Here is a 90,046-nt window from a genome sequence, read left to right as displayed (position 1 = left end):
CCAATGGGAAATAAATTAATTAGATTTTAAAGGTTAGAAAATGTTCAATCTTATAAAAAGATAGAAAACTCTCACCTGCATTTTAGAAAAACGTGCATCTTTTAAAGTGCTATGAATATTTCAGGTTTTTTATAAAGATTTTTATAAAACTCATTTTTTTCTTTTTATAGGGAATAAATCTACTAATAAGACTTAGAAAGGAGTTCTATGGATGAAAAATATTCTATTTTTTTTACTCTTCACTTTTTCGCTTATCATAAGTGGCTGCTCCAATGATTCAACAGATAGTCAAGCAAGTCAAGCTGAATCACCTGCAAAGGAAGAAAATGCGGATGGACAAGCTAGTGCAGAAGGAAATCAAACGACTGAGGAACCCAATCCTTCCTCAACCAATGAACAATTGACAGAAATCCGGTCTATGCTAAAAATGGAAGAATCTAAATTGCCAACCAAATTCCCCATAACAGATACTGAATATATAGGTGCCAAAATTAATAAAAATGAAACAGATGAATATTCTATTTCCTTTTATCAAACACAAGAACCAGTCACGATCAATGATGAATCGTTAGCTACTAATGAGAACATGATTGCAACGTTTAAGGCAGAAACATTCGATGATTCTAGCAAACAAAAGGAACTTTTCCCAGAGGTTTCCTTAGACTCTATACCAGATGATATGAAAGTAGACTTAGGCTATCAAATTACGGGAATGAAAGAAAGAGCAGCTGGAAGTTCGTATTTGGTTTGGAAAGAAGGACGTTGGGTCCTGCAAATTAAATCGATCTCTTCTGATGAATTAGATACCGCTGATATCGCCAGAAAAATGGTGGATTATTTGGAAGAGAATGCGCTCCCTGTTCCTAATGAGAACGGAAGAATCGAAGTAAACTATCCAGAGAATGCAGAGGAAGTAGAAATTACTGTGAGATGGGAAGAAGGAAATATTGTTTATACTCTTGAAACAGCAGAAGTACCGATAAATGCATTAATGATGACTGTCTCAACAGAATGATTTGTAACTGGGGCTAGCGCAAACTTGAATAATTCGACTATAACTAACTTGATTTCAGCAGGATTTTCGTTTTATCGGATTACTTCAATCTTCTTTTCAGTTAAATTTTTCGGTTTATCAGCCAAATTTTCGATTTTTCAGCCAAACTCGCATGCTTTTCAGCCTATCATCCCCTATCTATATAACAAAAAAGAGTTATTGGAAAAGTAAATCTCCTTCTCCAATAACTCCTTTTTTGAAACCACTTAAAAATAAAGTTTATGCACGTACTTTCATCACTGAACAGTCGTCGCAATGAATCATGTTTTTTATTAATTCTTTATTCTTTTCTTCAAATAATTCATTATGGGACGATACCATGGCACTGTTGCTTGCTTCAGGCTGGATATATAATTTAGCTTTATTGACTGCATTCGCTGCATCTTGAAAAGCTCCTGCAATTAAATGAACTTTACCTTCATGCTTAAGAATATCCCCAGCCGCAAATATACCTGGCACAGATGTCTCACTATTAACATTACCTGCTATGTAAAAATCTTCAAGCATGTCAATTTTTAATTTACTATTTTTTAATAAGGAAGAATCCATTTCATATCCATGATTAATAACTACTTCATCCACTTTTACAGTGGTTACATCTTCTGACTTTGTATTCGTTAATTCAACTGAATCAATACGATTATGGTTTTCGTTAGCAATCAGTTTAGTAATAGAAGTATGGAATAAACATTCAACATTGCTTTCTAACAATTCTCTTGCTTTTGCCTCGTGACCAGCAAGTGTATCTTTTCTACATGTTAAATACACTTTTTTTGCAATTGGCTCTAGTTCAAGTGCCCAGTCCACTGCTGAGTTTCCGCCACCAGAAAGAACGACCACTTTATCTCTAAAGTGCATTAAAGATTTCACCGTATAGTTTAGATTGGAGACTTCAAACCTTTCGGCACCTTCTATTTTTAATTTTTGTGGAGTGACTATTCCGCTTCCTACTGCTACAATAACCGTCTTGGAGTAATGAATTTGTCCTGAATCCGTTTCTAATAAGAAAATTCCTTCCTTATCTTTTGAAATGGAGTGAATCTTCGTATTCGTTACTACCTCAGGCTTAAAGGTCAGTCCTTGCTGTACTAGCTGCTCTCTTAACCTCTCACCTGGCATTGGAGTGATGCCACCAACATCCCAGATCATTTTTTCAGGATATAAGTGCAGCTTTCCGCCTAACTGTGGCAAGAATTCCATAATTTTTGTTTTCATTTCTCTTAATCCACTATAAAAAGCAGAATACAGTCCTGCTGGTCCGCCGCCAATTATTGTCACATCGAATAGTTCTCTATGATCCATTAACCTGCTCACTCCTATTTTGAAAGTTTTATACTATATATATGTTTAAATCGTTCTGTCTATTAGTTATATTGATTATCATTCTCATTTAAATACTACCTTTTTTTTTGAATTTTTTCAATCCTATATATAAAACTTTTATTGAATAGTTTGTGAAATGGAATAACTTCCTATATAAAAGCTATTTTTTACCAAAAACATAAGAACGTACATTCCTTTCTATCCTGTTAAAGGACAGAATCAAGAGTTATTTAGTGAATTAGGCAGTATTTTTAAGCATTCAGCCTATTTAATTTAATCAGAAAAAACTTTATGAACGATATAAAATGTATATGCTTTATTTTAACGTTTGCGCTATATAATATTTATTTTATATAATAAGGGTAACTCTACAGGAGAAGGATATGGATAAGTCCCATTACCATACTGGGAGTAACACGGAGCAAGTAATACTATATACAACAATTTATAACCCAAAGTTCCACTATAAGTATTGCCATAATACTCGCTTAATTCCTACTATTCCTCTATAAATAATCAAATTTTCAATTTCTAATTATTTATCCATATTCGGAAAATCTCCAAGATAAACCTTTTAAGGAGAAGTGATTAATGCATAAAATCGAAGTTAAGAATCTCACAAAAATATTTGGAGGTAACCCGAAAGAAGGGCTAAAAAGACTCCAAGCAGGCGAAGAAAAGACGAAAATCCTAAAAGAAACTGGGATGACAATTGGAGTGGATAATGCTTCTTTTTATGTAAAACAAGGGGAGTTTTTTGTCATCATGGGTTTATCCGGAAGCGGTAAATCTACACTCATTCGTCTAATTAATCGACTCATTGAGCCAACTTCTGGTGAAGTATTGATAGATGGGGAAAATATTACGACTATGAATAAAAAAGAACTAATAGCTATTCGCCGCAAAAAGCTTAGCATGGTTTTTCAGAATTTTGCATTATTTCCTAATCGAACTGTACAGGAAAATGTGGAATACGGATTAGAAATTCAAGGCCATCCTAAGGATGATCGTGCAAAAAAAGCTATTAAAGCCATCCATGATGTTGGTCTAAAAGGCTATGAAGCAAGTTACCCTAATCAGCTGAGTGGCGGTATGCAGCAACGTGTAGGTCTTGCGAGAGCCTTAGCAAATGATAGCGATATCCTTCTAATGGACGAAGCATTTAGTGCGTTGGATCCACTTATTCGTAAGGAAATGCAAGATGAACTCCTTCGATTGCAGAATAAGCTAGGTAAAACGATTATTTTTATCACCCATGACCTAGATGAGGCACTCAAGCTCGGTGATCGAATTGCAATCATGAAAAATGGATCCATTGTACAATTAGGAACAGCAGAAGAAATCTTAGAAAATCCGGCGAATGACTATGTATCTAACTTTGTAGAAGATGTCGATCGTTCCAAAGTGTTAGTTGCTGGTCAAATCATGAAGCAGCCAGATCTTATTACCACTTGGAAGGACGGTCCAAGGGTAGCAGTCCGAAAAATGGAAGAAGCTGGCCTATCAAGTATTTTTGTAGTAGATAAAGACAAACAACTAAAAGGTATCCTTACCATTGATGCCGCTATTAATGCGTATAAAGAAAATAAATGGGTAGAGGATGTTTTAGAACACGACTTCCATTCCACCACATTTGACACACCATTAAATGATTTAATTGGAATCGCAGCAGAATCAAGATTCCCCATTGCTGTCACAGAAAATAATAGATTGCTAGGAATTATTGTACGAGTCTCTATATTGTCTGGACTGATTCTCGGAAAAGAACAAAAGGAGGCTATACTATGAACTACTTCTTCTTTCCACTAGAAGATTGGACAAATCAATTTGTAGACAATTGGCTACTGCCAGTTTTAGGTGACTTTTTTAACTCCTTTAGCGGAGTGTTAAGCATATTTATAAATGCGGTCACCAATTTATTCACTTTCATTCCTGCTGAAGTAATAACAATCATTTTAGCTCTTTTAGCTTGGCGCTTTGCCGGAAAGGGAATGGCTATTTTCACTATTATTGGTGCGCTTTATTTAGGATCCGTTGATCTTTGGACAGGTGCTATGCAAACACTATCTATTGTTATTGTTGCAACTTTTTTCTCTATCGTTGTTGGTATTCCATTAGGAATTTTGACTGCAAAAAATCGAACATTGGATCATATAGTTCGACCAATTCTCGATTTTATGCAGACATTACCAAGCTTTGTTTATTTAATCCCTGCCATTCTACTCTTTGGTTTAGGAGAAGTTCCGGCAGTTATCTCTACATTCGTTTTTGCTACTCCACCAGCAGTACGCATGACGAGCTTAGCAATTAAACAAGTTCCAGCCGATATTGTAGAAGCTGCTAAAGCTTTCGGTTCTACATCTTGGCAGTTACTTGTCAAAGTTCAGCTACCTAATGCCATTCCAACTATAATGGCAGGTATAAATCAGACCATTATGCTAGCACTATCAATGGCCGTTATCGCTTCGATGATTGGTTCACCTGGATTAGGTAGTATTGTATTATCTGGTATCTCCAGTGTAAATGTTGGATTAGGTCTTACTGGAGGATTAGGGATTGTTGTCCTTGCCATCATACTTGATCGAATCACACAAGGTTTAGGTAAGAAAGCTTAAAAGACATATGCAAACCAATTAAAAAATTGAAAAGACGAAAGGAAGTAATGATTTATGAAAAAATTGAAACTTAGCTTTTTGCTTTTATTACTATTTACTCTTTTAATTGGCTGTTCTTCTCAGTCACAAAATTCTGGTGAAGATGATGCTAACAATAGCGAAACAATTACATTTGGGGTGACCCCTTGGACAAGTACCATTCCTCCTACAAAAGTTGCTAAACTTTTATTAGAAGATATGGGCTATACTGTAGATGAGAAAAATGCAGATGCAGGTGGGGTCTATACTGGACTTTCACGTGGTGATTTAGATGTATTTATGGATGCTTGGTTACCTGATATGCATGCAAATTATATGGAAAAATACAAAGATAACCTAGAAGATTTAGCAGTGAGTTATACTGAAGGAGAACTTGGATGGGTTATTCCAGCTAATGTTGAAGGAATTGACAGCATTGAGGATTTAAAAGGAAATGAAGATCTTTTCGGTGGAAAAGTTTATGGAATTGAGGAAGGTGCAGGGATGACTGTAACTTCTAGAGAGATGATCGAAGAATATGGATTAGATTTAGAATATGTTGCTTCTAGTGAAGGTGGAATGCTAGCACAAGCATCTAAGTTTATTAAAAGTGGCGATCCAGTTCTATTCCTAGGATGGCGTCCACATCCAATGTTTGTTGATTATGACTTAAAAGTATTGGAAGATTCAAAAGGTTTCTTTAAGACATCAGAAGTTCACGTAGTCGTAAATAATGGTCTAAAAGAAAAATCTCCAGAGGTTTATAAATTCCTAAGCAACTGGAGCATGCCTGTTGAAGATATCGAAGCAATGATTGTTAAAATCGAGGATGGTGCTGATGAAGAAGAAGTTGCACAGGAATGGATTGATAATAATCAAGATAAAGTCGATGCTATGTTAGGGAAATAAATGATTATTAAAAAGAGGCTGGGACATAAACATTTCAGCTAACAATAAATACGAAGGATTATGCGGTAAGTTTGCATAATTGTTCGTATTTATATTTTGGGAAAAGGTTTAAAAATGAAGTGAAATGGAGCGGAGGACGGTCGACTCCTGCGGGAAATAGAGGAAAGGCTGAGACCCCGCAGCGCAGCGAGGAGGCTCAGCTTCCTCCCCGCGGAAAGCGACCGTCTGTAGCGCAATGGAACGACTTAATTTTTACTCTTGACTATATTTAAAACATAGATAACCATCTTGAAAAAGTAGCTTTATTTAAGAGCTAAATTAGAGATTGTTCGTCTTTAAAGATTAGTTATTTAGATTTGTCCCAGCCCCTTTTTATATCCTCTAAGAGAGAAGACATGAAAAATTCTTAACAAAGTTATCTTCAAATCTATCGGTTTTTCCTACTATATACTCTAAAACCGAGACTATCCCACGGAGTTCCCACTTTTTAACTACGAACATCTTTCTTACAAATCGATCCTTGTATGACCAAACAAGAATAGCAGAATAATAAACACTAAAAAATTTTTCTCCCGCTCTTCTATCATGTTTTTTAAAAAATTTTTTTGGGTAATGTATTGGTACCTCTATCCCTTACTTAATCAAGTAGTGAACATAATTTGAAATATTCTGACAAAGGTGTATAATAAAGATATTCTATTCTTTTTATTATCCGAGAAAAATATTGACAAATATCTTATGAATAAACATCTTATCACCTATAAGGGATAGAACAATACAAGTAGAAGGAGATGAAAATCGATTTACATTTCAAACACAAATATAATAATGACTAGAGAAAATCATTATTATAAGAGGAGGAGAAAGTAAATAAAATGAGTGATCAATTAAACCCTGACAGTAGGAACAAAAAATCAAATCAAAAAAACAATTTAAAAATCATTGCAATTATTTCCACATTTGGTGGTCTTCTTTTTGGCTTTGATACTGGCGTAATTAATGGAGCCTTACCCTATATGGCTCGTCCAGATCAACTTAACCTCAATGCAGTCACAGAGGGCCTCGTCACTAGTTCCCTTTTATTTGGAGCCGCATTTGGAGCCATGTTCAGCGGTAAACTCGCCGACAGCTATGGACGAAGGAAAGTTATTCTTTATCTTGCTGTTATCTTTCTTATTACAACACTCGGCTGTACTTTTGCACCGAACGTCCCCATAATGGTTACTTTTCGTTTCTTACTTGGTATCGCAGTTGGAGGAGCTTCGGTAGCTGTCCCTACATTCTTGGCAGAAATGTCTCCTGCCGAACGCCGTGGTCAAATGGTAACACAAAACGAACTAATGATTGTTACAGGGCAATTACTCGCCTACATAACAAATGCTATCATCGGAAATACACTTGGTGGCTCCGGACACGCTTGGAGATATATGCTCGTTATTGCAACAATTCCTGCCATTGTTCTATGGATAGGCATGCTCGCAGTACCTGAGAGTCCTAGATGGTATGCATCACAGGGCAGATTCAAAGACGCTTTTCGTGTACTATTGCATATTAGAAAAGAAAAGCGTGCCAAAACAGAATTACAGCAAATCAAGAAAGCAATTGAAACAGAAGAGAAAGTTGAACAAGTTGGCTTTAAAGATTTAGCAGAGCCTTGGATAAGAAGGATTGTTTTCCTAGGAATTGGGATTGCAATTGTTCAACAAATCACAGGTGTAAACTCGATTATGTACTATGGTACACAGATATTGCAAAGTACAGGATTCACTACTGAAGTAGCATTAATAGCAAATATCGCTAATGGAGTTATTTCTGTTTTAGCTACCTTTGTAGGTATATGGCTGCTTGGGCGTGTTGGAAGAAAGCCAATGCTAATTACAGGATTAATTGGTACAACAACTAGTTTACTATTAATCGGAATTTTCTCATTCACTTTAGGCGGAATGTCTATTCTTCCATATGCTGTACTAAGTATGACGGTTACCTTCCTTGCCTTCCAACAAGGAGCAATATCACCAGTTACATGGCTGATGCTAGCGGAGATTTTTCCTTTAAAGCTTCGCGGATTAGGAATGGGTGTTTCCGTATTTTGTCTATGGACAACAAACTTTCTCATTGGTTTGGTTTTCCCGATACTTCTCGATAAATTTGGCTTATCCACTTCATTCTTTATATTCGCAGTACTAGGTATATTTGCGATAACATTTGTTACCAAATTCTTGCCTGAGACAAAAGGAAAAACATTGGAGCAGCTAGAACAATATTTCCGAAACTTTGATAAAAAGTCTCGAGATGTCCGGAAAGCTAAAATAGGAGAAAATCAATTTCCTTCTTAAGGTTAGTCAGGCATTGAAAAACATGCCAGATAGGTGCAATATGATGAAGGAGTTTCCTCATAAAAAGGAGGGAACTCCTTTTTATTTTACATTTTGCATTTTTTTCAGATGATATTTTTTCATTTTTTAAAAACTATCATTAAAATTATTGCAATTTATAAAGAGGAATAGAAAAGTGCAATCTTTTTTTCGTTTTTTCACTTTTTCACGTTGAAGCGTTAAAAATAATCGTTGACGCTTATCAAATTTTTACATATAATAAACTCCAAATTCAAGGAGAATGGGGAGTTCAAATGTGAAAGAGTTTTTCAGTAAATTATTAAATGGTATGAGTATCGGAATCGTCGTTTCTTTAATCCCTAACGCACTACTTGGCGAAATATTAAAGCTCTTTATTCCATTCTTTCCTCCACTTCAACACGTATTAGATATTACTGCATTTATTATGAGCTTATTGCCTGTGTTGATTGGTGTAATGGTTGGAATATCATTTAAACTATCCTCTATTCAAACAGCTAGTATTGGAATTGCTGCAATGGTCGGTAGTGGAGTGGTTCAAAAAACAGCAGAAGGATTATTTACTTTAAATGGTATCGGAGTGGTTGTAAACACAGGTATTACAGCTGCACTTGCTGTATTATTTGTTCAATTTGTCGGCGACCGATTAAAAGCATATTCTATTCTTCTTTTACCAACTTTAAGTATTTTAATACCAGGAATGGCAGGATATTTATTATTGCCATTTATGAAATCTACTACTGGATTAATTGGCGTTGCAATCGCCACTATTACGAACTTACAGCCAGTCGTTATGGGCATTATCATTGCAGTAGCATTCTGTTTAATTATTCTTTCTCCTGTTTCCACAGTAGGTGTCGCAACTGTTATATCCCTATCTGGTATTGGATCAGGGGCAGCAAATCTCGGTATTGTGGCAGCAGGGATTGGATTAGCTATAGCAAGCTATAAGGCCAATTCTTTAGGAACTGCCTTAGCACATGTGCTTGGCTCTCCGAAAATTCAAATGGGGAATTTCTTTATGAAACCGAAGATTGTTATTCCGATGATTATTACTGCTGCTATATTAGGCGGATTAGCTGGCTTCCTCAATATCCAAGGAACACCCTATAGCGCCGGCTTTGGATTATCTGGTTTAGTTGGTCCCATGAACTTTATGCGCTTAGCAGATGGTGGATGGAGTAGTAAAAATATCGCTATTATGATTTCTACCTTTTTAATTATACCGTTCCTTTTAAATGTGTTCTTCCTTTATTTATTTTCGAAAAAATTGAAAATGATAAAGGCCGAGGATTATAAATTAAATTTCGATTGAGTTATGGAAGAAAAGTCTTTTTCCTCCTTATCTAGTGGGCTTTCCTCAAGACATATTTATAGCAAAAAGAGGATACCAATTTTCTAACATTGGTATCCTCCTTCCCTATTTTCCTACTGCGATAATTCCTTCTTCTTCATCAAGCACTAATTTCAATCCAATATACGGATCTAAATTTAAATACTCATCTAACCATAAACGCAGTGCTTCAATCATATTTTGTGTGATTAGCACTTGTTTTCGATCATGGACATAAGTTTCGGCAGAAAAACCATAATCATCATCATACATTAACTCTACTTCTACTTCCTCTGGCCTTACTTGTTTCTTACGCGCCACATAGACACATATCGCATTAATAATATCCTGTTCTGGGATGATTAATTTCTCCAATTATTTGCTTCCTCTCTTTTTTTATTTCGATAGAAAGTAAATAAACGCTTGATTAAGTTAAATACCACAACAATTGCAAGGATATTAATTAAAAGCCCTAATAAAGATCCAAATGCTCCCATATTGGCAAAAAGACTTCCAAACAGTAAACCAGCAAGCCCACCGACCATTAGTCCTCTCATTAGCCCCCCGCCTGAGAAAAAGCCTCCAGATTTATTTGCAGTAGTGGATTGATTAGATTTTGTCGTGTCATTTGTATTATTTTTCTTCTGGAAAAAAGAATTTGTATTTGTATTACTATTATTGTTATTAAAGCTTCTTTTTCCGGATTTATAAGACTTAGCTTCTACTGTTGTGACTGTATCCTGAAATTGGATACTCACCGGGGATAAAACCAGACCTAATGTGAGAATTGCTGATAATATTTTCTTCATTTTCTATTCCTCCTGATTATTGATTATCCATGCTGGATTATACTTGGGCTCCTATATTTCTTCTAACTCTCTTTAGTATTTGCTAGAAAAAATAAAAAGCCCTACCATTAATTTGGTAAAGGCTTGAAAAATCGATCTATTTATCCCTTTACCAAAGAACGGCAAAGGTCTCGCAAACAACATCTAGTTGCCAGTTAAGCCGGCGATTGGAATCGCGTATTGACGACATAACTGTAAGCTACTCCCCTTTGGAGTATGCAATTTTTAAGTATAAATACATTCTAATATAAATAACATTCCTAGTCAACTTATAGGATGAAAGCCTCTTCAATAGAATATAAATGAACAGGCTATTTTCTTTCCTGTTATATAATTTGTAATTATTACCATTCATATCCAATGTTTACAATTGGTGAATAAGATTAACTTTTTTTCATAACCTATATGCATATTCCAAATTTAGTAAGTAGGTATACAAATGAACGAAACAATAACCTTTCCAAAAGCAAAATACAGTACAGCCGGTATTACCTATATTATGTATCACAAACCCTGTGTTGTCGCTTGGTGGTCTGCTGTATTTCCCGGGTTTGGACATTATCTGCTTAATCAATATGCACGAGGAACATTACTGACAATTTTAGAAGTGATCATTAATACAGGTGCACATATTAACGAAGCAATGATTTTTTCCTTTTGCGGGGAAGTTGAGCTAGCTAAATCTGTAATCAATTTAGATTGGATGATTGGCTATATCGCCATTTATCTAGTAACAATAGGGGATAGCTATCGTTCGGCAAACCAATTTAATAAACTGGTTGATTTATCTACTCCCCATTTATCGAATGCAAAGATATTTCCATCAGAAATACAATACTTACAAATGAGAAATCCTTTGATTAGCGCTTTATACTCTCTCCTATTTCCTGGATTAGGGCAGCTATATAATCATAGATTATTTTTAGGATTTTACGCTATTTTTTGGTGGTGGACGTATATTTTACTTTCACATGCACATAGGGCACTAACATTAATGATGCTTGGCGAATTTGCTTCTTCCAATACCATGTTAGTCCCACATTGGTTGTTATTTATGCCCTCCGTTCTTGGCGGGTCCGTTTACCATGCATATATTACTTGCGTTCACCATAATATTCTTGTTCAAGAATCACAAGAAGAACGCTTAATTAATCGATATGCTGGTTCTAAATTTAGTTTACGAGGTACAAAAGGATGATCATAGTCGGTACATTTAAGCCATCTATTGAAATCGAGCATGCAATTTCCGAAATCGAACAATATGGAATTCCACCAGAAGAGATGATGGTTTTTTATATGAATGAATTCCCACCTATCAGTAATAGAAGAAAATTCCCAATAGATATCCATGTTTCTTCCTTTGAAATTGGAATGGCTTTTGCTACAGGATTTGCAGTCATTGGCGCAAGCATTGGCTTTAAATTAATTATAGGCCCTATTTTCAGTGGACTTCTTGCTGCTATTATTGGCTTTAGCTTCGGCTATAGTATCTATTATTTTTTTCACCGAAAGAAAGAAAGCCCCCTGCATAAAAGCTTGCCAGATATTATTATTATCATTCAAAGTCCAAAAGAAATTGCTCCTTCCATTAAACAAATACTGTGGAAACATGAAGCAAAGAGTGTTGGCATGAGAAAAAGATATGACTAGCCCGAATACTAACAAAAGCCAAAAATCTTATGGATAATAACGTTTTAGGCTTCTGTTAGTATTTGTTTTTCGATTATAAACCCTTTTAAACGAATTAACTAAATTTTTTTAGAAAATTTAGATATATTATACATACAATAAACAAATGAACATGTTAATATATTGGCAAGACATATTAATGTGAGGAAAGTTAACATTTATTTCTTTTATTTGCAAGGGGGAGGAATTTAGCGAGATGAGCTTAGAAGCATTAAATAAACGTATACAAACAGATCTATCCTACCTTAATTATGGCGGCCAAAATTGGGTTCGTCCAAAAACTCATTCAGAGGGCCATGTTTTCGATGTAGTCATCGTTGGTGGAGGCCAATCAGGATTAGGAATTGCATTCGGCCTTTTACGAGAACGTGTATCTAATATTCTCGTTATCGATGAAAACAAAGAAGGTCTTGAGGGACCATGGGAAACCTATGCCCGTATGGTCACCTTACGTACCCCTAAACACTTGACTTCCATTGATCTTGGCATCCCATCCCTTACCTTTCGTTCTTGGTGGGAAGCACAGTTTGGGGAAGCAGGCTGGGAAAAGATTGATAAAATTCCACGTGGTGATTGGATGAATTATCTAAGATGGTATCGGCAAACCCTTCAATTACCGGTTCAAAACGAAGTAAAGCTGACTTTAATTGAACCATTAGAAAAAGGATTACATCGCCTTCATATTCAAAAAAACGGCAAGACCCCCTCTTCCTTACTTGCCCGAAAGGTAATTTTAGCAACCGGCATCCAAGGAGGCGGAGAATGGCATGTTCCACCAATGATTTCTAATAATCTCCCTTCTTATTTATATGCTCATACCTCTTCACCAATTAATTTTAATTCCTTACAAGGGAAAAAGGTTGCTATTTTAGGTGGTGGTGCATCAGCTTTTGATAATGCTAATTTCGCTCTATCCCAAGGGGTATCTGAAGCACATGTATTTGTCCGTCGCAAAAAAATGCAACGCATTAATCCAATTAGGCAAATGGAGGTGTCTGGCATGATTGAACATTTCCCTGCTTTATCAGATGAAGACAAGTATGCTGGCATTGCCCACTTCTTTCAGCATAATCAACCACCTACGAATGATACTTTTAACCGAGCAACTTCTTGGTCAGGATTTCATCTTCATCTAGGCTCTCCATGGGTAAAAGTTTCAGAAAAAGGAGATAAAGCAGAAATAACCACTCCAAAAGGGACTTATCTATTTGACTTCTTATTTATTAGTACTGGTCTTCTAACAGATCCTAAACTCCGTCCAGAATTACGATTAGTTGAAAATCATATTACCCGATGGAAGGACAGATACGATGCCCCTGAAGAAATAGCATCACCCACACTCGATGCACATCCCTATTTAAGCCTTGGCTTTTCTTTTATTAGCCGAGATGAAAAAGGGGAAGCATTGCTCCATGGGATATACGCATTTAATTATGCGGCTTTAATCAGCTGTGGATTATCTGCTTCTGCTCTATCTGGCATGAGATATGGTATACCTCGCATCGTTTCAGCTGTAACGGATGAATTATTTATGGATGACAAAGAGGCTAATTTAAATGATTTTTTCGATTACGATGTAGAAGAGTTCACCGGCGATTGGCCAGTGAATCAAGAAGATACATCTGAAGTAGTTTAACAGGAATGGCTAAGACTGATATAACGTCTTAGCCTCTTTAATGCATGTTTTAACTAAAATAAGTTGGGTATACATAACAATACTGACTATTCATTTATACATATTATCGTGTGGGAGGTATTGTAATGGATAATAAGAAATTAGAGCAATTAAAGAAATACACCATTGATAATGAACAAAAAGCTGGATTAACGACCAATCAAGGATTAAAAATGGCAGAAGATGAATTCTCATTGAAAGCTGGCTTAAGAGGTCCTACTTTAATGGAGGACTTTCACTTTAGGGAGAAAATGACCCATTTTGACCATGAAAGAATTCCTGAACGGATTGTTCATGCACGTGGTGTTGGTGCCCATGGCGTTTTTCAATTATATGAGTCCCTAGAACCATATACGAAAGCCGATTTCCTGAATGATACAAGTAAAACCACACCTGTTTTCGTTCGCTTTTCCACTGTCCAAGGATCTAGAGGCTCAAGTGATACGGTGCGAGATGTGCGCGGGTTTGCTGTTAAGTTTTATACAGAGGAAGGTAATTATGATTTAGTCGGTAATAATATTCCTGTATTCTTCATCCAAGATGCCATTAAATTTCCTGATTTTGTCCATGCGGTAAAGCCAGAGCCTCATAATGAAATTCCTCAAGGAGCTAGTGCACATGATACCTTTTGGGATTTTGTTGGTCAAAATCACGAAACAGCTCATATGGTTATGTGGGTAATGAGTGATCGAGCTATTCCTAGAAGTCTCCGGATGATGGAGGGGTTTGGTGTGCATACCTTCCGCCTTGTTAATAAAGAAGGAAAAGCTCACTTTGTTAAGTTCCATTGGAAACCGAAGCTTGGCATTCATTCACAGGTTTGGGATGAAGCACAAAAGTCAGCAGGAAAAAATCCCGATTTCCATCGCCAAGATTTATATGAGGCCATTGAGAAAGGCGATTATCCTGAATGGGAACTAGGATTACAAATCATACCGGAAGAAGAAGAATTTTCATTTGATTTTGACATATTGGATCCAACCAAAGTATGGCCAGAAGAAATGATTCCTGTCAAAATCGTTGGAAAGATGACCTTAAATCAAAATGTTGATAATTTCTTTGCTGAAACAGAGCAAGTAGCATTTCATCCTGGACATGTTGTTCCTGGAATTGACTTTTCAAATGATCCCTTACTACAAGGTCGATTATTTTCCTATACTGATACACAATTATCAAGACTTGGAGGACCTAACTTCCACCAAATCCCTATTAATAAGCCTATCTGTCCTTTTCACAATAATCAAAGAGATGGTATGCATCAAATGGCTATTCATCATGGACAAACGAGCTACCATAATAATTCATTAAATAATAACCAGCCAGAACCTGTACCTGTTGAAGATGGGGGTTATCAACATTATCAGGAAAAGATAGATGGTAGAAAAATAAGAGGGCGTAGTGAAAGCTTCCTTGATTTTTATTCCCAAGCCAAATTATTTTATAATAGCCTAGCGCCATTCGAGCAGCAACATGTGAAGGATGCCTTTAGCTTTGAACTTGGAAAATGCAAATCAGAGACAGTTAAAAATAACGCTGTAGCGCTTCTAAATCGAATTGATCGTAGCATTGCTGAAGAAGTAGCTAAGAATATTGGAGCAGTATTACCTGATGAAAATTTAGAGGTCAATTCATCGAAAAAGTCTCCTGCTTTAAGCATGGCAAATACCATAAAAAAACCAGACACCCGTTGTGTAGCCATCCTGTTAAACGGGGACCCAGATAAAGCACAATTACGTCAATGGGTCCAAACATTGGCAGCAAATAACGTCAATTTTAGTATCGTTGATAAAACGATGCGCACAATTGATGGAGATTTAAAAGTGACGGATACGTATGATACAGCGGATGCCAGTCTTTTTGATGCTGCAATTCTTATTGGCACTAGCAATAAACTAGAGAATAAGGCGATAGAATTTATTGAAATGACTTTTAACCATTATAAGCCTTTAGGCATTTTCATTGGCGAGCCTAAAGCACTAGAAAAAAGCCGTATTACATGGAATGCACCAGGTATATTTGATTTAACGAAGGATTCCATTAATCGCTTTATTACAGGAGTAGCAGAAGCCCGCTTTTGGAATAGATCTGTCTAAATATAATTGGAACATGTATCAAAGACAAAGATAAACTCGAACAATCATGCGAAAGAAAAAATTTCGGATGATTGTTTGAGTTTTTTATTAGCGTTAAAAACACAATGAACGGATATATATTTACACCTTGGCTTTATTTAATAGCAAGATTACGTCTTTATAGATATCGATTTGGTTGTATCCCATCCCTTTTTTTTCGCTATCAGAAGTCAATATGTATGGAAAGGATACATATCCATAAACGACCGTGGGTGGTTTTCTCGATACTCCTTTGGTGTACAAAGTTTTATCTTCACAAAATTACGATTAAAGGACCGTATACTTTCATAACCACAAAGAAAAGCTATCTCAGATATATTATGTTCTGAATAGATTAATAGATAACATGCATAGTTTACTCTCGTCTCATTTAAAAAATCTACAAAAGACATATTAACATTATGATTAAAGTACTTCGATAGATAATTATAATTGTAACCTAACTTACCAGCGATACTTTTTAAAGTTATCGATTCTGTAAAATGTGCCTGAATAAACGTTAACAATTTATGAAGCAACTCTTGATCTTGTTTTTCGCCTTTAATTAAGCTGGTTTGCCCCATTAGCTCTGATAATAATAAATAAAGACAAGCTTTTTGTTCTAGTAGATTAGAGCTATCTTTGAAAAGCGTTCTAGAAACAAGTGAATCCGCTTCCAAAGATAGGTTGAAAATTGGATTTTCAAGTGAACCATTTTCTATCATTTTGTGAAATGTCGGGACATAGTCAGGGGAAAAAATACAAATTTTTGCATGTGACTGAGATTTTGTAATAAACGAGTGAATTTCATAAGGCAATATTAGTAAAAATTGTCCAGTACTCAAATGGTAACTTTTTTGACTAATAATAACTTCCATTTCCCCCTCCATGAGGAATAATAATTCGAAGCAGCGATGGAGATGGCTTGGAAAGTTTAAATTTACTGTATGATAGTTTGCTATTAAGTTAAAATGGTGTGCTTCATATATTATCATCCGCAAAACATCCTCATTAAAGAATAAATTTTGTCTAGGATTATATAAGTTTTTACTTGTTGTGTCAAACCTATAAGTGATAGAGATTGAGTCAAGTTTTTGTGGGAGTTTTTTTTAGCTCCCTTTTTATAAAGTAAAACTTCTAATTTTGTATCCGTTTTCTAAATGTTTTCTTTCATCAAAATTTCGTTTTTTTCTTTTTTTAAAAACCTTTTAATCCCTGTAAGGCAAAGTGAATGGGTTTTCCAATCGCTTGATTTAAGTATGGCATGTTCTGACGCACGGTTTCTGTTACTAATTTTGTGGGTATTTTTCTTTTCGGTCGATGCTCTTTCTTTGATTTTTCCGTGGTCTTTTCCCATTTTCCATATATCGTTTGGATGGATAGGTCATCCTTCAATCCAATCCACAAGCGCGCCATGCTCATGACCCCTTTTTTGCTCCATGCTCTTCCATTTTTTAATCGTTTGGCTAATTGATTCATCATCGCCTCTGCACTTCCCATTGGACGATACGCTGTCGTGTCCACACCTTTTTCCTGTAACCAACTACGGTAATCTTTTATGGTTTCCTGATGATGCGTTAAAAAGGCAAGGAAATGCTCTAGTTTTTCTTCTTCTTCTGGTGTATCCATTGTTCCTACTGCGCTATTCAACTCTAGAAGTAATGTTTCTACCTGGTAGTTTTTTAACGCTCTTTTCATGTAGCGGTATCGAGGATGGCTCTTCATTAGTTGCTTCATTGAACGAGCGACATGAAAACGATCCATGGTGAAAAAGGCGCGTTCCCGAAAATACTCTCGACATGCCGTTATCCAGCCTGCTCCATCGCCATTAATAATAAGCAAGGTTTGGGTAGGATCATACGCATAATGATTCTGTAAGAACGTTTCAAAGGCTTCCCAAAAGGGTTCTTTTCCTTCATAGAGAAAATGCCTTTTATTTCGGAGTCTGACTCGCTTTCCGTTTTCTTTCCATCCCTCGTGCACAGCGGCGAATTTCAACTCCCATCCACGCTTTTTCTTTTCTTGGCTCTTCACATATAATCCATCTACTTCGACGAACAATACCTTTTGAAAAGGGCGTTTTTCCTTAGCGGGAAGTACGTTTGTTTGAAGAAGATGTTGCCGTAATGCTTCATGGCTCATCGCCGAATAGCCTAAAAATTGTTCGAACGTTTCCACCGCCTTTCGATAGGAGGAGCCATTCGTCGCTAGTTCTAACCCCCATTCTTCTAGTAGTGGACTAAATCCCTTATTCCCCTGAAACTGTAAATAGTGATCTAATAGACAAATATATTTTTTGGTCACACGATCAAAATAATAATTACGCTTCAGCTCCACAGCTCCAAACGCTGTATCTACTCGTATTTCTCGTTTATCACGTAAAGCAAATCTTCTTTTGTCTCGTTGCTGAGCAATCTCTTGATCCCAATTTTCTAATGTTTGAACAAGGATTTCTTGAAAGGTCATTTGTAGTGTTCGAAATAAAGTTTTTTCCAATTCTTTTAATGATGGCATTTTTGTGTTACATTGATTCATGAGAGCCTCTCCTTTTCGTAGTGTTCTAGTCAAACTCTACTTTACAAAAGGAAGCTCTCTTTTTTAATGCTTAATTTTTTCCAGCTACCGCGCTCTCGCTTGGTGGCCTTTTTGTCTAGTTGGGGGACGAGTCCCCCAACTAGACAAAAAGGATATTTATTCTCCCACAAACATTTTACTCATACAGTGATAGATTTATCGATAATAAAGTAATCTAAATGGACAACAAAAGGAGATACGCTATGGAAAAACTTAGAATTGGAATGGTTGGCTATAAATTTATGGGAAAAGCACACAGTCATGCTTACCGAGATCTCCCTCTCTTTTTCCCAAATACCGTTCATCCTGTGATGAAGGTTATTTGCGGGCGTGATCAAAAAGGTGTAGCACTTGCAGCCAAACAATTCGGCTGGGAGGAGTATACGACAGACTGGAAGAGCCTCTTAGAAAGAGATGACATTGATTTAATTGATATTAACGCACCTAGTAATGTCCATAAAGAAATAACTATTGCCGCAGCAACTGCTGGCAAACATGTATTTTGCGAAAAACCGTTAGCGCTTACATTAAAAGACTCAAGAGAAATGCTTGATTTAGTTGAATCGGCTGGAATCAAACATATGGTTGGATTTAACTATCGCTTTGCACCGGCCGTTATGCTGGCTAAAAAGCTAATTGACGAGGGACGGTTGGGCGATATCTATCATTACCGTGCCTGGTATTTACAAGATTGGCTTGTGGACCCAAACTTTCCTTTAGCTTGGAGACTCCAAAAAGAAATTGCTGGTTCAGGTTCTCACGGAGACCTTGGGGCTCATCTTATCGATCTGTCGCACTATCTAATCGGCGATATAACAGAAGTTATTGGGATGAATGAAACATTTATTAAGGAACGACCCATTCCTTCACAGATGACGGGCTTATCAGCAAAAGGGAGTGATAGTGATAAAAAAGGGGAAGTGACCGTTGATGATGCTACCCTATTTATGGCTCGTTTTGCTAACGGTGCTTTAGGGAGCTTTGAGTCCACACGTTTTGCTGCAGGCCATCGCTGTACAAATTCCTTTGAAATCAATGGCAGTAAAGGAAGTGTCATCTTCGACTTTGAACGTATGAATGAGCTACAGGTTTATTTCACAGATGATAAGGAGGACGTACAAGGATTTCGGCGCGTATTAGCAACAGACCCTTCTCATGCTTTTGCAGAAAACTGGTGGCCTCCAGGACATACGATAGGCTATGAACATACATTTATTCACGAGATAGTGGAGCTTATGGAGTCTTTCCGTGAAGATCGACAGCCTGTTCCCAACTTCCGAGATGGCGTAAAGTGCCAAGAAGTTTTAGAAGCGGTTGACTTATCGATTGAAAACCAACAATGGGTCCGAATATCTGACGTTTAATCAAAATATCATGAAGGAGTTGCATGTACCATGAAAAAGAATGCATTGATTGTTTGGGGAGGCTGGGATGGTCATCAGCCTGAGCAGGTAGCAGAAATTTTTAAAGGAATTCTTGAAGAAGAGAACTTTCAAGTAGAGGTATCTAATTCACTAGACTCCTATGCAGATAAAGAAAAATTAAAAACCTTGGATTTAATCGTCCCCCACTGGACAATGGGTCAAATTGAACAACAATATGTTTTAAATATTTCGGAGGCAGTTGCAGCAGGTGTTGGGTTAGCTGGGTGCCATGGTGGTATGTGTGACTCTTTTCGTAATAATGTTGACTGGCAATTTATGACAGGTGGCAATTGGGTTGCCCATCCTGGAAATGATGGGGTGGAATACACGGTCAACATCAAACATTCTTCTAGTCCCCTTTTAGAGGGCATGTCTGATTTTAAAGTTGCTAGTGAACAATATTACCTTCATTACGATCCAGCTGTTGAAGTATTAGCTACTACACGCTTCCCAATTGTTCATGGTCCTCATGCCGCGAATAAAGCGGTAGACATGCCTGTAGTATGGACTAAACGTTGGGGGCTTGGAAATGTATTTTATAATTCATTAGGCCATCAAGCAAATATCATTGCTCTGCCGGAAGTTTCGCTCATTATGCGCCGTGGATTCTTGTGGGCATCTGAAGGGAAAAGACGAACTGAAAAATCGAATGAAGCTTCCATTTATGAAAATGTACGGAACTATACAGGTATGGGAGACAGTCAATAAAAGGAGATCATCAAAATAAAAATTATCGAAAGCTAAACATAATCTACCGGAGGGTTTCTTATGAGAAAACTTAAAATTGGCATTATCGGTTGTGGGAATATTAGTTCTATTTATATGGAAAACTGTCCGAAGTTTCCCCACCTTGAGCTTGTCGCATGTGCAGATTTAGATGTCCAACGTGCTCAACTTCAAGCTGAAAAGTTCGGTATTCCAAATGCTTATTCCGTTGAAGAACTGCTTTCTGATCCTGAGATTGAACTAGTCATCAACTTAACCATTCCAAAAGCACATGCCTCTGTCAGCATCCAAGCACTTGAAGCAGGTAAGCATGTTTATACGGAAAAACCCCTTGCTGTGACACGAGAGGAAGGTAAGCGAATTTTAGAAACAGCGAAGAAGCATAATCTTCTCGTTGGCAGTGCACCTGACACTTTCTTGGGAGCTGGAATTCAAACTGCTATCCATCTGATTGAACAAGGGGAAATAGGAATACCAATTGGTGCATCTGCCTTCATGATCGGTCGTGGCCATGAACATTGGCATCCAGACCCTGCCTTTTATTATGATATTGGAGGCGGACCAATGTTTGATATGGGGCCCTATTACTTAACAGCCTTAGTGGCTCTATTGGGACCGATTAAACGAATTTCAGGTTCGGCGCGGATTAGTTATCAAGAAAGAACGATACTCAGCGCACCAAAGGCTGGTACTAAAATGAAAGTATTCATCCCTACGCATATCTCAGGAGTAATAGATTTTGCTTCAGGTGTAATTGGAAGTATTACAACAAGCTTTGATGCCTTTGGCGGTAGCACATTGCCTCCTATTGAAATTTACGGAAGCGAAGGAACGCTACTTGTTCCTGACCCTAATACATTTGATGGTCCTGTAAAATTAAGAAAACGTGATGAACAGGAATTTAAAGAGGTGCCTCTTGCATACGGGTATAACGAAAACAATAGAGGGCTTGGCGTTGCTGATATGGCCAAGGCAATTCTCGAAGGTGGAAACTATCGAGCAAATAGCGAATTAGCCTATCATGTTTTAGAAGCGATGTATGGTTTCCAGGATTCCTCCGATAGCGATAAACATTATATAATGGAAAGTACATGTGAGCGTCCTGAATCACTATCTTTAGAAAGAAAGAATTCATAATTTGCCTAAAACAATATCAAAGGAATCTCCCTCTTTGGCTAGGGGGTTCCTTTGATTAGGAAAGAATCTTTCAAGCACACATTCCTCTAAAATAGCGATAAATCTTATCTATTTTTTTCGCTTGCCCTGTTCCTTCCATGCTTCCAAATTCAAAAAATTTCACTTTTTTAATTCCTACAAAGCGAAATACTGCCTTTTTCATTAAAACCTTATGACTATTATGCAAAAAGAAAAAGGGGTACATTCCAGGTCCCTTCATAGTAGAAATACAGATGACTGACTTTCCTTTTAACAGCCCCTTTGTGGTATATTTTCCAGTTTCTTTATAAGCAAAATGAGCAGATAATACTTGATCAAAGTACCCTAGTAACATGGCTGGTGGTCTTCCCCACCAAATAGGATAAAGAAAAACGATTTTATCCGCCCATAATAACTGATCTCTATGCTTTGAAAAAGCTGGGTTCTTATACATATGACGCCTTTTTACTTTTTCATCAAAAAATAAAATGGGATTAAAATTTTCTTCATATAAATCTAAAAGCTGTATATTCTTTATAGAACTGTTTTCCATACTGCCATTCAAAACACTTTTTAAAAACGCTCCATTTAAACTTTTCTGATTGGGATGGGAAAAAACAATCAATAAATTCATAAGAATCCTCCTCTTTTTAGTTATCATTTGATAACTATAATACCATTTCATCTTTTTGTTATCAATTGATAATTGTTTATTGATAACTTTTTATGCTATCTTACCTATGGGGTGATTCTTTTGGATGAAAGACAATTTTTTCAGAAATTCATTACATTTACAGCATCTGTTCATCAACTAAAGCACGCTTTAACGAATGATCTAAGACCAACTAATTTAACTCCGATTCAGTATAATATCCTTGAATATATTTCGATCAATGAGCCAGCGATTCTAAGTGATATTAGTTCATGTCATCAAATGTCATTGCCTAATACTAGCCGAGAATTGAAAAACTTAATGGAAAAAAACTTAATTAATAAATTCATAGATGAAAAAGACCGCAGAAAGCAATATATAGTGCTATCAGATGAAGGAAAAGAGGTAATGAAGCTCGTATTTCATGAAGTAGAACAAATATTAAAAAAAAGAATAGACACTCTTTCAGGTGAACAATTGCAGGAAATAGCAACTGCCATGGAATTATTACAAAATAAGGTGTTTTATAAATAAACAATACAGAGGTGAATAATAATGTACCCTTCCTCTCCCCTTTTTCACACAAATGTTCCGTCAAAAAGAATATTAACAGTATTTGGAAATAGCATATTGTCCATTGAACCGACTATTTGCAAAATTATGCTTGGTATTAATACGGAGTCCAAAAATGTAACAACTGCCCAGAAAGAAAATGCTACCAAACATCAACAAGTTATTTCGTCCATTCTAGGTTTAGGTATTCCTTCCTCTAATATTCAAACCGTTGACTATACTATTTTCCCTCAATATGACTATGTGGAGAATAAACAAGTCTTCAAAAGCTATAAAGTAACCCACCTGCTATCTATCCTTGTAGAAACGATTCAACTTGCAGGAAACGTTATTGACACAGCCGTTCAAAATGGCGCAAACCAAGTTACCAGTAATCAATTTGATGTAAGCAATCGTTCGGAATATTATGAGCAAGCACTTCAAAAAGCGGTTAAAGATTCTCTTTCAAAAGCAATGGCCATTGCTGAAACCCTCCGTGTAACGATAGATCCGATTCCGGTAAAAATACATGAAATTCTATCTGATTCTAGCAATCCTATCCCACTTGCAAAAATGTCGTTTGGTCAGGTAGGAGGAATTGCTACTAATCTAGAACCAGGACAGTTACTTATAGAAGCGAAGATTGAAGCGAAATTCTCCTACTAAGCCACTTTCTATATCCTTTCCAATTATCTTTGCTATGACTTGTTGAGAAGTTAATCTTACATTCTCCTTTCAAAATAAGGGAGTTCCTTGAGTACAGGAATCTTCCTTATTTACAAAATATTTTTTACCCTCTCGAAAATGATAACGCTTCAATAAAAACATCTCATTAAATGAAAAATCTTTGACATCCTGGCAAAAATAATGTAAAGTACCTAATGGTCGAACATTTTCAGATAACAGCGACCTTAATATTCGTATTTAGGAGTGTATTTTAATGGATAACGTGTTTGATTACGAAGATATACAATTAATTCCGGCTAAGTGTATTGTTGATAGCCGTTCAGAATGCGATACAACTGTAACATTAGGTGGCCATACATTTAAGCTTCCAGTAGTGCCTGCAAATATGCAAACTATTATTGACGAAAAAACCGCTGTATATTTAGCAGAAAATGGCTATTTCTATATTATGCATCGTTTCCAGCCAGAAACGCGCGAGACCTTTATCCGTGATATGCAATCTCGTGAGTTAATTGCCTCTATCAGTGTTGGTGTGAAAGCAGAAGAATATGACTTTATATTACAATTAGCAGAAGAAAATTTGGTTCCCGAATTTATTACAATTGATATTGCACATGGTCACTCAAATGCCGTTATCGCAATGATTAAACATATCAAAAAGCATTTACCGAATAGCTTTGTTATTGCTGGTAACGTTGGAACTCCTGAAGCAGTAAGAGAACTTGAGCATGCAGGTGCAGATGCTACAAAAGTAGGAATTGGACCTGGTAAAGTATGTATCACAAAAATTAAAACAGGTTTTGGAACTGGTGGTTGGCAGTTAGCTGCATTGCGCTGGTGTGCAAAAGCTGCGAGCAAGCCAATTATTGCAGATGGTGGTATTCGTACACATGGTGATATCGCAAAATCGGTTCGTTTTGGAGCAGCAATGGTAATGGTCGGTTCGTTATTTGCTGGCCACGAAGAGTCTCCAGGAGAAACATTTGAAAAAGACGGAAAGCTCTATAAAGAGTATTTCGGTTCTGCTTCCGAGTTTCAAAAAGGAGAAAAGAAAAACGTCGAAGGTAAAAAAATGTATGTAGAGCATAAAGGCTCTTTACAGGATACATTAACAGAAATGGAACAAGATCTTCAGTCTTCTATCTCTTATGCAGGCGGTAAAAAATTAGATTCTATTCGTAATGTAGATTATGTAATTGTTAAAAATTCTATCTTTAATGGCGATAAAGTATATTAATTTAAAAGTTACACGAAGGATGCCCTACCAATTTTGTAGAGCATCCTTCATTTGTACGAAAGGAGATAACTAGAAAAACAGTGACATATTCCTATTATATGGGTATAATAGAGACAACCTCTTAGAATTCCCTCCTTTTTATTATCAGAAATTTCAAATAAAAATACGAAAGGTTGATTGTATTACATGAAGAACTTTTCCTTCCACACAAACCACCGCCAGAGAACAAAATCCCCAGAAACAACATTTAAACTGATTCCCCTTACCAGCACACAAAGCAGAAGCGAAATACTAAAGAAAATTGAAATCAGTTCACAATTTAATATGCGCTACCGAGGACTATTTGAATATTATGGCGACGATTTAATTGCTTATAAGAAAGAAAATCCTACTGATTTTTTTCGAAATGAGTTTTTACGAACGTTCTCGAGTTATCTAACTGACTACCTAGAAGACAACATGCCGATCTCTTGGAATAAATGTAAAAAACCCTTTATCGAGTTACTTCTTTATATTCATCTACCTAACACTATAAAAATCTCCAAAGAAAGCAACAGCATCCAACATTTCATCTCCGAATTTAGAAAGTTTTCCATATGGCTAGATCAAAAAGAAAAAACAACCTGGACAAAGCTGTTAGCTCCTTATGAAGAATCCATCAATGAGTTACTGTTATGCGAGGAATTGTTGAATAGATTATATCTCCAGATGTATCCTCAGTTTTTTGAATCCAATTGGGATTACGAAAAAGACTTAACAAGGGTTAGCCAGATCTTTGAGAAATGTACGGACATAGAGGACAGCTTCTTTCAAATAATAAATATGGAGGGAAACACTGTTTTTCTATCCAATATTCATACAAATAAACAATTTCAGATAAACAATCTTCCTATTACCAAGCGGTTTCTTGGCATCATTCTTCATGGTTCCATTGGGCGCATAGAGGGGAATACAACATGGTCATTGCTACTGGCAGCAGGGTTATATCCAAAAAAAGCGAAGCGATATTTATCCTATATGGAGTAATGAAAGGGAGCAAATTGGGTAGCAAAAAGACTGTGAAATCAACAAAAATTCAACTAAATAAGCCTTTTTAAAAACAAAAAAGCCAAACAATCAACGAAACTTTCGTTTGATTGTTTGGCTTTATCTTTGGCTTGGAACCTTATGTCTAAGCAGCTTTTTTTAATCCGGCTATCATTTTCAGTAAAAATTACTTACTGGGAACTATTAGTGGAAGAATTATCCCCCTGTCTCTCATTCCCATTACCAGTAGGAGGAGCTTCTCCTCGATTTCCTTCAAAATCATCACTTGGTGGATTTCCACCTTGTCCTCCTCCTCTGCCGCCACCTTGTCCACCCATATTATTACTAGGTGCCTCTGTAATACCAGATTCATCGACGTAGGTTACTATGTCAGAAATAGTAAATTCTACAAGTTCTGTTCCTTTTTCATAGGTCCCTGTAGCTAAACCATTACTGTTCACTTCTGTGCTACTACCACCAGAATACAATACATAAGTACTATCCACTGTAATCTTCGGTGAGCTAATCACAACCGTTTGATAATCCTTGCTTGGTTGTACTGTTACAATAACATTCCCATCACTATCCTCTAAATGAACAATAGTGCCAGCTTTTTGCGTTTCCGAATAGGTCATCATAATTGAGTTTTGCTTAGATGTATCAGATGTTGTTTGTGCCATCCCCGAACTTCCTAGCGCTACTAGTGTTCCTCCACTTATCTCTAGGCTTCCATCATAGTCTAGGGCTCCATTTCCATCATTTGTTGGACCATTAACAATAGTCGTACCGCCTGTGACTACTATTGATCCATTTGCATCCAATCCATCTCCATCTGCATTTACGTAAATGCTTCCTCCATTGATAGTTAATAGTGCATTTCCTGCAGATTCCATTCCCATTTCTCCACCAGGAGCAGCACTTTCACTACTTCCATCACTTACATTAATTCCGTCATCTGCTGTTACAACAGATATATCTCCATCATTAATAGTGACTGTTTTTCCTTCTATTCCCTCATAACTTTTATTAACTTGAATTGTTCCACCAGCAATTAGGAGCTCATTCTCTGTATGAATCCCATCATCACCAGTAAGAATAGTAAAATCACCATCCATAATCGTAATATTCGTGTCACTATGCACTGCATCATCTAATGTATCTATTTCGAATGTTCCACCACCAATAGCGATTTCCTTATTTGCTTTTAAACCTTTCGTACTTGGTGTATCCTCCTCTTCTGTCTCTTCAGCTGCGCTATCTCCCCAAGGTTGTCCTCCCATCATTTCCTCTCTTACTTCAATAGTCTCTGGACTTCCTCCACCTGCTGTAATGGTGAAATCGCCATCTGCCACATAGAGAGAAGACTCAGCTTGTATACCATCTGTTCCAGCCTTTATATTAAATATTCCATCTTCAATGGCAATAATACCTTTTGTATCATTTGTATTCGTTGATTTAATACCGTCTCCACCTGCATTAATTTCAAACGTTCCACTCTTTATTGCAACTAAATCTCTGCCCAATATGGCATCATCTACTGCTGTTATTTTTATCGTTCCTTCCATAATTCGCAAATCATCTTTACTTCCAATTCCATTATCATAATTTCCTACTACTTCCAAAGTACCTGTCCCATTTATTGTTAAATCATCCTTGCTAAAGATTGCTGCATTGGGCTCGCCAGATCCATCATCTTCGGTATAAGTTTCTGCATCAGACACAACATTTTCAGTTTCCTCTGCAAGCGTAATAATCGTATCCTCTGCTTCTTTTACAAAAATAGCTGAAGACTCACTATTATGAATGTCTACTCCATTTAAAACTAATTGAACCTCTCCTGTATCCGGTGCGTCAACTACTATCTGCCCGTCAGCTAAATCACCACTTAAAACATATACTCCTCCAGACCTTATGGTAACAGTTGATCCAGATGTCATTATTGCAGCCGATTCATCGTAAGAAATTTTGTCCCCATCTAAAGTAATATAAGTAGGATTTTCTTCTTCCCAATTCGTTAGATAATCCTCCTCCTCAAAACTTATATTTTCACTAATATATGCACTCACATCCATTTCACTAAGTGAGCTATCGTTACTATTTTGGGAGTTATCGCTGTCCTTACTACATGCAAATAAAAGCAAGGTACATGCAATAGGCAAGACTAACTTTTTCATTTTACTTTTTTTCATTACTATGTCTCCTTTCTTTCACCATGCCTTCATTATGAGTGCACAACCTTAACAATTCCTTTAGAATCTCGTTTTTTATTTTTCTTTCCATCTATAGAGAAAAAAAAGTCTCATCTTTCTTCTCCTGCATCTACTTTTACAGTATTTTTACAAAAAATTAATACCTTCTTAAAAATCTTAAGGATAGATTAAGGTTTATAAATGATAATGTGTCCAAGCAGTTAACAGAAAGGAGAATCAAAATGGAAGCACAAAAACTAAACGGCTTAAATGGCCGAACCGAACTAAAACATGAATTAAATCAAATAGATTGTTACTTATTAAGAAATAAATTAAAGCATGTGATGGAAGTTGACCCCCATGCTACTAATAATGGGAAGTATCTAATTAGAAGTGTTTACTTCGATAATATTGAAAACAAGGCACTTATTCAAAAAAAAGAAGGACTTCTTAACCGAGATAAATTTCGAGTAAGATTGTATGACTATAATACAAACCTCTTAAATTTAGAAAAAAAAAGCAAACGTAATAATTTGACCTATAAAGATAAATGTAGAATTACAGCAGAAGAATATGAAAAAATCCGCATTGGAGATATTAAGTGGATGGAAAATGACCATCGCGAATTGGTCAAAGAACTATTCATTCAGATGAGTTTATATCAATTAAAGCCACATACAGTGGTTGATTACGAACGGGAAGTATTTATCTATCGTTATGGGAATGTCCGAATCACCTTTGATAGCTCCATTAAAACAAGTTTCCGAAATAATGATGTACTGAACAAGGATTTACCTATGGTTGAAACCAACCCAGATATCACCATTTTAGAGATTAAATACGATGAATTTTTGCCTGAAATAATCAAAAATCTTCTTCAATTAAGTGATAGAAGAAAAGGAACTTATTCTAAATATCAAATCAGCAGAATGTATGGATAAATTTATATAAATTCAAGGAGGAACAAAAAAATGAGTAATATTAGCTTCGAAGATATTTTCAAATCAAGTATTTTAGAAAAAACGAGTAACTTTTCCGTAATTGATTCTTTAATAGGGCTGTTAGTAGCCTTTGGCGTCGGTTTATTTATCTATTATGTTTATAAAAAAACTTTCTCAGGTGTCATCTATTCCCACACCTTTAATATTTCTCTAATTATTATAGCAATGGCAACTGCCTTAATCATTATCGGGATATCATCCAATGTTCTATTATCACTTGGTATGGTTGGTGCCTTATCGATTGTACGCTTTAGAACTCCTATTAAAGATCCTATGGACTTAGTTTATTTATTCTGGGCAATTGTTACAGGAATACTTTGTGGAGCAGGCTTTATTATCCTAGTTATATTAGGTGCTATCCTAATTGGTTTAGTTCTTATTCTGTTTACTAACCGAATCAAAATTGAAAATCCTTATTTATTAGTTGTTAAATATACAAATGAAGCGTTAGAAGATTCATTAACAAAAACTATTTCAACTCATGCTAAAAAATTCTCCATTAAATCAAAATCAATTATGCCTGGAAACGATTTTGAAGTAACATACGAAATTCGTGTGAAAGAGAATAACTCTACCTTTATTAATACTATTTCAAAACTTGATGGCGTGAAATCAGCCATTATGCTTAGCTATGATGGAAATTTCACTGCATAACGAATAAGGATTTTTCGAAATGCTGATTCCAATCATACACATTCATTCCATAGGCTAAGCATATTCCCATTGGTTTTAAAAAAAACAGCTTATAAAAGAAAAAACATCCAATCTAAGAGAACTCTTATGTTGCGATGTTTTTTTCTTTTCCATTCTATAATACTTATAATTATTATTATCCAATAAATATCTGTATAATTATAGTTATATACACTTGATGGTTTTAAATAAAATAAGGTATACATAATTTATTTCTTAACATCATAATAGACAAGGAGTTATAAGAATTATGACTATTCTTTTAGTAGATGACAATACTGTCAATCTATTTGTAATGGAAAAAATACTAAAAAACGCTGGGTACGATGATTGTGTTTCTCTCTCTTCAGCCCAGGAATTATTTCATTATTTACAACTTGATGCTCCGCTTTCGACAGGGAATAGTGTGGATTTAATATTGCTCGATATTATGATGCCAGAAATCGATGGCATTGAAGCTTGTAAACGCATCAAAAAGATGGAACACCTCAAGGATATTCAGATTATCTTTGTAACAGCATTAGAAGACAAGAATAAGCTCGCGGAAGCCTTGGATATTGGTGGTGTAGATTATATTACAAAACCTCTAAACAAAATCGAACTCCTCGCAAGAATACGCGTTGCTCTACGGTTAAAGGCAGAGCTGGATTGGCATACTCAACACGAAAAAAAAATTCAGTATGAATTAGACTTAGCAACACATGTACAAAGAAGTCTTTTAAGTGCCCCTTTAGAAGATGAACATATGCATATTGAAGTTTCTTATTTGCCTTCCTTTAATCTTGCAGGTGATATGTATTATTGGCATAAAATTAATGATCACAAATATGCAATTATTTTATTAGATATGATGGGACATGGAATATCCGCTTCTTTAGTGTGCATGTTTATCTCTTCTGTCCTGAGAGAATCAGTTAAACAATTAGTGAAGCCAGATCTTGTTATCAAAGAATTAAATCGCTATATGACCTTATTAAAAAATGAAAAAGAAGGTCTTCCATTCTACTTTACGGCAATCTATTTAGTAATAGATACAGAGAAGAAAACAGTGGAATATGTCAATGCTGGTCATCCTTATGGATATATGCTAATGGATGAAAAGGAAGTAGTTGCATTAGAACAAGGTACTTGCGCAGTAGGATTTTTCGATGAAATGGAAATTAATACAAAAGAAGTTACCTTTGAAAAAGATGTACAAATCATCCTTTATACTGATGGTGTCTTAGAAGCAATGGGACCGTGTGAATTTGAAGCCGAAAAGAAAATCCAAGCAATTTCCTCCAAAAGATGGGAACATACCAGCTCCGTAATGGATCACCTTCTAACAAAAGAGCAACAGTCTAATCAGCCAGATGACATGTGTGTATTAATGATCCAAGCAAAAGGCAAATAATTAACACTTTACTTATTTCTTTAATGAGTACATAGTAAATAAAAAGGATTTCTCCTAAAGAGAAATCCTTTTTATTGTTTTAGAAGAGCTCCTATAAATCTTAGTAGATTTTCTGATAAAGTCTTTCTCCACCAGCAAGCTCTCTATATTTTGGCATTACATCAACAAAGCTTAATGTCTCTTTATCTCCTAAACCAATAAAGCCATCTTTACTTAAACTTTCATAAAATAGATGATGCACCTGGTTTTGGAGCATGGGATTAAAATAAATGAGTACATTTCTACAAATAATGACATGAAATTCATTAAAAGATTGGTCTGTTACTAAATTATGTTGGGCAAATATAATATTTTTCAATAGATCAGAATGAAAATAAGCATATTGATGGTCTGTTTTATAATATTCCGAGAACGCATTTGTTCCTCCTGCAAGCATATAATTCTTAGTATATGCTTGCATTTTATGTATAGGAAATACCCCTTTGCTTGCCTTTTGCAGTACATTTTCATTCATATCTGTTGCATATATAACTGCCTTTTCCTTTAGCCCCTCTTCTTCCAATAAAATAGCCATCGAAAAAACTTCTTCCCCTGTAGCACATCCCGCATGCCATATCCGGATTTCATCATACTTTCGTAAATGTGGGATTACTTGCTCTCTAAATGCACGAAAAAAGCTTGGATTCCTAAACATTTCCGTTACATTGATAGAAAAATCATTTAAAAGCTGTTCCAGGAAAACCTCTTCATGAATCACTCGTTCAAGTAGTCGTGTAATCGTAGGAATATTATCCATTTTCATTCTATAGTAGATCCTGCGTGTAATAGAAGACCGGTTATATTGACGAAAATCAAAACCTGATAATCGAAATATCCCTTCAAGCAGCAGATCCACTTCTATATCTGCATGATCTGGATTCTCTACCTCGTGTTCGTTATTCAGGAATGGATTATTCATAACCGCCTCCTCCTTACTTAACTAGCCATACTCTTAGAACAGAATATAATTGATCTAAATCTAGTGGTTTACTAATATAATCCGATGCGCCTGCTTCCAGACATTTCTCGCGATCGTTTTTCATTGCTTTAGCAGTCAATGCAATAATAGGTATTTCGGTCAAGTTCATTGTTTGACGAATAATAGTCATTGTTTCATAACCATTCATATTTGGCATCATAATATCCATTAGAATCACATCTAAGTCAGGTGTTTCTTCAATAATTCCTAACGATTCTTTTCCATTGTGTGCAACAAGGACGTCCATCCCTATTTTTTCAAGGGTTGTTTTAAGAGCAAATATATTGCGGTTATCATCATCAACAATCAATACTTTTTTCCCTTTAAATACATCATCATGCTTGTCACTAGACAACATGATTTCCGCCTTTCTTTCTTCCTCATGTCTCTGTTCTTCTTTATCTATTTCAAATCGAGCCTCTTGCTTTTTCACTTCCATTGTAGCTGCAACATTTATATCACTAATATTGAGCTTTGCATCAGCTATTCCATTAGGAAGACTTGGAATCGTTAAGGTAAATGTACTTCCTTTTCCTTCTGAGCTCTTCAAAGAAATCCATCCACCTAGTAATCTAGCAAATTCTCTACAAATAGATAGTCCTAGACCAGTACCACCATATTTACGTACAGTGGCCCCATCTGCCTGCTGGAATGTTTCAAAGATTAATTTATGTTTATCTCTCGGAATGCCAATACCGGTATCCGAAACCGAAATTTCCAGCCATTCTCTGCTTAATTCTTTCATGCTTCGACTTATCTGTTGCTTTTTCTTAATATTTAAAGAAACGGATCCACTTTCCGTAAACTTAAAGGCATTGGATAATAGATTTTTTATAATTTGTTGGAATCTCTTTTCATCTGTATACATAATATCTTTCAGCGTTTCCTGCTTATGTATAATAAATTCTACATCCTTCTGCTTTGCAATAGGGGCAAAACTTCTCTCCAATTGTGAAGTAATATCATTAATACTTACCTCACTAAAATGAACATCGAGCTTTCCTGCCTCAACTTTTGAAAGATCAAGAATATCATTTATAAGCGAAAGGAGATCTTTACCAGAAGAATGAATGACATTCGCAAACTCCATCTCCTCTGCCGACAGATGATTAGCGTCATTTTCTGCAAGCATTTCCGAAAGAATTAGAATACTATTTAATGGCGTTCTTAATTCATGGGACATATTTGCTAAAAACTCTGATTTATAATTAGAATTTTGAATGACCAATTCGGTTTTCTCTTCCAATTCCTCTTTTGCTTTTTCTAAATCTTTTGTCTTCGCTTCCGCTTCTCTTGTTCGATCTTCTAGTTGTTCATTTGTAGCCATCAGTTCTTCTTTTTGCATTTGCAACTCTTCAGACTGTGATTGTAATTCCTCTGACTGTGTTTGTAGTTCTTCAGATTGTACCTGTAGCTCTTCGGTCATGGCTCTAGATTCGTTTAATAAGCGAACAATTTCCATTCTACCCATAATACTATTAATCGTTACTCCAAATGATTCTACTATACCAACAATCAAATCTTGCTGAAGCTTTGTAAATTCAGTCATCGTCGCAAGCTCCAAGACAGCAATAACGTCTCCCTCAAACATAACGGGTACAATTATAATGCTTCTCGGTGAAACATCCCCTAAACCGGTTGCGATTAAACGGTAATCATTAGGTATTTCCTTATAGTGAATCATGCGCTGTTCTTTTGCACTTTGACCAATTAGCCCTTCTCCTAATTGAAAAGTGTCTCTGCCAATCGCATCGCCTGATTCTGCGAACGTTGCGGCCTTTACATACGTTTCATTCTTTTGTTGTGCATCCTTTACATAAAATGCTCCAAAACTAGCATTTGTTTTTTTAGCCAATTCTGTAATAAATGTATTGGACAATGCTTCAATAGAAGCAAGCCCTTGAAATTTCATCACAATATCGGCGACATTAGACTGTAGCCATTCTCTCTGCTCTACATTATCAAGAAGCAGATTAGTCGCTACAGCAAGCTCTTTTATTTCATCATTCGTTCGCACATGTATACGTGTATTAATGATGCCTTTAGATGCTGCAATCGTACCAATAGTGCCTGTCACTTCTTTAATCGTTCTAACAATGGATTTAGAAATTTGACTAGCAATAATAATCGCAACAAGGGAAATCAAAACTAATGCACCAAATAGACCAATGGTTACAGTATTATTTTGGGCATCTAATTTTGCTGCTTGCTTAGCAGATGCAGTCTTTTCTGTATCTCTGAGTGAATTAAACTTCTCTGTAATCTCATTTATATACTCTCGACCAGAATCTGACTCAAAAAAAGCATTTAGAGCATCTAGATTATTCTGTTCTTTGTATTGGATGGTTGGCTCGCCTGCTGTGTTAATCCAATTCTCAATATTATCTTTTATTTCTAATAAATTTTCCTGCTGTGCAGGTTTATCTTTCATTAACTGATAAAGTTCATCAAATTGCGCTTCCCAGTTTTCCTTCCCATCGTTATACGGAATTAAGTAGCTTTGGTTACCTGTTATTATAAATCCACGCTGACCTGTTTCCATATCTAAAACACTTTTTTCAATGGAAGCAGTTAATTCCTGTATGCGAGAATCATAATTAATAATCGAGTTACGTTCCTCTTGCAAGGATCGAATTTGATTATTGAGCAAAATTACCGACACAAGTAAACAAAGTATAATAACAATGTAGCCAAGGATAATTTTGGAGCGAATTCCGAACTTGAATTTCGATTCCATTTTAATTACCTTCCTTAAATTAGTTTCTATTTTAATAGTATAGTATTTATGATAAAAATGAAAAGCAAATTTGCTCTATTTTCTTCCATTATTTATAGTGTAAATGACTTTTGCTTTTGACTCAACTTATCTATTTTATTAAAACTTCTAATCAACAAATAAATAAATACTTGATTAATCGTAGGAAAGAGGCTGGGACATAAGCATTTCAACTAATAATAAACACGAACTTTTTTATAGTTATAATATACATAAAAGTTCGTGTTTATCATTTGGGAAAAAGGTTTAAAAACGAATTGAAATGGAGCTGAGGACGCTCGACTCCTGCGGGAAATAGAGGAAAGGCTGAGACCCCGTAGCGCAATGGAACGACTTAGTTTTTACACTTGATATATTTAAAAACATAGATAACCAACATGAGAAAGTAGCTTTATTTAAGAGCTAAATTAGAGATTGTTCTTATTAAAAATTATTTATTTAGTTTTATCCCAGCCTCTTCTTTTTCCCTTTCTCTGTCAGCAATATGCAATAGAATACTACTCCAAATTATGTTCTATGAAAACAATCATTACAGATAGAAAATTTAAATCTAGATGACAGCTCTTTTCCACACTTTCTACATGTTTTAACACGCTTTTTCCCTTTAATTCCAGCTTTCAAATGATCATTTATTTGATCACTCAATTCTCCTCTTAACTTTTCCCAATAATATGCTTCTGTTCTTCTTTCCAATTTATATAAAAATAATAAATGAAGGCCGATAGCCTTATACGATAACTCTAACTCCTCCAAGCTGTCTGTTTTTAGTTTAGGTTCTGGTAAATCCTTATTTTCAACAATTGCCTCCATATTGATTTTCCATTGAGCACGTAAGGCTGCTTCACTTGTTGCAAACGGAAGCTTCAAGAAGCTGAATAAGTCATGTAAGGACATTCTAGCTTCCACCATTGTATCCATTATCATTTCATATAATAGTACTTCCTCTGCTAAGGATGCCTTTTTTGTTCCCTCTGGACTTTTAAAGTGTCCCCATAAATAGAAGAAAAGCCCAAGGTTATTAGAGTACTTTTGAAATCTTTCTAATACAGCATTAGTCGGTGCAATCGTAAATCCATAAAGATCATTATCCTTTTTTTCTAATAAATACTTCATCTTTTTACGATCGCTTGTAAAAGCAACTCTGCCAATATCGTATATTCCTTTTCTTCCTGCCCTACCTGCAATCTGCTTCACTTCCTGAGAGCTTAACATCCTTCTTCTTATACCGTCAAACTTGTCATTTTCTAAGAATACGATTCTTCTTATCGGCAAATTAAGCCCCATTCCAATGGCATCTGTGGAAACAATTACCTTTGTTTCTCCTTCAATAAACCGCTGCATTTGTTTTTTTCTAGCTTCTGGAGGCATACTTCCATAAATTACACTTACTTGCCAGCCATTTCTTTGTAACTCAGAAGCGGTTTCTAATACACCTCTCCTTGAAAAGCAAACAAGCGCATCTCCTTTCCTTGTTTTGCTCAATTGAAATAAATCCCCTTCTATTTGTAACGGCGTATCCCTACGATACTCGTGGACTTCCACATTTGCATCGCCTAGTAGCTGCAGAAGCATATTTTTTGCATGTAGACTTGCGATAATATGAATCTCTTTTGCATTTGCCTTCGTTATTGCTCGATACCATGAAAATCCCCGTTCCTTATCTGCAATCATTTGGGATTCATCGATAACCACTACGTCATAATATTCTTTCTCATGAAACATTTCTACTGTACTAGACTGATGTTGTGCCTCTAGTACAAGCTTTTCCTCTTCCCCTGTTTTAAGAGAGCAAGGTACACCTTGCTGATTTAGTTTTTCATAAATCTCTAATGCCAGCAATCTTAATGGAGCCAAGTATAAACCACTGTCTGCCTCCATCATGCGATTAATTGCTTGATACGTTTTACCAGTATTCGTTTCTCCGGTATGCAATACATATTTTATATTTCTACTAGTTGGAGGATAGTATTCTTTACCAAAAATATCCTCAATCATTCTTGCTTCTTCTTCTTTTCGCCGCCTTTGTTCCTCGCGATCCTCCGCTTCTTTCAGTTCTTTTCTTTTGCGATCCTTCTCCATTATCTCCTTATGAATCTCCATATCAAAAGGAATATCTAATAGCTTCTCTAAATCAATTATATATTCAGGAAATAAATCTTCTAGAAACTCTCCTGTAATTTCTTTAAGTAACGGCGTACTTGCTTCTAGTAAAAAGGAGTTGGATAAGGATTGATTAAATACTTCTTGATATTCCTCCTTTATACGCGTTGGTAGTTTATCTTTTACCCATGAAGGAAAAAAATCAATGAGATGTTGAAAAATTAAATTTTCATATGTTTCTGTTCTGTCTTCTAAAAAGTAAAATTGGTTATAAGACATGTCCATTTCATTCGATAGATATTCTTCAAACGTTATTTCCATGGAAGGCAAAATAATCCCATTTCTATCGATCTCAACAGCAATATTACATCCCGTTAAATAGCGTATATAAAGAAAAAGTTCCTCATAATGTTTCTCCATTAATTGTTCTATATAATAAGAGAATTTAGCGGAATATTTACGCTTCCTTTCCAAATCATTATTTTCCTCTACATGTTGTAAGTAGATTTTCCGTATCTCTTTATATCTATTTTCCCATTTCTCTTTATGGTCGCCTATATGTGCTTTAAGCCAACCCTCATATGAAAATACATCAACATCTCGAATTTCATTTCGAAACAATCGATTTATATCCTTTTTATTAAGATCACTGATATCAAAACCTTTACTAGTAAGATAATCCTTTTTTTCAGAATAACGAATATGGCTGGCAGCTGTATTAATCCATGTGTTTAACCATATTTGCTCGATAAACACCTTTCGATCAGCCATGTATTGTTCAAAGGATGGTTTAGTTTCTTGTTTTTCTAAATACTTATTTACGTCATTCATGATAAGCGTTTTTGTTTGTTGAATCGCTTTATCATATTGGGATTTTAATATTGAATTGACCATTTATGAACTCCTATAATATATATTTCCACTCTTCTTTTACTTATTTTCCTTTATTTTAGCGTAGTCATGTAAATTTTTTAATATTTTTTGGATTTTCTTGTGTTTTTTGATGGGAGTTTTACTATTTATAGAGAACACAGCCTTCCTTTCTACGACAAGATACTGTTTAGTCAAATAAGGGTATGTCGGTTTTTATCGTTTTTTAGAAAACGATTTTTCCTCCATTTAGGATTACATATGTAATGATAGGGGAAAGAAAAAGAATACAGATTCATTTCCTGAGAAATGAAAAAATCCTTGCATCTTGGCAAGGATTATTTGGGAGGTCTTCTTTAATAGATTAAATTTGATGCTTATTTTTTCTTTAGGCTCAATTCTCTTTTGTACTTCTCTAACTCTTTCGTAGTACAACGCACAAAGTGACCTGGAGTAATTTCTCTTAACTCTGCTGGCTCACTAGTGTCATGTACGGATGGATCATAAGCGATTCTTGTACGTTCACGCTCATAACGTGGATCTGGAAGCGGAATTGCCGATAATAATGATTTTGTATATGGATGAAGTGGATTATCATAAAGCTCATCTGCTTCTGCTAACTCAACCATATTTCCCATATACATAACACCAATACGATCACTTATATATTTAACCATAGATAGATCATGGGCAATAAATAAATAAGTTAATCCACGTTCCTTTTGTAACTTTTTCAATAGGTTAACAACCTGTGCTTGAATAGAAACATCAAGTGCAGAAATTGGCTCGTCACAGATGATGAAATCTGGCTCTACAGCTAGCGCACGAGCAATCCCAATTCTTTGTCGTTGACCACCACTGAATTCATGTGGAAAGCGTGTAGCATGCTCTTTGTTCAATCCAACTACTTCAAGTAATTCTTCTACTCTCTGACGACGTTCTTCTGGTGTTTTTGCAAGCTTATGATTATCAATACCTTCTGCAATAATATCCAGTACCGTCATACGCGGATTAAGAGAGGAATGAGGATCCTGGAAAATCATTTGCATTTTTCGGTTAAACTTGCGAAGCTCTGCATTTGATTTTTTTCCATGCACATCTTCGCCTTCAAATTTAACTTCTCCACCTGTTGCATCATAAAGACGGATAATGGTTCTACCTGTTGTAGACTTTCCACAACCAGATTCACCAACAAGACCAAATGTTTCTCCCTTAAAAATGTCAAAGGATACACCGTCTACCGCTTTAATGATTCTATCTCTACCAGCTGAAAAGTGCTTTTGCAAATTCTTTACTTCTAATAATTTTTCGTTAGTCAACTTTTTTCACCGTCCTTGCGACCTGTTTTGGAGAAACCAAGCATTCTTTGTTTAACCGCTTCTGGTGGCTCAATCTTTGGTGCATCTTCATGTAATAGCCAAGTTGCTGCATAATGTGTATCAGAAACTTTAAACATTGGTGGTTCCATCACTGTGTCAATTTCTAGTGCAAATTGATTTCTAGGCGCAAACGCGTCTCCTACTGGAGGCTTTAACATATTTGGTGGGCTTCCAGGTATAGCAAATAGTTCTTCATCCTTACTATCAAGTGTAGGCATTGATCCAATTAATCCCCAAGTATAAGGATGCTTTGGATTATAGAAAATATCATCTACTGTACCAATTTCAACAATTTTACCAGCATACATAACAGCTACGCGATCAGCAACATTTGCTACTACACCAAGGTCATGGGTAATAAAAATAATCGCACTCTCCGTTTTCTTTTGAATGTCCTTCATCAATTCAAGGATTTGAGCCTGAATCGTAACATCAAGTGCTGTAGTTGGTTCGTCAGCAATTAAAATCTTCGGATTACACGCAAGCGCAATTGCTACAACCACACGTTGACGCATTCCGCCTGAAAATTGATGTGGAAATTGATTAATGCGAATTGCTGGCTGTGGAATGCCTACTAATTCAAGCAACTCAAGCGCACGTTTCTTAGCGTCAGCTTTATTCATGTTTTGATGCTTGATTAGACCTTCCATGATTTGATTCCCGATTTTCATTGTAGGATTCAAAGAAGACATTGGATCTTGGAATACCATAGAGATATCTTTTCCGCGAATTTTTTGCATATCCTTCTTCGATTTTTTAATAAGATCTTCGCCTTCAAATAAAATTTCTCCACTTTTTATAATACTTTGTGGTTCAGGAAGAAGTCTCATTAAAGCATTGGAAGTAACGGATTTACCAGAACCGGATTCTCCTACAATTGCTAGTGTTTCCCCTTTATTTAACTCAAAGCTAACACCGCGAACAGCTTGTACTTCACCGTTGTAGGTGTTAAATGATACTCTTAAATCTTTGACTTCTAATAATTTACTCATTTATAAACACCTACTCTCCTATTTATGCATTTTTGGATCGAATGCATCACGCAAACCATCACCTAATATATTGAATGCAATCATTAATACTGATAATACAGCCGCTGGGAAAACTAGTAAATATGGGTACAATCGTAAATTGGCAAACCCTTGCTGAATTAAAGCACCTAGTGAAGCATTAGGTGGGACAATACCAAGTCCGATAAAGCTTAGGAATGCTTCGAAGAAGATAGCTCCTGGAATGGAGAACATTGTATTAACAATAATAATACCAGTTATATTCGGAATTAAGTGTCTTCTAATTATCGTACCATTTGATGTTCCTAACGTTCTAGCAGCAAGAACAAATTCTTGATTTGTTAGCTTTAATACTTCTCCACGAACAATACGGGACATACCTATCCATCCTGTAATTGCTAATGCAATAACAATGGAGACAATACCAGGCTGGAGAATAAGCATCATTAAAAGAATTATTACTAGGTTTGGAATCCCTACTAATATTTCTGCAATACGCTGTAATACGTTATCAACTCTTCCGCCATAGAAGCCAGAGACACCACCGTATGTTACCCCAATTAATAAATCAAGAATTGCAGCAACAAATGCAATGATTAAGGATACTCTTGTACCTTCCCAAAGTCTTGTCCATTGGTCACGACCAAGTGTATCAGTACCAAACCAGAAATAGGTATCATCCATCTCCTTTGCTTCATAGATATGAAAGGTTGCTTTAACAGCAGCAGAATTTCTTGAACCGTCTCCTTCTTCAAGGACTTTAATATCAACAAACTCATCTGTACTTTTATAACGAGCCATTGCCTTTGTAGTTGCATCTTCCACATCAGTGCCTTCATATCGACCTGATAATGTACCATTTAGACCCAACCAAGAAACATTCTCTAATAATGGCACCCTAGGCGGAAGCTTTGCTCGAGAAAGTTCCTGATCATCGTTACCATAGTCATTCATACTTGGACCAATTATACTCATAATAATAATTAACAAAATTATGAATATGCTAACTATAGCAGGCTTGTTTTTCATTAGCGTTCTTCTTGCATCCTGCCCAAAGGTTCTACTTGGTGCCGTTATTTTTTCACTAACATTTTCTTCTTGATTAAGAGGCTTAAATAAATTCTTATCAATTTGATTAAGATTTTTCTTTTCCATTTTATTTATTACCTCCTGCAATTCTAATTCTAGGATCGATTAATCCATATAGGAGGTCAATAATTAATATAATGATTACAAACCCAAAGGCAAACAATAATGTTGTCCCCATAATTGTCGGATAATCATTTACATTAACAGATGATACAAATTGCTCTCCAATTCCAGGAACAGCAAATATTTGCTCAATTACTAAGGATCCTGTCATTAAGCCAACCGCCATTGGCCCAATTACTGTAACTAAAGGAATCAATGCATTACGTAATCCATGCTTGAAAATAATTCCTGCTTCACTAACTCCTTTTGCACGAGCTGTCGTTATATAATGTGAATGCAGAACCTCGATCATTTCAGTTCTAGTGAACCTTGCAGCTACAGCTAGTGGTGAGATTGCTAGTGCAATAGTTGGTAGAATCGTATATTCAAACCCATCCCAAAGCGCAACAGGTAGTAAGTCCCATTTCACCGCCAAGAAATATTGTAATAGTCCTGCAAATACGAACGATGGAACTGATGTCCCGAGTACCGCTATAATGGTGGATGTAAAATCGATTGGACCATTCCTATAAATAGATGCTATTAAGCCCAGTAGAATTCCAACAACAGTTCCCAGCACTAAAGCCTGTCCACCTAAAAGCGCAGAAGGGCCAATTTTAGACGTTAGAATATCTGTAACCGGCGTATTATCAAATGCAAACGAAACCCCTAAATCCCCCTGCACTAGGTTTCCTAAATAACGTACATATTGAACAGGAATCGGATCGTTCAAACCATATTTTTCCAATATAATTGTTTTTTGTTCTTCACTTAATTTATCGTCAGCCTTCAGCGGACTTCCTGGAAGGAACTTCATCAGGAAAAAGGAGACTGTTGCGATAATGAACAGTGTTATTAACATATACCATAAACGTCGAAGTAAGTATCGAGCCATCTGTGCACCTCCTAATTTTCTTTGTTTATTATAGCATAATAATTTATTTTTGCTATAATCAGAATTTTCCTACTCAAAAATACAAGAGAGTATATGCTATAAAAGCATACACTCCCTCTTATTTCATAGCATCGAATTTTTCAAAAAAGCGAAATTACTCTTCAGCTCCAATAGATACCCATTTGTATTCATAATCTGGTCCAAATGGATTTTCAATTAAGCCATGAATTTTTGGAGATGATAGGAATGCGCCAGCACTTTGATATACAGGAGCGATTGCCGCATCTTCAAATAGAATCTTTTCAGCCTCTAAGAAGTTTTGGTAACGAGCTTCGTTATCTGTAGCAAGAGTAGTTGTTGTTTCTTCTAACAATTTATCGTACTCTGCATTTGAGTAACCCATTTTGTTATTTCCGCCATCTGTAATCCATAAGCTTAAGAAAGTGTATGGATCAAGGTAGTCAGGACCCCAACCAGCTAATTGAAGATCGTAGTCTTGATTAGTATCTAAATCTAAACGTTGTTCAAATGGTACTTGTTTTAGAGTTACTTTTAATCCTGGTAGATTTGTTTGTAATTGGTTAGCAAGATATTCGTTCATTGTTTTAGATACATCTGTATCTCCGCCTAGGAATTCGATTTCTACTGAATCAGTTCCTAATTCTTCTAAACCTTTTTCCCAGAATTCTTTCGCAGCAGCAGTATCATATGTTACAAGATCTCCACTAACTTCGCGGAAATCACCACTACCGTCAGGCATTGGAGTAAAGTCTGCTGGAACTAGACCATTAGCAGCTAAAGAACCATTATTTAAAATTGTATCTACTAAAGCCTGTTTATCAAACGCACGGCTGATAGCTGCGCGAATATTTTTATTAGCAAGCGCTTCGTTTCTTGTTTGATTTATTTTCAAATAGAATACAGAGTTTCCTGCTTTAACTGTATAATCTTCATCAGAAGAATATTGGTCAACTAAGTCTGAAGATAAACCAGTACGGTCTACTTCTCCTTTTTCATAAAGGTCAACCGCTGTTTGAGCTTCTTTTACTACTACATAATTAATCGTTTCTAACTTAACTGTATCTGCATCCCAGTAAGTATCGTTTTTAGCAAGATTCCACTTTTGAGATGTACTTTCCCAGTTTTCTAATTTGAAAGGACCATTAGCTAATAGATTTTCAGAGCTAGTAGCGAAAGCCTCGCCTTTTTCTTCAACGAATTTTTGGTTCAATGGTAAGAATGTACCAAAAGTTGTTAAAGATTCAAAATAAGGTGTTGGGTTAGCAAGTTCAACAACTAAAGTATAATCGCCGTCTGCTTTAACTCCCAAGTCTTCAACTGGCATATCACCTTGGCTAATTTCTGCAGCGTTTTTAATTACGCCACCCATCATATATGGACCGTACTCAGAACCTGTATCAGGATTTACAGCACGTTGCCAAGCATAAACGAAATCGTTAGCAGTTACAGGATCTCCGTTTTCCCATTTTGCATCTTCACGTAACTTGAACGTCCAAGTTAAGCCATCTTCAGATACTTCATGGCTTTCAGCAATACCTGGTGTAACTTCTCCGCCTTCACCTAAACGATTAAGACCTTCCATTGTAGCACCTAAGAATTGGAAACCATATTGATCTGTTGCCATTGATGGATCCATAGAAGGAATCGCATCTCCGTTAATTAAGTTTAATACTTGTTCAACATTTTCTTCTGATGAACCATCAGTACCTTCAGACGCGTTATCATCGCCGCCAGAACATGCTGCTAAAAATACACTCAGTATCAATGTAAGTGAAAGCAGCCAAGTTAATTTTCGCTTCATTAAAAAAGACCCCCCATTGTTATATTATTCTGTAAATTACATCTAAAAAAGAAGCTAAAGTGAGTATACTATTATTCTAGTAGAGTTGTAAAGACTAAATATAGAGATAATTTCAAATATTGCTATAGTGCGCTAGAGTGCTTTTGCATTAGAACAACAAAGACAGCGCTTACTTTTGTATTAAAATTCTAAAAATTTATATTAAAAATATAGAGAAAGATATGGCAAAAGAACGATTAATTGTTAAAAATATCCATATCCCAATATACTTTTCTCCCTGAAATTAGAAGACAGTATTATTATTGTAGAATTTCATAATAGGATATATTTACATTATTAGTTCTTTTCTTCCTTAATATTGTAAATAATAATCCGATTCCTCCTAGATTAATTCAACTATCTTTCAACTATATGAAAAAGAAGGTGACACTCTTTTTGACTATTTAATAGTATATATGCTCAATATTTTATAGTCATATGGCTTCCGGAAATGTACATTCTATAAAAGTTAGGTTAAAATACGATTATTCGTGTTGCAAACATACTTAGTAAAGGTGAATAAACATGCTTAATAAAAAATGGTCTCTATTTCTAATAAATATCTTTATGACGGGAATTCTTTTTTTTATTTTTTCTTCTGAATATACTTTTGTTTCTTATATTAATACTGTCTTTTATCTTACTTTCTCTTATATCGTTGTATTTCTATTTCAATATATTGCAAAAGGAGGCTTTTTTGACGGAGTAACGTTCAGCTTCCGAAGATTCCATCACGTGATTCTTAAAAATGATGACTACTTGGATGAATGGAAGGAAAAACCACTTCCATCTCAAAAGTTTAACAAAAGGTTTTACGCTACAATTAAATTTCAAGTACTACTTCTTTTGATTTATCTATTCATTTTGCTTTTCATTCACTATATTTAATACTACTGTTTTTATAGTCCTTTTTAATGAAGACTTTCCCATTAAAGAGGCTGGAACAAAACTAAATAACTAGTCTTTAAAGACGAACAATCTTTAATTTAGCTCTTAAATAAAGCTACTTTCTCTTGATGGTTATCTATGTTTTTTAATATAGTTAAGTGTAAAAATTCAGTCGTTCCATTGCGCTACAGACGCACGATGCGCCGGGGAGGAAGCTGAGCCTCCTCGCATGCTAGGGCACTGAAAAACTGCAATATAATCATAATTGTTGGTGGCCGACTTTTAAATTCGGGTATTTCATTTGTTTCCCGAGGCGACAGCTCGCTTTCCATGGGGCGAGCGCCGAGCCGCTTCGTCACTGCGTTCCTGCAGGGTCTCGGACTTTCTCGCAACTCCCATAGGAGTCGAGCTGTCGCCTCTCCAAACCAACTTTATATTCGCTTTCAAATAAATAAATACTTATTTAATTTGGAGAAACTATACTTTTTCAGTGCCCTCCTCGCATGCGCTGCGGGTTCTAAAGCGTCTCTATTTCCCGCAGGAGTCGAGCGTCTTCCGCTCCATTACACTTCGTTTTTAAACCTTTTTCTAAAAAACAAACACGAATTTTTTTGTAAATTAATTACATTATAGTTCTTGTTTAATTTTGGTAGAAATGCTTATTTCCCAGCCGCTTTATTCCTTTATATAGAAAAGTTTTAACTTATACCCCTATCCATTTTTTAAATGTAGGAATATTTATTCAATTACAACATTAAAATTGTATATATAGTGTTTTCCCATTATAATAGTGTTGTTAAAAAATTGAAATGAGGGGGATGTATGAATGGAATTGAAAGCGTTTCCACCTGTTAAAGGCAAGCATAACCTTGAGAACTATGAGGACTTGTACCAACATTTCAAATGGGACCAAGCAGAAAAGGAATTTTCTTGGCATCAGACTGGAAAAGTTAACTTAGCTTATGAAGCAATTGACCGTCATGCTGAGAATTACCGTGCCAACAAAGTAGCCCTCCACTATTTTCATCCATCAAGAAAAGAGACATACACATTCAAAGACTTAAAGAAATTATCAAATAAAGCTGGAAATGTTTTAAAAAAAGTAGGAAACGTAAAAAAAGGCGATCGAGTGTTTATTTTTATGCCTCGTTCCCCTGAATTATATTTCGCTTTAATTGGAGCGATAAAATTAGGAGCCATCGTTGGTCCACTGTTTGAAGCATTTATGGAGGATGCCGTAAAGGACCGTCTCCATGATAGTGAGGCAAAAGTTATCATTACTACACCTGAGCTTGTAAATAGGATTCCACATACAGAATTACCAGCTTTAGAAACAATTTTTATTGTTGGGGAAGATGTACAAGAGGATGATAAAACAAAAGATTTCCTTCAATATTTTCGCTCTGCTTCTATTGAATTAGACATAGAATGGGTTGATCGTAAAGATGGATTAATCCTTCACTATACCTCTGGTTCCACTGGAAAACCAAAAGGTGTGCTTCATGTCCACAATGCGATGATCCAGCACTACCAGACAGCAAAGTGGGTCTTAGATTTACAAGAAGATGATGTCTACTGGTGCACAGCTGACCCTGGTTGGGTAACAGGTACCTCCTACGGCATTTTTGGTCCTTGGCTAACTGGCTCAACAAATGTGGTTGCAGGTGGGCGCTTTAGTCCTGATATTTGGTATAAAACGATTGAAACATTTGGAGTGACCGTTTGGTACAGTGCACCTACCTCATTCCGGATGCTAATGGCAGCTGGGGATACGGTTACCGAAAAATACACCCTCTCCTCCTTGCGTCATATTCTAAGCGTAGGTGAACCGCTAAATCCGGAAGTAATCCGGTGGGGTCACGAAGTATTTGGACATCGCATTCATGATACTTGGTGGATGACTGAAACTGGTGCACAGCTGATATGTAATCTACCTTGTATGGATATCAAGTTAGGCTCAATGGGGAAACCTCTTCCAGGGATAGAAGCTGTTATTCTGGACGATAACGGAAATATTTTGCCGCCAAATCAGATGGGGAATTTAGCCATTAAAAAAGGTTGGCCATCAATGATGCATACAATTTGGAATAATCAGGAGAAGTTCAATAGTTATTTTCAACATGATGAATGGTATGTTTCTGGTGATTCCGCTTATATGGATGAAGAAGGTTACTTCTGGTTTCAGGGACGGGTGGATGATGTTATTATGACGGCTGGAGAAAGAGTTGGTCCATTTGAAGTGGAAAGCAAACTAATTGAATTTCCGGCAGTAGCAGAAGCAGGTGTAATTGGAAAGCCAGATCCTATTCGAGGTGAAATTATTAAAGCCTTTATTGCACTAGTTGACGGCTATAAAGAAACAGATGAATTAAAAGAAGAAATACGTATATTTGTAAAAACAGGCTTGGCCGCTCATGCCGCTCCAAGAGAAATTGAATTTTGCGAAAAGCTTCCTAAAACCCGTAGCGGAAAAATAATGAGACGTGTTTTAAAGGCTTGGGAACTCGGACTCCCTACTGGCGATCTTTCTACAATGGAGGATTAAAATTCAAAATAATAGGAAAAGAAATGGAGTGCTTCTTCCATCTCGAAATGGGAGTGCACTCCTTTTCTATTTTTTTTGCTAGAAAAGGAGTATTTTTCGATTTCATAAGTCTAAAGGTTGGTGTTCATCTCCTTTCTATGGCAAAATAAAAATGGTCTACTGTATTAGAAATTTTAATCTTGCACAATTATTAAAGCGTTTTCTATTAATAGAAGGGACTGAGAAACGTGAGAATAATCAAACTAGGTAGCAGTAATTTAGAAGTGCCTGTAGTAGCGGTTGGCTGCATGCGTATTAACTCATTAGAAAAAAAGGAAGCAGAGCAATTTGTACAAACTGCTTTAGAACAAGGTGCTAACTTCTTTGATCACGCAGACATTTATGGTAGCGGTACTTGTGAAGAGATATTTGCAGATGCTATTCATATGTCTCCAAGTGTACGCGAAAATATTATTTTGCAATCCAAATGTGGCATTCGCAAAGGAATGTTTGACTTTTCAAAAGAACATATCTTAAACTCCGTTGATGGAATATTAAGTAGGCTAAAAACAGAATACTTAGATACCCTTCTGCTTCATCGTCCCGATGCTTTAGTTGAACCTGAGGAAGTTGCAGAAGCATTCCAAATTCTTGAGCAATCTGGAAAGGTTCGTCATTTTGGCGTTTCTAACCAAAATCCGATGCAAATACAACTATTGCAAAAATATGTGAAACAGCCTCTTGTGGCTAACCAATTGCAACTAAGTATTACAAATGCCAATATGATTTCTAATGGAATCAATGTAAATATGGAGAATGACTCTGCAATTAATCGTGATGGCAGTATTTTAGACTTCTGTCGCTTGCATGATATTACAATCCAGCCTTGGTCTCCATTCCAATATGGTTTTTTTGAAGGGGTATTCCTTGGAAATGAAAAATTTCCTGAATTAAATCAACAAATAAATGAAATTGCTGAAAAGTATCAAGTCAGCAATACAACTATTGCGATTGCGTGGTTATTGCGCCATCCTGCTAACATGCAGCCGGTTATTGGAACAATGAATGTGGATCGTTTAATCGATTGCTGTAAAGCAAGTGATGTTCATTTAACACGAGAAGAATGGTACAGTATTTATCGCGCTGCTGGGAATATCTTGCCTTAATCCACAAAGGAAAATATGACTTTAAAAAGCCAGTCAACAACCACAAAATTGCGAGTTGTTAACTGGTTTTTTATTATCGATTATCTACTTTTTCTGGATACATATCATGGTTCATTAATCGATGGGCTGCCATCTCTTCAAATTTAGTGCCCGATTTTCCATAATTGCACCATGGATCAATTGATATTCCGCCACGTGGAGTGAATTTCCCCCAAACCTCGATATATCGAGGATCTAATAGTTTGATTAAATCATTCATGATAATATTCACACAATCTTCATGAAAATCACCGTGATCGCGAAAGCTAAATAAATATAATTTAAGAGATTTGCTTTCTACTATTTTCTTATTTGGGATATAGGAAATATACATTGTGGCAAAGTCAGGCTGTCCAGTTATTGGACAAAGGCTAGTAAACTCTGGACAATTAAATTTTACAAAATAATCTCTATCAGAGTGGAGATTATCTACCGATTCTAACACCTCTGGTGCATAATCACTTTTATATTGAGTATTTTGATTTCCTAACAAAGTTAAATCTGTTAATCCTTCTTCTTTCTTTCTTCCAGACATTTGAGCTCCTCCTTGTTTGGTGTTTCCCAACACTGCATAAAAGAGAGGTATTTTACCTTACGCAGAAACTAGCTGAATAAAACAAAAAAGCCATATCCTTTTTATGGACATGGCGTTGATTGCATGTATCCATAGTTTTTTATAGAGGGTATTCGCTATGAACCTCTCCCGTCTCAGTACGGGTATTTCGTTTTTAACTATATAGAAATCGCGAAATTTCGTCAATTAGAAATAAATAACTTTCTCTCTTCATGAAGATGTAACGTAATTTTTTTAATGAATCCACAGCCTCAATCGTTCCAATATTAATTTTCCTATCCAAAAAAATCAATCTATGAAACCAGCCTACTTGTGCTGAACTTCTATTGTTTCGATTCCTTCTTCTTCCATTTCAGCCTTTAAATCATCTTGTACTGTTACATCTGCGAGCTTTACTTTAGAACGATAGGCAGAACGCACGACTACATGGGATGCGACAGGTGAGGTTAGGAAAACAAAGAAAATTCCTAGAAATAAACGAATACTAAAAGTTCCCTCTATGATAAAAAAGACAAACGTTCCAACAAGAGTAAAAAGTACTCCCATTGTAGAGCCTTTGGATGCAGCATGTGATCTCGTATAAACATCTGGAAGTCTTATTAGTCCTAATGAGCTAAGAAAACAGAAGATAGCGCCAAAAAATATAAGTAGAACTGCTATAAGCTCAATCGGATTGTTTTCGCTCAATGACTACACCTCTTTCAATATATCGTGCAAAGGCAATGGTTCCAATAAATGATAGAATCCCTATTAATAAAATTACTTCAAAAAAACCTGTATTTCGAAGCAACACAGAAAAGATAGCTACTCCGGCAATTAAATTAATCCCCAAACAATCAAGCGCCTGAATTCTATCTGGAGCAGATGGACCTTTGACCAGCCGAAAAACCGTTGCAAATATAGATAGAACAAGTAAAATTAAGGATCCAACCAATAGATTATCAATCATAACGAGTCACCCTCTTAATAGCCTTTTCAAATTTTTCCTTCGAACGAAAGATGGATTCTTTTTGAGCGGGTATATCCATTGCATGGATAAAAAACTTATTATTATCAGAAGTGACCTCCACAACAACTGATCCCGGGGTTAAATTCATTAATAAGGCTAACAAGGAAACCTCTAATTCCCCCTCTAATTCCGTCTCTAAGGAAAATATTCCTGGGGAAATATTAATCCTAGGTTTTATTATTTGTCGAATGACGACTACACTCGATGTAAACAGCTGTTCAATAAACACAACGAACAACTTAATGACTGCAAAAAATGTCTCTAAATAAAAGTTAGTTGACATATAGCGGCGCAAGATAAAGAGAACGAGAATTCCAAATAAATAACCAGTAAAGAAGGTCAATACATTCCAGGTGTCTTGCAAAAACATCCAAATGACACCTATTAACAAGTTAATTAATATTTGCATAGGCATATTAATCACCTCTTTCCATCCATTTAATTACTCCTTTTATTTTCCATTTCCCAAAACAGCCTCTATATAATAAAGAGGATTCATTAACCCTTCCACTGCCATATCTACATATTCATGTATTCCTTCTGTCCCAATGCCTAAAGCAATCGTCAAGAAAGTAAGCACAGAAATTGGCAGCATTAATCCTTTTGTTGTCCCTTTTTCTTCTTCAAGTGTTAAATCCGTATATCCCCAAAACACCGACATAAATACTTTCATAATAGAGTAAAGAACAAATAAACTACTAATCAGTCCGAATGCGCCTAGCCAATAGTATCCTGCAGTAAATGTCCCCTCTGTTATAAATATTTTACCTAGAAAGCCACTTAAAGGAGGTATCCCTGATAAAGACAATGCTGCAATAAAGAACATCCAACCTAACTGAGGATGCAAGCGAATCAATCCGTTCATCTCATCTAATTTACTTGTTCCTGTTAGATGGATTATGGTGCCTCCTAATAGGAAAATAAGTGCTTTAATCACCATATCATGAATGAAATAATAGATAGAACCAGTCATCCCTACCGTTGTATAAGTAGCGACTCCTGCTAAAATAAAGCCGACACCAATGACCACATTATAGGTCATTACCTTATAAATATCTCTATAGGCAACTGCTCCGATTGCCCCAAGTGTCATCGTAATACCTGCAAGGATGCCAATTAATAAATGTGTTATTTGTACTTCATGATAAAAAATCAAGGTAAATACTCTGATAATTGCATACATTCCAACCTTTGTTAAAAGGGCAGCAAAAATAGCGGATATAGCCGTCGGTGGTGCACTATAAGAGCCTGGAAGCCAGAAGAATAAAAATAGCCCCGCCTTTAAACTAAACACAATTAAAAATAATATCGCTACGGTTGTCATTAATCCATCTTGACCAACTTCGGCAATTCGAACCGACAAATGTGCATAATTTAGCGTTCCTGTAATCGCATATAAATAAGCAATTGCCACTAGAAATAGAAAAGATGAGATAATGTTTATTAAAATATATTTGATTGATTCCCTTAACTGAACTCTTGTTCCTCCTAATGAAATTAATACATATGAAGCAACAAGCATTACTTCAAAACAGACAAATAGATTGAAAATGTCACCCGTGAAAAAAGATCCGTTAACCCCTGTTATTAAGACCAAAAATAAGGGATAAAAATAATATTTTTCTCTTTGCTCACCAATTGAATGAAATGCGTATAATAAACAACAAAATCCAATAATACTAGTAACTAAAACAAGAAGCGCTGCAAACATATCTGCAACCATGCTTACGCCAAACGGCGCCTCCCATCCCCCTAACTGAATGGACTGTATTCCTTCTGCTTTAATTTGAAAGATTAAAATAATCGTTACAATAAAAACAGAAATAATTGCTATTAGACTTAATATTCGATGAAGCGTAACTTTGTCTCTAAAAATCACCATAATCATCGCAAAAACGATAGGAAGGATGATCGGCAATATTACAATATTATTCATCCTCATTACCCCTCAATAAATCTGTATCATCGGTGCCAAGCACTTTAAATGCTCGATAGCTTAGGACTAAAAACAAAGCAGTCGTTGCAAAGTTTATAACAATAGCTGTAAGCAGCAATGCTTGCGGCAACGAATCAGCAAAAGTGTGATCGGTTATTCCTAAAAGGGGAGGACCACCTTTTTTCAATCCCCCCATTGTAATAATAAGCAAGTTTACACCGTGACCAAGTATAGATGTTCCTAAAATTATTCGTAATAATGTCTTTGTTAAAATAAGATAAATTCCAATGGAGAATAATACTCCCACTAGAATAGACATTAATGTCTCCATCAGCGATCATCCCCAATTGTCATAATAATGGTTATCGCTGTACCGATAACGGCTAGAGCAACGCCAATATCAAAAATGACAGCTGTCGCTAACTCTGTTTTTCCGAAAACAGGCAAGTCAAAATATCCAAATGCTTGAGTCAAGAAAGCTTCCCCAAATACCATTCCACCAACACCTGTTAAAACAGCAATTAATACACCTACCCCTGCTAACACTTTAAAATCAACAGGAATATTTTTTCGAACAGTCTCAATATCAAAAGAGAGAAAAAGCAAAATAATCGCGGCAGCAAAGGTAAGTCCGCCAATAAATCCCCCACCTGGAAAGTGATGTCCAGATACAAATAGATTTATGGCAAAGGTAAGGATAATAACGACGGCAACCTTTGTGACACTTCGAATGATAATATCATTTGGTTTCTTCATTCTTATCCCCTCCTACAAGCCTAACTTTTATTAATGTATACACTCCTAGACCAGCAACTGTAAGGACAAGGATCTCTAACATTGTATCTATCCCTCGGAAATCAACTAAGATAGCATTAACAATATTCTTTGCTCCTGCCAATTTATAGGAATCTTCATAGTAGCTCGAAATAGAGTCAAATAGATGGGTACCATTAGCTGAAAGAGCAACAATTGTAACAACTGCGCCTACTCCTATTGAAATAATGGCATTGACCGCTTTGAAACGAATCCTACTAATTTCCTTCTTTAATTGCGGCAAATGATAGAAGCACAGTAAGAATAAAACGGTTGTCACTGTCTCAACTACTAATTGTGTGAGTGCCAAATCAGGAGCTCTAAAAAGTACAAAGAAAAACGAGACAAGAAATCCTAGGGCACCAACTGCTACAATGGATGTAATCCTTGATTTAGAGAAAAGAACGGTAACCGAGCTTATAATCATTGCAATAACTATGCCAATATCAAAAAAACTAATTCGTGAGTCCTGAGACATATCGAACGTGACCCCATTAAACAACACGAGAGATCCCCCGATTATGACAATAAGGAATCCAAATATATAGACTAAATAATCACGAAGGAATCCTGTCATATAAAAATCCGTTATTGATTTTGCCAGCTTCTCCATATATTCCAAACTAAGATTATATAAATTGCTTAAGGTGATAGCTTGTGGATAAAGGCGATAAATCTTATACCATTTTTTTAATAGTAAATATAAGATAATTCCAACAGCCACAACCCCAATCGTCATCCAAAGTTCTGTGTTGAATCCATGGAAGGCACTGATCTTTTTGGATTCCATCGTATGCGCAAGAGATGGTAAAACCGATGCAAAAGCTGGCTTTAATAAATACTTGGAAACAACATTAGGGATAAAGAAGAACAGAATAACTAATGCCCCTAAAATAATCGGCGAGACTAATAAACCAATTGGTGCTTCATGAATCGCTTTATCTAATTTTGGCGCTTTGTTTTTTCCTTTAAATGTTTTGAATACCAAGATCATGCAATAGATAAAGGTAAAGACACTTGCAATCCACGCAATAATGGGAATAATCATACCCAGATATGGAAGATTAAATATTTCCATATGGGAGGCATTCACTACAGCAGTAAAGAACATCTCTTTACTTAAGAAGCCATTGAATGGAGGAAGACCCGCCATTGAAAAGCCACCAATTACAGTAAGCGTAAAGGATACGGGCATTAAGTGAATTAATCCACCAAGTCTCCGAAGATCTCGAGTACCAGTCTCATGGTCAATAATCCCTACAACCATAAATAAAGAACCCTTAAAGGTGGAATGGTTTACTAAATGAAAAATAGCTGCAAAAATAGCTGTTGCATATAATCCCGCTTCTTCTACTCCTAAATCCTTATATAATGCAGCAGAACCTATACCCAGTAAACTCATAATCAGTCCCAATTGACTAATCGTTGAATAGGCTAATAATGCCTTTAAGTCTGTCTGTTTCACTGCATTAAAGGATCCATATAATAAAGTGAATAAACCAATTCCTACAACAAACCAAAACCACTCTGCTGTGCCGCCAAAAATCGGTGTCAAACGAGCAACTAGATAAATTCCTGCCTTTACCATCGTGGCAGAGTGTAAATACGCACTAATGGGCGTAGGTGCTTCCATAGCATCAGGCAGCCAGATGCTAAACGGAAATTGCGCCGATTTTGTAAAAGCGCCAAGCAAAAGAAGAATCATGGCTGGTATAAATAAACCGTGATTTTGGATTAGATGGACATTCGCTAAGGTCTCTCTAATACTTGTCGTATCTGCCATAATAGAGAGCATGATCAGTCCTGCTAACATAGCTAGCCCGCCAAAGACAGTAATCAACATTGCTTTTTGGGCACCATATCTTGAGCGATCTCTTTCATACCAATAAGCTATTAGTAAAAAGGAGGATACACTAGTAATTTCCCAAAATACATATAAAACAAAATAATTATCAGATACTACTAGTCCAAGCATCGCCCCCATAAATAACAATAAATAGACATAGAAGTTATGCAAAGCTTCCCGGTGTTTTGATAAATAGAATATAGAGTACAGAATCACCAAAGCTCCTATTCCAGCAATCAATAAACCAAATACTAAGCTTAGTCCATCCAAATACGTAGTAAAGTTAATATTATAAGCAGGTATCCAGTTGACTGTAGAAGTAAATACCTCTCCTTTCGCTATTTTAGGGATATACATCAATAGGAAAAGAAAAATGGTGAATGGAACAAACAAGACGAACCAACCTGTATGAATCCGAGGCGTTAGCCTTTTATATATAAAAGGTACAATTAGTGCAAACATAAATGGTAGCAATATCATAAAATGTAACCATGTCATTTGTTGTATCCTCCTCCTTTTTTGCAAGTTTTATATTTTGGGTTTTCTTTAGCTAAACCGTATTTATAATGGAAACTATGTCTAACCTTACTATTAGTACTAGAAACGGATAATAATTGTCATTTGGATAATTTAAGAAATGCATTGACTCATAAAGTAGCATACGTTATAGTCATACATAGTTTATTATTAGTGGTGTAAATCATTCACATCTATTGAGGTGAAAAAAATTATGGTAAATGGAAAAGAACGCATGGATGAAAGTATTCTAGTATGCGTTTATTACGGACCTAACGGTGAACGCCTTATACAAAGAGGCTGTAAAATAGCGAATATGCTTGATTGTCCACTTTATATCCTTACGGTTGATCCGAAACCATTTGATGAGTTGGATGCAGAAAAATCAAATTATATTGCTAGATGGAAAGAATTAGCTGAACGTCATAGTGCCGACGCGTTTATCATTAAAGATAAGGAATCGAGACCAATCTCTAAAGTGATTGCAGAAGTAGCTAGAGAGAAGAAAATCACACAAATTGTTCTTGGTCAAACTGCACAAAGCCGTTGGGAACAAATTGCTAAAGGCTCCATTATTAATTCCTTATTGCGTGAAATCCCTTTTGTTGATCTTCATATTATTTCTGTTGCACGCTTTTTGAAAAACCCAGAAGGCCAATATGAAAAAGGTGTACGTGCATATTTAGTAAAAGAGGGAAATGGCTATCGCCTAATTTTCAATCATACAAAACATGTAATGTATGAGGGAATTTTCTTTAAAGAACAAGGCACTGATTTCAATAATGGTGTTTTTAAATTTATGAAAGATAAAGATACATTGCAAGTTCAAGTCCATGAGGACATCATTAACGAATTAACTAATGTTGATATTGATACAGATGCTAGTAATGATGATGACTATTTATAAGTTTGACTAATCTCCACCTAGTTTGGTGGAGGTTTTTTTAAAGATTGACATCCACTTTTACTAAACGCTTTTCTTGCTTATCAATCCCAATATACTTTAACGTTTCTGCCCTCGATGTATGATTATATACATTCATCAATAAGGAAATCGCAATCCCTTTTCGATATGCATGATAGCCAAAAGTTTTTCTCAACGTATGGGTTCCAATTTTCCCGGGAATTCCAACTAGCCTCGCCGCCTTATTAATAATCCGATAAGCTTGCTGGCGAGTAATTGGTTGATTATTTTTCTGTGACTTAAATAAAAACTCATCCTCTTTAAATTCGCGTTCCTCCATATATTTCTCTAACTCCGTATGCACCTTACCGTTTAAATAATATGCCTTTACTTCGTCAGCATCATGAAGATACAAAAACTCTTTCATTCCAGATTCATCTTTTACATCCTGAACCTTCAATGCAAGTAAATCGCTTACTCTTATCCCAGTATTTATACCTAACACAAAAAGCAACAAATCTCTTTGTGATTGTTTACGCAATACTTCTTTAATTGCATTAATACTTTCAATTTCTTTTATAGGATCGACATATTCCATCCGTTCGCCTCCTAATAATGTTACATAACTATATGTTATCATCATTTAAGTAACATTACAACGAATAAACTTTAATCTTAATTTTTTCTTTTGTAGTATGCTTCTTTTGTTTTGGAAATAGTCTGTTGAAGACGTTTCTTTGGAAAATGCTTTTAGCTGTAGTAGAGAAGGGGGTTTTGATTGATTTGAAAACGAATAGGAACGTGTTTTTTCTATTACCTTCTTTTTTATGAAAAATGGGCTTTGTTTTGACCACTCTGTTACCTTCGCGCTTCTTTTTTCTTCCATTCGAGCTTAGAGACGGGTTTGTTACCTCCGCGCTCCTTTTTTCTTCCGCTCGGGATCAGAGACGGATTCTCTGTTACCTTCCTGCTCGTTTTTCCTTCCATTCGGGCTTAGAGACTATTTTTTTAACTTGCTAATATCCTTTGAATCAACTCTCACATAAATAAAAGCAGTAAATGTCTCCCATCTACTGCCTCGTCTAATGATTAATATTCGAAATTCACTATCCATTCTTCTCCTGTTTTCATATCTCTCACTTTATACATATTGCCTGCCACTTCCTCGTCTCCTAGTATAATCACCTTTTTGACACCTTCTTTATTTGCTTTATCTAAAGCTTTCACCAGTTTTTTCTTTCCTAACTCGAGCTCTACTTTAAAGCCTTTGTCACGAAGTGTTTTCGCAACTAAAAAAGCTTCCAGCGGTCGACCAATCGGAATAATATAGTAATCCAGCTTTGCATCATCAAAATCTATTTTATCTAATAAAAGAGCAGATAATATAACATCCAACCCAAAGGAAATACCCACTGTTGCATAGGTTTGCTTTGAGCCAATTAATCCGCCTATCGCATTGTCATATCTTCCGCCGCTACCTATGCTCGACTTTATTCTCTTATCAGTTAAGAAAATTTCATAGATTGTTCCAGTATAAATTTCAAGACCTCTCGCAAGAAACGGATTGAATACGCAATATTGCTCCAGCCCCAACTTCTTTATATACGATTGTAATTCATTCCATTCTTCCAGCCCCTTTCTAATGCTCTCTTCTTTTTCTGCCAGCTGTTGATAGTACTCTATTATGCCGATTAAATCCTTTTGTAAAAAAGCATCAATCTCCTCTATTACTGTTTGTTCTAATCCAGCATCTCTTAGTTCTTCCTTTATTTTTTCTTTACTAATTTTTTCTATTTTATCTACTATCAAAATCACCCGATTTATCAATTGATCCGCAATATTCAATTGACGAAGAAACCCAACTAATAATTTTCGATTATTGTATTGAATCGTTACTTCCATCTTTAATTTATCAAAAATATTCAAAGCCATCATCATAAGCTCTGCTTCTGCCATTTGCGATGGAACACCTACAATATCGACATCACATTGTGTAAACTCTCGATATCTCCCCGTCTTTATCGGACCATCTCGAAATACTTTGCCAATCTCATAGCGTTTAAAAGGCATTTTTAGCGTTGGATTCGTCGCTACCACTTTCGCAAAGGGAATAGTTAAATCATAGCGCAACGCCAGCTCCCTTTTGCCACGATCAGAAAGAGTGTACATTTCTTCTAAAATTTCCGCTCCACCTGCGTATTTAGAAGCAAGCAATTCTTGGTAATTTAAGATAGGTGTCTCAAGCGGTTTGCAGCCATACTGAATAAATACATCTTCCATTGTTCTCCGAATATTTCTTCTGATTTCTTCCTCTCTCGGTAAATAATCCATTGTTCCTTTAACATTTTGGTAAATCATCTTCTTCATTTTTTCATGCCCCCTGTTTAAAATAAAAAACCGCCCTTGATTTAAGTAGTTAAAACTTAATCAAATGCGGTTTCATGAGAAATAGTCTTCCTATGTACGATTTTTAAATCGAAATAGCAAGACTACTTTTTATGATGATGTAATTGTGAAAGGTTGATGCTGTGCGTACGTTTAACCATTTCAATCACCTCTTATTTTCCAAATACTTTAACATATTGGAAATTATAAAACAAGACCCACTTTACTTTTGATTGAGTCAAGTTTTTGTGGGAGTTTTTTTTAGCTCCCTTTTTATAAAGTAAAACTTCTAATTTTGTATCCGTTTTCTAAATGTTTTCTTTCATCAAAATTTCGTTTTTTTCTTTTTTTAAAAACCTTTTAATCCCTGTAAGGCAAAGTGAATGGGTTTTCCAATCGCTTGATTTAAGTATGGCATGTTCTGACGCACGGTTTCTGTTACTAATTTTGTGGGTATTTTTCTTTTCGGTCGATGCTCTTTCTTTGATTTTTCCGTGGTCTTTTCCCATTTTCCATATATCGTTTGGATGGATAGGTCATCCTTCAATCCAATCCACAAGCGCGCCATGCTCATGACCCCTTTTTTGCTCCATGCTCTTCCATTTTTTAATCGTTTGGCTAATTGATTCATCATCGCCTCTGCACTTCCCATTGGACGATACGCTGTCGTGTCCACACCTTTTTCCTGTAACCAACTACGGTAATCTTTTATGGTTTCCTGATGATGCGTTAAAAAGGCAAGGAAATGCTCTAGTTTTTCTTCTTCTTCTGGTGTATCCATTGTTCCTACTGCGCTATTCAACTCTAGAAGTAATGTTTCTACCTGGTAGTTTTTTAACGCTCTTTTCATGTAGCGGTATCGAGGATGGCTCTTCATTAGTTGCTTCATTGAACGAGCGACATGAAAACGATCCATGGTGAAAAAGGCGCGTTCCCGAAAATACTCTCGACATGCCGTTATCCAGCCTGCTCCATCGCCATTAATAATAAGCAAGGTTTGGGTAGGATCATACGCATAATGATTCTGTAAGAACGTTTCAAAGGCTTCCCAAAAGGGTTCTTTTCCTTCATAGAGAAAATGCCTTTTATTTCGGAGTCTGACTCGCTTTCCGTTTTCTTTCCATCCCTCGTGCACAGCGGCGAATTTCAACTCCCATCCACGCTTTTTCTTTTCTTGGCTCTTCACATATAATCCATCTACTTCGACGAACAATACCTTTTGAAAAGGGCGTTTTTCCTTAGCGGGAAGTACGTTTGTTTGAAGAAGATGTTGCCGTAATGCTTCATGGCTCATCGCCGAATAGCCTAAAAATTGTTCGAACGTTTCCACCGCCTTTCGATAGGAGGAGCCATTCGTCGCTAGTTCTAACCCCCATTCTTCTAGTAGTGGACTAAATCCCTTATTCCCCTGAAACTGTAAATAGTGATCTAATAGACAAATATATTTTTTGGTCACACGATCAAAATAATAATTACGCTTCAGCTCCACAGCTCCAAACGCTGTATCTACTCGTATTTCTCGTTTATCACGTAAAGCAAATCTTCTTTTGTCTCGTTGCTGAGCAATCTCTTGATCCCAATTTTCTAATGTTTGAACAAGGATTTCTTGAAAGGTCATTTGTAGTGTTCGAAATAAAGTTTTTTCCAATTCTTTTAATGATGGCATTTTTGTGTTACATTGATTCATGAGAGCCTCTCCTTTTCGTAGTGTTCTAGTCAAACTCTACTTTACAAAAGGAAGCTCTCTTTTTTAATGCTTAATTTTTTCCAGCTACCGCGCTCTCGCTTGGTGGCCTTTTTGTCTAGTTGGGGGACGAGTCCCCCAACTAGACAAAAAGGATATTTATTCTCCCACAAACATTTTACTCATACTTTACTTTTTAATAAGTGGTTAACTTTCCTCACCCATTTTTATGTTTGCATCGCCATATTTCATCAGAAAAGAATCTAACATTTTAGTATGAATCTCCGGCTGTTCATCCTGAACTAAATGTGCCGCAAAAGGAACAACTGCAATGTGCATATTCGAATTTATTTCTTGATAATAGCAAGCGCCCTCTATCTCGTCTCTTTTTCCTTCGCCTACTATGCAAAGAATCGGCATCTTTAATGCATGTATATCCTTAATTTCATGAAATGGATACCACGTTGAATCTTGTGTTATTAAAAGGGCTTCTCTCCAATCCCCTCTATGAATTTGGTTGAAATAATCAGCTACCTCTTCCTTTTGCAAAAGGTGACTTTGTTGCTCTATGTCTTTAAGATGTAACTCTTCCCAATTATCAGGCTTTAAGGGCATAATCCCCGAGATAGTTAAACTCTTTACTTTTTTAGGATGCTTTTTTGCAAAAATGATGGCTACCAATGCTCCTATTGATCCTCCTACAATATGAGCAGAGTCTATTCCTACATGCTCCAACGTTTCAAACAAATCATTAGCAGATTCATCAAAGAAATTAGAAAAATTGGATACTACAGAATGCCCATGCCCTCTTAAATCAGGAGAAATCACCTGATAATGCCTTTGAAAAAAAGCTCTTTGATACTCAAAATCTGTTAACCCTGTTTGCAAACCAGTATGAAGAAATACAATCGGTTCTCCTTTTCCTTGAATAGAAGTATGTAATATCACTCAATTCCCTCTCCTTATTTCCCTAATTTTCTAAATTTTATATTTCATCAAGTATAACCGATTTTTCACAGTAAATATATGGTACACTTGCTAAATTAGACGTTAATTAAAAGGTGTTGAGACAATGATAAAAGAAATCTGCGTAGAAAACTTCACACTCGTCCCAAGAGCTATTCAAAATGGTGCAGATCGGATTGAGCTCTGCGATAATCTATCTGTAGGGGGAACGACTGTTAGCTATGGTGTTGCTGCTAAAACTATCTCCTTTTGTCGAAATACCAATACTAAAGTAATGGCAATTGTTCGTCCAAGAGGTGGGAATTTTATTTATACCGAAGATGAAGTGGATATTATGTGCCAGGATATTCATCTTTTTAAACAGCTTGGTGTTAATGGAGTGGTAATTGGTTGTTTAAATAAAGGGCAATGGATTGATGAAGAAGCAATGGAAAGATGCTTAACCGCTGCTACTGGTTTGGAGGTTACCTTTCATATGGCCTTTGATCATATTGCTCCTGAGTTAAAGAACCAAGCAATCGACTGGCTCATTTCCCATCGGGTAAACCGGATATTAACACATGGTGGTCCTCTATCTACTAAAATTGAAGATAATATACCTACGCTGAAAAGTTATATCGAATACGCTGCTGGAAAAATCATTATTCTTCCTGGTGGAGGGATTACCTCTGCTAACCTTCCAGTTCTATCTGTTCAGTTAGAGATGAAAGAAGTCCATGGATCAAAAATTTTTGGAGCATAGTAAATTATCGGAAACTACATAGTAAAAGGAGATATCCTAAACGGATACTCCTCAGATTGTAGAAAAACCCCCTATTTTTAAAAGTATGATTTTGAAAAAAGGGGGTTTTTGATGTTTTAATTGATTTCGACCACAATATATGGTTCGCAAGATATTATCAAACCACTATATGTTGTATAGTGAAATTGTGAAAAAAGCTGTCGAGACTTTCTCGACAGCCTGAGGAGATATCCTAAACGGATACTCCTTTACTACTTTTACCCTCTAAAAAAATCCTTCAACACTTGAAAATCCTCTCTAACATCAATCTTATTGGGCTCAACACTTTGTAATCTTTCAATAATAGCTGGAAGCTCGTTTAAATCCTTATTATCGGTATACTCAATAAATGATAATTCATGTAGCCAATCATTATACGAGTGCTTCGCTTTTCCGTAGCTATTCCCGAATACCAAGCAAGGAGTCTTTGTGATAATTGAAAAGATCATTGCATGCAACCGATCTGTGATTATTAATTTTTTAGAACCAATTTTATCAAGCATTTTTAATAATTGAGTTTCACGATCAGCATAATCAATCACATCAACTTCTGAAAGCACCGTATCCGTTCGTTCCACTGGATTATCTTTTCCAACCAAGTTCATTAAGTCTGAGACAAAATTTTCTTCTGTTACTTTTTCCTTGTCTGCTCTTAGAACAAATAGAACACCTTCCCTTTCAAGGTCCCTTGGTTCAATGGAAAGGGATAGCACCATATCTGGAGTGTACAGTACATTTGCTTGGAAAGTATCTTTTAAGATTTCTAATGTCTGATTCTCTCTTGCTACTAAAGTGAGGTTAGGATTTTTGTTATATGCTTCTTGGCTTTTTTTCTTTTCTGCTTGTCCTTCCTCTGTATCCTCAAAAAAGGCAGATTGAGGGAACACAATCGTTCGGTAATCTTTAAATGACTCGATGACCTTTCTGCGATCCTCCTCAATATCCAAGTACAGGCTTCCTAAATTTCCTCCACCGGTAAAACAAACAACATCATCCGTTTTAATAATCTTTTTAACTAAATCGATTCCTTCCTCTGTTGCATAATCCATAATTTCAATATATTCATAGTAAGGGAAGCAATTTTTAATAAATTTCTCTTCCGCATACGCTATGGCCTGATCGCCAATATTTGTATAACTCGGAGAGCCAAATAGAAACACTTTTCTTTTATTATTAAATAACGCTTCCTGATTTACATTCGGAGCAATTCCTTTTACTATATGAAACTCTTTTCTCGCTTGGTTTAACATAACGCCATTCCTCCTTCTATAGATCTTGTAGTTTTTGTCATATACCCCAAATGAGCAATATTTATTCCCAAATTAGTCACTTTCTCTCTTACTTCTTCTGTTTCCATGCCAATAGAATGGCCTTGCCATCACTTGGTGCATTTTCTCCATAATCAAAAGGAAGCAACGCAAAGAAGATATAGTATAGGGAGAAATACGCAAACTGATAGAAAAAGGAGCTTCTTGGGAAAACATCCTGCATAATGAATAAATTTATTACTAAAACGGACAATAGATTAAATAAAATTCCTCCACTATGAATTAAAATCCGTTGCCATCTCTTTTTTTCTTCAATTCCTTTATAATAGCAAGTTGCATCTATAAAATAGAACAAATGAACATGGATGGGACCAATACAGAATAGCTCATTCCCCTTTCCAACGATCAAATCACCCTTTCCGCCAAACAGCCAAACAAAAAAATGGTGTCCAGAGGCATGAATCAAGCTAACAATAGGCAATATAACGAAAAAGGCCCATGCGAATTTATCAAGATCGTCTAGAGAAAACATCCTCATCCTCCCTTCTTCCTATCAGGATGAACTAGTTTACAGATTATTACTCTTTTAAATTTGATATAGTTAAGATACCTCCATACTCTAAAAGTAAATCCTCCATTAGATATTTGATAGATTTTGGAAATATTTATACTATATAATGGATTTATCTGATAATTTCATAGAAAGGAGAACTATTTTGATACAAAAAATTGGACAAATTGGCGTAACAGTAAGAAATTTAGAACAAGCCGTTCACTTTTATAAAGAAAAACTTGACCTTCCACTTTTGTTTCAAACAGATAATATGGCCTTTTTTGTTTGTAACGGTTTGCGTTTACTCATCACTCTACCTGAAAATGAAGAATTTGATCATCTAAGCTCAACCATCTATTTTCAAGTGGAGGATATCAAATCAGCTTATGAGAAGTTATGGAAGAAGAAGGTTCTTATGGAAAGTGAACCACACCTTGTTGCTAAGATGGGAACTACCGAAACCTGGATGGCCTTCTTTCGTGATTCCGAGGGGAATATGCATGCATTAATGAGTGAGATAGAGGCTGCCTGATTAGGTAGCTTTTTGTTTTTACTTTTTGGGTTAGGTTGATGAACTTTATTCCTCAAGCTTTGTTTATTCCGTTATTATTCACCTGCTTAAAGCCACACATTCTTCGAGATGCCGGCTTTTCTTTTTATTTAGTTGAATAGCTATGAAAATCTTCTCTTGTATCCTTATTCCTGTGCTTACCTTCCCTTTTATAGGGGGCAAAGCAATTGCTTACCTTTTCCCTTTGTATTAGACAATTTCCATTCCCCTGTACCTTTCTTTTAAAAAAATATAAACTCATGCAGGTATGGTTCTTTATTAAACCATTTAAAGCCTCCAAGTTTCACGTGAAACAAGGAGGCTTTTAACAATATATTTATATATTTCCTAGAAAATAATCTAATTCACTTCTTCCTTTAAACTAAAAATGCAAACAATTTGATGATAGGAGCTAAAGTTTTTATAGCTATTCTCTTCCAAAATGCCACATCTGCTTGCTCTACATCTTCTTTTGCTTTATAGCTTCCATCTTCTGAAACCTGAAGACTATGGTTATCGACCGTTTTATTTAGTTCTTTCTGCAAAAAGTGAGCAAATTCTTCACTATCAATCAAAAGCATGGTTTCTGTGTTTAGGAACGTACTTCTGGCATCTACATTGTAGGAACCAATCAAACTAATTTTTTCATCAAAAATATATGTTTTTCCATGAAGGGACTCTGTCTTTTCCTGATATTCAAATAATTCATCGACCCAATTAATGATATAGTGTCTGTTTGACCAATATCCTGAAAAAGCAACCATATTAGGTGTTGATGCAGCAGAGTTTGTCAGCACCTTCCAATGATCTACTTTTATTTTCTCTGGCTTTACATATTCAAGCATTTTCTTCGTAGGAACAATATATGGACTTTCTAAGTAAATGGACTTTGTAGATTGCTCGGTTAAAGAAATTAGTTCCTTCCAAATTAATGGATCTTTATTAACCCGCTGATGTGGATTGTGCAGCAAAAATACCTTGTCAGTTGAATAAGCATCTTTTTTCCAATCTATTGCTTTATCTATTGGCAATGGATACACATCTTTTGCATGTGTTAGAAGGTCCATTGCTTCTTCCGCTTTTTCTTTCCCTAATTGTATCTTCCTATGTGATATTTTTTTAACTGCATTCTTTGAAAAAGGATGTTCCCAAACATATTGATAATAATCATCTATTTTCATTAATACACTGGTATCCTTTTGTTCCTCTGTAAATACAATAACATCTCGATCATTTGACGCTCCTTTTGTTCCTGCTGCGCTAAAGTATTTATCCCCTATATTTCTTCCACCCACTATAGCAAGTTCACTATCAATGATAAATAGCTTATCATGAAATCGATTATTCCATGTCCAAGGCTTTCCTAAATGAAGAGGTTCATAATACTTCAATTCAATATTTGGATGAGTAAATATCGCATAGCTATATAAACGTAAATCTTTGTTGAATTGATTGACTATGCCATCTAATAAAAGCCTTACTTTGACACCACGATTGGCTGCATCAAACAAACAGCCGAAAAATAAATCTGCATATGGTCCCTTATGTATTGCATAAGTAGATATATCAACAGATTTCTTTGCATTCTTTATCAATTGTAGCCTTGCTAAACCTGAGTCTTCCCTATCTTGTAATAAAACGACTTTATCAGGCGAGACCACTTTTTTATCATTCTGATTGAGTTTAGTCGCTGGCTTCCAAAAAGGGTCTGCCTTGGGATGATAAAAATAAGGAACAACGACACAAGAAATTACAATATAAAGAAGGTAAACTCCAACAAATACCATGATTGTCTTCAGACTATGACCGATCATATTGTCTCCCACCATTTTTTATCTTATTCTTACTATCTTCTCCCTAATTTGAATTATTATTAAAAAGAAAAATTCTATTGAATACTAATTACTATTTATTGTTTTAAAAAGTATTCATGGAGGAGTAGAAAGAAGTCAGTCTTGATTCAATAAAGTAGGGATTTAAAAGAGGCTGAGACATAAGCATTTCAACCAACAACAAACACGAACTATAATGTAATTAAATTACATTATAGTTCGTGTTTGTTTTTTAGAAAAAGGTTTAAAAACGAAGTGTAATGGAGCGGAGGACGCTCGACTCCTGCGGGAAATAGAGGAAAGGCTGAGACCCCGCAGCGCAGCGAGGAGGCTTAGCTTCCTCCCCGGCGCATCGTGCGTCTGTAGCGCAATGGAACGACTGAGTTTTTACACTTAACTATATTAAAAAACATAGATAACCATCAGAAAGTAGCTTTATTTAAGAGCTAAATTAAAGATTGTTCGTCTTTAAAGACTAGTTATTTAGTTTTGTCCCAGCCTCTTTTAATGATCTTATATCCAAATCTTAAATAAACCATCATTGATTCCGATGTTATACATATAATAAATTCCAAATAGGATACTGATGCTTCCTGTGATTTTTGTAAAAAGGGCATTTACCGTTACCCCTTTGTTTGAGAATACAAATGGGACACCTAATACAGTAGTAAATAGTAACATGCCGACACAGGTCCCTATACCAAAAATAATGATATAAATTGCACCTTCCCATATGGTATGTACTGTACTCATCGTTAATAGAACCATTGCTGCACTTCCCGCAAGCCCATGAACTAATCCTAATAAAGTGGACTTCCAATAAGAAGTTGCTCCATTTCTGTGATGGGAATGTGTTTTTCTTTCTTTTAAAAAAACATTTGAAATTCCTAAATAAACAAGGACGATGCCAACTATAAATTCCAAAGACATCGCTACTGGATCTGATATTTCCTGTTTTAATCCAATGACAATTAACCCAAATACAAATAATGTAAAGGTATGTCCAATTCCCCAAAATACCCCAGACAAAGAGGAATTCCATAAATTTTTGCTTCTACTCGCAATCGTAGAAACTGCAATTACATGATCTGGTTCTAATGCATGCTTAAATCCAAGTATTAGTCCAAATAATAAGATGGACAGCAATCCAAATTCCATTATTGATGTTCCTCCGTTTGACTTATTATGTTAGTATTTTCTCCATCTAAGTGCTTCTTTTCCTAAAAGAAACTTCCGTGCATAGGTATGCACTGATTGAAAGATTCTCTCAATTACTCCGGTATTACAAGCTAAAATGCGTAAAATGACTCCATTTTCAGGTAGTTTGGAAATACCAAGGCGGATATCCTCTTCCTCCTTTTCCACTAAGTGATTCAATTCTTGATAAAAGGAGCGATCCGCTTGGTCATGTACAAGTACAAGTGTTCCAATATGGGTAAAACCTTCCATTTGCATAATAGATGTAAAGTCTTCTTCCGGTTTCAAATAAAGATGATCAAAGAAGATTAGTTTATTATTTCTATATATTTTTTGCTTGGAGCGAATCCATGCATATTTAAAGAAACTCCCATCCGCCGCCCATCCAGGAGTGATGATATCACTAGCAAAATAACAGGATCCTTCTTCCATATGTACAACTGTATTTTGAAAATATTTAGCTTGTTCATAAGCGATTATAGGATCAGGAAAGTGTTCTAATATACTATTTCTTTCAAGGGTAATCACCGTATCTTGCTTCACATAGTCCATTGGTGTTCGATATATTTTTGTAGAGGATTGGGTGGTAACAGAGATTGCGGCGTCTTCCTCCACACAAATGGATGTTTTATATCTATCTCCATCCACATAACCTCCTCCTACATGAATACAATAAATGGATGGTGCACTTTCTTCTAAATAAACTGGCCGCGTAATTTTCATAGCTCCTTCATAATAACAATCACTAAGCACTGTTTTATGTTGTCTTTTCTTTGCAGAAAATTGCAAAACACCTGTGTAAGTCATTATCTATAGTCCAATGAGAAATGCTTGCTTTTTAATCCATTCCACTACTTCTGAAAGTCCAATTTCCTCTTTCAAGTTTGTAAAAATATAAGGCTTCTCTCCTCTTGCTGCAATCGTATCTCGCTCCATTACTTCCAAGCTCGCACCAACATATGGAGCTAAATCAATTTTATTAATAATAAACAAGTCCGATTTAATCATCCCTTGCCCACCTTTTCGTGGGATTTTTTCTCCTTGAGCTACGTCAATAATATAAATAGAAAAATCTACAAGCTCTGGACTGAAGGTTGCAGCCAAGTTATCTCCACCACTTTCGACAAATATTAGCTCTAAGTCTGGATGTAATTCCTTTAGCTCATCAATAGCTGCGAAATTCATTGACGCATCCTCTCTAATGGCGGTGTGAGGACATCCTCCTGTTTCTACACCGATAACTCGATCTTCTGGCAACACACCATTTTTCAGTAAAAATAATGCATCCTCTTTCGTATAAATATCATTTGTTACAACGGCCATGCTAAGCTCATGTTGCATAGAACGAGTTAATTTTTCAACAAGCAACGTTTTCCCTGCACCAACTGGGCCTCCGATTCCAATTCGTATTGCTTCCATTTATTTCACTCTCCATTTGCTAAATAATTAAACTTATGACATAAAAAGACGGACATGTAACTGTTCATGCCTCATTTGTGCTATCTCAAGTCCGGGACTAACACTCGCAAAATCATCTATTGTTAACCCCATAATGGTATCCACACACGTATCTATTAACGGCTGGATTTCAACCAGTATCTTTTGTCCATTGGTTTGTCCTAAAGGGATGCCGCGCACAGCATTTTGAACAAGGGAAGAGACGGATGTGAAAAGATAGGTTTTCATAGCAAGCACTTCTTCCACATTCAAATAGTGAGCAAGAATCGCAAATACAATGCTTGTATGTCCAAAAGCATCCTTTTCTTTTATATGGGAAATATATTTTGTTATATTAGCAGAGCGATAGAGGTCTTGGCAGAGCTTAGCCATCCTTTCCCCCATTCTTTTATTTCCCATTCTTGTTTCTTCAGCTAGAGAGGAAACGTATAAAATTCTATCTACTTCTAAAACTTTATCCCAGCTACTTGTTGCGATTCCTTCATATGCTAAGTGAAAGGCAAGACCATCTACATAGACGAGCTGTTTCTTTAAATAAATTGTTAATGCCTTATAAAAGCTGTGCTTATCCGTCACTGTCCCTTCTTGGATATATGTTTCCAAGCCAAAGGAGTGAGAAAAAGCCCCTGAAGGAAAGTTAGAATCACTTAGCTGCAGCAATGGATATAAAGAATTAGTCATGGCTATGCCCAATATGGCGGAAAGCCTGCTTTACCTTTCGATTCTCTCTTTTATAGGGAATTAATAATTGCTGTAATAATTCTTCTACCAAATAATCATATTGAACAATCATTTCATTGCCTTCAAATTGTGCAGGTAAATGACGGTTTCCAAGCTGGTGTGCAATTTCACCCATTTGCTGGATGCTGAATGGCTGAATGGTTAGAACATCATCCTCCTTCACAGAAATGACAATCATATTCTTATCATCCATGTATAATACGTCTCCATCAAGGAGTTCCCTCTTATCTGCTAAGCGAATGCCGATTTCCTTCCCATGGTCTGTCACCACTCGCTGGACTCTTTTTAATAAATCATCGCTGTGCAAATAAACTCTTTCTACATGATTTGCTCTTTTTTCTATTGTTGCTATATTTCCAACAATCTTTTCAATAATCATCTTAATCACCTCAAAATAAAAAATATCGCTGCGCCATTGGCAGCGTCTTTGCTGGCTCACATGTTGCAAGCTTTCCATCCACCTTCACTTCATAGGTTTGCGGATCTACTTCAATGGTTGGCGTCTCTCCGTTAAAAAGCATATCTGCTTTTTTTAATTTTCTTATTCCAGCAACAGGCTTAACTATTTTTTGCAAATTAAGCGCTTGATGAATTCCTTTTTCATAGGCTGCTTTTGAAACAAATGTCATCGAGGTTTGGTATTTTGCACGACCGAAACTTGCAAACATCGGCCGATAAAAAACAGGCTGTGGTGTGGGAATACTAGCATTTGGATCCCCCATTATGCTATGTGCAATTAATCCTCCTTTTAAAATAAGATCCGGTTTCACTCCAAAAAAAGCAGGATCCCATACAACTAAATCAGCTAATTTTCCTACTTCAATGGATCCAACATAATCAGAAATTCCATGAACAATTGCTGGATTAATCGTATATTTTGATACATATCGCTTTAGACGAAAGTTGTCGCCAACTCCCTTGTCTTCCTCCAGTTTCCCTCTTTGCTTTTTCATCTTATCCGCTGTTTGCCATGTTCTAGTAATTACTTCCCCTATCCTTCCCATAGCTTGAGAGTCTGATGAAATCATGCTGAAGATGCCTAAGTCATGAAGAATATCTTCTGCTGCAATGGTTTCTTTGCGAATACGAGAATCAGCAAATGCAATATCTTCCGGAACGGATGGATCTAAGTGATGACAAACCATCAGCATATCTAAATGCTCTTCCAGTGTATTTATCGTATAAGGTCTTGTTGGATTTGTAGAAGATGGCAAAATATTCGAATAACTAGCTGCCTTTATAATGTCTGGTGCGTGGCCCCCACCTGCGCCTTCTGTATGATAAGTATGGATAACTCGTCCATCAATGGCAGCAATGGTATCTTCAACAAAGCCGCCTTCATTTAAAGTATCTGTATGTATTGCTACCTGCACATCATATTTATCCGCAACTTTTAAACTTGTATCAATAGCTGCAGCTGTAGTCCCCCAATCCTCATGCAGCTTCAAGCCTATCGCTCCTGCTTCAATTTGCTCTGCCAACGCGTCTTCACTTGATGCATTCCCTTTTCCAAGAAACCCTAAATTCATCGGAAAGGCTTCTGCTGCCTCAAGCATGCGATGAATATTCCAAGCTCCCGGTGTACATGTTGTTGCATTCGTTCCTGTTGCAGGACCAGTACCTCCACCAATCATTGTAGTAACTCCTGAACTAAGGGCCGTTTCTATTTGTTGAGGACAAATAAAATGGATATGTGCATCAATCCCACCAGCCGTAACTATCTTTCCTTCTGCGGCAATTACTTCTGTAGCAGCTCCAATCACTATATTGACACTATCCATCAACAAAGGATTTCCAGCTTTTCCGATTTCTGTAATTTTCCCATCTTTTACGCCAATATCCGCCTTATATATTCCTGTGTAATCAAGAATAATGGCATTTGTTAGGACAAGGTCAACCGTATCCTTCCGTGTAGCCAGCGGGTGCTGTCCCATCCCGTCACGTATTACTTTTCCCCCACCAAACTTTACTTCATCTCCGTATATCGTATAGTCTTTTTCTATCTCTAAAAAAAGTTCTGTATCTGCTAAGCGAATAGCGTCTCCAACTGTTGGGCCAAACATATCTGCATATTGATTTCTCGTCATCCGAAAACTCATCAATAAGCCTCCTTTCTCGCAATCTCTTATACCAAACCGTTTGTTAGATTATTTAAACCATAGACCTTTCTCTGCCCTGAAAAGGGAACAAGCTGCACTTCCTTTTCGTCTCCCGGTTCAAAGCGGACAGCAGTACCGGCTGGGATATTTAAATGCATTCCAACTGCCTCCTCTCTACTAAACTGCAAGGAATTATTTACTTCATAAAAATGAAAATGAGAACCAACCTGAACGGGACGATCTCCTTTATTTAGCACTTTTACTGTGATAGCATTTTTTCCTTCATTGCAAATAATTTCTTCCTTTTTCAAAACGTATTCACCAGGAATCATTGCACTTCTCCTTTATCGTATGGGATTATGAACGGTAACAAGCTTCGTTCCATCAGGAAAGGTTGCCTCTACCTGTATATCTGGGATCATTTCCGGGATGCCTTCCATTACATCCTCTCTTTTCAAAATAGTTGCTCCATATTGCATCAGCTCTGCTACTGTTTTGCCGTCTCTCGCACCCTCTAAGACTTCATATGTAATAATGGCAATCGATTCTGGATAATTTAATTTCAAGCCTCTACCTTGCCGGCGACGGGCAAGATCTGCAGCAACTACAATCATTAATTTTTCCATTTCCCTAGATGTTAGTTTCATCTAAAACTTCCTTCCCGCCATAAAATAACTTAATTTTTTAAATTATCGAAAATTATTATATACTGTTTTCTACTAAAACGATTAAAATTCCTTCTACAAGTTTAGTAGAGGGAAAGACTTTTACGAATAAATTTTGTTAATGGTCCTTAATTGAGAAAAACCCTTAACAAATGAAAATCACTGAATATGCAACAAAAATAACTTAAATTTCATACGAATGTTATCTACTTTTTACAAAAGGAAGCGAGAAATATGGTATATAAAAATTAAAATAATTATTATTAAGTTCTATCTTATCCTTGACAAAATAATTAGGTTTATATAATAATAAATGTTGAATTGTAATAATTATTATTTGCATAAGTTTGGATTATTCGTCTAAACTAGTAATAAATTTTATTCATAATAGGAGGAATTTAAAAGATGTCAATTATTGGAAGAGAAGTTGCGCCGTTTAAAGCTCAAGCATTTCAAAAAGGTGAATTTATTGAAGTAACAGAAGAAAACTTAAAAGGTAAATGGAGCATTTTCTGTTTCTACCCAGCTGATTTCACTTTCGTTTGCCCAACTGAACTAGAAGACTTACAAAATGAATATGCTACATTAAAAGACCTTGGTGTAGAAGTGTACTCTGTTTCTACAGACACTCATTTCACACATAAAGCATGGCATGATCATTCAGATGCTATCGGTAAAATCGAATACATCATGATTGGTGACCCAACGCAAAAAATCTCTCGTGATTTCGAAATTCTAAATGAAGAAGCTGGTCTTGCAGATCGCGGAACGTTCATTATCGATCCAGATGGTAAAATCCAAGCTGTTGAAATCAACGCAGATGGCATCGGCCGTGACGCTAGCACACTTGTAAACAAAATTAAAGCTGCACAATATGTTCGCAACAATCCAGGTGAAGTTTGCCCAGCAAAATGGCAAGAAGGTAGCACAACACTTAAGCCAAGCCTAGACCTTGTTGGTAAAATTTAAGGGAGTGGCTCTATATGTTATTAGATAATGAGATAAAAGGGCAACTGAATCAATATCTGCAAATGATGGAAGGCGATGTAGTTCTTAAGGTTAGCGCGGGTTCTGATGATGTTTCCCGCGACATGCTAGCACTAGTTGATGAACTAGCTACTATGTCTTCATACATTAAAGTAGAAAATACCCAATTAGAGAGAACACCAAGCTTTAGTGTAAATCGTGTCGGTGAGGACACTGGAATCACATTTGCCGGTATCCCTCTTGGTCATGAATTTACTTCCTTAGTATTGGCTTTACTTCAAGTAAGTGGTAGAGCTCCTAAAATAGACCAAAAAGCAATCGATCAAATTAAAGCAATCAAAGGTGACTATCGCTTTGAATCTTACATTAGCTTAACTTGCCATAACTGTCCTGATGTTGTGCAAGCATTGAATGTGATGAGTCTATTAAACCCTGGCATCACACATACAATGATTGATGGGGCAGCTTTCAAAGAAGAAGTAGAAAGCAAGGATATCATGGCTGTCCCTACTGTTTTCCTTAATGGAGAATCATTCGGCAGTGGTCGTATGTCATTAGAAGAAATTTTAGCAAAAATGGGTAGCACAGCTGATGCTTCTGAATTTGCTGACAAAGATCCTTTTGATGTATTAGTAGTCGGTGGTGGTCCCGCTGGAGCAAGTGCTGCAATCTATGCTGCTCGTAAAGGAATTCGCACAGGTATTGTTGCAGAGCGCTTCGGTGGTCAAATTATGGACACTTTAGCTATCGAAAACTTCATTAGTGTGAAACAAACAGAAGGTCCAAAACTTGCTGCTAGTTTAGAAGAACATGTCAAAGAATATAACATTGATGTTATGAACCTTCAACGTGCTAAACGCCTAGAGAAAAAAGGTTTAATAGAAATCGAGTTAGAAAATGGTGCTGTACTTAAAAGTAAATCTGTGATTCTATCAACTGGCGCTCGCTGGCGCAATGTTGGCGTACCTGGTGAAGCAGAATTTAAGAACAAAGGTGTAGCATATTGCCCACACTGTGATGGACCATTATTCACTGGAAAAGATGTTGCTGTAATTGGTGGCGGTAACTCAGGAATTGAAGCTGCTATTGACTTGGCAGGAATTGTGAAACACGTAACAGTGCTTGAATTCATGTCAGAATTAAAAGCTGATTCTGTTTTACAAGAGCGTCTTTATAGTCTACCAAATGTAACAGTTCTTAAAAATGTTCAAACAAAAGAAATTACTGGTACTGATAAAGTTGACGGTATTACTTATATTGAACGTGAAACAGGCGAAGAAAAACATGTCGAGCTTGCAGGTGTATTCGTTCAAATCGGTCTTGTTCCTAATACAGATTGGTTAGAAGGTACTGTTGAACGTAATAGAATGGGTGAAATTCTTGTTGATAAGCATGGCGCTACAAGCCTACCAGGTGTATTTGCAGCTGGAGATTGTACAGACAGTGCTTATAAGCAAATCATTATTTCTATGGGTTCAGGTGCAACTGCTTCTTTAGGTGCTTTTGATTATTTGATTCGTAATTAATAGATGTTAATCTCAAGGAGCTTCCTTTTTTGGGAGCTCCTTTTATTTTGTAAATTTTGATTGAGGTTGTGGATTGTTTTAGCAAATTTCTTTGCTGAGCTAGCTTTCTCTGTTACTTTCCTCCCTTTTTCCTAACAAAACGGTCTTTAATCAAACTCCACTCTCGCCTACAAACTGTTGATAAAAAACCCCTCAACAATTAAAAAAAACTGCCCTCTAAAGCAGGACAGCCTTTTTCTCTTTATAGCTCCAACTCCATCCACTCATCTGTTTCCTTAAAGCCGAACTTCTTATAAACAGGTCTACCAAGCTTTGAAGCGCCTAGCCACATTTTCGTAATGTTTAAGTTTTTGGCTTCGTCTACTAATTTTGTTAATAGACTTGTAGCAATTCCTTTTCCACGATAATCATTTTTCGTATACATATTGGTTACATAAGCCTTTTTTCCACTCTTATTAGTATAGGAAGGAGGAAAGTCATAAATAACAATTGCTCCTGTTGCTATGATCTCGTTTTGCTCCTCTTCCTCTACTACCCATTGAATAAGAGTTCCTTCAGCTAATTTCTTCTGAAAGAAAGTTTTCAGCTCGTTATCAATATCTTTATCAGCTTTAATTCCTTCATCAACTAATTGAATTTTCCTCATTTCCACTAGCAAGTTGATATCGTCAACAGTCGCTTTGCGATATTTCATCCAATCTCTCTCTTTCCTATAAACGTTAATCTGTTATTATTTATCAGATTTTCCTTTAATAAGCTTTTTTTCCGAACCAAAAAGCATTGTTACACTAAGGCCTAATATAAAAGTAATCAAGCAGAATATAAGGGTTGTTATTCCTGTAACCATTCCTGGAAAAACAACGAAAAGGGAGCCAAGAATTAGCCCTATAATGATTGCATAAGTGATATGCGGAAAATGGGATAGTGAATATTTAATCCCTTTACTACTTCCAATAAATCCAACTACTGCACCAAGTCCAATAACCAAGATTACTGGGATATTTAATGTAGATAATGCATTAATGGCTGTTGAATATACACCAAGCAGCAGTAAAATAAACGAGCCACTAATTCCAGGAAGCAACATTGCCATACTGGCAAGCCAGCCAGAGAAAAATAACCCAATGACCGATAATAAAGATAAAGAGGTTATTGGTTCGGTAGTCTTTTCTGGGTTTAAAAAAGCCATTGAAGCAATTAGAATAGCCGCTAATGCTAGAATAATATAATGTCGGGAACCAAAGTTTTTTTTCGGCTGTGCCTGCTTAAGCATAAGTGGAATGACACCAATGATTAATCCAATAAAAAAGAATTGTGTGGGCTCATGATAATTTTCCAATAAAAATTCAATCAATCTGCTTAACAATAAAAGAGCAGTACCCATTCCGACCGCTAACGGTATTAAAAAACCTAATTGCTCTTTCCAGCGTTTACTAAAAAAACCACTGATGGCATCTAGCAAACGATCATAAATACCCAAAATGACGGCAATTGTTCCACCACTCACACCAGGTATTAAATCACTAATTCCCATAATAAAGCCTCTATATAAATTCTTCCATTCCATTAATTCTTATTTCCTCCCTATCAATTCGCTCATAGATTTACACATTTTGAATAGTTTACAAACTATTTTCCAATTCTATCATACCATATTTTCTAGTATCTTATTTTTTTCTAAATAAAAAAACACACTATGCAATAAAAACAAAGAAATCATCCCCAAATATATTAATCTCTTCAATAATTATCCAACAATACTTTACAAATTGACTAATTAATAGGTATAATCATTTTTATAGTTTTGAATGTTCTTTACATATACAATATTCAGAATTAACAAACATAAATAACAGGGGGAATACTTCATGAAGCGAAAAAATTGGTTATTACTTCTCACTTTCGCATTTGTGCTAAGTGTATTAGCAGCATGCTCTGGTGATAATACCAACGTTTCTACAGATGCAGACGACAATGAAAAAAATTCCGGCGAAAAGGTCCTTAACTTTTTAAATCCTGAGGCCATTCCATCAATGGATCCATCTTTAGCTACAGATGAATCTTCATTTATCTATTTAGGAGCTACTATGGAAGGTCTTTACCGCTTAGATAAAGATACACAACCATCACCTGGTATTGCTACAAAGCATTCCGTTAGTGAAGATGGTTTAACTTGGACTTTTACATTAAGAGAAGATGCTAAGTGGTCAAATGGAGAGCCAGTTACAGCAAATGACTTTGTTTACGCATGGCAACGTGCTGTCAATCCTGATACTGGATCAGAATATGGTCCATATATGATGAATGGCGTAATCAAAAATGCTTCTGCTATCAGCAGTGGTGAACTTGCTGTTGACCAACTAGGAGTAAAAGCTGATGGAGATTATACACTTGTTGTAGAATTAGAAAACCCAACTCCTTATTTTGAAACATTAACTACATTCGGCACATTCTTACCACTTAATCAAAAGTTTGTGGAGGAAAAAGGGGATAGCTTTGCAACAAGTTCTGAAAGCCTATTAGCAAACGGACCTTACACAATGTCCGATTGGGATAGCACAAGTAATTCATGGGTACTTGCAAAGAACGATAATTATTGGGATGCAAGCACAGTTCAAATGGATAAATTAACATTTGAAGTAGTAAAAGATCCACAAACAGCACTTAACTTATATGAAAAGGGATCTGTTGACCGTATGGATCTTACATCTGATTTAGTTGACCAATATTCAACAGATGAGAATTATGTGGTTTCAGCAGATACATTTGTCTACTTCCTTAAATTTAACCAAACAACATCTGAGGCTTTAGCAAACCAAAATATTCGTCTAGCTATTAGCCGCGCATTTGACAAAGAGGCTTTAGTTAACGAAATCTTAAATAACGGTTCTATCGTAGCGGATGGACTTGTTCCAACAGACTTCACTCCAATGCCAGAAACTGGAGAAGACTTCCGTGAAGTTAGCGGCGATCTTGTATCCTATGATTTAGAAGCAGCTAAAGAATACTGGGCAAAAGGTTTAGAAGAGTTAGGTACTGATAAAGTAGAGCTTGAGTTTTTAGCAGATGATGATGCGACAACAAAAACATTAATCCAATATGTTGCTAATCAGCTATCAACAAACTTAGAAGGACTAACAGTTAACATCAAACAAGTTCCAAAAGAGCAACGACTTGACTTAGATACTAATATGCAATATGAGCTTCAACTTTCTAGATGGGGTCCAGACTTCCTTGATCCATATACATTCATGAACCTGTGGATTACAGACGGAGGAAACAATAAAACTGGATATTCCAATAAAGAATATGATCAGTTAGTTAGCGATACTGCAACAAAATATGCAACAGATAATGTTGCTCGTTATGAAAATTTCCTAAAAGCAGAGAAATTATTATTTGAAGATGCACCAATTGCACCTGTTTACCAAGCATCTAGAGCACAACTAATTTCACCAAAAGTTCAAAACGTATTCGTAAATCCATTTGGAGCAACTTATGAGTATAAGTGGGCTGACGTAGCAGAATAAGAAAAAAGCTATTTAAAAAGTGGGAATATTACCGAAAAGGTAGATTCCCACTTTTTTTAAACTATTTTTTAAGTGCATACTTCCTCTTATTTATGCTTCTTTCATTATTCGTAAAAATTCCTCATAAGAGCTTGCTTTTAATATTTTATGAACGCTCGAATGATCCTCGATAAATTTCCCAAGGACATCATACATTTCTTGCAAGTCTTCCTGGCTATTTCTTTTCACACATAGTAAGAAGACAATTTGCACCGGATTGTTATTCCAGTCAATGGGCTTATCTAACGTGCAAACACATAAAAATGTTTTTTCTGTCTGCGGAGTAATTGGATGTGGGATTGCAACCAAATTTCCATAAGAGGTTGGGGCCACTTTTTCCCGTTCATATACTGCTTCTAAAAAGGCTTTCCCCACAAAACCCTGCTCCATTAATTGTCCATGTAAAAAGGCTAATACTTCCTCTTTTGTATGCAATGCTTGCTTAAAGAAAACAAGATCTTGAAGGAAAAATGATTCCATTGGCTGATGATTACTTTGCGTTAAAATAAATTTTTCAATTGCTTTTAAATCACTTTCCTTTAGAATCGCATTTACCTCTATCACAGGTACAGCAAAGCTTTCCTTGATTGGAATGGAGCTTACAATAAAATCAATCTCATTTAAATTATATTGATCAAGCATATAATATTCGGTTGTCCCAATCACTTCTAAGTTGCTTCCAAAATAAGATTTTAATCGGTAATAAATTAACTGTGCTGTTCCTAAGCCAGAAGCACAAACTACAAGACAGCGCTTTGGACCTGAATGTAATTTTTTTCTTTCCATTGCCGCACCGATATGCAAAGCTAAATAGCCAATCTCATTCTCATCCATTTCAATTTCTGTATACTCTTTAATTGCCAGTCCTGCAATAATTCCCGCCTCATAAGCAAGTGGATAATTGTTCTTAATCTCTTGCAACATCGGATTTCTAATATTCATGCCATACTTGATTCGATTAACAGCTGGCTTCAAATGCATGCTCATGCCAAAGATAAGCTCTTCATCCTTCGAAATCCCTAAATCGAGTTTTTCTTCCATCTTTGCCAAGACAAAATCAACTAGCTGAAGAATATCATCCTCAATCACATGATCAATATGACCTTTTTTCTGGGTAACTAGCTTTGTTCCAAGTAAGTGCATGGCAATATAGGCTATTTCTGCTTGCGGAAACTTAATTTGATATAGTTCCTCTACTTCTTTTGCAATTTCATTTGCCACATGATATTCCCTTTGTTGTTCAATCTCATCCATATCTGCATGGAATATCGCCACATAATGACCACTAATAATTCGTTTTCGAGCAATGACAATGTGAATGAATAAATTATTTATAGCAATATCAGAAAGGGTTATTTGGTACTTCTTTATTTGTCTTAAAATAATTTCTTGAATAGCTTCCATATTCTCGTCGTCAAAAATGGAAGGAAGCGGGCTGTCAATTGTATTGGTTGACTGTTTTTTTCGATCAAGTACATATTCTGATAAACAAAAACGAACCTTTATTTCATCCCCTACTGCCTTAAGTCCATAATTTGGTCTTGCCTCAAGTGTAATGTCATATTTTTGCAGAATCTCTTTCACATTTTTAATATCTTGTTGAATCGTAGACTTACTTACAAATAATTCATCTGCAAGATCATCCAATTTAAGATAATGGTCATTTAATAAAAAACGGATAATAATATAGGTAACCCTATCCTCAGGTGTTTTAGGAATACTAACATGAGACAGAGTGTTTTCTACAAAGATTGAATGTAAGTATTGTTGGAAGACAGGCTTATCCCAAATTTCTAATGTATAGCCTTTGGATATAACAGAGATTATTTTGGCACCATGATTGTTTAATAGCGCATCTAAATTTTTAATATCTTCTCTCGTTGTTCGAGCAGTAACATGATTAACAGTAGCTAAATATTCGCCTGTAACAGGTGTATCCGCTGCCAATAATTCACGTAAAACTTGTTTCATTCGGGAGCTTAACAAAATAAAGTCTCCTTCCTTTATAAATTTACATTAATACTATATAAATATAATTCCTTCCAGCTATTATAACAAGGTAAGTTGCTTGTTATTTCATAGGAGCTTGGTCGCTCAATAATTTTTGAGGTATTATTCTATTCAAAAAACATTCTTACTCAAAAAGGTTCTGATCTTAATCCTTGATCAGAACCTATCCTTTATATCTTGAAAATATTTTATCAGAAATGATAAAGTGAACCTTCCATCAGTTAGGCTGACACGAACTGATGGTTAGTTAGTTGCGCCATTCAAACAATGGAACTCCCAACCAATCCCTCGAGTTCTCATTAGCAATAGACGAGATCTTTTGTCCATTATGTGATGGATAAGAAAATTCTTTAAAACCCATTATTTTTTGCTACATTTTTAAACCAGTGGGCACTTTTCTTTGGCGTTCTTTGTTGTGTCTTTATGTCTACTGAAATAAAACCATAGCGATTTTTATAGGCATTAGACCAAGACCAATTATCCATGAATGTCCATAGATGATATCCTTTTACATTGCAGCCTTCTTCTAAGGATTTATGCAACCATTGTAAATGGCCTTCAATGAATTCAATTCGATAGTCGTCTTGAATTTGTCCGTCTTTCAAGAAACGCTCTTCGTCTTGAACTCCCATGCCATTTTCAGAAATAAAGGACTCTACATTTCCGTAGTTTTCCTTTAAATTCACCATGATATCGTAAATTCCTTTTTCGTAAATTTCCCAGCCACGATAAGGGTTCATCTTTCTGCCTGGCATCTCATATGGATCAAAGAACCATTCTGGCATAAAAGGACTATATGGATTAGGTAAATGCTCTTTTGCTTTTACTCTGCGTGGCTGATAATAGTTAACACCAAGGATATCCACTGTATTTTCCTTTATTATTTCTAAGTCGCCTTGTTCTACATGTGGCATTTGTCCATGTTCACGTAGTATTTCTACCAATTCCTCTGGATACTCGCCGAGAACAGCAGGATCTAAGAAGCTTCTATTAAAGAATAAATCACAAATATTTGCCGCTTTTAAGTCGTACGGATTTTGGCTTCTTGGATAAGATGGAGTTAAATTTAAGACAATCCCAATTTTCGTGTCTTCGTCTTTATTCCAACCCCTGAAAGCTTGGACAGCTTTTGCATGTGCTAAAACTGTATGATAAGCAACTTGTGCTGCCTTTTTAAAGTCGACAATATTCGGATAGTGAAAATCGTACAAGTATCCACCTTCAACAGGAACAATCGGCTCATTGAATGTAAACCATTTTTTCACACGATCACCAAATAGTTGGAAAGCTTGCAAAGCATATGCTTGGTATGCATCCACTACTTCACGATTCTCCCAGCCACCGATATTCTGCATTTCTAATGGCATATCGAAATGATACAGGGTAACGAATGGCTCAATTCCATTAGCTAGAAGCTCATCAATTACATTATTATAAAAGCTCACTGCTTCTGGATTAACTTCTCCCCGTCCGTTTGGAATTAATCTAGACCACGAAATAGATAGGCGGAACGAATTATGTCCAATTTCCTTCATCAATTGAATATCTTCTTTATATTGATAATAAAAATTAGAAGTATTTCCAGGTCCTACATTATCAAAAAAGCGATTTGGCTCTGCCTCATACCAATGATCCCAAATGTTTTTTCCTTTTCCTGCTTCATTTGCTGCACCTTCAATTTGCGTTGCAGATGTGGCACTTCCCCACCAAAAACCTTCAGGAAATTTGTATTGAACAGTCATTTTTTGAAACCCCCAACTTATTTATTACGATAGATTTCTATTATCTCAGTAGCTAAATCGCGAACAGTAATAGCAGTCATTAAATGATCTTGAGAGTGAACTAAAATTACGTTCACACCTGCTCCATTTCCACTCGCCTCTTCTTGGAGTAATTTCGTTTGAAAACCATGCGCTTTTCCAAGTTCTGCACTTGACTCTTCTATTAACCGATCCGCCTCGTCAAAATTCCCCTCTTTTGCTTCTTGTATTGCTTCCATCGCACATGAACGACCATTTCCAGCAAAAAGAATAATTTGAAAAGCTATTTCTGTCATCTTGTTATCTGTTTCCATCCCTGTCACTCCATTCTCGAATACCAAAGGGGGTTTACACTTATACTTAACGAAGGTAAAACCCCTTTCCTTAAATTTAAATTTCTATTTTATACTTTTATTATCCTTGTTTTTCTGTTTCATAATAATTTTTATCTAATACTTTTAGGAATGGCCACCAAATCGCCATTACAACAAGTAAGTTAAAGATTTGAAGTGCTGCACCTCTCCAGTCATTACCTGTTGCTAAAAATCCACTAATACCAATTGGTGTTGTCCACGGAACAATGATTCCTGCAGGTTTTGGAACAATACCAGCTGACATTGTAAGATAAGTAATTACCGTTACAACTACTGGCGCTAATAGCCAAGGAATAAGAACTAATGGATTCATAATGATTGGTAATCCAAAGATAATTGGTTCATTTACGTTAAATATCCCTGCTGGACCACCTAGTTTACCAAGTTCTTTTGTTTGTCTGCTCTTACCGATTAAGAAGATAAGGATAACAACACCTAATGTCATTCCTGTACCACCCATACCAACTAAGAACGTGTCCATAAATTGCTTTGTAACAACGTTTGGAAGCTCTGTTCCTGCTTGGAAGGCACTGAAGTTTTGATCATTCAATGCATACCAAATTGGATCTAGGACAGAGTTCATAATAATCTGACCATGTAAACCGAAGAACCAGAATAATTGAATTAATAGTACAACTACGATTGTTGCTGGCAGACTACTACCTAAAGCAGTTAATGGCTCTTGAATAATGGTATAAATAAAGTTCTGTACTGTATCAAACGGTGTAAAGCTAAATAGAATACGAATGATTAAAAAGATTGTCAATGTTAATGTAATCGGAATCAATGCACTAAATGATCGAGATACAGAATCTGGAACACCAGGAGGCATTTTTATCGTCCAGTTTTTCTTCACAAAGAAGCGATATAGCTCTGCAGAAAGAAATGCAGTGAAAATTCCTAAGAACATCCCTTGTGCACCAAGAATAGCAGTCGGGATAACGCCTGTTACTTCCCCTAATTCTTGTGGGTTTAAGATAAGAAATGATGCTACCCCCACTACTGCACCATAAATCGCTTCAAGCCCATAATGTTGGGTCAATTTATATCCTATACCCATTATTACAAATAGCCCCATTATACTTAAAGTTGCAGCAGATGCCGGACCTAACGCATTTTGGTAAGCTGTATATGCTTCTGGGCTAATCCATTTATCTAGGAAAGGAAAGTTCGCAATTACAACAAAAATTGAACCAAAAATGATTAGCGGCAAGGCAACCATAAAACCATCACGTAACGCTGCTAAATAACGATTGTTATTCAATTTTTCAGCAATTGGCAACAGAATATTTTCCAAAACCTCCATAAATTTATTCATAAGGTTTATCCTCTCTTCCTTAAATTAGTAAGTGTTTTCATTTTTAAAATAAATGATTACTTATTATTTTCGATTAATTCTAATGCTTTATTTAATACTGCTAATCCGTCGATACGTCCATAAGCAACCGGATCAATAACATCTAATGGAATACCAACTGTTTCAGCCGCAACAGCAAGCTTCTTTTTCAAAAAGCGCATTTGTGGACCAATTAAAAGTACATCTGCACGTTCCATATCTGTTTGCGCTTTATCTTGAGCAACAGCCCAAATTTCTGCTTCAATTCCTTTCTCTTTTGCAGCATCTTTCATTTTAGATACTAGTAAACTTGTAGACATACCTGATGAACAAGCTAATAGAATTCTTTTCATTTTAATGACCTCCAACATGATTTATTGTTAATGGAATTATTTAATATTTACTACACTTTTATCTTACAATGAAAACTCTTACAACTTAACATATTGTTTTTCCGTCTAAAGGAGGAAATTAAATGTTAGCACTTTCATTCATCCTTGTGTCTAAATTTCCGCCATGCTAAAAAGGGAGCTTTCAAGAAGAATTTAAAAAGCTGGTCCATAGGTATTCCAACCAAATAAAAAACCCAAACAATTTATACGGAAATGCTCATAAAAATTCCGTATAATTGTTCGAGTTTTATAATTTCAAGAAAGAAAATTAGTGAAATTAAATAGCTATTTGAAAGATTTTTCACCTTTCCCGTTATATATTTTGATTTGTCTCAGACTTGCAGCTTTACTCTTTTTCATCATAACGGAAATACTTAAAGTCTGCTGGTATGTTTTGGCCGCTTGTATCTTGACATTGCATTCCTACAAATGCTCCTGTGAAGAAGCCTCCTCCGCGAATATAATCATCCGATAATTTCTTAGATTCAAAATTAATATCTATTTTATGCCATTCTTCTTTATTAAAGGAATACGAATAGTAGTAGATTTCATTCTCGACAGTTACGCTTAAATATACATATTCCGCTTCACTTGGGACAATAATTTTCTCCTTTAGTGGCTGGGAGAACGAGAAGTTATCACAAACCGTTAAATCAAGGATGCGACCAAGATTTTCATCGTATGTTATTTGTAATGCTGTCCAATTTTCTGTGTTGTAGTAATTTACTAATCCGGCAGCCTGTTGTATATTTTCCGGTGTAAAAGCTACTGCTGTTTCTGCCTCAAATTGAAGACTTTGCCAGCGTCTAGCTACAAAAGACTGTGTAAAAGTGGATGTTAATGATTCCTGACCAAATAAGCGTAAATGATTAGGTCTTTCCGTTAAGGAACCTAATTGTTCTGTAAATGGAATACGTAATGTTTGAAAATTTATATTTAGCTTATCTTGAGTAAATTCATCCAATACTGGATAGGTGGAAGGAAACTTGGTTTCAGGAATCTTTGGTGCTTCTACCTCCAAGCTTCCTTCTTTTCCACCTACAACATATGGCCAGGCATCTCTCCATTCAAGCTTTTGAATAGCTGTTTCTCTGCCTAAAGGACAGTATCCTCTTTGTTGAATAATTGACGCATCATCTGGATGAATAGGGCGACCCGTTAAATGGGCTAAATACCATTCATCTGTATGTGTTTGGATAATAGACGCATGTCCACATTTTTGCAATGGATTTCTAGGGTCGTGCCAAGATGTTAAAATTGGATTATTTGGATGAACCTCATACGGACCCTCTATGTTTTTGGAACGCGCAATCGTTGCTGCATGCTCATACTCCGTTCCACCTTCTGCAGTTAACAAATAATAATATTCGCCAATATGATAAAGATGCGGTGCTTCTGTCAATTTAATATCCGTACCTTTAAAGATATTTTGAGGTTTATTGATTAACTTTTTCTGCTCTGTGCAATATTCCTGCATCACAATTCCACCAAATGGATGACGATCTATTCGTTGGTCCCAAAGCATATTTAACAAATACTTCTTTCCATCCGTATCATGGAACAAGGAGGCATCAAATCCAGAACTATTTAATTTTACTGGCTCTCCCCAATCACCATCAACCGTTTCAGAAGTAACCAAATAGTTATGACAATCCTTCCAAGCACCATCTATTACTTTTACATCTGTGTAAATAAGCCAAAACTTTCCGTCACTATAACTCAAGCAAGGTGCCCACACACCACCAGAGTTAGGATTTCCTTTCATATCTAATTGGGATACTCTTTGTAATGGGTGTGCAACTAATTCCCAATTAACTAAATCTTTAGAATGATGAATTTGTACTCCCGGAAACCATTCGAAAGTAGATACTGCAATATAATAGTCTTCGCCAACTCTGCAAATGCTAGGGTCCGGATTGAATCCTTTCAGTACTGGGTTGATAATCTTCATCTTAATTTCCTCCTTCGCGGTCCTTTTTAATCAGTTAGTTTGTTCGTCATATTAACTACGTTAACTCTTTTTGAAAGCGTTGTCAATCATATCGTAAAAATTACATGCATTTTCTTTTAGTATAACTAGGAAATGTCCACAGATGATTTGTTACATATAAGCTCCAGAAGTCTATTTACCTATTAGACAGAAAAAAAAGAACTCCCATCTAAGATGAAAGTCCTTTTGTATATGATATTTAGTTCAAACAATTAGTAAAACAGAGGATTCTTTCATTATCAACCGAGCAATAAATGATAGTGACTTTAAAGGATGTGCTTAAAAAAATTTTTTTCTCCCATATTACTAGCTTCTCTTTCCAATCAACTATTAGTTATAAATTGGTTTTTTCTCACTTAAACGAAGTGTCTGTGCAGTTAATGTATGAACTTCATGCAGAAGCTTAGGGTTTTCCTTTAATGGTATTCCATATGATGGAATCATTTCTTTTAATTTTGATTCCCATTCTGGTATTTGCTCTGGAAAACATTTTCGAATAACTTCAAGCATGACATGAACAGCAGTAGAAGCTCCAGGTGAAGCTCCAAGCAATGCTGCTATCGAACCATCAGCAGCAGTCACAACCTCTGTACCAAATTGAAGTGTTCCTTTGCCCCCAGCCTCTGTATCTTTGATTACCTGCACACGTTGACCTGCTACAATAAGATCCCAATCATCTGCTTTAGCATTCGGAATAAATTCCCGTAACTCTTCTATGCGCTTCTCTTTGGATAACATGAGCTGCTGAATTAAATAGCTTGTTAAAGACATATTTTTGGCACCTGCTGCCAACATGGTAAACAAGTTATCTGGTTTGACGGATGAAATTAAGTCAAACATCGAGCCTGTTTTTAAAAATTTGGGCGAGAACCCTGCAAATGGACCAAATAGTAAAGATTTTTTATTGTCGATAAAACGGGTATCCAGATGAGGAACAGACATTGGTGGAGCCCCAACTTTTGCTTTCCCATATACTTTTGCATGATGCTTGGCAACAATATCTGGATTCTTGCACACTAAAAATATTCCACTTACCGGGAATCCGCCCATATGCTTCCCTTCAGGAATGCCAGATTTCTGCAGTAAATGTAGACTACCTCCACCGCCGCCGACAAAGACGAACTTGGCAGAATGAGTTTCAGTGATGCCACTATCTAGATTTTGCACCTTCACTTCCCAATGGCCATCTGCTGTTCGTTTTAAATCATTCACACTATGCTTGTAGTGAATTCCAACATCTTTTTTTGCTAAATTGGCAAACAACAGTCGCGTTAAAGCGCCAAAATTCACATCTGTGCCTGAATCCATCTTAGTTGCTGCTATCGGCGCCTTATAATCACGGTTTTGCATTATTAGAGGGATCCACTCTTTCAGTTTTTCCGGATCCTTTGAAAATTCCATTCCTTCAAACAGCGGATTTCTCACCATTGCCTCAAAACGCTTTTGTAAAAAATCCACATTCTTTTCCCCTAATACTAGACTCATATGTGGCAATGGCATAATAAAGTCTTCTGGATTATGTAGTACTTGATTGTTTACAAGATAAGACCAAAATTGCAAGGAAACTTGAAACTGTTCGTTGATTTCTAACGCCTTCTTAATGTCTACTGAGCCATCTGGTTTTTCCACTGTGTAGTTTAGCTCACATAGTGCTGCATGCCCCGTTCCCGCATTATTCCATTCATTGGAGCTTTCCTCTCCTGCACTTGCTAATTTTTCAAACACTGTAATTTGCAGATTAGGGTCTAATTCTTTTAAAAGCATCCCTAACGTTGCACTCATAATCCCGGCACCAATTAAAATAACGTCTGTTTTCGTTTCTTGTCTGCTCATTTTAACCTTCCTTATACTTTTAGATTTTCAGAAAAATGTAAGCGTTCCCTTTTTGGCGCGATTAAACTGATACATTTTTTCTGTCTCAAGCATTTACCTGGTTAAAGCCTCATTTATTTTCAAAAAATTTTAAATAGTTTCCTTTTATTATACGATAGTTATTCCTTTTTTAAAAGTCAGAAATGAACAAGAATTGTCCAAACAAAAGAAGCCTTACCCTAAGAAAAACTGGGATAAGGCATTGATATGCTATTTATCAATAAAATATGCTTCCAAGAACCTTGCAATTAAAAGGCAGGGATCGCTGTTTCAGCATAATTTTCTTCTAAGAATTTACGAACCTCTGGGCTCGTCATAGCTTCTGCTAGCTTTTGAATTGGTTCCCAATCCGCATTATCCTTACGAGCTACTAACGTAATCGCAAAGTCATTCTCTACACCTTCTGTTAGCAATGCATCGCTTTTTGGTGTTAAGCCAAGCGGTGATGCATAAGCTGGTGTCATTACAACTAATTCAGCGTCATCATACATTCTAGCAAGCATTAATAAATCTACTTCTTCAAACTTTAAATTTTTCGGATTTTCTACAATATCTGCTTTTGTATAATAAGATCCCGTTTTCTCTTTTAATGTAATTACATCATGTTGAGCCAGCAATGCTAAGGAACGGTCAATATTGGATACATCATTTGCAATCGCAACTACCGCTCCATCTGGTACTTTATCCATGGAATCATATTCCTTTGAATACACACCATAGTTTGCAAAATAGATTTCTTTAACAGGAACTAGCTCTGCATCATTACTACGGTTAAATTCCTCCATATATGGAACATGTTGAAAAAAGTTTGCATCTACTTCTCCAGCTGCAAGAGCAGTATTTGGTTGCACGTTATCACTCAATACAACCATATCAAGGTTGATACCTTCTTCTGCTAATGTTGGCTTTACAAGTTCAAGAATTTCAGTCATTGGAGGAATTAAGGAAGCAACTTTTAATGTTACTTCTTCTTTTTCTGTATTCTGTGCATCCTTTTTATCTGACTCATTCTCTTTCCCACAAGCTGCCAACACGAATATACCTATCATCATTAAAAATAATATTTTTTTCATTTTTTTCTCCTGTCATTACCTTTTATCAATCACTTTTGCTACTGCTGTACCAGTAAATTGTATAAGCTGTACAAAAACAACCATTATAATAATCATATAAATCATTAAGTCTGTTTTAAACTGCTGATATCCATAGCGAATGGCAAAATCCCCAATACCTCCGCCCCCGACAACTCCCATAATTGTCGAATAAGAAATAAAGCTAATAATCGATGTTGTTAATCCTAATACAAGGCCTGAACGAGCTTCTACATAAAGAAATTTAAAGATGACTTCCTTTACAGATGCCCCCATCGAAATGGCTGCCTCTATAACACCCTTTGGTACTTCCAAAAGGGATTGCTCCACTAAACGAGAATAATGAGCGATTGCTATGATGGATAATGGAACAGTTGCAGCAGCTGTTCCAATGGCTGTTCCAATAA

At 36.0% G+C, this 90,046-nt stretch carries 78 protein-coding genes and 1 riboswitch (1 of these 79 cut by a window edge); of the genes, 29 read left to right on the top strand and 49 right to left on the bottom strand.

Translation table 11 applies throughout. The features are described from left to right. Positions 1–211: 211 nt before the first annotated feature. Positions 212–1,015, top strand: coding sequence for a hypothetical protein (locus ACWNMZ_RS04190; protein ID WP_449598280.1), 804 nt, complete (start codon positions 212–214; stop codon positions 1,013–1,015). 258 nt (positions 1,016–1,273) lie between these two features. On the opposite strand, the gene ACWNMZ_RS04185 is transcribed toward ACWNMZ_RS04190, so the two are convergent. Continuing rightward, positions 1,274–2,356, bottom strand: coding sequence for an NAD(P)/FAD-dependent oxidoreductase (locus tag ACWNMZ_RS04185; protein WP_449598279.1), 1,083 nt, complete (start codon positions 2,354–2,356; stop codon positions 1,274–1,276). Between the two features lie 612 nt (positions 2,357–2,968). On the opposite strand from ACWNMZ_RS04185, the gene ACWNMZ_RS04180 reads away from it, so the two are divergent. The 5 genes from ACWNMZ_RS04180 to ACWNMZ_RS04160 all read left to right on the top strand — a co-directional run bounded on the left by ACWNMZ_RS04180 (position 2,969) and on the right by ACWNMZ_RS04160 (position 9,588). Continuing rightward, positions 2,969–4,165 carry a quaternary amine ABC transporter ATP-binding protein gene (locus ACWNMZ_RS04180; RefSeq protein ID WP_251628986.1) on the top strand — a complete coding sequence of 399 codons (1,197 nt, stop codon included), beginning with the start codon at positions 2,969–2,971 and terminating at the stop codon, positions 4,163–4,165. Further along, positions 4,162–4,992, top strand: a complete 831-nt coding sequence (locus tag ACWNMZ_RS04175; protein ID WP_251628985.1) for an ABC transporter permease — start codon at positions 4,162–4,164, stop codon at positions 4,990–4,992. Before ACWNMZ_RS04180 ends, ACWNMZ_RS04175 begins: the two co-directional genes overlap by 4 nt. 54 nt (positions 4,993–5,046) lie before the next feature. Beyond that, positions 5,047–5,919 carry a glycine betaine ABC transporter substrate-binding protein gene (locus ACWNMZ_RS04170; protein WP_449598278.1) on the top strand — a complete coding sequence of 291 codons (873 nt, stop codon included), beginning with the start codon at positions 5,047–5,049 and terminating at the stop codon, positions 5,917–5,919. An 875-nt stretch (positions 5,920–6,794) separates the two neighbouring features. Further along, a complete protein-coding gene (locus ACWNMZ_RS04165; RefSeq protein ID WP_048719254.1) occupies positions 6,795–8,255 on the top strand; it encodes a sugar porter family MFS transporter in 1,461 nt (486 codons plus the stop codon). A 295-nt stretch (positions 8,256–8,550) separates the two neighbouring features. Next, complete coding sequence (locus ACWNMZ_RS04160) at positions 8,551–9,588, top strand: PTS transporter subunit IIC (RefSeq protein WP_048719262.1); 1,038 nt, start codon at positions 8,551–8,553, stop codon at positions 9,586–9,588. 105 nt (positions 9,589–9,693) lie between these two features. Here the strand turns inward: ACWNMZ_RS04160 and ACWNMZ_RS04155 are convergent, their stop codons facing one another. Together ACWNMZ_RS04155 and ACWNMZ_RS04150 are read right to left on the bottom strand one after the other, a co-directional pair. Beyond that, positions 9,694–9,981, bottom strand: a complete 288-nt coding sequence (locus ACWNMZ_RS04155; protein WP_048719256.1) for a YxcD family protein — start codon at positions 9,979–9,981, stop codon at positions 9,694–9,696. Further along, positions 9,969–10,415 (bottom strand): hypothetical protein, encoded by a 447-nt coding sequence (locus tag ACWNMZ_RS04150; RefSeq protein WP_048719257.1) that lies wholly within the window; start codon positions 10,413–10,415, stop codon positions 9,969–9,971. Before ACWNMZ_RS04150 ends, ACWNMZ_RS04155 begins: the two co-directional genes overlap by 13 nt. Before the next feature lie 478 nt (positions 10,416–10,893). Here ACWNMZ_RS04150 and ACWNMZ_RS04145 point away from each other — a divergent pair, with 478 nt between their 5' ends. From ACWNMZ_RS04145 to ACWNMZ_RS04130, 4 genes are all read left to right on the top strand, one after another. Continuing rightward, on the top strand, positions 10,894–11,652 hold the full coding sequence (locus ACWNMZ_RS04145) for a hypothetical protein (RefSeq protein ID WP_048717748.1): 759 nt from the start codon (positions 10,894–10,896) through the stop codon (positions 11,650–11,652). Next, a complete protein-coding gene (locus tag ACWNMZ_RS04140) occupies positions 11,649–12,104 on the top strand; it encodes a hypothetical protein (RefSeq protein ID WP_449598277.1) in 456 nt (151 codons plus the stop codon). The genes ACWNMZ_RS04145 and ACWNMZ_RS04140 overlap by 4 nt, the downstream gene beginning before the upstream one ends. A 235-nt stretch (positions 12,105–12,339) precedes the next feature. Next, positions 12,340–13,779 carry an NAD(P)-binding domain-containing protein gene (locus ACWNMZ_RS04135; protein ID WP_109768054.1) on the top strand — a complete coding sequence of 480 codons (1,440 nt, stop codon included), beginning with the start codon at positions 12,340–12,342 and terminating at the stop codon, positions 13,777–13,779. Between the two features lie 125 nt (positions 13,780–13,904). Continuing rightward, a complete protein-coding gene (locus ACWNMZ_RS04130) occupies positions 13,905–15,911 on the top strand; it encodes a catalase (protein ID WP_449598276.1) in 2,007 nt (668 codons plus the stop codon). Positions 15,912–16,120: 209 nt separating this feature from the next. Here ACWNMZ_RS04130 and ACWNMZ_RS04125 read toward each other — a convergent pair whose 3' ends face one another. Together ACWNMZ_RS04125 and ACWNMZ_RS04120 are read right to left on the bottom strand one after the other, a co-directional pair. Further along, the gene (locus ACWNMZ_RS04125; RefSeq protein ID WP_449598275.1) at positions 16,121–16,924 is read right to left on the bottom strand and encodes a helix-turn-helix domain-containing protein; all 804 of its coding nucleotides are present in this window, start codon (positions 16,922–16,924) and stop codon (positions 16,121–16,123) included. A gap of 202 nt (positions 16,925–17,126) precedes the next feature. Continuing rightward, positions 17,127–18,464, bottom strand: a complete 1,338-nt coding sequence (locus ACWNMZ_RS04120; RefSeq protein WP_449598271.1) for an ISLre2 family transposase — start codon at positions 18,462–18,464, stop codon at positions 17,127–17,129. A gap of 242 nt (positions 18,465–18,706) precedes the next feature. Here ACWNMZ_RS04120 and ACWNMZ_RS04115 point away from each other — a divergent pair, with 242 nt between their 5' ends. Genes ACWNMZ_RS04115 through ACWNMZ_RS04105 form a run of 3 tightly spaced genes read left to right on the top strand, consistent with a single transcriptional unit; the run spans position 18,707 to position 21,790 of the window. Then, complete coding sequence (locus tag ACWNMZ_RS04115; protein ID WP_031539177.1) at positions 18,707–19,867, top strand: Gfo/Idh/MocA family protein; 1,161 nt, start codon at positions 18,707–18,709, stop codon at positions 19,865–19,867. A gap of 30 nt (positions 19,868–19,897) precedes the next feature. Continuing rightward, positions 19,898–20,635 (top strand): ThuA domain-containing protein, encoded by a 738-nt coding sequence (locus ACWNMZ_RS04110; RefSeq protein ID WP_031539175.1) that lies wholly within the window; start codon positions 19,898–19,900, stop codon positions 20,633–20,635. A gap of 60 nt (positions 20,636–20,695) precedes the next feature. Then, on the top strand, positions 20,696–21,790 hold the full coding sequence (locus tag ACWNMZ_RS04105; protein WP_031539173.1) for a Gfo/Idh/MocA family protein: 1,095 nt from the start codon (positions 20,696–20,698) through the stop codon (positions 21,788–21,790). A 70-nt stretch (positions 21,791–21,860) separates the two neighbouring features. Here ACWNMZ_RS04105 and ACWNMZ_RS04100 read toward each other — a convergent pair whose 3' ends face one another. Then, positions 21,861–22,442, bottom strand: a complete 582-nt coding sequence (locus ACWNMZ_RS04100; RefSeq protein WP_031539171.1) for an NAD(P)H-dependent oxidoreductase — start codon at positions 22,440–22,442, stop codon at positions 21,861–21,863. 111 nt (positions 22,443–22,553) lie between these two features. On the opposite strand from ACWNMZ_RS04100, the gene ACWNMZ_RS04095 reads away from it, so the two are divergent. From ACWNMZ_RS04095 to ACWNMZ_RS04080, 4 genes are all read left to right on the top strand, one after another. Continuing rightward, on the top strand, positions 22,554–22,994 hold the full coding sequence (locus ACWNMZ_RS04095; RefSeq protein WP_231512588.1) for a MarR family winged helix-turn-helix transcriptional regulator: 441 nt from the start codon (positions 22,554–22,556) through the stop codon (positions 22,992–22,994). A 21-nt stretch (positions 22,995–23,015) separates the two neighbouring features. Beyond that, positions 23,016–23,678, top strand: a complete 663-nt coding sequence (locus tag ACWNMZ_RS04090; protein ID WP_051641006.1) for an SIMPL domain-containing protein — start codon at positions 23,016–23,018, stop codon at positions 23,676–23,678. A gap of 274 nt (positions 23,679–23,952) precedes the next feature. Then, positions 23,953–24,936: a GMP reductase gene (guaC, locus tag ACWNMZ_RS04085; protein ID WP_031539168.1), complete on the top strand. Its 984-nt coding sequence runs from the start codon at positions 23,953–23,955 to the stop codon at positions 24,934–24,936. A 186-nt stretch (positions 24,937–25,122) separates the two neighbouring features. Then, positions 25,123–25,962, top strand: coding sequence for a hypothetical protein (locus tag ACWNMZ_RS04080; protein ID WP_449598274.1), 840 nt, complete (start codon positions 25,123–25,125; stop codon positions 25,960–25,962). 191 nt (positions 25,963–26,153) lie between these two features. On the opposite strand, the gene ACWNMZ_RS04075 is transcribed toward ACWNMZ_RS04080, so the two are convergent. After that, the gene (locus ACWNMZ_RS04075) at positions 26,154–28,151 is read right to left on the bottom strand and encodes a carbohydrate-binding domain-containing protein (protein ID WP_035416649.1); all 1,998 of its coding nucleotides are present in this window, start codon (positions 28,149–28,151) and stop codon (positions 26,154–26,156) included. Positions 28,152–28,393: 242 nt separating this feature from the next. On the opposite strand from ACWNMZ_RS04075, the gene ACWNMZ_RS04070 reads away from it, so the two are divergent. The 3 genes from ACWNMZ_RS04070 to ACWNMZ_RS04060 all read left to right on the top strand — a co-directional run bounded on the left by ACWNMZ_RS04070 (position 28,394) and on the right by ACWNMZ_RS04060 (position 31,238). After that, on the top strand, positions 28,394–29,092 hold the full coding sequence (locus tag ACWNMZ_RS04070) for a polyphosphate polymerase domain-containing protein (RefSeq protein WP_031539164.1): 699 nt from the start codon (positions 28,394–28,396) through the stop codon (positions 29,090–29,092). Positions 29,093–29,122: 30 nt separating this feature from the next. Continuing rightward, entirely contained in the window at positions 29,123–29,806 is a 684-nt protein-coding gene (locus ACWNMZ_RS04065; RefSeq protein ID WP_031539162.1) for a DUF4956 domain-containing protein, read from the top strand. Between the two features lie 289 nt (positions 29,807–30,095). After that, positions 30,096–31,238, top strand: a complete 1,143-nt coding sequence (locus ACWNMZ_RS04060; RefSeq protein WP_031539161.1) for a SpoIIE family protein phosphatase — start codon at positions 30,096–30,098, stop codon at positions 31,236–31,238. A gap of 100 nt (positions 31,239–31,338) precedes the next feature. Here ACWNMZ_RS04060 and ACWNMZ_RS04055 read toward each other — a convergent pair whose 3' ends face one another. The 8 genes from ACWNMZ_RS04055 to ACWNMZ_RS04020 all read right to left on the bottom strand — a co-directional run bounded on the left by ACWNMZ_RS04055 (position 31,339) and on the right by ACWNMZ_RS04020 (position 44,299). Continuing rightward, on the bottom strand, positions 31,339–32,196 hold the full coding sequence (locus tag ACWNMZ_RS04055; RefSeq protein WP_031539415.1) for a CheR family methyltransferase: 858 nt from the start codon (positions 32,194–32,196) through the stop codon (positions 31,339–31,341). Positions 32,197–32,209: 13 nt separating this feature from the next. Continuing rightward, positions 32,210–34,993, bottom strand: coding sequence for an ATP-binding protein (locus ACWNMZ_RS04050; protein WP_449598273.1), 2,784 nt, complete (start codon positions 34,991–34,993; stop codon positions 32,210–32,212). A gap of 546 nt (positions 34,994–35,539) precedes the next feature. Beyond that, entirely contained in the window at positions 35,540–38,026 is a 2,487-nt protein-coding gene (locus ACWNMZ_RS04045) for a helicase-related protein (RefSeq protein WP_349204524.1), read from the bottom strand. 353 nt (positions 38,027–38,379) lie between these two features. Beyond that, positions 38,380–39,321, bottom strand: coding sequence for an ABC transporter ATP-binding protein (locus ACWNMZ_RS04040; RefSeq protein WP_031539418.1), 942 nt, complete (start codon positions 39,319–39,321; stop codon positions 38,380–38,382). Then, entirely contained in the window at positions 39,318–40,373 is a 1,056-nt protein-coding gene (locus tag ACWNMZ_RS04035; RefSeq protein ID WP_031539419.1) for an ABC transporter ATP-binding protein, read from the bottom strand. Before ACWNMZ_RS04035 ends, ACWNMZ_RS04040 begins: the two co-directional genes overlap by 4 nt. A gap of 18 nt (positions 40,374–40,391) precedes the next feature. Beyond that, positions 40,392–41,546 carry an oligopeptide ABC transporter permease gene (opp3C, locus tag ACWNMZ_RS04030; RefSeq protein ID WP_031539420.1) on the bottom strand — a complete coding sequence of 385 codons (1,155 nt, stop codon included), beginning with the start codon at positions 41,544–41,546 and terminating at the stop codon, positions 40,392–40,394. Position 41,547: 1 nt separating this feature from the next. Beyond that, a complete protein-coding gene (gene opp3b, locus ACWNMZ_RS04025; RefSeq protein ID WP_031539421.1) occupies positions 41,548–42,477 on the bottom strand; it encodes an oligopeptide ABC transporter permease in 930 nt (309 codons plus the stop codon). 154 nt (positions 42,478–42,631) lie between these two features. After that, entirely contained in the window at positions 42,632–44,299 is a 1,668-nt protein-coding gene (locus ACWNMZ_RS04020; RefSeq protein ID WP_048716943.1) for a peptide ABC transporter substrate-binding protein, read from the bottom strand. A 564-nt stretch (positions 44,300–44,863) separates the two neighbouring features. On the opposite strand from ACWNMZ_RS04020, the gene ACWNMZ_RS04015 reads away from it, so the two are divergent. The 3 genes from ACWNMZ_RS04015 to ACWNMZ_RS04005 all read left to right on the top strand — a co-directional run bounded on the left by ACWNMZ_RS04015 (position 44,864) and on the right by ACWNMZ_RS04005 (position 48,916). Next, the gene (locus ACWNMZ_RS04015) at positions 44,864–45,226 is read left to right on the top strand and encodes a DUF3899 domain-containing protein (RefSeq protein ID WP_048716939.1); all 363 of its coding nucleotides are present in this window, start codon (positions 44,864–44,866) and stop codon (positions 45,224–45,226) included. A gap of 826 nt (positions 45,227–46,052) precedes the next feature. Continuing rightward, entirely contained in the window at positions 46,053–47,771 is a 1,719-nt protein-coding gene (gene acsA / locus ACWNMZ_RS04010; protein WP_349204526.1) for an acetate--CoA ligase, read from the top strand. Between the two features lie 227 nt (positions 47,772–47,998). Continuing rightward, a complete protein-coding gene (locus ACWNMZ_RS04005) occupies positions 47,999–48,916 on the top strand; it encodes an aldo/keto reductase (RefSeq protein ID WP_349204527.1) in 918 nt (305 codons plus the stop codon). Positions 48,917–48,989: 73 nt separating this feature from the next. Here ACWNMZ_RS04005 and queF read toward each other — a convergent pair whose 3' ends face one another. The 8 genes from queF to ACWNMZ_RS03965 all read right to left on the bottom strand — a co-directional run bounded on the left by queF (position 48,990) and on the right by ACWNMZ_RS03965 (position 55,631). After that, entirely contained in the window at positions 48,990–49,490 is a 501-nt protein-coding gene (gene queF / locus ACWNMZ_RS04000) for a preQ(1) synthase (protein ID WP_031539273.1), read from the bottom strand. A gap of 125 nt (positions 49,491–49,615) precedes the next feature. Then, positions 49,616–49,662: riboswitch (PreQ1 riboswitch) on the bottom strand. Between the two features lie 173 nt (positions 49,663–49,835). After that, positions 49,836–50,216: a monovalent cation/H(+) antiporter subunit G gene (gene mnhG / locus ACWNMZ_RS03995; RefSeq protein WP_031539274.1), complete on the bottom strand. Its 381-nt coding sequence runs from the start codon at positions 50,214–50,216 to the stop codon at positions 49,836–49,838. Beyond that, the gene (locus ACWNMZ_RS03990) at positions 50,194–50,478 is read right to left on the bottom strand and encodes a Na(+)/H(+) antiporter subunit F1 (RefSeq protein ID WP_031539275.1); all 285 of its coding nucleotides are present in this window, start codon (positions 50,476–50,478) and stop codon (positions 50,194–50,196) included. The genes mnhG and ACWNMZ_RS03990 overlap by 23 nt, the downstream gene beginning before the upstream one ends. Next, positions 50,471–50,953 (bottom strand): Na+/H+ antiporter subunit E, encoded by a 483-nt coding sequence (locus ACWNMZ_RS03985; RefSeq protein WP_031539276.1) that lies wholly within the window; start codon positions 50,951–50,953, stop codon positions 50,471–50,473. Before ACWNMZ_RS03985 ends, ACWNMZ_RS03990 begins: the two co-directional genes overlap by 8 nt. 36 nt (positions 50,954–50,989) lie before the next feature. Next, the gene (locus ACWNMZ_RS03980; RefSeq protein WP_031539277.1) at positions 50,990–52,474 is read right to left on the bottom strand and encodes a Na+/H+ antiporter subunit D; all 1,485 of its coding nucleotides are present in this window, start codon (positions 52,472–52,474) and stop codon (positions 50,990–50,992) included. Next, entirely contained in the window at positions 52,467–52,805 is a 339-nt protein-coding gene (locus ACWNMZ_RS03975; RefSeq protein ID WP_031539278.1) for a Na(+)/H(+) antiporter subunit C, read from the bottom strand. Before ACWNMZ_RS03975 ends, ACWNMZ_RS03980 begins: the two co-directional genes overlap by 8 nt. Continuing rightward, on the bottom strand, positions 52,805–53,230 hold the full coding sequence (locus ACWNMZ_RS03970) for a Na(+)/H(+) antiporter subunit B (RefSeq protein ID WP_031539279.1): 426 nt from the start codon (positions 53,228–53,230) through the stop codon (positions 52,805–52,807). Before ACWNMZ_RS03970 ends, ACWNMZ_RS03975 begins: the two co-directional genes overlap by 1 nt. After that, positions 53,214–55,631 (bottom strand): Na+/H+ antiporter subunit A, encoded by a 2,418-nt coding sequence (locus ACWNMZ_RS03965; protein ID WP_449598272.1) that lies wholly within the window; start codon positions 55,629–55,631, stop codon positions 53,214–53,216. Before ACWNMZ_RS03965 ends, ACWNMZ_RS03970 begins: the two co-directional genes overlap by 17 nt. A gap of 232 nt (positions 55,632–55,863) precedes the next feature. Between ACWNMZ_RS03965 and ACWNMZ_RS03960 the strand changes: the two genes are divergently transcribed. Further along, positions 55,864–56,556: a universal stress protein gene (locus ACWNMZ_RS03960; RefSeq protein WP_031539281.1), complete on the top strand. Its 693-nt coding sequence runs from the start codon at positions 55,864–55,866 to the stop codon at positions 56,554–56,556. Positions 56,557–56,593: 37 nt separating this feature from the next. Here ACWNMZ_RS03960 and ACWNMZ_RS03955 read toward each other — a convergent pair whose 3' ends face one another. The 4 genes from ACWNMZ_RS03955 to ACWNMZ_RS03940 all read right to left on the bottom strand — a co-directional run bounded on the left by ACWNMZ_RS03955 (position 56,594) and on the right by ACWNMZ_RS03940 (position 61,570). Continuing rightward, complete coding sequence (locus ACWNMZ_RS03955; protein ID WP_031539282.1) at positions 56,594–57,151, bottom strand: tyrosine-type recombinase/integrase; 558 nt, start codon at positions 57,149–57,151, stop codon at positions 56,594–56,596. Between the two features lie 491 nt (positions 57,152–57,642). Continuing rightward, positions 57,643–58,920 carry a histidine--tRNA ligase gene (locus tag ACWNMZ_RS03950; protein WP_235250953.1) on the bottom strand — a complete coding sequence of 426 codons (1,278 nt, stop codon included), beginning with the start codon at positions 58,918–58,920 and terminating at the stop codon, positions 57,643–57,645. 367 nt (positions 58,921–59,287) lie between these two features. Continuing rightward, positions 59,288–60,625, bottom strand: a complete 1,338-nt coding sequence (locus ACWNMZ_RS03945; protein ID WP_449598271.1) for an ISLre2 family transposase — start codon at positions 60,623–60,625, stop codon at positions 59,288–59,290. 204 nt (positions 60,626–60,829) lie between these two features. After that, a complete protein-coding gene (locus ACWNMZ_RS03940) occupies positions 60,830–61,570 on the bottom strand; it encodes an alpha/beta fold hydrolase (RefSeq protein WP_235250950.1) in 741 nt (246 codons plus the stop codon). Positions 61,571–61,694: 124 nt separating this feature from the next. Between ACWNMZ_RS03940 and ACWNMZ_RS03935 the strand changes: the two genes are divergently transcribed. Continuing rightward, complete coding sequence (locus tag ACWNMZ_RS03935) at positions 61,695–62,330, top strand: copper homeostasis protein CutC (RefSeq protein ID WP_031539286.1); 636 nt, start codon at positions 61,695–61,697, stop codon at positions 62,328–62,330. A 257-nt stretch (positions 62,331–62,587) separates the two neighbouring features. Here ACWNMZ_RS03935 and ACWNMZ_RS03930 read toward each other — a convergent pair whose 3' ends face one another. Together ACWNMZ_RS03930 and ACWNMZ_RS03925 are read right to left on the bottom strand one after the other, a co-directional pair. Next, on the bottom strand, positions 62,588–63,619 hold the full coding sequence (locus ACWNMZ_RS03930) for a polysaccharide pyruvyl transferase family protein (protein WP_235250948.1): 1,032 nt from the start codon (positions 63,617–63,619) through the stop codon (positions 62,588–62,590). 88 nt (positions 63,620–63,707) lie between these two features. Next, complete coding sequence (locus tag ACWNMZ_RS03925; RefSeq protein ID WP_031539288.1) at positions 63,708–64,169, bottom strand: hypothetical protein; 462 nt, start codon at positions 64,167–64,169, stop codon at positions 63,708–63,710. A 145-nt stretch (positions 64,170–64,314) separates the two neighbouring features. On the opposite strand from ACWNMZ_RS03925, the gene ACWNMZ_RS03920 reads away from it, so the two are divergent. Continuing rightward, positions 64,315–64,722 (top strand): VOC family protein, encoded by a 408-nt coding sequence (locus ACWNMZ_RS03920; protein ID WP_235250939.1) that lies wholly within the window; start codon positions 64,315–64,317, stop codon positions 64,720–64,722. Between the two features lie 395 nt (positions 64,723–65,117). Here ACWNMZ_RS03920 and ACWNMZ_RS03915 read toward each other — a convergent pair whose 3' ends face one another. The 9 genes from ACWNMZ_RS03915 to ACWNMZ_RS03875 all read right to left on the bottom strand — a co-directional run bounded on the left by ACWNMZ_RS03915 (position 65,118) and on the right by ACWNMZ_RS03875 (position 72,714). Beyond that, positions 65,118–66,554, bottom strand: a complete 1,437-nt coding sequence (locus ACWNMZ_RS03915) for a phospholipase D-like domain-containing protein (protein WP_235250931.1) — start codon at positions 66,552–66,554, stop codon at positions 65,118–65,120. A gap of 531 nt (positions 66,555–67,085) precedes the next feature. Continuing rightward, complete coding sequence (locus ACWNMZ_RS03910) at positions 67,086–67,730, bottom strand: urease accessory protein UreH (RefSeq protein WP_109768068.1); 645 nt, start codon at positions 67,728–67,730, stop codon at positions 67,086–67,088. A gap of 30 nt (positions 67,731–67,760) precedes the next feature. Beyond that, positions 67,761–68,576 (bottom strand): urease accessory protein UreD, encoded by an 816-nt coding sequence (locus ACWNMZ_RS03905; protein ID WP_031535425.1) that lies wholly within the window; start codon positions 68,574–68,576, stop codon positions 67,761–67,763. 3 nt (positions 68,577–68,579) lie between these two features. Then, positions 68,580–69,188 (bottom strand): urease accessory protein UreG, encoded by a 609-nt coding sequence (ureG, locus tag ACWNMZ_RS03900; protein ID WP_235250929.1) that lies wholly within the window; start codon positions 69,186–69,188, stop codon positions 68,580–68,582. A 33-nt stretch (positions 69,189–69,221) separates the two neighbouring features. Next, entirely contained in the window at positions 69,222–69,908 is a 687-nt protein-coding gene (locus ACWNMZ_RS03895; protein WP_154708661.1) for an urease accessory protein UreF, read from the bottom strand. Then, the gene (gene ureE / locus ACWNMZ_RS03890; protein ID WP_154708662.1) at positions 69,901–70,347 is read right to left on the bottom strand and encodes an urease accessory protein UreE; all 447 of its coding nucleotides are present in this window, start codon (positions 70,345–70,347) and stop codon (positions 69,901–69,903) included. Before ureE ends, ACWNMZ_RS03895 begins: the two co-directional genes overlap by 8 nt. Before the next feature lie 10 nt (positions 70,348–70,357). Then, on the bottom strand, positions 70,358–72,067 hold the full coding sequence (gene ureC / locus ACWNMZ_RS03885) for an urease subunit alpha (RefSeq protein ID WP_154708663.1): 1,710 nt from the start codon (positions 72,065–72,067) through the stop codon (positions 70,358–70,360). Between the two features lie 26 nt (positions 72,068–72,093). Then, entirely contained in the window at positions 72,094–72,399 is a 306-nt protein-coding gene (locus ACWNMZ_RS03880; RefSeq protein ID WP_031535434.1) for an urease subunit beta, read from the bottom strand. A gap of 12 nt (positions 72,400–72,411) precedes the next feature. Continuing rightward, on the bottom strand, positions 72,412–72,714 hold the full coding sequence (locus tag ACWNMZ_RS03875; RefSeq protein ID WP_031535436.1) for an urease subunit gamma: 303 nt from the start codon (positions 72,712–72,714) through the stop codon (positions 72,412–72,414). 423 nt (positions 72,715–73,137) lie between these two features. Here ACWNMZ_RS03875 and ahpC point away from each other — a divergent pair, with 423 nt between their 5' ends. Continuing rightward, complete coding sequence (ahpC, locus tag ACWNMZ_RS03870; RefSeq protein WP_031535438.1) at positions 73,138–73,701, top strand: alkyl hydroperoxide reductase subunit C; 564 nt, start codon at positions 73,138–73,140, stop codon at positions 73,699–73,701. Between the two features lie 14 nt (positions 73,702–73,715). Next, on the top strand, positions 73,716–75,245 hold the full coding sequence (ahpF, locus tag ACWNMZ_RS03865; RefSeq protein WP_449598270.1) for an alkyl hydroperoxide reductase subunit F: 1,530 nt from the start codon (positions 73,716–73,718) through the stop codon (positions 75,243–75,245). Between the two features lie 241 nt (positions 75,246–75,486). Here ahpF and ACWNMZ_RS03860 read toward each other — a convergent pair whose 3' ends face one another. Further along, the gene (locus ACWNMZ_RS03860; RefSeq protein ID WP_235250897.1) at positions 75,487–75,939 is read right to left on the bottom strand and encodes a GNAT family N-acetyltransferase; all 453 of its coding nucleotides are present in this window, start codon (positions 75,937–75,939) and stop codon (positions 75,487–75,489) included. A 36-nt stretch (positions 75,940–75,975) separates the two neighbouring features. Then, a complete protein-coding gene (locus ACWNMZ_RS03855) occupies positions 75,976–76,812 on the bottom strand; it encodes a DUF368 domain-containing protein (protein ID WP_048718642.1) in 837 nt (278 codons plus the stop codon). A gap of 301 nt (positions 76,813–77,113) precedes the next feature. Here ACWNMZ_RS03855 and ACWNMZ_RS03850 point away from each other — a divergent pair, with 301 nt between their 5' ends. Beyond that, on the top strand, positions 77,114–78,775 hold the full coding sequence (locus ACWNMZ_RS03850) for a peptide ABC transporter substrate-binding protein (protein ID WP_109768069.1): 1,662 nt from the start codon (positions 77,114–77,116) through the stop codon (positions 78,773–78,775). A 90-nt stretch (positions 78,776–78,865) separates the two neighbouring features. Here the strand turns inward: ACWNMZ_RS03850 and ACWNMZ_RS03845 are convergent, their stop codons facing one another. The 9 genes from ACWNMZ_RS03845 to ACWNMZ_RS03805 form a co-directional block, all read right to left on the bottom strand. After that, positions 78,866–80,800: a BglG family transcription antiterminator gene (locus tag ACWNMZ_RS03845; RefSeq protein ID WP_235250889.1), complete on the bottom strand. Its 1,935-nt coding sequence runs from the start codon at positions 80,798–80,800 to the stop codon at positions 78,866–78,868. Positions 80,801–81,174: 374 nt separating this feature from the next. After that, positions 81,175–82,566, bottom strand: a complete 1,392-nt coding sequence (locus ACWNMZ_RS03840) for a glycoside hydrolase family 1 protein (RefSeq protein ID WP_048718634.1) — start codon at positions 82,564–82,566, stop codon at positions 81,175–81,177. A gap of 17 nt (positions 82,567–82,583) precedes the next feature. After that, entirely contained in the window at positions 82,584–82,898 is a 315-nt protein-coding gene (locus ACWNMZ_RS03835) for a PTS lactose/cellobiose transporter subunit IIA (protein WP_035416035.1), read from the bottom strand. A 100-nt stretch (positions 82,899–82,998) separates the two neighbouring features. Further along, on the bottom strand, positions 82,999–84,276 hold the full coding sequence (gene celB / locus ACWNMZ_RS03830; protein ID WP_235250887.1) for a PTS cellobiose transporter subunit IIC: 1,278 nt from the start codon (positions 84,274–84,276) through the stop codon (positions 82,999–83,001). 56 nt (positions 84,277–84,332) lie between these two features. Then, complete coding sequence (locus ACWNMZ_RS03825) at positions 84,333–84,647, bottom strand: PTS sugar transporter subunit IIB (RefSeq protein WP_031535456.1); 315 nt, start codon at positions 84,645–84,647, stop codon at positions 84,333–84,335. Positions 84,648–85,032: 385 nt separating this feature from the next. Then, positions 85,033–86,637: a xylan 1,4-beta-xylosidase gene (gene xynB, locus ACWNMZ_RS03820; protein WP_235250877.1), complete on the bottom strand. Its 1,605-nt coding sequence runs from the start codon at positions 86,635–86,637 to the stop codon at positions 85,033–85,035. A 369-nt stretch (positions 86,638–87,006) separates the two neighbouring features. Then, positions 87,007–88,509: a malate:quinone oxidoreductase gene (locus ACWNMZ_RS03815; protein WP_235250869.1), complete on the bottom strand. Its 1,503-nt coding sequence runs from the start codon at positions 88,507–88,509 to the stop codon at positions 87,007–87,009. Positions 88,510–88,796: 287 nt separating this feature from the next. Continuing rightward, the gene (locus ACWNMZ_RS03810) at positions 88,797–89,621 is read right to left on the bottom strand and encodes a MetQ/NlpA family ABC transporter substrate-binding protein (RefSeq protein WP_235250853.1); all 825 of its coding nucleotides are present in this window, start codon (positions 89,619–89,621) and stop codon (positions 88,797–88,799) included. 15 nt (positions 89,622–89,636) lie between these two features. Further along, positions 89,637–90,046 carry the 3' portion of a methionine ABC transporter permease gene (locus ACWNMZ_RS03805; RefSeq protein ID WP_235250848.1) on the bottom strand. Its footprint extends 253 nt past the window's final position, so only the last 410 of its 663 coding nucleotides appear in the window; its start codon lies beyond the right edge, outside the window — the gene reads right to left on this strand; its stop codon occupies positions 89,637–89,639.

The sequence above is a fragment of the Niallia sp. Marseille-Q9988 genome (assembly GCF_976954375.1).
The sequence above is the reverse complement of the archived record's forward strand: the minus strand, read 5'-3'. Positions and strand labels throughout refer to the sequence as shown.

Coding starts and splice junctions, on each gene's coding strand:
- ACWNMZ_RS04190 (WP_449598280.1), top strand. CDS start 212: ATGAAAAATATTCTATTTTTTTTACTCTTCACTTTTTCGCTTATCATA.
- ACWNMZ_RS04185 (WP_449598279.1), bottom strand. CDS start 2,356: ATGGATCATAGAGAACTATTCGATGTGACAATAATTGGCGGCGGACCA.
- ACWNMZ_RS04180 (WP_251628986.1), top strand. CDS start 2,969: ATGCATAAAATCGAAGTTAAGAATCTCACAAAAATATTTGGAGGTAAC.
- ACWNMZ_RS04175 (WP_251628985.1), top strand. CDS start 4,162: ATGAACTACTTCTTCTTTCCACTAGAAGATTGGACAAATCAATTTGTA.
- ACWNMZ_RS04170 (WP_449598278.1), top strand. CDS start 5,047: ATGAAAAAATTGAAACTTAGCTTTTTGCTTTTATTACTATTTACTCTT.
- ACWNMZ_RS04165 (WP_048719254.1), top strand. CDS start 6,795: ATGAGTGATCAATTAAACCCTGACAGTAGGAACAAAAAATCAAATCAA.
- ACWNMZ_RS04150 (WP_048719257.1), bottom strand. CDS start 10,415: ATGAAGAAAATATTATCAGCAATTCTCACATTAGGTCTGGTTTTATCC.
- ACWNMZ_RS04145 (WP_048717748.1), top strand. CDS start 10,894: ATGAACGAAACAATAACCTTTCCAAAAGCAAAATACAGTACAGCCGGT.
- ACWNMZ_RS04140 (WP_449598277.1), top strand. CDS start 11,649: ATGATCATAGTCGGTACATTTAAGCCATCTATTGAAATCGAGCATGCA.
- ACWNMZ_RS04135 (WP_109768054.1), top strand. CDS start 12,340: ATGAGCTTAGAAGCATTAAATAAACGTATACAAACAGATCTATCCTAC.
- ACWNMZ_RS04130 (WP_449598276.1), top strand. CDS start 13,905: ATGGATAATAAGAAATTAGAGCAATTAAAGAAATACACCATTGATAAT.
- ACWNMZ_RS04125 (WP_449598275.1), bottom strand. CDS start 16,924: ATGATAATATATGAAGCACACCATTTTAACTTAATAGCAAACTATCAT.
- ACWNMZ_RS04120 (WP_449598271.1), bottom strand. CDS start 18,464: ATGAATCAATGTAACACAAAAATGCCATCATTAAAAGAATTGGAAAAA.
- ACWNMZ_RS04115 (WP_031539177.1), top strand. CDS start 18,707: ATGGAAAAACTTAGAATTGGAATGGTTGGCTATAAATTTATGGGAAAA.
- ACWNMZ_RS04110 (WP_031539175.1), top strand. CDS start 19,898: ATGAAAAAGAATGCATTGATTGTTTGGGGAGGCTGGGATGGTCATCAG.
- ACWNMZ_RS04105 (WP_031539173.1), top strand. CDS start 20,696: ATGAGAAAACTTAAAATTGGCATTATCGGTTGTGGGAATATTAGTTCT.
- ACWNMZ_RS04100 (WP_031539171.1), bottom strand. CDS start 22,442: ATGAATTTATTGATTGTTTTTTCCCATCCCAATCAGAAAAGTTTAAAT.
- ACWNMZ_RS04090 (WP_051641006.1), top strand. CDS start 23,016: ATGTACCCTTCCTCTCCCCTTTTTCACACAAATGTTCCGTCAAAAAGA.
- guaC (WP_031539168.1), top strand. CDS start 23,953: ATGGATAACGTGTTTGATTACGAAGATATACAATTAATTCCGGCTAAG.
- ACWNMZ_RS04080 (WP_449598274.1), top strand. CDS start 25,123: ATGAAGAACTTTTCCTTCCACACAAACCACCGCCAGAGAACAAAATCC.
- ACWNMZ_RS04075 (WP_035416649.1), bottom strand. CDS start 28,151: ATGAAAAAAAGTAAAATGAAAAAGTTAGTCTTGCCTATTGCATGTACC.
- ACWNMZ_RS04070 (WP_031539164.1), top strand. CDS start 28,394: ATGGAAGCACAAAAACTAAACGGCTTAAATGGCCGAACCGAACTAAAA.
- ACWNMZ_RS04065 (WP_031539162.1), top strand. CDS start 29,123: ATGAGTAATATTAGCTTCGAAGATATTTTCAAATCAAGTATTTTAGAA.
- ACWNMZ_RS04060 (WP_031539161.1), top strand. CDS start 30,096: ATGACTATTCTTTTAGTAGATGACAATACTGTCAATCTATTTGTAATG.
- ACWNMZ_RS04055 (WP_031539415.1), bottom strand. CDS start 32,196: ATGAATAATCCATTCCTGAATAACGAACACGAGGTAGAGAATCCAGAT.
- ACWNMZ_RS04050 (WP_449598273.1), bottom strand. CDS start 34,993: ATGGAATCGAAATTCAAGTTCGGAATTCGCTCCAAAATTATCCTTGGC.
- ACWNMZ_RS04045 (WP_349204524.1), bottom strand. CDS start 38,026: ATGGTCAATTCAATATTAAAATCCCAATATGATAAAGCGATTCAACAA.
- ACWNMZ_RS04035 (WP_031539419.1), bottom strand. CDS start 40,373: ATGAGTAAATTATTAGAAGTCAAAGATTTAAGAGTATCATTTAACACC.
- opp3C (WP_031539420.1), bottom strand. CDS start 41,546: ATGGAAAAGAAAAATCTTAATCAAATTGATAAGAATTTATTTAAGCCT.
- opp3b (WP_031539421.1), bottom strand. CDS start 42,477: ATGGCTCGATACTTACTTCGACGTTTATGGTATATGTTAATAACACTG.
- ACWNMZ_RS04020 (WP_048716943.1), bottom strand. CDS start 44,299: ATGAAGCGAAAATTAACTTGGCTGCTTTCACTTACATTGATACTGAGT.
- ACWNMZ_RS04015 (WP_048716939.1), top strand. CDS start 44,864: ATGCTTAATAAAAAATGGTCTCTATTTCTAATAAATATCTTTATGACG.
- acsA (WP_349204526.1), top strand. CDS start 46,053: ATGGAATTGAAAGCGTTTCCACCTGTTAAAGGCAAGCATAACCTTGAG.
- queF (WP_031539273.1), bottom strand. CDS start 49,490: ATGTCTGGAAGAAAGAAAGAAGAAGGATTAACAGATTTAACTTTGTTA.
- ACWNMZ_RS03990 (WP_031539275.1), bottom strand. CDS start 50,478: ATGATTGATAATCTATTGGTTGGATCCTTAATTTTACTTGTTCTATCT.
- ACWNMZ_RS03985 (WP_031539276.1), bottom strand. CDS start 50,953: ATGCCTATGCAAATATTAATTAACTTGTTAATAGGTGTCATTTGGATG.
- ACWNMZ_RS03980 (WP_031539277.1), bottom strand. CDS start 52,474: ATGAATAATATTGTAATATTGCCGATCATCCTTCCTATCGTTTTTGCG.
- ACWNMZ_RS03975 (WP_031539278.1), bottom strand. CDS start 52,805: ATGGAGACATTAATGTCTATTCTAGTGGGAGTATTATTCTCCATTGGA.
- ACWNMZ_RS03970 (WP_031539279.1), bottom strand. CDS start 53,230: ATGAAGAAACCAAATGATATTATCATTCGAAGTGTCACAAAGGTTGCC.
- ACWNMZ_RS03965 (WP_449598272.1), bottom strand. CDS start 55,631: ATGACATGGTTACATTTTATGATATTGCTACCATTTATGTTTGCACTA.
- ACWNMZ_RS03960 (WP_031539281.1), top strand. CDS start 55,864: ATGGTAAATGGAAAAGAACGCATGGATGAAAGTATTCTAGTATGCGTT.
- ACWNMZ_RS03955 (WP_031539282.1), bottom strand. CDS start 57,151: ATGGAATATGTCGATCCTATAAAAGAAATTGAAAGTATTAATGCAATT.
- ACWNMZ_RS03950 (WP_235250953.1), bottom strand. CDS start 58,920: ATGAAGAAGATGATTTACCAAAATGTTAAAGGAACAATGGATTATTTA.
- ACWNMZ_RS03945 (WP_449598271.1), bottom strand. CDS start 60,625: ATGAATCAATGTAACACAAAAATGCCATCATTAAAAGAATTGGAAAAA.
- ACWNMZ_RS03935 (WP_031539286.1), top strand. CDS start 61,695: ATGATAAAAGAAATCTGCGTAGAAAACTTCACACTCGTCCCAAGAGCT.
- ACWNMZ_RS03930 (WP_235250948.1), bottom strand. CDS start 63,619: ATGTTAAACCAAGCGAGAAAAGAGTTTCATATAGTAAAAGGAATTGCT.
- ACWNMZ_RS03925 (WP_031539288.1), bottom strand. CDS start 64,169: ATGTTTTCTCTAGACGATCTTGATAAATTCGCATGGGCCTTTTTCGTT.
- ACWNMZ_RS03920 (WP_235250939.1), top strand. CDS start 64,315: ATGGATTTATCTGATAATTTCATAGAAAGGAGAACTATTTTGATACAA.
- ACWNMZ_RS03915 (WP_235250931.1), bottom strand. CDS start 66,554: ATGATCGGTCATAGTCTGAAGACAATCATGGTATTTGTTGGAGTTTAC.
- ACWNMZ_RS03910 (WP_109768068.1), bottom strand. CDS start 67,730: ATGGAATTTGGATTGCTGTCCATCTTATTATTTGGACTAATACTTGGA.
- ACWNMZ_RS03905 (WP_031535425.1), bottom strand. CDS start 68,576: ATGACTTACACAGGTGTTTTGCAATTTTCTGCAAAGAAAAGACAACAT.
- ureG (WP_235250929.1), bottom strand. CDS start 69,188: ATGGAAGCAATACGAATTGGAATCGGAGGCCCAGTTGGTGCAGGGAAA.
- ACWNMZ_RS03895 (WP_154708661.1), bottom strand. CDS start 69,908: ATGACTAATTCTTTATATCCATTGCTGCAGCTAAGTGATTCTAACTTT.
- ureE (WP_154708662.1), bottom strand. CDS start 70,347: ATGATTATTGAAAAGATTGTTGGAAATATAGCAACAATAGAAAAAAGA.
- ureC (WP_154708663.1), bottom strand. CDS start 72,067: ATGAGTTTTCGGATGACGAGAAATCAATATGCAGATATGTTTGGCCCA.
- ACWNMZ_RS03880 (WP_031535434.1), bottom strand. CDS start 72,399: ATGATTCCTGGTGAATACGTTTTGAAAAAGGAAGAAATTATTTGCAAT.
- ACWNMZ_RS03875 (WP_031535436.1), bottom strand. CDS start 72,714: ATGAAACTAACATCTAGGGAAATGGAAAAATTAATGATTGTAGTTGCT.
- ahpC (WP_031535438.1), top strand. CDS start 73,138: ATGTCAATTATTGGAAGAGAAGTTGCGCCGTTTAAAGCTCAAGCATTT.
- ahpF (WP_449598270.1), top strand. CDS start 73,716: ATGTTATTAGATAATGAGATAAAAGGGCAACTGAATCAATATCTGCAA.
- ACWNMZ_RS03860 (WP_235250897.1), bottom strand. CDS start 75,939: ATGAAATATCGCAAAGCGACTGTTGACGATATCAACTTGCTAGTGGAA.
- ACWNMZ_RS03855 (WP_048718642.1), bottom strand. CDS start 76,812: ATGGAATGGAAGAATTTATATAGAGGCTTTATTATGGGAATTAGTGAT.
- ACWNMZ_RS03850 (WP_109768069.1), top strand. CDS start 77,114: ATGAAGCGAAAAAATTGGTTATTACTTCTCACTTTCGCATTTGTGCTA.
- ACWNMZ_RS03840 (WP_048718634.1), bottom strand. CDS start 82,566: ATGACTGTTCAATACAAATTTCCTGAAGGTTTTTGGTGGGGAAGTGCC.
- ACWNMZ_RS03835 (WP_035416035.1), bottom strand. CDS start 82,898: ATGGAAACAGATAACAAGATGACAGAAATAGCTTTTCAAATTATTCTT.
- celB (WP_235250887.1), bottom strand. CDS start 84,276: ATGAATAAATTTATGGAGGTTTTGGAAAATATTCTGTTGCCAATTGCT.
- ACWNMZ_RS03825 (WP_031535456.1), bottom strand. CDS start 84,647: ATGAAAAGAATTCTATTAGCTTGTTCATCAGGTATGTCTACAAGTTTA.
- xynB (WP_235250877.1), bottom strand. CDS start 86,637: ATGAAGATTATCAACCCAGTACTGAAAGGATTCAATCCGGACCCTAGC.
- ACWNMZ_RS03815 (WP_235250869.1), bottom strand. CDS start 88,509: ATGAGCAGACAAGAAACGAAAACAGACGTTATTTTAATTGGTGCCGGG.
- ACWNMZ_RS03810 (WP_235250853.1), bottom strand. CDS start 89,621: ATGAAAAAAATATTATTTTTAATGATGATAGGTATATTCGTGTTGGCA.